This window comes from Kibdelosporangium persicum, assembly GCF_013280595.1.
GTDB classification, from domain to species: Bacteria; Actinomycetota; Actinomycetes; order Mycobacteriales; family Pseudonocardiaceae; genus Kibdelosporangium; species Kibdelosporangium persicum.
Window position 1 is genome coordinate 44723 of the sequence record NZ_JAAATY010000014.1, and the last position, 113996, is coordinate 158718.

Annotated in this window: 109 protein-coding genes, 1 tRNA gene, 1 other RNA gene and 1 pseudogene (1 of these 112 cut by a window edge); 71 read left to right on the forward strand and 41 right to left on the reverse strand. The window is 68.0% G+C overall.

The annotated features are described in order from the left end of the window. The first annotated feature begins 282 nt into the window (after positions 1-282). The 7 genes from GC106_RS24180 (at position 283) to GC106_RS24210 (ending at position 6262) form a co-directional block, all read left to right on the forward strand. Complete coding sequence (locus tag GC106_RS24180) at positions 283-1380, forward strand: hypothetical protein (RefSeq protein ID WP_173134980.1); 1098 nt, start codon at positions 283-285, stop codon at positions 1378-1380. Between the two features lie 103 nt (positions 1381-1483). Beyond that, positions 1484-1984 (forward strand): PadR family transcriptional regulator, encoded by a 501-nt coding sequence (locus tag GC106_RS24185; RefSeq protein ID WP_042194088.1) that lies wholly within the window; start codon positions 1484-1486, stop codon positions 1982-1984. Between the two features lie 75 nt (positions 1985-2059). Then, positions 2060-3157: a peptide chain release factor 2 gene (prfB, locus tag GC106_RS24190; RefSeq protein WP_173134987.1), complete on the forward strand. Its 1098-nt coding sequence runs from the start codon at positions 2060-2062 to the stop codon at positions 3155-3157. Between the two features lie 59 nt (positions 3158-3216). After that, the gene (gene ftsE / locus GC106_RS24195; protein ID WP_173134990.1) at positions 3217-3906 is read left to right on the forward strand and encodes a cell division ATP-binding protein FtsE; all 690 of its coding nucleotides are present in this window, start codon (positions 3217-3219) and stop codon (positions 3904-3906) included. Between the two features lie 39 nt (positions 3907-3945). Continuing rightward, positions 3946-4851, forward strand: a complete 906-nt coding sequence (gene ftsX, locus GC106_RS24200; protein WP_173134993.1) for a permease-like cell division protein FtsX — start codon at positions 3946-3948, stop codon at positions 4849-4851. 32 nt (positions 4852-4883) lie between these two features. Beyond that, positions 4884-5366, forward strand: coding sequence for an SsrA-binding protein SmpB (gene smpB / locus GC106_RS24205; RefSeq protein ID WP_173134996.1), 483 nt, complete (start codon positions 4884-4886; stop codon positions 5364-5366). Further along, a complete protein-coding gene (locus tag GC106_RS24210) occupies positions 5363-6262 on the forward strand; it encodes an amidohydrolase family protein (protein WP_312872812.1) in 900 nt (299 codons plus the stop codon). The genes smpB and GC106_RS24210 overlap by 4 nt, the downstream gene beginning before the upstream one ends. Here the strand turns inward: GC106_RS24210 and GC106_RS24215 are convergent. The 3 genes from GC106_RS24215 to GC106_RS24225 all read right to left on the reverse strand — a co-directional run bounded on the left by GC106_RS24215 (position 6230) and on the right by GC106_RS24225 (position 9519). Then, positions 6230-7501 (reverse strand): acyltransferase family protein, encoded by a 1272-nt coding sequence (locus tag GC106_RS24215; protein WP_173134999.1) that lies wholly within the window; start codon positions 7499-7501, stop codon positions 6230-6232. The genes GC106_RS24210 and GC106_RS24215 overlap by 33 nt on opposite strands. A 111-nt stretch (positions 7502-7612) precedes the next feature. Beyond that, on the reverse strand, positions 7613-8257 hold the full coding sequence (locus tag GC106_RS24220) for a response regulator transcription factor (RefSeq protein ID WP_173135002.1): 645 nt from the start codon (positions 8255-8257) through the stop codon (positions 7613-7615). Beyond that, complete coding sequence (locus tag GC106_RS24225; protein ID WP_312872813.1) at positions 8245-9519, reverse strand: sensor histidine kinase; 1275 nt, start codon at positions 9517-9519, stop codon at positions 8245-8247. The genes GC106_RS24220 and GC106_RS24225 overlap by 13 nt, the downstream gene beginning before the upstream one ends. 159 nt (positions 9520-9678) lie before the next feature. Here GC106_RS24225 and ssrA point away from each other — a divergent pair. Then, positions 9679-10057, forward strand: a transfer-messenger RNA (tmRNA) gene (gene ssrA, locus GC106_RS24230). A gap of 557 nt (positions 10058-10614) precedes the next feature. Here ssrA and GC106_RS24235 read toward each other — a convergent pair. Next, positions 10615-11538: a MerR family transcriptional regulator gene (locus tag GC106_RS24235; protein WP_173135005.1), complete on the reverse strand. Its 924-nt coding sequence runs from the start codon at positions 11536-11538 to the stop codon at positions 10615-10617. Positions 11539-11577: 39 nt separating this feature from the next. On the opposite strand from GC106_RS24235, the gene GC106_RS24240 reads away from it, so the two are divergent. The 8 genes from GC106_RS24240 to GC106_RS24275 all read left to right on the forward strand — a co-directional run bounded on the left by GC106_RS24240 (position 11578) and on the right by GC106_RS24275 (position 17742). Further along, complete coding sequence (locus GC106_RS24240) at positions 11578-12303, forward strand: maleylpyruvate isomerase family mycothiol-dependent enzyme (protein WP_173135008.1); 726 nt, start codon at positions 11578-11580, stop codon at positions 12301-12303. Between the two features lie 9 nt (positions 12304-12312). Continuing rightward, positions 12313-13014: a maleylpyruvate isomerase family mycothiol-dependent enzyme gene (locus GC106_RS24245; protein WP_173135011.1), complete on the forward strand. Its 702-nt coding sequence runs from the start codon at positions 12313-12315 to the stop codon at positions 13012-13014. A gap of 82 nt (positions 13015-13096) precedes the next feature. Next, complete coding sequence (locus tag GC106_RS24250) at positions 13097-13960, forward strand: hypothetical protein (protein WP_173135014.1); 864 nt, start codon at positions 13097-13099, stop codon at positions 13958-13960. 15 nt (positions 13961-13975) lie between these two features. Beyond that, a complete protein-coding gene (locus GC106_RS24255; protein WP_173135017.1) occupies positions 13976-15760 on the forward strand; it encodes a carboxyl transferase domain-containing protein in 1785 nt (594 codons plus the stop codon). Between the two features lie 36 nt (positions 15761-15796). Then, complete coding sequence (locus tag GC106_RS24260; RefSeq protein WP_173135020.1) at positions 15797-16729, forward strand: SPFH domain-containing protein; 933 nt, start codon at positions 15797-15799, stop codon at positions 16727-16729. 7 nt (positions 16730-16736) lie between these two features. After that, complete coding sequence (locus GC106_RS24265; RefSeq protein ID WP_173135022.1) at positions 16737-16937, forward strand: type II toxin-antitoxin system antitoxin; 201 nt, start codon at positions 16737-16739, stop codon at positions 16935-16937. 230 nt (positions 16938-17167) lie between these two features. Next, positions 17168-17506 carry a hypothetical protein gene (locus tag GC106_RS24270; protein WP_312872814.1) on the forward strand — a complete coding sequence of 113 codons (339 nt, stop codon included), beginning with the start codon at positions 17168-17170 and terminating at the stop codon, positions 17504-17506. 14 nt (positions 17507-17520) lie between these two features. Further along, positions 17521-17742, forward strand: coding sequence for a hypothetical protein (locus GC106_RS24275; RefSeq protein WP_173135028.1), 222 nt, complete (start codon positions 17521-17523; stop codon positions 17740-17742). Here the strand turns inward: GC106_RS24275 and hrpB are convergent. Next, positions 17708-20032 (reverse strand): ATP-dependent helicase HrpB, encoded by a 2325-nt coding sequence (gene hrpB, locus GC106_RS24280; protein WP_173135031.1) that lies wholly within the window; start codon positions 20030-20032, stop codon positions 17708-17710. The two genes, GC106_RS24275 and hrpB, sit on opposite strands and share 35 nt — an antisense overlap. Before the next feature lie 95 nt (positions 20033-20127). Here hrpB and GC106_RS24285 point away from each other — a divergent pair, with 95 nt between their 5' ends. Together GC106_RS24285 and GC106_RS24290 are read left to right on the forward strand one after the other, a co-directional pair. Beyond that, positions 20128-20622 (forward strand): MauE/DoxX family redox-associated membrane protein, encoded by a 495-nt coding sequence (locus tag GC106_RS24285; RefSeq protein ID WP_173135034.1) that lies wholly within the window; start codon positions 20128-20130, stop codon positions 20620-20622. A gap of 5 nt (positions 20623-20627) precedes the next feature. Continuing rightward, positions 20628-21428 (forward strand): DsbA family protein, encoded by an 801-nt coding sequence (locus GC106_RS24290; RefSeq protein WP_173135037.1) that lies wholly within the window; start codon positions 20628-20630, stop codon positions 21426-21428. Here GC106_RS24290 and GC106_RS24295 read toward each other — a convergent pair. Then, entirely contained in the window at positions 21414-22718 is a 1305-nt protein-coding gene (locus GC106_RS24295; RefSeq protein WP_173135040.1) for a phenylacetate--CoA ligase family protein, read from the reverse strand. The two genes, GC106_RS24290 and GC106_RS24295, sit on opposite strands and share 15 nt — an antisense overlap. A gap of 116 nt (positions 22719-22834) precedes the next feature. On the opposite strand from GC106_RS24295, the gene GC106_RS24300 reads away from it, so the two are divergent. Next, positions 22835-22907, forward strand: a tRNA-Ala gene (locus GC106_RS24300). Between the two features lie 167 nt (positions 22908-23074). Here GC106_RS24300 and GC106_RS24305 read toward each other — a convergent pair. Together GC106_RS24305 and GC106_RS24310 are read right to left on the reverse strand one after the other, a co-directional pair. Then, positions 23075-23656 carry a hypothetical protein gene (locus GC106_RS24305; RefSeq protein ID WP_173135043.1) on the reverse strand — a complete coding sequence of 194 codons (582 nt, stop codon included), beginning with the start codon at positions 23654-23656 and terminating at the stop codon, positions 23075-23077. 758 nt (positions 23657-24414) lie between these two features. After that, the gene (locus GC106_RS24310; RefSeq protein ID WP_173135045.1) at positions 24415-24894 is read right to left on the reverse strand and encodes a transposase; all 480 of its coding nucleotides are present in this window, start codon (positions 24892-24894) and stop codon (positions 24415-24417) included. Here GC106_RS24310 and GC106_RS24315 point away from each other — a divergent pair. Further along, positions 24884-25567, forward strand: a complete 684-nt coding sequence (locus GC106_RS24315) for a response regulator transcription factor (protein WP_312872815.1) — start codon at positions 24884-24886, stop codon at positions 25565-25567. The two genes, GC106_RS24310 and GC106_RS24315, sit on opposite strands and share 11 nt — an antisense overlap. Continuing rightward, positions 25564-27000, forward strand: coding sequence for a HAMP domain-containing sensor histidine kinase (locus GC106_RS24320; RefSeq protein ID WP_312872816.1), 1437 nt, complete (start codon positions 25564-25566; stop codon positions 26998-27000). Before GC106_RS24315 ends, GC106_RS24320 begins: the two co-directional genes overlap by 4 nt. 109 nt (positions 27001-27109) lie before the next feature. On the opposite strand, the gene GC106_RS24325 is transcribed toward GC106_RS24320, so the two are convergent. After that, entirely contained in the window at positions 27110-29266 is a 2157-nt protein-coding gene (locus tag GC106_RS24325; protein ID WP_173135047.1) for an MMPL family transporter, read from the reverse strand. 317 nt (positions 29267-29583) lie between these two features. On the opposite strand from GC106_RS24325, the gene GC106_RS24330 reads away from it, so the two are divergent. Together GC106_RS24330 and GC106_RS24335 are read left to right on the forward strand one after the other, a co-directional pair. Further along, on the forward strand, positions 29584-30795 hold the full coding sequence (locus GC106_RS24330; protein ID WP_173135049.1) for a monooxygenase: 1212 nt from the start codon (positions 29584-29586) through the stop codon (positions 30793-30795). Between the two features lie 78 nt (positions 30796-30873). Continuing rightward, positions 30874-31284 (forward strand): Rieske (2Fe-2S) protein, encoded by a 411-nt coding sequence (locus GC106_RS24335; protein ID WP_246366658.1) that lies wholly within the window; start codon positions 30874-30876, stop codon positions 31282-31284. A gap of 102 nt (positions 31285-31386) precedes the next feature. Here GC106_RS24335 and GC106_RS24340 read toward each other — a convergent pair whose 3' ends face one another. Together GC106_RS24340 and GC106_RS24345 are read right to left on the reverse strand one after the other, a co-directional pair. Beyond that, a complete protein-coding gene (locus tag GC106_RS24340; protein WP_173135051.1) occupies positions 31387-32052 on the reverse strand; it encodes a response regulator in 666 nt (221 codons plus the stop codon). A gap of 471 nt (positions 32053-32523) precedes the next feature. Next, a complete protein-coding gene (locus GC106_RS24345; protein ID WP_173135053.1) occupies positions 32524-33045 on the reverse strand; it encodes a MarR family winged helix-turn-helix transcriptional regulator in 522 nt (173 codons plus the stop codon). 379 nt (positions 33046-33424) lie between these two features. Here GC106_RS24345 and GC106_RS49420 point away from each other — a divergent pair, with 379 nt between their 5' ends. The 5 genes from GC106_RS49420 to GC106_RS24370 are packed head-to-tail and all read left to right on the forward strand — an operon-like array spanning position 33425 to position 38293. After that, a complete protein-coding gene (locus GC106_RS49420; RefSeq protein WP_173135055.1) occupies positions 33425-34627 on the forward strand; it encodes a cytochrome P450 in 1203 nt (400 codons plus the stop codon). Further along, positions 34624-34815 (forward strand): ferredoxin, encoded by a 192-nt coding sequence (locus GC106_RS24355; RefSeq protein ID WP_173135058.1) that lies wholly within the window; start codon positions 34624-34626, stop codon positions 34813-34815. The genes GC106_RS49420 and GC106_RS24355 overlap by 4 nt, the downstream gene beginning before the upstream one ends. Further along, entirely contained in the window at positions 34812-36053 is a 1242-nt protein-coding gene (locus tag GC106_RS24360; protein ID WP_173135062.1) for an NAD(P)/FAD-dependent oxidoreductase, read from the forward strand. The genes GC106_RS24355 and GC106_RS24360 overlap by 4 nt, the downstream gene beginning before the upstream one ends. A 49-nt stretch (positions 36054-36102) precedes the next feature. Beyond that, positions 36103-36816: a DUF3159 domain-containing protein gene (locus GC106_RS24365; protein ID WP_312872817.1), complete on the forward strand. Its 714-nt coding sequence runs from the start codon at positions 36103-36105 to the stop codon at positions 36814-36816. Positions 36817-36820: 4 nt separating this feature from the next. Continuing rightward, positions 36821-38293 (forward strand): MFS transporter, encoded by a 1473-nt coding sequence (locus tag GC106_RS24370; protein WP_173135065.1) that lies wholly within the window; start codon positions 36821-36823, stop codon positions 38291-38293. A gap of 338 nt (positions 38294-38631) precedes the next feature. Here the strand turns inward: GC106_RS24370 and GC106_RS24375 are convergent, their stop codons facing one another. Next, positions 38632-39291: a DUF899 domain-containing protein gene (locus GC106_RS24375; protein WP_173135068.1), complete on the reverse strand. Its 660-nt coding sequence runs from the start codon at positions 39289-39291 to the stop codon at positions 38632-38634. Between the two features lie 107 nt (positions 39292-39398). On the opposite strand from GC106_RS24375, the gene GC106_RS24380 reads away from it, so the two are divergent. From GC106_RS24380 to GC106_RS24395, 4 genes are all read left to right on the forward strand, one after another. Then, on the forward strand, positions 39399-40076 hold the full coding sequence (locus tag GC106_RS24380) for a winged helix-turn-helix transcriptional regulator (protein ID WP_173135071.1): 678 nt from the start codon (positions 39399-39401) through the stop codon (positions 40074-40076). A gap of 95 nt (positions 40077-40171) precedes the next feature. Further along, positions 40172-40774 (forward strand): TIGR03086 family metal-binding protein, encoded by a 603-nt coding sequence (locus tag GC106_RS24385; protein ID WP_173135074.1) that lies wholly within the window; start codon positions 40172-40174, stop codon positions 40772-40774. After that, a complete protein-coding gene (locus tag GC106_RS24390; RefSeq protein ID WP_173135077.1) occupies positions 40771-40908 on the forward strand; it encodes a hypothetical protein in 138 nt (45 codons plus the stop codon). Before GC106_RS24385 ends, GC106_RS24390 begins: the two co-directional genes overlap by 4 nt. Before the next feature lie 2 nt (positions 40909-40910). Then, a complete protein-coding gene (locus GC106_RS24395; RefSeq protein ID WP_173135080.1) occupies positions 40911-41795 on the forward strand; it encodes an alpha/beta hydrolase in 885 nt (294 codons plus the stop codon). Positions 41796-41891: 96 nt separating this feature from the next. On the opposite strand, the gene GC106_RS24400 is transcribed toward GC106_RS24395, so the two are convergent. Further along, entirely contained in the window at positions 41892-42590 is a 699-nt protein-coding gene (locus GC106_RS24400) for a response regulator transcription factor (protein ID WP_173135083.1), read from the reverse strand. Continuing rightward, the gene (locus GC106_RS24405; RefSeq protein ID WP_217280899.1) at positions 42587-43825 is read right to left on the reverse strand and encodes a sensor histidine kinase; all 1239 of its coding nucleotides are present in this window, start codon (positions 43823-43825) and stop codon (positions 42587-42589) included. Before GC106_RS24405 ends, GC106_RS24400 begins: the two co-directional genes overlap by 4 nt. Positions 43826-43965: 140 nt before the next feature. Between GC106_RS24405 and GC106_RS24410 the strand changes: the two genes are divergently transcribed. Further along, positions 43966-45264 (forward strand): S1 family peptidase, encoded by a 1299-nt coding sequence (locus GC106_RS24410; protein WP_173135086.1) that lies wholly within the window; start codon positions 43966-43968, stop codon positions 45262-45264. Between the two features lie 395 nt (positions 45265-45659). Here GC106_RS24410 and GC106_RS24415 read toward each other — a convergent pair whose 3' ends face one another. Both GC106_RS24415 and GC106_RS24420 read right to left on the reverse strand, forming a co-directional pair. Next, the gene (locus tag GC106_RS24415) at positions 45660-47912 is read right to left on the reverse strand and encodes an ABC transporter permease (protein WP_173135089.1); all 2253 of its coding nucleotides are present in this window, start codon (positions 47910-47912) and stop codon (positions 45660-45662) included. Further along, on the reverse strand, positions 47912-48709 hold the full coding sequence (locus tag GC106_RS24420) for an ABC transporter ATP-binding protein (protein ID WP_173135092.1): 798 nt from the start codon (positions 48707-48709) through the stop codon (positions 47912-47914). The genes GC106_RS24415 and GC106_RS24420 overlap by 1 nt, the downstream gene beginning before the upstream one ends. A gap of 202 nt (positions 48710-48911) precedes the next feature. Here GC106_RS24420 and GC106_RS24425 point away from each other — a divergent pair, with 202 nt between their 5' ends. Both GC106_RS24425 and GC106_RS24430 read left to right on the forward strand, forming a co-directional pair. Next, positions 48912-50111 (forward strand): sensor histidine kinase, encoded by a 1200-nt coding sequence (locus GC106_RS24425; protein ID WP_217280900.1) that lies wholly within the window; start codon positions 48912-48914, stop codon positions 50109-50111. Further along, complete coding sequence (locus GC106_RS24430) at positions 50108-50848, forward strand: response regulator transcription factor (RefSeq protein WP_173135098.1); 741 nt, start codon at positions 50108-50110, stop codon at positions 50846-50848. The genes GC106_RS24425 and GC106_RS24430 overlap by 4 nt, the downstream gene beginning before the upstream one ends. 110 nt (positions 50849-50958) lie before the next feature. Here GC106_RS24430 and GC106_RS24435 read toward each other — a convergent pair whose 3' ends face one another. Further along, positions 50959-52113: an acyl-CoA dehydrogenase family protein gene (locus tag GC106_RS24435; protein ID WP_173135101.1), complete on the reverse strand. Its 1155-nt coding sequence runs from the start codon at positions 52111-52113 to the stop codon at positions 50959-50961. A gap of 531 nt (positions 52114-52644) precedes the next feature. Between GC106_RS24435 and GC106_RS24440 the strand changes: the two genes are divergently transcribed. Both GC106_RS24440 and GC106_RS24445 read left to right on the forward strand, forming a co-directional pair. Further along, positions 52645-53253 (forward strand): tetratricopeptide repeat protein, encoded by a 609-nt coding sequence (locus GC106_RS24440; RefSeq protein WP_173135104.1) that lies wholly within the window; start codon positions 52645-52647, stop codon positions 53251-53253. A gap of 9 nt (positions 53254-53262) precedes the next feature. After that, a complete protein-coding gene (locus GC106_RS24445) occupies positions 53263-54288 on the forward strand; it encodes a hypothetical protein (RefSeq protein ID WP_173135107.1) in 1026 nt (341 codons plus the stop codon). 174 nt (positions 54289-54462) lie between these two features. Here the strand turns inward: GC106_RS24445 and GC106_RS24450 are convergent, their stop codons facing one another. Continuing rightward, complete coding sequence (locus tag GC106_RS24450) at positions 54463-55302, reverse strand: SDR family oxidoreductase (RefSeq protein WP_173135110.1); 840 nt, start codon at positions 55300-55302, stop codon at positions 54463-54465. A 91-nt stretch (positions 55303-55393) separates the two neighbouring features. Between GC106_RS24450 and GC106_RS24455 the strand changes: the two genes are divergently transcribed. Continuing rightward, positions 55394-55765: a winged helix-turn-helix transcriptional regulator gene (locus tag GC106_RS24455; RefSeq protein WP_173135113.1), complete on the forward strand. Its 372-nt coding sequence runs from the start codon at positions 55394-55396 to the stop codon at positions 55763-55765. Positions 55766-55813: 48 nt separating this feature from the next. Here the strand turns inward: GC106_RS24455 and GC106_RS24460 are convergent, their stop codons facing one another. After that, a complete protein-coding gene (locus GC106_RS24460; RefSeq protein ID WP_173135116.1) occupies positions 55814-56743 on the reverse strand; it encodes an NADP-dependent oxidoreductase in 930 nt (309 codons plus the stop codon). Between GC106_RS24460 and GC106_RS24465 the strand changes: the two genes are divergently transcribed. The 4 genes from GC106_RS24465 (at position 56742) to GC106_RS24480 (ending at position 59533) form a co-directional block, all read left to right on the forward strand. Next, positions 56742-57236 carry a helix-turn-helix domain-containing protein gene (locus tag GC106_RS24465; protein ID WP_173135118.1) on the forward strand — a complete coding sequence of 165 codons (495 nt, stop codon included), beginning with the start codon at positions 56742-56744 and terminating at the stop codon, positions 57234-57236. The genes GC106_RS24460 and GC106_RS24465 overlap by 2 nt on opposite strands. 27 nt (positions 57237-57263) lie before the next feature. Then, complete coding sequence (locus GC106_RS24470) at positions 57264-57869, forward strand: TetR/AcrR family transcriptional regulator (RefSeq protein ID WP_173135121.1); 606 nt, start codon at positions 57264-57266, stop codon at positions 57867-57869. Between the two features lie 92 nt (positions 57870-57961). Next, on the forward strand, positions 57962-58510 hold the full coding sequence (locus tag GC106_RS24475; protein WP_173135124.1) for a phosphatase PAP2 family protein: 549 nt from the start codon (positions 57962-57964) through the stop codon (positions 58508-58510). A 3-nt stretch (positions 58511-58513) separates the two neighbouring features. Then, a complete protein-coding gene (locus GC106_RS24480) occupies positions 58514-59533 on the forward strand; it encodes a hypothetical protein (RefSeq protein WP_173135127.1) in 1020 nt (339 codons plus the stop codon). 62 nt (positions 59534-59595) lie between these two features. Here GC106_RS24480 and GC106_RS24485 read toward each other — a convergent pair whose 3' ends face one another. From GC106_RS24485 to GC106_RS24500, 4 genes are all read right to left on the reverse strand, one after another. Continuing rightward, positions 59596-60318 carry a molybdopterin-dependent oxidoreductase gene (locus GC106_RS24485; protein WP_173135129.1) on the reverse strand — a complete coding sequence of 241 codons (723 nt, stop codon included), beginning with the start codon at positions 60316-60318 and terminating at the stop codon, positions 59596-59598. A 198-nt stretch (positions 60319-60516) separates the two neighbouring features. Beyond that, positions 60517-62892: a glycosyltransferase family 2 protein gene (locus GC106_RS24490; protein WP_173135132.1), complete on the reverse strand. Its 2376-nt coding sequence runs from the start codon at positions 62890-62892 to the stop codon at positions 60517-60519. Positions 62893-63203: 311 nt separating this feature from the next. After that, on the reverse strand, positions 63204-63437 hold the full coding sequence (locus GC106_RS24495; protein ID WP_173135135.1) for a hypothetical protein: 234 nt from the start codon (positions 63435-63437) through the stop codon (positions 63204-63206). Between the two features lie 187 nt (positions 63438-63624). Continuing rightward, entirely contained in the window at positions 63625-64110 is a 486-nt protein-coding gene (locus tag GC106_RS24500) for a carboxymuconolactone decarboxylase family protein (protein ID WP_173135137.1), read from the reverse strand. Positions 64111-64275: 165 nt separating this feature from the next. Here GC106_RS24500 and GC106_RS24505 point away from each other — a divergent pair, with 165 nt between their 5' ends. Beyond that, positions 64276-65178, forward strand: coding sequence for an RNA polymerase sigma-70 factor (locus tag GC106_RS24505; RefSeq protein WP_173135140.1), 903 nt, complete (start codon positions 64276-64278; stop codon positions 65176-65178). 21 nt (positions 65179-65199) lie between these two features. Here GC106_RS24505 and GC106_RS24510 read toward each other — a convergent pair whose 3' ends face one another. Continuing rightward, a complete protein-coding gene (locus GC106_RS24510) occupies positions 65200-65466 on the reverse strand; it encodes an Rv3202a family protein (RefSeq protein WP_173135143.1) in 267 nt (88 codons plus the stop codon). A 280-nt stretch (positions 65467-65746) separates the two neighbouring features. Here GC106_RS24510 and GC106_RS24515 point away from each other — a divergent pair, with 280 nt between their 5' ends. Continuing rightward, positions 65747-66418 (forward strand): SDR family oxidoreductase, encoded by a 672-nt coding sequence (locus tag GC106_RS24515; protein WP_173135146.1) that lies wholly within the window; start codon positions 65747-65749, stop codon positions 66416-66418. Between the two features lie 26 nt (positions 66419-66444). Then, the gene (locus GC106_RS24520; protein ID WP_173135149.1) at positions 66445-67014 is read left to right on the forward strand and encodes a TetR/AcrR family transcriptional regulator; all 570 of its coding nucleotides are present in this window, start codon (positions 66445-66447) and stop codon (positions 67012-67014) included. 28 nt (positions 67015-67042) lie between these two features. Here GC106_RS24520 and GC106_RS24525 read toward each other — a convergent pair whose 3' ends face one another. From GC106_RS24525 to GC106_RS24535, 3 genes are all read right to left on the reverse strand, one after another. Then, positions 67043-68914: a pectate lyase-like domain-containing protein gene (locus tag GC106_RS24525; protein WP_173135152.1), complete on the reverse strand. Its 1872-nt coding sequence runs from the start codon at positions 68912-68914 to the stop codon at positions 67043-67045. A 246-nt stretch (positions 68915-69160) separates the two neighbouring features. Then, positions 69161-70081, reverse strand: coding sequence for a glycoside hydrolase family 16 protein (locus tag GC106_RS24530; RefSeq protein ID WP_246366659.1), 921 nt, complete (start codon positions 70079-70081; stop codon positions 69161-69163). A 118-nt stretch (positions 70082-70199) separates the two neighbouring features. Next, positions 70200-70799, reverse strand: coding sequence for a hypothetical protein (locus GC106_RS24535; RefSeq protein WP_217280902.1), 600 nt, complete (start codon positions 70797-70799; stop codon positions 70200-70202). A gap of 93 nt (positions 70800-70892) precedes the next feature. Between GC106_RS24535 and GC106_RS24540 the strand changes: the two genes are divergently transcribed. Next, positions 70893-72128: a helix-turn-helix domain-containing protein gene (locus GC106_RS24540; protein ID WP_173135158.1), complete on the forward strand. Its 1236-nt coding sequence runs from the start codon at positions 70893-70895 to the stop codon at positions 72126-72128. Positions 72129-72133: 5 nt separating this feature from the next. Here the strand turns inward: GC106_RS24540 and GC106_RS24545 are convergent, their stop codons facing one another. Next, a complete protein-coding gene (locus GC106_RS24545; protein ID WP_173135161.1) occupies positions 72134-72601 on the reverse strand; it encodes a MarR family winged helix-turn-helix transcriptional regulator in 468 nt (155 codons plus the stop codon). 81 nt (positions 72602-72682) lie between these two features. Here GC106_RS24545 and GC106_RS24550 point away from each other — a divergent pair, with 81 nt between their 5' ends. Beyond that, positions 72683-73264 carry an NADPH-dependent FMN reductase gene (locus GC106_RS24550; protein ID WP_173135164.1) on the forward strand — a complete coding sequence of 194 codons (582 nt, stop codon included), beginning with the start codon at positions 72683-72685 and terminating at the stop codon, positions 73262-73264. A gap of 160 nt (positions 73265-73424) precedes the next feature. Here GC106_RS24550 and GC106_RS24555 read toward each other — a convergent pair whose 3' ends face one another. Beyond that, complete coding sequence (locus GC106_RS24555; RefSeq protein ID WP_173135168.1) at positions 73425-75029, reverse strand: ABC-F family ATP-binding cassette domain-containing protein; 1605 nt, start codon at positions 75027-75029, stop codon at positions 73425-73427. 435 nt (positions 75030-75464) lie between these two features. On the opposite strand from GC106_RS24555, the gene GC106_RS24560 reads away from it, so the two are divergent. From GC106_RS24560 to GC106_RS48045, 10 genes are all read left to right on the forward strand, one after another. Continuing rightward, positions 75465-76184, forward strand: coding sequence for an alpha/beta fold hydrolase (locus GC106_RS24560; protein WP_217280923.1), 720 nt, complete (start codon positions 75465-75467; stop codon positions 76182-76184). Between the two features lie 189 nt (positions 76185-76373). Next, positions 76374-78005: a serine/threonine-protein kinase gene (locus GC106_RS24565; RefSeq protein WP_173135174.1), complete on the forward strand. Its 1632-nt coding sequence runs from the start codon at positions 76374-76376 to the stop codon at positions 78003-78005. A gap of 57 nt (positions 78006-78062) precedes the next feature. After that, positions 78063-79901 carry a fibronectin type III domain-containing protein gene (locus GC106_RS24570; RefSeq protein ID WP_173135176.1) on the forward strand — a complete coding sequence of 613 codons (1839 nt, stop codon included), beginning with the start codon at positions 78063-78065 and terminating at the stop codon, positions 79899-79901. A 43-nt stretch (positions 79902-79944) separates the two neighbouring features. Then, positions 79945-80895, forward strand: coding sequence for an AAA family ATPase (locus GC106_RS24575; protein ID WP_173135178.1), 951 nt, complete (start codon positions 79945-79947; stop codon positions 80893-80895). Between the two features lie 2 nt (positions 80896-80897). Next, on the forward strand, positions 80898-82034 hold the full coding sequence (locus tag GC106_RS24580; RefSeq protein WP_173135180.1) for a DUF58 domain-containing protein: 1137 nt from the start codon (positions 80898-80900) through the stop codon (positions 82032-82034). Then, complete coding sequence (locus GC106_RS24585; protein WP_173135182.1) at positions 82031-84025, forward strand: transglutaminase TgpA family protein; 1995 nt, start codon at positions 82031-82033, stop codon at positions 84023-84025. Before GC106_RS24580 ends, GC106_RS24585 begins: the two co-directional genes overlap by 4 nt. After that, positions 84022-85200, forward strand: coding sequence for a serine/threonine protein kinase (locus GC106_RS24590; protein WP_173135183.1), 1179 nt, complete (start codon positions 84022-84024; stop codon positions 85198-85200). Before GC106_RS24585 ends, GC106_RS24590 begins: the two co-directional genes overlap by 4 nt. A 17-nt stretch (positions 85201-85217) precedes the next feature. Beyond that, positions 85218-86015 (forward strand): FHA domain-containing protein, encoded by a 798-nt coding sequence (locus tag GC106_RS24595; protein WP_312872818.1) that lies wholly within the window; start codon positions 85218-85220, stop codon positions 86013-86015. Positions 86016-86109: 94 nt separating this feature from the next. Beyond that, the gene (locus GC106_RS24600) at positions 86110-86418 is read left to right on the forward strand and encodes a DUF6355 family natural product biosynthesis protein (RefSeq protein ID WP_173135185.1); all 309 of its coding nucleotides are present in this window, start codon (positions 86110-86112) and stop codon (positions 86416-86418) included. Between the two features lie 371 nt (positions 86419-86789). After that, entirely contained in the window at positions 86790-87596 is an 807-nt protein-coding gene (locus GC106_RS48045) for a hypothetical protein (RefSeq protein ID WP_173135188.1), read from the forward strand. On the opposite strand, the gene GC106_RS24610 is transcribed toward GC106_RS48045, so the two are convergent. Continuing rightward, positions 87580-88497 (reverse strand): SDR family NAD(P)-dependent oxidoreductase, encoded by a 918-nt coding sequence (locus tag GC106_RS24610; protein WP_173135190.1) that lies wholly within the window; start codon positions 88495-88497, stop codon positions 87580-87582. The genes GC106_RS48045 and GC106_RS24610 overlap by 17 nt on opposite strands. Positions 88498-88625: 128 nt before the next feature. On the opposite strand from GC106_RS24610, the gene GC106_RS49425 reads away from it, so the two are divergent. Together GC106_RS49425 and GC106_RS24620 are read left to right on the forward strand one after the other, a co-directional pair. Further along, positions 88626-89687, forward strand: coding sequence for a sensor histidine kinase (locus GC106_RS49425; protein WP_173135193.1), 1062 nt, complete (start codon positions 88626-88628; stop codon positions 89685-89687). Beyond that, positions 89684-90322, forward strand: a complete 639-nt coding sequence (locus GC106_RS24620) for a response regulator (RefSeq protein WP_173135196.1) — start codon at positions 89684-89686, stop codon at positions 90320-90322. The genes GC106_RS49425 and GC106_RS24620 overlap by 4 nt, the downstream gene beginning before the upstream one ends. A gap of 57 nt (positions 90323-90379) precedes the next feature. Here the strand turns inward: GC106_RS24620 and GC106_RS24625 are convergent, their stop codons facing one another. From GC106_RS24625 to GC106_RS24635, 3 genes are read right to left on the reverse strand one after another with little or no spacing between them, the layout of a single operon-like run. Further along, positions 90380-91234 carry an SRPBCC family protein gene (locus GC106_RS24625; protein WP_173135199.1) on the reverse strand — a complete coding sequence of 285 codons (855 nt, stop codon included), beginning with the start codon at positions 91232-91234 and terminating at the stop codon, positions 90380-90382. Beyond that, positions 91227-91772, reverse strand: a complete 546-nt coding sequence (locus GC106_RS24630; RefSeq protein WP_173135202.1) for an ArsR/SmtB family transcription factor — start codon at positions 91770-91772, stop codon at positions 91227-91229. The genes GC106_RS24625 and GC106_RS24630 overlap by 8 nt, the downstream gene beginning before the upstream one ends. Positions 91773-91806: 34 nt before the next feature. Continuing rightward, positions 91807-93273, reverse strand: a complete 1467-nt coding sequence (locus GC106_RS24635; RefSeq protein WP_173135205.1) for a hypothetical protein — start codon at positions 93271-93273, stop codon at positions 91807-91809. Positions 93274-93292: 19 nt separating this feature from the next. On the opposite strand from GC106_RS24635, the gene GC106_RS49430 reads away from it, so the two are divergent. Next, complete coding sequence (locus GC106_RS49430) at positions 93293-95215, forward strand: GH36-type glycosyl hydrolase domain-containing protein (protein ID WP_173135208.1); 1923 nt, start codon at positions 93293-93295, stop codon at positions 95213-95215. On the opposite strand, the gene GC106_RS24645 is transcribed toward GC106_RS49430, so the two are convergent. Beyond that, positions 95197-95787 (reverse strand): DJ-1/PfpI family protein, encoded by a 591-nt coding sequence (locus tag GC106_RS24645; protein WP_246366661.1) that lies wholly within the window; start codon positions 95785-95787, stop codon positions 95197-95199. The genes GC106_RS49430 and GC106_RS24645 overlap by 19 nt on opposite strands. Before the next feature lie 72 nt (positions 95788-95859). Between GC106_RS24645 and GC106_RS24650 the strand changes: the two genes are divergently transcribed. Next, complete coding sequence (locus GC106_RS24650; RefSeq protein WP_173135214.1) at positions 95860-96801, forward strand: GlxA family transcriptional regulator; 942 nt, start codon at positions 95860-95862, stop codon at positions 96799-96801. Here the strand turns inward: GC106_RS24650 and GC106_RS24655 are convergent. Both GC106_RS24655 and rho read right to left on the reverse strand, forming a co-directional pair. Next, a complete protein-coding gene (locus GC106_RS24655) occupies positions 96787-97356 on the reverse strand; it encodes a hypothetical protein (protein ID WP_173135217.1) in 570 nt (189 codons plus the stop codon). The two genes, GC106_RS24650 and GC106_RS24655, sit on opposite strands and share 15 nt — an antisense overlap. 9 nt (positions 97357-97365) lie before the next feature. Further along, positions 97366-98421: a transcription termination factor Rho gene (gene rho, locus GC106_RS24660; protein WP_173135220.1), complete on the reverse strand. Its 1056-nt coding sequence runs from the start codon at positions 98419-98421 to the stop codon at positions 97366-97368. 168 nt (positions 98422-98589) lie between these two features. Between rho and GC106_RS24665 the strand changes: the two genes are divergently transcribed. Then, positions 98590-99150, forward strand: a complete 561-nt coding sequence (locus GC106_RS24665) for a TetR/AcrR family transcriptional regulator (RefSeq protein WP_246366662.1) — start codon at positions 98590-98592, stop codon at positions 99148-99150. A 19-nt stretch (positions 99151-99169) separates the two neighbouring features. Beyond that, entirely contained in the window at positions 99170-99937 is a 768-nt protein-coding gene (locus tag GC106_RS24670; protein WP_173135223.1) for an imine reductase family protein, read from the forward strand. A gap of 5 nt (positions 99938-99942) precedes the next feature. Here GC106_RS24670 and GC106_RS24675 read toward each other — a convergent pair. Beyond that, positions 99943-100348, reverse strand: a pseudogene (locus tag GC106_RS24675) (M4 family metallopeptidase); the annotation flags it as partial. Next, positions 100349-101545, reverse strand: a complete 1197-nt coding sequence (locus tag GC106_RS24680; RefSeq protein ID WP_173135225.1) for a threonine synthase — start codon at positions 101543-101545, stop codon at positions 100349-100351. 398 nt (positions 101546-101943) lie between these two features. On the opposite strand from GC106_RS24680, the gene GC106_RS24685 reads away from it, so the two are divergent. From GC106_RS24685 to htpG, 3 genes are all read left to right on the forward strand, one after another. Continuing rightward, a complete protein-coding gene (locus tag GC106_RS24685; RefSeq protein WP_173135227.1) occupies positions 101944-102456 on the forward strand; it encodes a lytic polysaccharide monooxygenase auxiliary activity family 9 protein in 513 nt (170 codons plus the stop codon). A gap of 163 nt (positions 102457-102619) precedes the next feature. Then, the gene (locus GC106_RS24690; protein ID WP_173135230.1) at positions 102620-104143 is read left to right on the forward strand and encodes a tannase/feruloyl esterase family alpha/beta hydrolase; all 1524 of its coding nucleotides are present in this window, start codon (positions 102620-102622) and stop codon (positions 104141-104143) included. Positions 104144-104270: 127 nt separating this feature from the next. Next, positions 104271-106127 (forward strand): molecular chaperone HtpG, encoded by a 1857-nt coding sequence (htpG, locus tag GC106_RS24695; RefSeq protein WP_217280904.1) that lies wholly within the window; start codon positions 104271-104273, stop codon positions 106125-106127. Between the two features lie 53 nt (positions 106128-106180). Here the strand turns inward: htpG and GC106_RS24700 are convergent, their stop codons facing one another. After that, positions 106181-107161: an aldo/keto reductase gene (locus GC106_RS24700; protein WP_312872819.1), complete on the reverse strand. Its 981-nt coding sequence runs from the start codon at positions 107159-107161 to the stop codon at positions 106181-106183. 121 nt (positions 107162-107282) lie between these two features. Between GC106_RS24700 and GC106_RS24705 the strand changes: the two genes are divergently transcribed. Then, entirely contained in the window at positions 107283-109046 is a 1764-nt protein-coding gene (locus GC106_RS24705; protein ID WP_217280905.1) for an alpha/beta hydrolase, read from the forward strand. A gap of 105 nt (positions 109047-109151) precedes the next feature. Here GC106_RS24705 and GC106_RS24710 read toward each other — a convergent pair whose 3' ends face one another. Next, positions 109152-109640 (reverse strand): DUF2165 domain-containing protein, encoded by a 489-nt coding sequence (locus GC106_RS24710; protein WP_173135235.1) that lies wholly within the window; start codon positions 109638-109640, stop codon positions 109152-109154. 100 nt (positions 109641-109740) lie between these two features. Between GC106_RS24710 and GC106_RS24715 the strand changes: the two genes are divergently transcribed. Then, positions 109741-110568 (forward strand): phosphatidylinositol-specific phospholipase C/glycerophosphodiester phosphodiesterase family protein, encoded by an 828-nt coding sequence (locus tag GC106_RS24715; protein WP_173135237.1) that lies wholly within the window; start codon positions 109741-109743, stop codon positions 110566-110568. A gap of 56 nt (positions 110569-110624) precedes the next feature. Here GC106_RS24715 and GC106_RS24720 read toward each other — a convergent pair whose 3' ends face one another. Then, entirely contained in the window at positions 110625-111035 is a 411-nt protein-coding gene (locus GC106_RS24720; protein WP_173135239.1) for a hypothetical protein, read from the reverse strand. Positions 111036-111255: 220 nt separating this feature from the next. Between GC106_RS24720 and GC106_RS24725 the strand changes: the two genes are divergently transcribed. The 3 genes from GC106_RS24725 to GC106_RS24735 all read left to right on the forward strand — a co-directional run. Beyond that, the gene (locus GC106_RS24725; protein ID WP_173135242.1) at positions 111256-111729 is read left to right on the forward strand and encodes a sigma factor-like helix-turn-helix DNA-binding protein; all 474 of its coding nucleotides are present in this window, start codon (positions 111256-111258) and stop codon (positions 111727-111729) included. Between the two features lie 61 nt (positions 111730-111790). Next, the gene (locus GC106_RS24730) at positions 111791-112381 is read left to right on the forward strand and encodes an OB-fold-containig protein (RefSeq protein ID WP_173135245.1); all 591 of its coding nucleotides are present in this window, start codon (positions 111791-111793) and stop codon (positions 112379-112381) included. Positions 112382-112384: 3 nt separating this feature from the next. Further along, positions 112385-113996 carry the 5' portion of a flotillin family protein gene (locus GC106_RS24735; protein ID WP_173135248.1) on the forward strand. The gene runs 458 nt beyond the window's last position, so only the first 1612 of its 2070 coding nucleotides appear in the window; its start codon is at positions 112385-112387; its stop codon lies off the right edge, out of view.

Below are 113996 nucleotides of genomic sequence, written 5' to 3' on the forward strand. Positions count from 1 at the left end.
GGGGTTTCGGTGGCGAAGTGTTGGCGGCCAAGCAACCTTGGTATACAGAACCGGGCCGGGGTGGGGCGCGATCGATGCCGGGTGTGAAAATCTTCCTGGCTGTCCACTGTGGAAATTTGGCATGACCGCTGACACGGGAAGTAATCACCCGCATGCGCTGCGCTACTCCATTTGAGGGTGTCAGGGCCGGTTGGAGCACATCAGCGACCGCTGGCCGTGGATCAACGGCCGACCGGCGCGCCACCCGTGTTCGGCGAGTGGTTGAGCTGGCACACTGGGCACATGGAGCTCGTGCCGCCCTCACCAGAGATGGAGGCCTTGTTTTCCCGGCAGGAGGCTGAGTATGAGCGCCTGGTCCGGGCAAGCTCGTTGCCGTTGCTCGGCATGGCCGAACCCGCACCACAGCCGCGTTTGCTCGGCGAGGCGGAGATCGACGGCGGGATCGTCGAAAGTGTCGGCCTGGCCTACGGCGACCTGATGCGGCCCAGCGGACCGCTCGTCCAGGTGCACACCGCACGCTGGCGCGAGTCCCGGCCGGGCCCGCCGGATCTCCGGTACTTCTTGGAGAACCTGCTGGACAGCATGGGCGACGACGGTCCGGTGGACGGTGATCCGGTCCCCGCGCACGTGGTCGTCAACGGAACGCCGCGACCGGCTTCGTTGCTGCGCACGAGACGCAAGATGTGGGCGGCCCGTTGCTGGCACCAGGATTCCGACGTGATCGTGGTGGCCAGGGAGTGGGAGCTGGCCGCGACGCACCTGGTCGCGGTGCCCAGCATCGAGTCTTTCCTTCGCGGGCGTAGGGAATACCTGCGTGATCTGCGCACCAACCCGCCGACGATGCCGATCATCGACCGGCCGTTCGACGTGGCCACAGCGCATCGGTCGCTCATCGACGCGACGCTCGCGCGCAGTCTTCAGCTGGAAGCCGCGGCGCGCCAAGGGCGCCCGCCCCGGCTGCGGGCCAACGCCCGTAAGCACGGCGAACTCTGGGAAGCGGCCGTACGGGCGCAGATGCACCTGGCCGATCAGTCCAGACAGGACGCTAACGAGGCAGTGACCATTCTGGTTAACCAGTTGGGCCGTTTGCAGGAGAAGGCGAGTTGGTTCGCCAACAAGCGACTCCGGGACGCCGCGGTGACCGAGACTCTCTTGTACTGGACCGGGATGCGGCTCGAGCTGCTCTCCCGGCCCGCGCAGGAGAGCTGGCGGACCGTCTGGGCGTCACAACGGTCCTGGGCGCCGGACCCGTTCGCCCGCCAGGAAAGAACTTCTTCACAGCATGATGATTCGTTGCGGCGCTGGCACGCGGAGCTCGTGACGGGGCAGGACGAATGGCTTCGTGCCTGGTCGGAGTGGGTGCGGCAGAAGGGGTACTGAGCCAATCGGGTGTACTTGTGGCATCCGGGTGACGGTGTAGCCACTGTGGACAGATGGCTGGGCCATTGTGGACAGCGAGCGAAATTCATGGCACGGTGGTTACGTGTCTGAATTGAACGCAACAGCCGCGGCTCTGCTCGGCTTGCTCCATGACGGCCCGAAGACGGGTGGCCAGCTGGTCGCGGTGGCCCGTGAGCGCTTTGGCGCGTTCTTCAGCGTCACGCGCAGCCAGGTATACCGCGAGCTCCCCGCGCTGGCCGACGCCGGCCTTGTCCGCCTTGGCAAGCAGGGTCCCCGCTCCAGCCAGCAGTATCTGATCACCGCCGCGGGCAAGAAGGCCTTCAAGACCTGGCTTGCCTCCGAGCCTGGTCCAGACCACCTGCGCAGCCCGCTGATCCTCCGCCTCGTGCACGCCAGCAACTTGACCGCGAAGCAGCGCACCGCGCTGGTCGACTCCGCCCGGCAGGCGTACAACGCCGAGCTGGAGGAGGCCCGCAACTCGGTCAAGAACACCGACGACACCTACGCGAAGGCGATCGGCGAGTTCGCGGTGGCCAGGGCCCGGGCGGCGCTGAAACTGCTCGACGCGGTCCCGAAAGACTGAATAAAAGGCGCCGGTCGGCGGCAAACAGCCGACCGGCAACGCACCGGCACGCGGTCTGACGTAACCTTCTTGGCCGTGAACCCGGACGTCGCAGCAGACCTGAATGATCTCTCCGCCACGTTGAAGAGCATCGAGGCGGTGACGGATCTCGATGCGCTGCGCGCTCAGGTGACCGAGCTGGAGCAGCAGGCCGCGCGCCCCGATCTCTGGGACGACCCGGAGAAGGGGCAGCAGGTGACCAGCCAGCTCTCCCACAAGCAGGGCGAGCTCCGCCGGGTGTCTGAGCTGCGTCAACGCCTCGACGACCTCCCCGTGCTCTACGAGCTGGCCGAAGACGAGGGTGACGCGGGCAGCCTCGCCGAGGCGGACGCCGAGCGTGAGAAGCTGCGCGCCGACATCTCCTCGCTGGAGGTGCGGACGCTGTTGTCCGGCGAATACGACGAGCGTGACGCTCTGGTCACGATCCGTTCCGAAGCCGGTGGCGTCGACGCGGCGGACTTCGCCGAGATGCTGCTGCGCATGTACATGCGCTGGGCGGAGCGGCACGGCTACCAGACCGAGGTGTACGACACCTCCTACGCCGAGGAAGCCGGCATTAAGTCCGCGACCTTCAAGGTCTCGGCGCCCTTCGCCTACGGCACCCTGTCCGTCGAGCAGGGCACCCACAGGCTGGTGCGGATCTCACCGTTCGACAACCAGGGCCGCAGGCAGACGTCCTTCGCCGGCGTCGAGGTCGTCCCGGTGGTCGAGCAGTCCGACCACGTCGACATCGACGAGAAGGAGCTGCGTGTCGACGTGTACCGCTCGTCCGGACCGGGTGGTCAGGGCGTGAACACGACGGACTCCGCGGTACGCATCACACACATACCGACCGGAATCGTCGTCTCGTGCCAGAACGAACGTTCACAGTTGCAGAACAAAGCGTCCGCGATGGCCGTTCTGCAGGCCAAGCTGCTGGAGCGCCAGCGCCAGGAAGAGCAGGCCAGGATGGACGAGCTCAAGGGCGACGGCGGCTCTAGCTGGGGAAACCAGATGCGCTCGTACGTTCTGCACCCGTACCAGATGGTCAAGGATCTTCGTACCGAGTACGAAGTGGGGAATCCCTCCGCTGTTCTGGACGGCGATATCGACGGATTCCTGGAGGCCGGAATTCGGTGGCGGCGCACTAACTGAGCGTGTTAAACCATCCCAATGCAACGGGCCGATAACGGTCGTGGGTAGACTCCGCGACCGTGATCCGGCTTGAACATGTTTCCAAGACCTACAAGACGTCGACGCGTCCCGCGTTGGACGACGTCTCGGTGGACATGGACAAGGGGGAGTTCGTCTTCCTGATCGGCCCGTCCGGTTCGGGAAAGTCCACCTTCCTGCGCCTGCTGCTGCGCGAGGAAGTGCCCACCAAGGGCAAGCTCTACGTCAACAACTTCGACATCACCCGGATGTCCCGCCGCCGGATACCCCGGCTGCGGCAGTCCATCGGGTGCGTGTTCCAGGACTTCCGGCTGCTGGTCAACAAGACCGTCGCGGAGAACGTGGCGTTCGCGCTGGAAGTGATCGGCAAGCCCGCGCACACCATCCGCAAGGTGGTGCCCGAGGTGCTGGAGCTGGTCGGTCTGGACGGCAAGGCCAACCGCATGCCCAACGAGCTGTCCGGTGGTGAGCAGCAGCGTGTGGCGATCGCGCGTGCGTTCGTCAACCGGCCGTTGATGCTGCTGGCCGACGAGCCGACCGGAAACCTGGACCCCGACACCAGCCAGGACATCATGCTGTTGCTCGAGCGGATCAACCGCACCGGCACCACCGTGCTGATGGCCACCCATGACCATTCCATCGTGGACTCGATGCGCCGCAGAGTCGTCGAGCTCTCGTTCGGCAGGGTCATCAGGGACGACGCCCGCGGCGTCTACGGCGTGGGCCGCTAAGCCGAAGTATTCCCCCGACCTGCGAGGAAACCCGCACCGATGCGTTTCAGTTTCGTGTTGTCCGAGGTCCTGACCGGACTCCGGCGCAACGTCACGATGACCGTCGCGATGATCCTGACCACCGCGATCTCGTTGGGGCTGCTGGGGGGCGGCCTGTTGGTGGTCCGGATGATCGACCACATGCGCGACAACTTCGGCGACGAGGTCGAAGTGAACGTGTACCTCAGCAAGGACGTCAGCGGCACGGACAAGGACTGCCAGCAGCAGCCCTGTGCGGGCATCAAGGCCAACCTGGAGCAGGACGCGAACGTCGAGGACGTCCGGTGGGAGAACCAGGACCAGGCGTTCGACCGGTTCCAGCGGGTCTTCGCGGGTCAGCCCGAGCTGCTCCAGCTGACCAGGAAGGACTCGCTGCCCGCGACGTTCCACCTGAAGCTGAAGAACCCCGACCGCGCCGACGTGATCGTGCAGACGTACAGCAACAAGCCGGGAGTCGACCGGGTGGAGGACCAGGGTGTCTTCCTGGAACGGTTCTTCGGCGTGCTCAACGGCGTGCGGAACGGAACGTGGGTGGTCGCCGCCATCCAGGCGATCGCGGCGCTGCTGCTGATCTCCAACACCATCCAGGTGTCGGCGTTCACCCGGCGGACGGAAGTCGGCATCATGCGCCTGGTCGGCGCCACGCGCTGGTACACGCAGTTGCCGTTCCTCCTGGAGGCGGTGGTCGCCGGCCTTGTCGGTGCGGTCATGGCGATCGGCGGCCTGATCGGCATCAAAGCGGTGTTCATCGACAACGTGCTGGCCGAACCGATAGCCGCGAACATCATTCCGCGAATACCGCTGCTGGACATCTTCTGGCCGGTCGCACCGATCCTCATCGGCGTCGCGATCTTGATCTCGGCGATCACCGGGTACGTCACGCTGCGGCTCTACGTGCGGACTTAACCGGTGGCGGTGTGACGGTAGAGTTCACTGTCATGGCGAAAGAACGTGGTCAGAAGGTGATCGCGTCGAACCGGAAGGCGCGGCACGACTACGAGATCCTGGACACCTACGAGTGCGGGATCGTGTTGGTCGGGACCGAGGTCAAGAGCCTGCGGATCGGCCGTGCGTCCCTGGTCGACGCGTTCGCCACGGTGGACGACGGCGAGGTGTGGCTGCGTGGGCTGCACATCGCCGAGTACGAGATGGGCACGTGGACCAACCACGAGCCACGGCGGCGGCGCAAGCTGCTGCTGCACAAGGGCGAGATCCTCAAGCTGATCGGCAAGACCAAGGAGAGCGGCCTGAGCCTGGTGCCGTTGTCGATGTACTTCAAGGACGGCAAGGTCAAGGTCGAGCTGGCGCTGGCCAGGGGCAAGAGGTCGTACGACAAGCGGCAGGCGCTGGCCAAGCGGACCGCCGAACGCGAGATGGTCAAGGCCGTCGGCCGGGCACGCAAGCGGGGCGGCGGCTGGTGAGGGACTCCGAGGTCCGGTCCTGGGTGACCGGCCTCGGCCTGCCCGGCCTGGTGGACGTCCACGTCCACTTCATGCCGGACTCCGTGTTGCGGAAGGTGTGGGCGTACTTCGACAACGCCCGCGCCAACTACGGCGTCGACTGGCCGATCCACTATCGCCACGACGAACAGGAACGGCTGCGGCTGCTGCGTTCGTTCGGCGTCATCCGGTTCGCGCCATTGGCCTACCCGCACAAACCCGGAATGGCCGAATGGCTGAACGAGTGGATGCGTGACTTCGTCGCCCGCACCACGGACGCCGTCATGACCGCGACACTGTTTCCGGAACCAGAGGTCGAGTCGTACCTGGCCAAGGCGCTGGACGCGGGCGCCAGGTGCGTGAAGGCACACGTCCAGATCGGTGGCTACGACCCTCGGGCGTCCGAACTGGACGGTGCGTGGGGCCTGCTCGCCGAAGCGGGTGTGCCCGCTGTTGTGCACTGTGGACACGGCCCGCTCCGCGGGGCGTTCACCGGCCTGGACGTCTTCGAACAGGTGTTACGCCGTCATCCGGCGCTGACCGTGGTGCTGGCGCACGCCGGGATGCCGGAGTTCCGTGCGGCGTTCGACCTGGTCAGCCGGTATCCGAACGTCTACGTGGACACCACGATGGTCGGCGTGCGGTTCGGCGCGGCCCAGCTGGCTGACGACTTCGTGGCGAGGCTGGCGGACTTCCCCGACCGGGTGGTGCTCGGCACCGACTTCCCGAACATCCCGTACGCGTACGCCCACCAGCTGGAGGTCATAGCCGGCTGGGCCGAGGCGGACGAGCGGCTCGGCCCCGAGTTCCTCAGGGCCGTGCTGCACGACACCCCAGCCCGGCTGTTAGGCGCTGCGGACCAGACTGACCGACGGTAGCCGGTAGCGAACCGCCAGAAGTCCACTCAGGACGATCCCGGCCCAGATCGCCGCGCCGGTGGAGACCAGGCCGCCGCCGGGTGCGAACCCGGTCGCCGCGATCCCCAACGTGCCGATCGCGATCACGGCCGTCCCGATCATGACCTGCGTCGCGGGCGGCTGCACCACGAGCGGGCCCGGTGCGTGTGCCTCGAACCGGCCGAACGCCTTCAGCAGCCCGTACAACACCGCGGCGGCCGAGCCGATCCACAGGGGCAGGACCAGGAACCACAGGAAGCTGCCAGGCTCGGGCGTGCTGTAGCCCAGCCCGACGGTCCAGACACCGGCGACGGCGACCATCGCGGACATGTGCCACAGGTACAGGCTCATCGACCGCGCGCCGACCCACGTCAGCACCCGGGCTGCCGCCGGACGGGCCACCAGCGAGCGGATCAGCGGCCGGGCGAGCAGCACGAGTCCGATCTGGCCGATGCCCAGCGTGATCAGGCACGCGGTCGGCGGGCCCGCGTTCGACACCGGCGCACCCGGCATACCGACCATGCTCAGCGGATACGGTCCGAACGAGACCATCAGCGCGGTCAGGCCGAAGCCGACGCCGGCCATCGCCGCGGCAGCACGCATCGACGGCGGGTTCTTGGCGTAGTGGAAGCCGAGCTGGTGCACCGCGAGCCACACGAAACCCGCGTTGAGGAACCCGGCCATCGGCAGGCCACCGAACCGCAGGACGTCGACGAGCAGCGCGGCTCCGGCCAGGACGGCGAACACGCGGAAGCCGTACCGCTCCTGGGCCTTGATCATCCACGGCGTCACGAGGATCGCGGCGAGATACACGGCCATGAACCACAACAGCTGACCGACCACCGCGCTGCCGACGTCCAACGGCTGCCGCGGCACTCCGAGCGTGATGAGCAGCTGCGGAAGCACCAGCCACACCGCCATCAACGGCAGCATCGGGATCGCCAGCCGGTGCACCCGGCCGGACACCCAGTCCCGGACCGAGCCGCCCCGGCCGCGATGTGCCCGCAGGGACAACATGTTCGCCGCACCCCCGGCGAAGAACACCAGCGGCATCACCTGGCCGACCCAGGTCAGGACCCACCAACCCGGTGTGGCGTAGGCGTTCCCGGTGGTCAGCTCGCTGCCGTTCCAGTCCAGCACCGGCACCAGCCAGTGCTGGAAGACCACCAGGATGATGGCCAGCACCCTGACCACGTCGAGAAATGGATCCCGTTTCGACACCGCTGTGCCCCCGTTCGCTTGGCTGTCAAGAGCTTCGCGAATCAGCCGGGCAAGATCACTGGTGTCTGCTCCCAAACCGCAGTGGGGGTTTTCCCTACCCTGACAGGGGAGCTACCTACGCTCCAGATACGCCAGGACAGCGCGCACCCTGCGGTGCTCCTCCTGGCTGGGCTCGAGACCGAGCTTGGCGAAGATGTTGCCGACGTGCTTCTCCACCGCGCCGTCCGAGACGGTCAGCGACTTCGCGATCGCGGCGTTCGACATGCCCTGCGCCATCAGGCCGAGCACCTCGCGCTCGCGAGGCGTCAACGAGTCGATCGGATTGCGTCTGCCACGTGCCATGAGCTGCGAGATCACCTCCTGGTCGATGCACGTCCCGCCGCGCGCGACGCGGTGGACCGCGTCGACGAACTCGGCGACGTCGGCCACCCGCTCCTTGAGCAGGTATCCGACGCCGCCCGCACCGGCCGAGATCAGTTCGACCGCGTAGCGCTCCTCGACGTACTGCGAGAGCACCAGCACCGGCAAGTCAGGCGTGCGTTCCCGGGCCCGCAACGCGGCCCGCAGTCCCTCGTCGGTGAACGTCGGCGGCATCCGCACGTCCACAATGGCCAGATCAGGCCGGTGTTCGTCGAGGACCTCGAGCAGTCGCTGGCCGTCCTCGACGGCGGCGACGGTCTCGATGCCCTCGTCGGACAACAGCCGTTCGATCCCGGCACGAAGCAGAACGGAGTCCTCCGCGATCACCACTCGCACGGCAGGTCCGCCCGGATCACTGTCGGCCCGCCGATGGGGCTCACCACGGTCAGCACGCCGTCAATGGTGGCAGCCCGGTCGGCGAGACCGGCCAGCCCACCCCCACGCCGTGTCTCCGCGCCACCCACACCGTTGTCCGTGATCTCGACGACGACCTTGCTGTGCTCCCGGAACACCCGGACTGAAGCCTGCGACGCGTCGGCGTACTTCGCGATGTTCGTCAACGCCTCGGCGACAGTGAAATAGGCGGTGGTCTCCACGGCCGCGGGCGGCCGCCGGTCCGTGGACAGACCGTCCTCGACCTGCACGTCCACCGGCACAGGCGACTTCGCGGCGAGCGACGACAACGCCGCGTCCAGCCCACGGTCACCCAGAACGGCCGGGTAGATGCCGCGCGCGAGGTCCCGCAGCTCCGCGACCGCCTGCTTGGCGTCCGCGTGCGCCTCCTCGATCAGCACCTTCGCGCCCTCCGGGTCCCGCTCCATCTTGCTCTTGGCCCGGCCCAGCCCCATCGCCACAGCGACAAGCCGCTGCTGCGCCCCGTCGTGCAGATCACGCTCGATCCGGCGCCGCTCGGCCTCCGCGGCATCCACCCCACGCGCGCGGCTGGCCTGCAGATGCGCGGCCTCCGCCTCCAGCAGCGTCGCCTTGCTCGGCCCGAGCAGAGCCCGCGCCAGCTTGCCGTGCACCACGCCCAGCCACCGCGTCGTCACCAGCGCGAGAGCCAGGAGCAGCACACCGACCAGCGCCGGGATTAACGTGTCGTCGAACGAGTTGACGACGTACGCCGCCCCGCGCACCGAACCGAAGACCATGTACCCGCCGTCGACCCACCGGTACCACAGCGGCAAGGACGCCAGGCCGATCCCAGCGGACCAGAACGCCACCATCCACGCGAACGAGACCACGGACATCGGCAGCAGGACGAAGAGGTAGAGCAGGTCACGCCACGTGGCCGGATCGCGGAAACGGCCCTTGAACCACCCGAACATCCCCGGCGGGATCGGCCGGTACGGATCCGGGACGTAGTAGCCGAGCGTGGCGTACACCAGCCGGCGCTCCATCCGCGCGAACCCGCGGATCAGCATCATCGTGGCCGTGAGCAGCGGAAACCCCACCCAGACGACCAACGTGCCGAACGACGACGCCAGCAGCGCCGCCACCACCGGGAGCCACGTCACAGCCATGATGAAGCTGGTGAACAGATAGACGTTCGCCCCGACGGCCCCCGGCTGATGCTGACGTCCATCAACCTGCTCCACCTGAGTCATCATGACGACAAGCATCCCAAGTCCACGTCGGCACGGCGATGGAGTAAGCCAGTATCCCCGAGGTAGGGCCAGCCCCACCCAGGAGCCGTAACCGGAATGAACCACCCGCCCCGGCGCGTTATGCTTACCGTAAGACCAACCCAACACCACGGGGGTGAACGGTTTCGACTCTGGACGTTGAGTCAAGGGAAGCGTGCAGGTGCAGGCGAGAGACCACCTTGAGCGTCGCCGCAAAAAAATAAGCGCCAAGACTGAAACCAGTCAGGCCAACTACGCTCTCGCTGCCTAAGCGGTAGCGTAGTTACCTTGTCGGTCCGGGAGTGCCTTCGGCCCGGTTGCCGGCATCATCCAGAAGGCTCACCGCCGTACTCGGTCGCGGAGTGCGGTTGGGAAGCAAACAGCGACTGGGCCCGTCACATCGGCTAGTTCACGAGACCGATGGGGTCAAGCAGAGGCACAGTGAACTGCGCACGGAGAAGCCTTGGTGAGGCGGCAGAGGACCCGGGTTCGATTCCCGGCACCTCCACTCGGGGCGAGCCTGCTCGGTTGCTTTGCAACCTCGCCGGCTCGCTTCGGATTATTTTGGGGGGCCGAGCCCCCCAAGCCCCCCACGGTGCGTGCTCCTTACCTTCCAGCGCTGGGCGCGTTTCGCTTGGACCGGCTACGCGGACCGGCCCCGGGCGGTAGTCATACGGATCGCCGCCGTGAGGTGCGCGGTAGCGCGTGGGTGGTCTTCGTGCTCCCTTCCTCCCGTTTGGCCTGGACGTAGTCCAACCATGGGTGTCAAGGGGTGCGCCACCACAAGCCAGCCCGGCTGGAAGCCATACGCGCCCCTTGACGGCCATGGTTGCCTTTGGCAGGCCAGGCGGGAGGAAGGGAGTGCGGCCCCCTCTCCTCTTGGTGGCCTGCCCGTCCGGCGAGGACATCCTCATGAGAACCCAACCCCAACGCAAGCCGAAGAGACCCAGCCCGGCAGCAACGAAGGACGAAGACAACTCCAACATCCCAACCACAATATGGATAGCCGAACTAGCCACTATCGAAACAGACAGCCCAGACCCCAGGGGTGTTCAACCCACTTGAAATTCAGGCGTGAGTGGGCAGCGACTTGACCGAAGAGCCGAGTGCGTCGACCAGCCATGTGTGGCTCTCGCCGACGGTCACCGGCTCGCCGGTCAACGTCCCTACGAGCTGCCAGTACCTCCGCAACGGAGCCGAAGCGTCAATCGCCGATGCCTGGAAGAGCGCACGCCGGAAAGAAGCCGTGTCACGTTCCCGCCGAACCCGTGCGTGTGCGCCGACGAAATGGTCGAGCGCGTGGCCGGGTTCAGGCGCCACTCCGGAGAGCACGAGCGGCCGAGCCAGGGAACAGGCCTCGTTCACCCCCTCATGCAGTTCGCCCTCGTCCGAGATCTGCTCCAGGTTGTGCAACGTCCGCCGCAGCATGCGGGCACGCAGCGATGGATCGCTCAGCAGCACGACCATCTCCGCGTACGCCACGACCTGCGCGGGGCTTGGCGTGTCGGGTAACGAAGGCACGCTGACGGACAGGAACATCTCCAGGAACTCGTCCGGCATCGGACCCAGGAAAAGCCGCTGCCAGAACTCGACGAGCGAATCCCGGGCCGCCGCACGGTCCTGCACCGCGGCCAACAGGTCCAGCCGGGCCGCGCGCTCCGAAGGCGACGCCTGCTCGACTGCGCGCAACGAAGCCCGGCGCCAAGCCAGCGCCGCCAACTCCACATCAAGCGCCTGGCGCTCCGCGGTGACGACATCGGACATCGATTCGCTGCCCGAAAGGACCGACCGGATCGACCCCAGTCCCAGGCCGAGGCCACGCAGTCGGCGGATCAGCCGGAGCCGGTCCACCGCGGACCGGTCGAAGCGGCGATGTCCGCCCGCGCTGCGGACGGCCTCCAGGACGCCTTCGTCGCAGTAGAACCTGATGGTCCGGACGGGCACGCCCGTCGCCTGCGCGAGATCGCCGATGCCGAGTGTGGCTTTTGTCACGTTGAACCTCCACCCCAGTGCGCTTTCTACGGTACGGCCATGCACATCGACTGGCTACGCGCCCAGACCGCGGCCTTCGCCGAAGCCGCGACCCGAGTCGACCTGGACAAGCAGGTCGTGACATGTCCTGAATGGTCAGTGCGGATGCTCGTCGCGCACATCGGCCACTCCCACCGGCAGGCCGCGAACATCGTCCGGACCGGCGAGCCCGAACAGTTCCGTGACCCGCGAACCGCCGAAGTGCCGCCGGACTGGGAACCGTGGGTACGGGACGGCGCCGAGGAACTCGCCGACGCGGTGACCGAAGCCGGTACGAAGCAGGTGTGGGCGTACGTCGGCCAACGGCCCGCGTCCTTCTGGCTGCGCCGGATGCTGCACGACACCACGGTTCACGCGGTCGACGCCGCCAGAACGGCAGGCGTCGGCTACCGAATCCCCGCCGACGTCGCCGTCGACGGGATCGAGGAGGCCCTTGACGTGATCTCGGCACCTGGAGTCGAGGCGCTCAAGCCCGACTTCGTCCACCTGCGCGGCACCGGGCAGACCTTGCAGTTGCGTGCCTCCGAAGGGGAGGCGTGGCTGATCACCCGCACACCGGCCGGGCCGTCGTGGAAACGGGGCGAGACCGGGAGTCCGGACGTGACCCTGCTTGCGGGTGCTCAGGATTTGTTGCTGCTGTGTTACGGCCGTCTCGGGCTCGACGACGTCACGGTCACGGGCGACCGGGAGTTGATCACTCACTGGCTCGCGCACACGGCGCTCTAACGTGGCGTCATGCACATCGACTGGCTGCGTGACCAGACCGGCGCTGTCGCGGACGCTGTTACGGGTCTCGACCCGGACAGGCGCGTGCCGACTTGTCCGGAGTGGTCGGTGCGGGAACTGGTCGCGCACGTCGGCCTGATCCAGCGCCGAGCCGCAAAGATCGTCCGGACCGGTGAAGCCGTGCCGTTTCCGCGGTACGCCGAACCACCGGCGGACTGGGCGGGGTGGTTGCGTGAAGGGGCGGCCGAACTGGCGGACGCGGCGATCGAGGCCGGGGCCAAGGAGGTCTGGACGTTCTTCGGTGACCGGCGGCCCACCGCCTTCTGGGTGCGCCGGATGCTGCACGACACCACGATCCATGCCGTGGACGCCGCGCTGACCGCGGCGAAGCCTTACCGGATCCCCGCGGCCCTTGCCAAGGACGGCATCGACGAAGGTCTCGACCTGGTCGGGCGGATGCGAGGTGCGGAGCTGCGGGGCGACGGTGAGACGCTGCGGATGGTGTCCCCGGAGGGCGACGGGTGGCTGATCACCCGGGAACCGGACGGCCCACTGTGGAAACGCACAGTGACCGAAAGCGCGGACGTGACCGTGACCGGCACCGTCCAGGATCTGTTGCTGCTTCTCTACCGCAGGATCGGCCTTGACGGTGTCACGGTTACCGGCGACCGGGACCTCATCACCCATTGGCTGGCGCACAGCGCACTCTGACAGAGCAATCCTGTGCAGCCGTAAGGGTTTCACTCACTGGTCGACATTGACAGTGAATTTCGCCGCGGCTTACGTTCGAGGTGTGGTGACACCGGAACTGCTGGCAGCGGGGCCTTTTCACGAGGCGCTGCGGGCGGCGATCAGCGCGAGCGGGCTCGCGCTCGACCGGATCCGCTACCGGCTGCGGCTACGTGATGTGTCGATCAGCGTTCCCACCCTGAGCAACTGGCAGTCCGGCAGGCGCAGGCCGGAACGCGCGGAGTCGTTGCGCGCACTGGCCGAACTGGAGGCCGTGCTCGACCTGCCGCCGGAGGCGTTGCGGTCCCTGCTCGGCCCGCCACGGCCACGCGGCCGGGCCGCGCATCCCAAGGGCCCGGAGGCGATGCTCAAGGCGTGGGGCAAACCGATCGAGCACCTGCTCACCGGCATCGACACGTCCTCGGACGGCCGGCTGACCCGGCTGAGCCAGCACGACCGGATCGAAGTGGACGCCGGCGGGTGCCTGGCCGAGGTGGCCAACCGGCAGGTGCTGCGGGCCAGCCACGACGGCGCCGATCGGTGGATAGTGGTGTGGGACGCGGAAGGCGCGGCCAAGCCGCCGGAGATCATCGCGGGGCAGCACTGCCGGCTGCGCACGCTCAACACGGACGTGGACACCGGGATGATGGTGGCCGAGCTGGTGTTCGACGCCCCGCTCGCGCGCGGCGAGACGATCATCATGGAGTACCGGATCGCCGGCCTGGCCCAGCCGGACCAGTTCGTCCGCAGGCTGCACCGCACCACCCGGGACTACGTGCTGGAGGCCCGGTTCGACCGGGCCGCGATCCCCGCCCGCTGCGCCAGGATCTCCTCGCCGTCATGGGACCTGGCCGCCAGCCCGACGGGGTCGGTGCACCTGGTCGAGTTCAACGCGAGCGGCACGATTGGGATTCGCTGGCAGCGGTGATGTTGGATCGGCGGCATGGAACGTGTCGTCGCGCCCATGCAGGGCACTGTCGTGCTGATTTCGGTCAAGCCGGGCGACCGGGTCGCCGCCGGGCAGCAGTTGGTCGTGCTCGAGTCGATGAAGATGGAACACGTCGTCGCGGCGACGACCGACGGCCAGGTCGGGCAGATCTCCGTCACCGCGGGCGAAACCGTGAAACGCGACCAGGTTCTGGTCACCATCCAGCCAGGTGCTCCGGCGGCGGCACCGCAAGCCGTCGAGGAGACGGCCGAAGACGGCATCCGGGCGGATCTGGCCGAGGTCCTGGCAAGGAAAGCGGCGGGGCAGGACGCCAACCGGCCGGAGGCGGTCGAGCGCAGGCACCGCGAAGGCAGGCGGACCGCGCGGGAGAACGTCGAAGACCTCTGCGATCCGGGCACTTTTGTCGAGTACGGCGCTCTGGTCGTTGCGGCGCAACGGCAACGGCGGTCGATGGCGGAACTCGTCGCCAAGACCCCGGCGGACGGCATGGTCGCGGGCATCGCCGAAATCGGCGGCAGGGAAAGCGTCGTCGTGGCCTACGACGCCACGGTTCTCGCGGGCACGCAAGGCTTCTACAACCACGCCAAGAAGGACCGGATGTTCGAGCTCGCGGCGCGCCGTGAGCTTCCGGTGGTGCTGTTCGCCGAAGGCGGAGGCGGCCGTCCGGGCGACACCGACGTGCCGTTGGTCGCGATGCTGGAAGCTCCGGCTTTCTCCTTGTTCGCCAGGCTTTCCGGGCTCGTGCCGCTCGTCGGAGTGGTCGCCGGACGGTGTTTCGCGGGCAACGCGGCCTTGTTGGGCTGCTGCGACGTGATCATCGGGACGGCAGGTGCGACGATCGGCATGGGCGGCCCGGCGATGATCGAGGGCGGCGGTCTCGGTGTGGTCGCGCCGGAGGACGTCGGGCCGATGTCGGTCCAGGTGCCCAACGGTGTCGTCGACATCGCGGTCGCCGACGAGGCGGAAGCCGTCCAGGTCGCCAAGAAGTACCTGTCGTACTTCAGCGGCCCGGCCGGCGACTGGTCCACTATGGATCAGGAAAGGCTGCGTAACGCCGTTCCGGAGAACCGCGTCCGTGCGTACGACGTCCGCGCGGTGATCGAGCTCGTCGCCGACACGGACTCGGTGCTGGAACTGCGCCCGCGGTTCGGCGAGGGCATCGTGACGGCCCTGGTTCGCGTCGAAGGCAGGCCGATGGGCCTGATCGCCAACAATCCCGGGCACCTCGGCGGCGCGATCGACCGGGACGCGGCCGACAAGGCGGCCAGGTTCATGCAGCTGTGCGACAGTCACGGCCTGCCGATCGTCTCGCTGTGCGACACCCCTGGGTTCATGGTCGGGCCGGAGTCGGAGAAGACCGCGACAGTCCGGCACTTCAGCCGGCTGTTCGTCACGGGCGCGAACCTCACTGTGCCGCTGTGCTCGATCGTGCTGCGCAAGGCGTACGGCTTGGGTGCCATGGCGATGTTCGGTGGTGGCTCGAAGATCCCGTACGCCACGGTGGCGTGGCCGACCGCCGAGTTCGGCCCGATGGGCCTGGAGGGTGCGATCAGGCTCGGCTTCCGGCGTGAGCTGGACGCCATCACCGATCCGGTGCGCCGCAAGGAGACCCTCGAGAACATGATCGCGATGGCCTACGAGCGCGGCAAAGCGCTCAACGCGGCGTCGATGTTCGAGGTCGACGACGTGATCGACCCGTCCGGCACCCGCCGGTGGATCACGGCGGTCCTGCCGAAGGAGGTGGCCAGGGCCAACCGGCCGCACGTGGACACCTGGTGAGTAGAAAAAGTGATATCAGTTTGCTAGGTTGACGATATGACTACCGCAACCGAGCTCAACCTCGACATGCCCGAACCGCGGGTTCGGGAACGCAATGCCATGGAACGCCCGGGTCTGCCGATCGGGGGCGGTGCGTTCGTGGGGATACTGGCCGGACTGGGCCTGCTGACCTGGGGCGTCATGCAGACCGTCGAAGGCGGCAGGTCCGCGGGGATCACATTGATCATCGTGTCGTCCTTGCTGATCCTGGGCGTGACCGTGGTCGCGACCGGGCTCACCGTTGTGGCGCCGGGCGAGGCGCGTGTGCTGCAGTTCCTCGGCCGGTACGTGGGAACCGTGCGCACTTCCGGGCTGCGCTGGGTGAATCCGTTCACCACACGGGCCAAGGTGTCCACCAGGATCCGCAACCACGAGACCGCGGTGATGAAGGTCAACGAGCTGGACGGCAACCCGATCGAGATCGCCGCCGTGGTCGTCTGGCAGGTCCAGGACACCGCGCGGGCGATGTTCGAGGTCGACGACTTCGTCCAGTTCGTCAGCATCCAGACCGAGACCGCGATCCGGCACATCGCCAACAGCTACCCGTACGACTCGCACGGCACGGACGCGCTTTCTTTGCGCGACAACGCCGACGAGATCACCGAGAAGCTGTCGGCGGAGATCAGCGCACGGGTCGAACCGGCCGGTGTGCGAGTGATCGAATCCCGGCTGACGCACCTGGCGTACGCTCCGGAGATCGCCCAGGCCATGCTTCGCCGTCAGCAGGCAGGTGCCGTCGTCGCGGCCCGTCAGCTGGTCGTGGAAGGCGCGGTCGGGATGGTGGAGCTGGCGCTGGACCGGCTGGCGCAGAACGATGTCGTCGAGCTCGACGAGGAACGGAAGGCCGCCATGGTCAGCAACCTGCTGGTGGTCCTATGCGGTGATCGAGACGCCCAACCCGTGGTGAACGCCGGCTCGCTCTACCAATGAGGTTGTTGTGACGGAACGCAAAAGCGTCCTGTTGCGACTCGATCCCGCGGTGCACGACGCATTGGCCCGGTGGGCGAGCGACGAACTGCGCAGTACCAACGCACAGATCGAGTTCCTGCTTCGCCGGGCTCTGTCGGACGCGGGCCGGATGCCCGGCGAGGCGGGCAGGCAACGCCGTCAGGGCAGGCCGCGTAAGGACGAAAAGTGAGTTTTGCTACTTTGCGCAACACGGCCGCGGCCGTGCTTGGGCCGACCGGGCGGGGATCTGACTTTCCGTAACCTGCTCGTAATTGGTATACCAGCTTGCCGATACCTCTCAATACCGTACGTGACCAGCGACTTTCCTCCTTTTGCGAAGTGAATCCGGGCACCGGTTCTGCCAAAGTTGGTAGTGGGAGGTGGTGCGCTGTGTCACCGTCATCGAGTGATCGTGCGCACGTGCGCGCACTGTTGCAACCAGGCGAAGAGATCAGCTACTTGTTCCCGGCCTCGATGGTCGGCGGCCCGTACAGCTCGTCGCACTTCCTTGTCGCCGTCACGGACTCGTCGATCACCGTGCTGGACACCGGGCTGGGTGGCCGCACGAGGCCGAACGCGGTCTGGCGCCGGTATCCCAGGCACACCAAGCTAGGACCGGTCGACCTGCGTGTGATCCCGGAGTTCCAGCTCGGCGGCCGGGTCTACGAGGTCGACGAGGAGTACGTCGCGGAGATCAACGCGGCGGACGCCGAATGGTCGGCCGACGCCATGCCCCCTGATCCGCTGCCGCACCTGTAGGTACATTTGTGCCCGTGGAAGAAGAGTCATCACGGCTCGACGACTTGATGGGTGTCGAGGACAGGGCCGCCGGAGCGCGAAAGGCGCAGCTGCCGAAGCTGCGCGCGTTCTGGCACGCGGCGACGCGTGGCCGTTACTGGCCGGTGACGGTCATCGTGACGCTGGCGGTCGTCGGTGTGCTGATCTATTTCGCGGTCGGCCTCATCGCGGGCTTCTTCGCCGGGATCGTGGAATAGCGGTCAGCGGATCGGACGGCCAGTCGTGTTTGGGGTACCGGCCGCGTAGTTCGGCACGGACCCGCGGATATCCGTTCGCCCAGAACGACTCCAGGTCGTCGGTGACCGCGGCCGGGCGGCCGGCGGGGGAGAGCACGTGCAGCAGCAGCGTGACCTTCCCGTCGGCGATGGCTGGTGCCTGCCGCCAGCCGAAGATTTCCTGCAGCCGTACGGCCAGGACGGGCCGTTCGCCCGCGTAGTCGACGGCGATCCGTGATCCGGAAGGCACTTCGACGCGTTCCGGCGCGAGCTCGTCCAGCCGCGCGGCGGCAGGCCACGGCAACATCGCCCGCAGCGGATTGATCCTGGCCAGGTCCTTGCGGTTCCGCGCGCCCGAGACGTCTACAGAGGACAAAATGGCGTCCTGGCCGACGGCGGGCCACGGGTCGCCGAGCGTCCGGTGCAGCAGCGCCATCCTGGCGTGCAGCTTCGCATCCCAGTCCAAGATCGACACGCCTTCGGCGCGGATGCCCGCACGCAACGCGGCTTCGACGACCGCGGGGTCGGGGTCGCTGATCGGCTTCCCGGACAGCACGATGGCGCCGAGCCGCTGGACACGACGCGCCACCACGTCGCCGTCCCAGGTCACCATGTCCTCTTCGGACACGCCGATGATGCCGGTCGCCAGGTCCAGGTCGGCGGCCGCGGCGAGCCGGACGCGGCCGTGCTTCTCACCGGGCCTGCGGTCCGCGACGGCGATCGCGAGCCAGTCCCGGTGATCCAGGCCGGTCCCCGGCGGCAGTTCCACCGCTGTCCCATTGGCCATCAGGTACACGCGGGAGTCGGCTGACCTCTTTCTGGCCAGTCGCTCCGGATACGCGAGGGCGATGACTTCCGCGGCGTCGGTCGGTTTGTCGGAACGGGGCGCCAGCGCGGCGAGGCGTTGGGACTCGCGGCGCCATCGCTGCGAGCTCTTCACCTTGCGCAGTGCGGTTTCCAGATCCACGTCGTCGGCGAGCGAGTCGTCGTCCAGCAGTGCGACCACGTCCGCCGCCTGCTTGCCGCCGTCCAGCAAGGCCCTGGCAAGCCGGGGATGCAGGCCCACATCGGCCATCCTGCGGCCACGGTCCGTCGGCGTGCCGTCCTCGTTCACCGCGTGCAGATCACGCAGCACCGCCTGACCGGCTTTCAACGCACCTTCCGGCGGCGCGTCCCACCACCGCAACGCGGACCCGTCCGGCGTGCCCCAGCAGGCCAGTTCCAGTGCCAGCCTGGTCAGGTCGGCGACCCGGATCTCCGGCTCGGGATACCGCGGCAGAGTCGACTGCTCGTGCTCCGGCCAGCATCGGTACACGCGGCCAGGGCCTTCACGACCAGCGCGTCCGGCCCGTTGGTCGGCCACCGCCGCCGAGGTCCGCACGGTGGCCAGACCCGGCAGGCCACGGCGGTGATCCACTCTGGGCACACGTGACAGCCCGGAATCGACCACGGCCCGTACTCCGGGAACCGTCAGGCTCGACTCCGCGACGGCCGTGGCCAGGACGACCCGCTGCCCGTTCGTGGGTTTCAAGGCGGCGTCCTGGTCCTTGGCGGCCAGACGGCCGTGCAGGGTGACCACGTTCACGCCGTCCAGCATCTGCCGCACGCGGTTGATCTCCGCCGCGCCAGGCAGGAAGACCAGGACGTCACCGTCCGTTTCGGACAGCGCGAGGCGTGTGGCCCGTGCCACGGTGGCTTCGACGCGTTCGCCTCTGGCCGGCGGGAGATACGTCGTTTCGGTCGGGAACGTCCTGGCGTCGGCCTTCAGCACAGGCGCGTCGCCGAGCAGTTCGGCCAGCCGCTCCGCCGCCACGGTCGCGCTCGTGGCCAGCAGCTTCAGGTCCGGGCGCAGCGCTATGGCGTCAGTCAGCAGTGCCAGCAGCAGGTCGGCGTCCAGGTGCCGTTCGTGGCACTCGTCGAGCAGCACGGTGTCCACACCGGACAGCTCCGGGTCGTGCTGGATCCGCCGGACCAGCAGGCCGGACGTGACGACCTCGATCCTGGTGTCCTTGGACGTCCTGCGGTCACCGCGGACCGCGTAGCCGACCGTGCGGCCAACTGGCTCGCCCAGCGACGCCGCCATTCGGGCGGCGGCGGCACGGGCGGCCAGTCTGCGCGGCTCGGCCACCACGATGCGGCCGGGCAGGGCCAAGGGGACCACTGTGGTCTTGCCCGTGCCGGGCGGGGCCACCAGAATCATGCTGCCGCGAGCGGCCAGCGTGCTGGTCAGTTCCGGGAGGACTGCCCGGATCGGCAGGTCGGGGAGGTTCATCCGGTCGGGTCACGTCGATTCGGTCACGGCGGGAACTGGTACGCCTGGACTTGTTGCTCAGGTTTCACTCAGTTTGCCCGGGTATCGTCCGTCAGGTGGTTCGACCGTCACCTCGCGTGCTCGACGGGATCGGCACAGTGGCGCGGCTTGGCCTGGCCGCTGTCTGGATCGTCTCGGGGGCGATCAAGGCAGCAGACCTGAACCAGGCCTACATCGCGGTCCAGGCGTACGACCTGCTGCCCAAGGGCTCGGTCAGCCTGGTCGCCGCCGCGGTGCCGTTCCTGGAGCTCGCGCTGGGCGTGCTGCTGGTGGTGGGCCTCGGTACGCGGCTGGTCGCGGTGTTGTCCGTGGTCGTGCTGATCGGGTTCATCATCGCGATCTCGCAGGCGTGGGCCCGTGGACTGACCATCGACTGCGGCTGCTTCGGCGGCGGCGGGCAGGTGGCCGCGGGCCAGACGGCGTACCCCGAGGAGATCGCACGGGACATCGGGTTCCTGGTACTGGCGGGCTGGCTCATCGTCCGGCCGCGCAGCCTGCTGTCGATGGACAGCTGGCTGACCAGACGCCCGGCCGTAGTGGGAGAGGACTGAAGGACGTGGGTGGAGCCGAGCGCAACGCGAAGAAGCGGCGGCAGGAGCTCGCCGCACAGCGGGCGGTGGCTGCGGCACGCAAGAAGAAGAGCGACCGCAACAAGATCATCATCACGGCCGCGGTGGTCGTGGTGATCGCCGCCGCCGTCGTGGCGGGTGTGCTGATCACCAACAGCCAGAAGAACGAGGCCGCCGGCGTGCAGATCCCGGTCAAGACCGTCTCGGCGAACCTGGAGACCAAACGCGACGGTGCGACCGTGCTGGTCGGCAAGGACACCGCGAAGGTGACGCTGGACGTGTACGAGGACTTCCTCTGCCCGGCGTGCCGCCAGTTCGAGGACGCCTACGCCGGGCAGATCGAGAAGAAGATCGAGGACGGCACCGTCCGCGTCCGTTATCACATGCTCACGCTGCTCAACGACCGTTCCGACCCGCCCGGCTACTCGCTGGACTCGGCGAACGCCGCGCTGCTCGCCGCCGACGCGGGCAAGTTCGCGGCGTTCCACGCGAGCCTGTTCGCCGCCCAGCCCGAGGAGGGCGCCCGCGGGTACGACAAGAACCAGCTGATCAAGCTGGGGCAGGACGTGGGCATCACGTCGCCGGACTTCGCCAACGGTGTGACGAACGGCACGTACAACCAGATCATCGAAGAGGCCTACCAGAAAGTCTCGACTGATCCCGCCCTGCAACAGGACTTCGGCAACGGCCAACGCGGCTTCGGCACGCCGACGCTCGCCGTGAACGGCAAGATCGTCGACACCCAGGACCCGAAGTGGCTGGACACCCTGGTGTCACAGGCCGGCTAGCGGCGGATCGCCCTGGTTCCACCGGGCCAGGCGGCGTGCCTTCCCGACTTCGGTCCGGGGCACGCTGCCTGGCTCGAGCACTGTCACCACACAGGTGATGCCCAGCCGTTCCCGCAGGGCGTTCGTCAGGTCCGCGCCGAGGGCCGGTTTGTCCACGCTGTCGGTGAACGGCTCGACCGCGACCCGCAGCTCGCTTCTGCTGGGATCACGCCGGTCCTCGACGACCAGGTAGTGCGGGCTGACCCGCTCGTCCCGCAGCAGAACGGCTTCCACCTCGGTCGGGAACACGTTCACGCCCCGGATGACCAGCATGTCGTCCGTGCGGCCCTTGAGCTTGCTCATCCGCCTGAGCGTCCGCGGCCGGTTCGGGACAGGGCCGGCGAGCGCGGCCACATCGCCTGTGCGGTAACGGATCAACGGCATCCCGGTCTTGGTGAGCGTGGTGAACACGAGCTCGCCGGGAGTGCCGTCCGGCACCGGATTGCCTTCCGGATCAACGGCTTCGACGAAAAAGTGGTCCTCCGCGACGTTCAGCATGCCGTCGGAGTCGAGCGACTCGCACGCCACACCCGGCCCGATGATCTCCGACAGGCCGTAGATGTCCAGGGCGCGGATGTTCAGCAGGCTCTCGATCTGCGCCCGCATCTCCTCGGTCCACGGCTCGGCGCCGAACACCCCGGCCTTCAGGCTCGTCGGCTCGCCCTTGAGAGCCTCGCCGAGATGGATGGCGTACGAGGGCGTGCACGTGAGGATGTCCGGCTTCAGGTCCTGGATGAGCCGGATCTGCCGCTCAGTCATGCCACCGGACACCGGGACGACGGTCGCGCCGAGACGCATGCCGCCGTGATGGACCCCAAGCCCGCCAGTGAAGAGCCCGTACCCGTATCCATTGTGGATGACGCTGCCCCTGGTCGCCCCGGCCCCGCCGAGCGCGCGGGCCATGACACTCGCCCACACCTCGATGTCGGCGGCGGTGTACGGGATGAGCGTGGGCCGCCCGCCGGTCCCGGAACTGCCGTGCACGCAGACGATGTCCTGGTCCTGGGCGACCTGCAGCCCGAACGGGTAGTTGTCCCAGATGTCGGCCTTGGTGATGGTGGGGAGGTCCTTCAGGCCGTCGAGTGTGACATCCGCCCCACTCGTCACACCGGCGGCACGCAGCCGCTCGGCCTGCGGGTTCCCGCTCGCCAGAACCCGGTCGACCACCTGCCGGAACCGCCGCTGCTGGACCTTTCCGCGCAGCTCAGGGGCGATCCCCTCGGCATCCGCGTCCACCAGGGGCACAACCACGTCATCTCCGCTGATCACAGCAACGGTCTAGCACTCCCGGCGGCCGAACGCGACCCCCGGTTTTTGAGCCGCGGAACCCGTGATGTACGGTATCCCAGCACTCGAAAGAGCGCGGCGGGGCTGTAGCGCAGTTGGTAGCGCACCACACTGGCAGTGTGGGGGTCAGGGGTTCGAATCCCCTCAGCTCCACAACCTTTCAGAGCCCATCTGTTCCAGTTGTATTGCCTGGTCGGGTGGGCTTTTTCGTGTTCTTGACTGACTGTCGCCAGTGGAGTGTTTGGTGGGTTGTGTCCACCGAACTGGAGAAAAATCTGGAGAGCGGCCGTTCGGGACGGCCATGTGTTCTGGAGTGATCGTCACGGCTGTGCCATCCGTCTGAGTGATTGTTGACAGGATCTTTTGGGCGGCCTGTGACCTGGGTCTTTGCCGCTGGTGCGGGGGTGGTCGCCGGTGGTCCGGGTTGCTGGCGTGTACGGCGATTCTGGCGGGTGGCGCGGGACCTGCGGGATCGTCGGCTCCTGGAATTCAGCGGCGGAAGCCGCGGTCCGGAGGCAGAGTTCGCAGGTCTCGAGCGGGTCGTCGGCGGTGCAAGTTGGGCAGGTATCGCAGCCGTTCGCGCAGTCGGTGCAGGCTGGGCAGCCTTCGGCTGGGCACCCGGTGGTGGGGAACAGCAGGAGTCCGTCGATGGGGTCGGTGTAGATGTGGGCTGCCATCGGGGTGCGTCCGCGTCCGGCGCGTTCGGGATCGATGGGCAGTTGTTGGATCGCGGCTCGGATGCTGTCGGGTAGTCCGTGCAGGGCACTGGTGAGGCGTTCGGTGTGGTTGCGGCGAGCGAGCAGGCGGGGGTTGAGTGCGTCGTGGACGGTCTCCACTGCGTGGAGTTCGGTCTGGCCGGCTCCGACCGTATAGGCCTCGTACGGGGCCTTGACGCCCGTCACCGCTGATAGTGCACGGCCAACACCGCACCCAACGAGATCACCGTATACACAGTCAGCGACATCGATCGACGCGTGAATTCCACCAATCGGGGACAGCTATCGTCCTGCCGGGCGCACCTTGACGAAAGTTCAACACGAAATAATCACGGGCGAAGCGGACCCGGCTGGCGTAGATTGGTGGCAGGCGCCCAGGATTTCATGGGCTATCACCACACACCCCAGAGAAGCCCGCCACGCACGTCGCGGAGGGCTTCTCTGTGTCCTTATCAGTCAACCGGCGGTCCTGGCTCTCCCCAGCTCCAGTGCTGGAGAAGTCACTGCCGCCGCATCGGGTTCGCACCTTTCCTCGAATTTGCCGGACTTCAGGGCCCTCGGTCTTCTGACTCTGTCGGCCTCCCGCCGTCCAATCGAGTAGAACCGCGATCTCTATTGATTCGCGACCATCGCCACCCTTGGCGGTCCGGTCGAACCTGGCCGCTACTTCTGGCATTGATTCATGCCGGCTGTCCGGCGGGCACCGCCTGGCAGTCCAGGTATTGCCCTTCCACTTCATGACGGCGAATTCGTAACCCAATTCGAGCCACCGCACGCGCCGCTCCTCCGGTGACATGCCCTCCAACTTCATGCCCTGTTCGGTCAGTCGGAACGTAGTGTCCTGAGTGGAGGGATGTGTCGCCGAAGACCGCGCAGGCGCTCGGACGTGAAGTGGCTGACGCCGGAGGCGTTTCGCTTGTGGCGCAACATCGGACTGCGCGGCTTCACCGGTGACGGGGTGCCTGGTGCGCGATGGCAGGGGCTGACGGAGGACCGCAACGTCGCGTTCGTCGAAGGATTGTTCGGCACAGGATTGCGGGCTGGGAGTGGGCCGTCGTGGTCGGTAGCCAGTTGCTGACGTCGATCCCCAGCATGATCCGGCCGTCGCCCCAGCGGGGAACCTGCTGGCGGGCAACAACATTGCGGAAGCGGTCGATGTCGCCCCCACCTTGATCGAAGCCGCCGGACAGGCTGTCATGGCCACGCCGATGCTCGGGCTCCAGCGATAGTTCGGCCAAGGAGGTGACCGGCCCCTCGGCAGACAACTCGAACAACGCGTCCGCCCGCGCGGTCAGACACCGATGGAACGCTTCACGGAACCCAGACAGATCCCCAGCGGCCGCTTTAATCCTGGCTTCAGGTTGATCGGGGACACTGAGCGGCAAAAGCATCGACTGGAGGGGGCGGGCCGGCGTGCGGATCATGATCGCGGACGACGAGGCGGCCATCCGTGAGTCGCTGGAGCGGGTGCTCCAGGTCGAGGGTTACGACACCAGCACTGTCGCCAACGGTCTCGCCGTGCTCGACGGGGTCGGTGGTGACGCGCCGGATCTGCTGATCCTCGACGTGATGATGCCTCGCCTCGGCGGGTTGGAGACCTGCCGGCGGTTGCGGGCGGCGGGTCAGGATCTGCCGGTGCTGATGCTGACCGCCCGGGATCAGGTCTCCGACCGGGTCGCGGGGCTGGACGCGGGCGCCGACGACTATCTGCCCAAGCCGTTCGCCACCGAGGAGTTGCTGGCCCGGGTCCGGGCCCTGCTGCGCCGCCGCACACCGGGCGACGACGACTCGCAGATCCTGACGTTCGCCGACGTCCGGGTCGATCCCGACAGGTTCGAGGCGTGGCGGGGCGGGCGGCCGCTCCGCCTGACCCGGATCGAGTTCTCCCTTCTGCAGCTCCTCGTGCGCAACGCGACCCGGGTCTTGACCCGCGAAGTGCTGTTCGAGGCGATCTGGGGCTTCGACATGAGCGTCACCGCCAACAACCTCCAGGTGCACATGAGCTACCTGCGCCGCAAGATGGAGGCCGAGGGTGAGCCGCGATTGATCTACACGCTGCGCGGCTTGGGCTACACGTTGCGGGAGAATCCTCCGTGAGGGGCTCACGCCGGCTGACCCGTTGGTGGCGCCGGCGGTCCCTGCGGACCAGGCTGACGGTGATCGCGGCGACGGCCGTCGCGGTCAGTGTGTTCGCGGCCTTCCAGGTGGCCAGCGAGCTACTGGACGGGGAGCTGCAGGACACCGCGGAGGATCAGCTACGCGCCGACTCCCGCGTCCTGGCGACGGACGCGGAGCGCGCCGGCCTGGCGCAAGTCGAGCTACCGCCGTATCCCGGATCCGGTCGGCTGGTGCGGGTAATCCTGCCCGACGGCTCGAGCCGGACACCGGTCGGCCAACCCGCGCTTCCCCCGGTCAGCGAGCACGCCGGGCGCGTGGCGCAGGGCGCGTCGGCCGACCTGATGGAGTCGGGCGACAGCGACGACGACGGCTACCGCATCTACACGCTTCGGGCGGGCGACGGCGCGGTCCAGGTGGCCGTCATCGCCGACGACAGCACGATCAACCAGTTCGGGTTGGGCATGCTGCTGATCGGGCTGTTCTGCGTGGTCGGCGGCGCCCTTGTCGGGCGGACCGTGGCGCGGACCGGGCTGGCGCCGATCGACCGGCTGACCGCCGCCGCGGTCCGTGTCGCGCACACCCGGGATCTCGACGCCGACATCCCGGATGAGGGCGGTGGGGAGATCCGGCGGCTGACCCAGTCGATCAACGACATGCTCGCCGCGCTCCGGGACTCCCGTCGGGCCCAGCGGCTGCTCGCCGAGGACGCCGACCACGAGCTCAAGACCCCGCTCACCAGCCTGCGCCTCAACGTCGAGCTGCTGATCCGGCTCGATCGGCGCGGCGCCCTGGACAGCGCACTGCCGGCGGAGAGCCGGACCCAGCTGCTCAACGATCTCGGCGCCCAGGTGGCCGAGTTGAGCACCCTTGTCGCCGAGTTGACCGACCTTGCGCGCGGTGACGTCAGCGACGAGAGCACCGAGGTGCTCGACCTCGCCGACGTGGTGGTGGCCGCCGCGACCCGGGCGCGTTCCCGCGTGCCCGACATCGAGGTCGCGCTCGACGTGACCTCCGTGTGGGTGAGCGGGCGTCCCGCCGGCCTTCAACGGGCGGTGCTCAACCTCATCGACAATGCCGGCAAGTGGTCTCCCGAGGACCAGCCGGTCCAGGTCCGGCTCCGTGCCGAGGACGCGTCGGCGGTGCTTGAGGTCGACGACGCCGGGCCGGGCATCGACGCCGTCGACGTGCCGCGGGTGTTCGACCGGTTCTACCGTGCCGACAGCGCCCGGGCGTTGCCGGGATCCGGTCTGGGGCTGTCGATCGTGCAGCGGGTCGTCGACGCCCACGGCGGCCGGGTCACCGTCGCCCGGTCCGCACGTGGTGGTGCGCTGCTTCGGGTCGACCTTCCGGCTGCGGCCCCGCCCGCCCCGATCGCGCGGCTCACCGCCGGGGGAAACACCGCGGTGCGCTGACCCCAGTCCCGGTCGCACGGCGCAGGACCAGAGGGCGGCGACCGTCGGGCCCACGAAAAGATCCGGGACGGGCCTGGGCCCGTCCCGGATCTTGTCCGTGCCGCCGCGCTCACCGTTGCAGCGCGGGCTCCTCATCGTCCACGAGCGGCCGCTGACCGTCCGGCGGCTCCGCCGGTCGGGACAGCCGGCTCGGCCACCAGATCCGCCGGCCGATCAGCAGGGTGAGGGCGGGCACCAGGACCGACCGCACCAGCAGGGCGTCGAGCAGCACGCCGAAGGCGACCAGGAACCCGACCTCGACCAGCATCACCATCGGAAGCGTGGTGAGGACCGCGAACGTGGCCGCGAGGACCAGGCCTGCCGAGGTGATGACGCCACCGGTGGCGGAGAGGGCTTTGAGCATGCCCTCTCTGGTGCCCAGACGCACGGTCTCCTCCCGTGCCCGGCTGGCCAGGAAGATGTTGTAGTCGACGCCGAGCGCCACCAGGAACAGGAATGCCAGCAGCGGCACCGAGTAGTCGACGCCCTTGAACCCGAGGATCGTGTCGAAGACGAACACGCTGCCGCCGAAGGCCGCCGCGAACGAGACGATCACGGTGGCCATCAGGATCAGCGGGGCCACGATCGCTCGGAGCAGTAGCCCGAGGACGAGCAGGACGACGATGAGCACCAGCGGGATCACCAGCTTCTCGTCGCGGCTGGTGGTCACCTCGGTGTCGAGGTTCTCCGCGCTCGGCCCGCCGACGATCGCCTCCGCCCCGCTCACCGCGTGCACGGCGGTGCGCACCCGCTTGATCGTGTCGTACTCCGCGACGGTGTCCGGCGCGTCCTTCGGGAACACGGAGATGTCGGCCCAGCCACCGCTGGTCTGACCAGGGACGGCCTCTGCCACACCGGGAGTGCCCTTGACGACGTCGAGCACCCGCTCCTGGTACGCCGGCCGCGTCAAGATCGTCATCGGCTGGCCGCCGAGCTCCGGGAAGTGCTGGCGGAGAACGGTGAAGCCGGTGACCGACTCCGGCGCGGACAGGAACTGGTCCTGCATCCGCAGGGCGCCGGTGTTGCCCGCCAGGCCGATGGTGAGAACGCCCAGGACTCCGAGCGAGCTGAGCGTCGCCACCCACCGGCGGCGGCTGATGGCGGCGCCGAGCCGTCCCCACAGCCCCGGCTTCTCCTCCACGGCCGTCACGGCCGTGCTGAACCGCGGGATGGCCGGCCAGAAGATCCGCCTGCCGAGCAACACCAGTATCGCCGGGAACAGCGTCAGCATGGCCACCAGCGCGCACAGGATGCCGGCCGCGCCGATCGGGCCCAACCCGTTGGTGCTGTTCAGGTCCGCGACGAGCAGGCAGAGCAGGCCGGCGATCACAGTGGCCGCGGACGCGACGATGGCCGGCGCCGCGCCGCGTAGCGCGCGGACCATCGCGACCCGGACGTTCTCGTGGTGGTGCAGTGCTTCCCGATATCGGGCGATGAGCAACAGCGCGTAGTCCGTGCCGACGCCGAACACCAGGATCGTCAGCAGCGCCGAGTTCTGGCTGTTGACCACGATGCCGAAGCCCTTGACGAGCAGGTAGACGGTCGCCATCGCGGTCACTGCGGCCGCGCCCACGGCCACGAGCGGGATGAGCCACAACACCGGGCTGCGGTAGGTGAAGATGAGCAGGAGCGTGACGACGAGGACGGTGGTGAGGAAGACCGCCAGGTCGATGCCGTCGTAGATGGCGTCCAAGTCGCCGTCGACCGCGGCCGGGCCGGTCACGTCGAGTTCCAGGCCGGCGGGGCGGTCCTTCGCGGCGTCACGCAACGGGCCGACGATGGTTTCTGGTGCGCCGTAGGCCGCGCTCACATCGAGGGTGAACATCATCGCCTTGCCGTCGGTCGAGAGTCTCGTCTCCGGGCCCTCGTCGTCCTCGCCGGCCGGGGTCACCACCTTCGGCGGGTACTGCTTGGCAAGGGTGTTGTAGTGGCGCTCGACCGTCGCGCGGTCTGCGTCGGTCACGCCGCCGGCGCGGTGGTACACGAAGACGAACGTGTTGTCGCCCCCGCCAGGGCGACTGTCCTCCAGCACCGCGACCTCGGTGGACTCGGCGCCGGCCGGCAGGGTGTCCGCGGCCCTGTCGGTGGTGACCGAACTCAAATTTCCGCTCAGCGGCCCCATGACCACCGCCAGCGCCACCCACAAGCCAATCACCAACCACGGCACCCACCGGCCTGCCAACCGGCCGGGTGGCGCTTCCCCGGACGGCGCTGCGTCGACTGCCATCACTGGCCTCCTACATACGGATTACATCGCTCATCTGACGCCGACTTCGTACCGAGCGAATCTGAAACGACCGTTAATACGGCGCTCAGGCCGGTTGGCCGACCTGCCGCGGCGAGCCCTCGGACTCCACTGTGGACACCCGGTTCATCCCGAGCCCGTGCACGCCGCCCACGAGGCGTCCGCCAATTGAATCCTTTTTGGACGGAACCTTCTGGAACTGGGTGCTCCGGAGAGAAGTACCGTGGTACCACCTCCCTCCCGAGAATGACGACCGCAGTACGACGAAACGGGACGGAATCGGGCCTAGCGTTCAGGCTATGACGAAACCTGGTAGTCCACAGCGGAGGTTCGGGGCGGCCACCATGGCGCTGGCGACGGCGTTCGCTGTCGTCGCCTGCGGGTCGGACGCCGGCAACAGTGCGGCGCCCGCCGCGACCGGCTCGCACAGCGCGCACGCGGGCGGGCCGTCGGCTCCACCGCAGCCGCTGCGCGCCGGCGAGCGGTTCGTCGAACTGAAGATGCCCGAGGCCTACACGCCCGCGCCGCCGGAGGGCGGCGGCACGGACGAGTACCGGTGCCAGGTGATCGATCCGGGCCTGACCAAGGCGGCGTTCCTGACCGGGACCCAGGTCATGCCGGAGAACGTCGCCATCGCGCACCACGCCATCGTGTACGCGGTGCCGCCGCGCGGCGTTGCCCTGGTGCGCGAGCACGACGCGAAGACCCCCGGCCTCGGCTGGCAGTGTTTCAGCGGGACCGACGTGAAGGGCGCCGACGTGGAGGAAGACGAACCGGGGGCGGCGTGGGTGGACACCTGGGCGCCGGGCGCAGCGGAGACGCTGTTCACCCAGGACGTCGGCCACAAGCTGGAGCCGGGCAGCCTGCTCGTCCTCCAGATGCACTACAACCTGCTCGCGACCGACGGCAAGCCGGCCGGGTCGGACCGCACGGCGGTGCGGCTGCGGCTGACGGACGGCACGCCGCAGACCCGGGAACTCGTCACGTGGCCGCTCGACGCGCCGACCGACCTGCCCTGCGCCGCCGACGAGTCGGGTCCGCTCTGTGACCGGGCGGCCTCGATCGCGGACGTGGCGAAGCGGTTCGGGCCGGAAGTCGGCGGCACCGCGGACGAGCAGTTGGAGGAGTGCGGCCAGAGCGCGCCGAAGCCCGGTGACACCCAGACCTGCGACCACCCGGTGCCGGCGCCGATGACGCTGTTCGCCGGTTTCGGCCACATGCACATGCTCGGGCGGGCCATCAAGGTCGAACTCAACCCGGGCACGCCGAAGGCCAAGGTCGTGCTGGACGTGCCGCAGTTCGACTTCGACAACCAGCGGTTGGTGAAGCTGCCGTCGCCGGTGGAGATCGGTCCGGGGGACACGCTGCGGGTGACGTGTACGCACGACGCGGGGCTGCGCAAACTGCTGCCGCAGCTGAGCAAGCTGCCGCCGCGCTACGTGGTGTGGGGCGACGGCACCAGCGACGAGATGTGCGCGGGCATCATGACGGTTTCCCACCGCAAGTCCTGACGAAGCATCGATCGTGTGTGAGCTCGCTGAGGTCAACAAGCCGAACCACACCGCTGTTCGCGCTCAGGAGGCATCGTCTTGCCAGATCCAACACGCCGCACGGTTGTCTGCGGCCTGCTGGCCGGTCTGGTCGCACCGGTTTCCCTGGCCGCCTGCTCGTCCGAGACACCCGCCGGAGGATTTTCCGGCTCCGGTGGCACGCCGTTGGCCAAGGTGGCCGACGTCCCGGTCGGCAGCGGGGCGATTGTGGACGGACCGTCAGGCAAAGTCCTGATCGTCCGGCCATCGGAGAACGAGGTCAACGGGTTCGACCCGGTCTGCCCGCACGCGGGTGTCACCGTTTCCCGACCGGCGGGCGGCACCATCACATGTCCCGGCCACGGCAGCGTCTTCGACGCCGCGACCGGCGACATGAAAAAGGGGCCGGCGACCACCGGCCTGACCCCGATCCCGGTGAAGATCAGCGGCGACTCGGTCGTGACCGCCTAGCAAGGTGTCGGCGGCCGCCGGAACTCGGCGGGCGTTCGCCCAGGGATAGTGGTGCGGCTGGGAACTGCGGTCGCGCCCCCGACGGACGCGCAAGATGAAGCGCTAAATCGGCCGGGTGAGTCTCAGGTCGTAGGCGAGGATGACGGCCTGGATCCGGTCCCGTGCGCCGATCTTGGCGAGGACCCGCCCGACGTGGGTCTTCACCGTCGACTCCGACAGCGTGAACCGTTGCGCGATCTCGCCGTTGGTGAGGCCGTGGCCGATGGCGACGAGGATCTCGCGCTCGCGGCCGGTCAGGGAGTCCAGCCGGGGATCGTCCCGCACGGGCTCGCAGAGGTCATCGCCGAGCCGGTCGGCGAACGCGTCGAGCAGCCGCCGGGTCAGCGCCGGGGCGATCACCGCGTCCCCGGCGGCGACGGCCCGGATGCCGGCGAGCAGCTCCTCCGGGCGGGTGTCCTTCAGCAGGAAACCGCTCGCCCCGGCCCGCAGCGCGGCGAGCGCGTACCGGTCCACGTCGGACGTCGTCAGCACCAGGACCCGCGAACGCCCACCGGCGGCGACGATGCGCCGGATGGCCTCGATCCCGTCGACGCCCGGCATGCGGATGTCCATCAGCACCACGTCGGGACGCAGCTCGGTGGTCCACCGAACGGCCTCGGCGCCGTTCTCGGCCTCGCCGACGATCTCGGTGTCGGGGGTGCTCTCCAGCAGCATGCGAAACCCGAAGCGCCGCAGCGGCTGGGCGTCCACCACGAGCACAGAGATCATGAATGGCCGCCTTTCAGGGTCGCGTGGACGGTCCAGCCGCCGTCCGGTGCGGGGCCGGCGCTGACCGTGTCGCCGTGGAGCGTGGCGCGTTCGGCCATGCCGGCGAGGCCGAGACCCGCGTCGCCCGGCGGTGCCTACGTCGTACCGAGCGGACCTGAGACGACTGTTAAAAACGGCGCTCAGGCGGGTTGGCCGCCGGCGCGGGTTCATCTCCGCCTCGACAGCCCGGCCTTCACCCAACCCTGGCCGCGGCTGGAGCGACGCTGCCGGTAGGCGTGTTCGGCGGGTGGCATTCCCGGCCGGTGGTTTCCGCTGGTGAGAGTCCTTTTTGGACCCGATTGGCGGTGTGCGGCCAGTGGTTCGAAGCCCCCCAGCTCCACTCGACTCAGACGGTCTGTGTTCGCGGAAAGTGCGAACCGGGTCGCCTCGAATCATTTCTGCGTCCGGGCGAATCGCCCGGACCAGCCGTCCTCACCCCTGTTCGGCCGGGCCCCGGCCAGTCCCGCGCGAACGGCCATTGCGCCCCTCGGTTCCCGACGTTGGCACGCTGCCGAACACCCGCTTGCCCTCGGTGGCGAACCGCGGCAGCAGCACACCGAACATCGCCCGCTCTTCGCGCGTCCAGTCGGCGCAGATACGCCGGATCAACGCCCGGTTGCGCACCCGCATGTCGTCGAGGAAGCCCTGGGCCGCCGGAGTCAGGCTCGCCACCATCGCGCGCCGGTCTCGCTCGTCGGGCTGCCGGGCCACCAGACCGCGGGACTCCAGGTCGTCGAGGTGACGCGTCACCGTCGTCCGGTCCAGGCCGAGCTCCTCGGCGAGCTGCGACACCCGAAGCGGCCCGGCCCGGTGCAGGACGAACAGCGGCGAGGCGGTGCCGCGGCGCAGCCCGGGCGAGATGCCGCCGGCGACCCGCTCGAAAAAGTCCTCCGTCGCCCGCGTGAGCAACGCCATCGCGTCGAAGACCCGGTTCTCGAGTGTCTGTCGCGTCATCGGCCCGCTCCGCTCTGCGTCCCGACCCGTCGAGGAAGGCAAGGCAGGGGGCGGGACGTCTGCGTCCGCGTCGCCGTGGGCCGTCGTCATCCTGGCGTCACCGCGTCCAATCGTCGAGCTGGTGGGTGAAGGTCGGGGTGGTCCACGTTGCACCGCTCGTTGCGAATTCACGTGTACACCGCTTCCTAACAATGTACGCGAGCACCTGCCCCAACACTCGGCCGACCTGTTCGGTAGCACCGGACCGCGATCGAACTACGTGTAGACGGCATCATAATTTACGTGTAGCGTGCCACATATATCGACGGCGGGCCGCGCTCCTGACGACCATGTCGGAGCGCATCGCCGCCGCCACCACCACCACGGAAGGGAACCGCGCGTGGAACCGAACTACCCGCTACACCTGCCGGACTTCTACGTCGGCGACCCCGCACCGGCCTACCGGGACTTGCGCCACAACTCCCCGGTGCACTGGACCAGCGCCAACGGCGGATTCTGGGGCATCACGCGCTACGAGGACATCAAGTTCATCGGCTCGCGGCCGCACCTGTTCTCTTCGGCGAACGGGGTGCTGATGCCCGACGGCAAGCCTCGGACGGCCGACCCGCGCCCGATGCTGATCACGACCGATCCACCGCGGCACAAGGCAATGCGCCAGCTGATCTCGAAGGGCTTCACTCCGAGGCACATCAACGCGATGGAGCCCGACATCCGCGCGATCGTGCGCGGTGTGCTGGACTCCGCCAAGGCGGACATCGAACTGGAGTACGCCGAGGGGATCGTCGCCAAGGTCCCGGTCCGCATCATCGCCGACCTGCTCGGGGCACCGGCCGAGGACTGGGAGCAGTTCCGCGCCTGGTCCGACGCCTCCGTCGGCTCGGCCGACCCCGACATCAAGATGACCTCGCAGGCGGCGTTCGGGGCCCTGACCACCTACTTCCAGCGGCTGATCGACCTGCGCAAGCAGGACCGCACCAACGACCTCATCTCGATCCTGATGGACGCCCGGGTCGACGGCGAGAGCCTGTCCGACGACGAGCTCATGTCGTTCCTGCACCTGCTGCTCGTCGCCGGCAACGAGACCACGCGCAACCTAATCGCGATGGGCACCATCGCCCTGATCAACCACCCCGAGCAGCTGCGGATGCTCGTGGACGACCCGAGCCTGATCCCTACCGCGATCGAGGAGATGCTGCGCTACGTCTCCCCGGTCACGCACATGACCCGCTGGGCCACCGAGGACGTCGAGCTGCGCGGCAAGACCATCAAGAAGGGCCAAGCGGTCGTGCTGCTCTACGGCGCCGCCAACCGTGACGAGAACGTCTTCGGCGATACCGCCGAGCAGTTCGACATCACCCGCCGGCCCAACCCGCACCTGGCCTTCGGTACCGGCGAGCACGCCTGCCTGGGCCTGTCACTGGCCCGGCTCGAGGCCCGGGTGTTCTTCGAGGAGTTTCTCGCCCGCTTCGACCGCGTCGAGCTCACCGGTGAGGTGCTGCGGATGCGCTCGACCATGGTGCCCGGCGTGCGGACCATGCACGTCCGCCTGGGTTCCGCGGACGAGAGGGCCACCGTCCGATGAGGATCGTGCTGGACCGGGCCAAGTGCACCGGTATCGGGATCTGCGAGGCCCTCGCGCCCACCGTGTTCGAAGTGGACGATCACGGTGAACTGGTGGTGCTGTCCGCCGAGGTGCCCGAAGACGCCCAGAACGAAGTGACCGAGGCCGTCGAGGGCTGCCCCACCATGGCCCTGAGGCTTCAACCGTGAGCGCTGCGACGGTCCGCTCGCTCGTTGTCGTCGGCGCCTCGCTTGCCGGCCTGCGTGCGGTCGAGGCCGCGCGCAAGGCCGGATTCGCCGGCCGTATCACCCTGATCGGCGACGAGCCACACCTGCCTTACGACCGGCCGCCGCTGTCGAAGCAGTTGCTGGCCCCCGGCGGTCCGACGGACCCGGTGACCTTCCGCAGCCGTGCCGAGCTCGTGGCCGAGCTGGGCGTGGAACTGCTGCTCGACGCCCCGGCCACCGGACTCGACCCGGACTCCCGGGTCGTGCACGCCGGCGGCGAAGATGTGGCCTACGACGCGCTGGTTGTCGCCACCGGCGCCGCGGCTCGCGGCCTACCGGGCACCGAGGGCTTGGCGGGCGTGCACGTCCTGCGCACGCTCGACGACGCGCGCGCGGTCCGCCGCGCCCTTGACGAAGGCGCTCGCACCGTCGTTGTGGGGGCCGGGTTCATCGGGTCCGAGGTCGCCTCGGCCGCGCGCGAGCGCGGCTTGCCGATCACGATCGTGGAGGCGCTGCCGTCCCCTCTCGTCCGATCGGTCGGGGCAGACCTCGGTACCGCGCTGTCGCTGCTGCACGCCCGTAACGGCACCGCGCTGCACTGCGGACAGACCGTGGCCGCGGTGGAGGGCACCGGCCGGGTCGAGGGCGTCCGTCTCGCCGACGGCACCGTGATCGACGCCGACCTGGTCGTTGTCGGGATCGGGGCGGTGCCCCGCACCGACTGGCTTGCCGGCAGCGGACTGCCCGTCGACGACGGCGTGGTCTGCGACGAGTTCCTCCGTGCCGGTGCCCCCGGCATCTACGCCGCGGGGGACGTCGCCCGCTGGCACAACGCCCTGTTCGACCGCTCGATGCGGGTGGAGCACTGGTCCGCCGCCGCCGAGCAGGGTGCGCGCGCCGCACGCAATGCGGTGTCACCGGCAGAAGTCCAGTCCTACGTGACGGTTCCGTACTTCTGGTCGGACTGGTACGGCTCCCGCATCCAGTTCGCCGGTGTCGCCACCAACGCCGGCCACGAGATCGTCTCCGGCGACCCAGCCGGTGACCACTTCGTCGCGTTGTATCGCGAGGGCGACCGGCTGACCGGGGTGCTGACCCTGAACGGTCAGCGCCACGTCATGAAGTACCGCCGGCTCATCGCCCAACGCGCCCGCTTCGACGAAGCCATCGCGTTCGCCCGGACGTCCGTGCTCAGGCGCTCCGCCACCACCACTTCCTGACCTTCTGCCCTGCCAACGCCGGCACACCGCCGGAAAGGACGTATCGACCGTGACCAAACCGCAGCAACAGGACACGACGGACGACGACCACACGACCACCCCGGGGCCCACCCGGGAGGAGGCGATGCTCGCCCGCATGGGCGGGCGACGGATGGGCTTCGTCTACACCGCTGTCCCCGTCGTCGTGTTCGTAACGGCGAACCTCCTGTTCCCGTTGGCGGTGACGATCAGCGTCGCCCTGCTGGCGGGGGTGGGGTTGATGGTGTTCCGACTCGTGCGCGGTGAGCGCTGGACCGCGGCTGGCGGCAGCCTGATCGGCGTCGCGATCGCCGTGGGGATCGTGGCTCTGACCGGGTCGGCGAAGAACTACTTCGCGGTGGGGATCTGGGCCTACTTCGCGGGCTTCGTGATCGCCCTCGGCTCGGTGCTGGCCCGCCGGCCGATCACCGGGGTCATCTGGAACTTCGTGCACGGCGGCAAATACCGGTGGCGGACCGATCGGAGGGTGCTGCGTGCCCACACCGTCGCCACCCTTGCCGCCGCCGGCGTGCTGGGCGCCCGGTTCACCCTCCAGCAGTGGCTGTACATCGCCGACAACACCAGCGCGCTCGGTGTCGCCCGTATCGCGATGGGCACGCCGCTGTCGGCACTCGTCGCGCTCGTCATCGTGTGGGCCTTCCGCCAGAGCAGCAAGCAGCTCATCCCGAAGAAGGCGGACACCGGCGAAGGCATCGGGGACACCGGGCACAAGCCGGCGGAGTAAACCCGTGAACCAGCCGGAACCCGTGACATCGCCACCGAAGGCGCTCATCGCCGTGCTCGCTCTCGCAGGGATCACGGTGTCGTTGCAACAGACCTTCGTCATCCCCTTGCTGCCCCATCTGCCCGCGCTGCTGCACACGACCCGTGGCAACGCATCGTGGGCCGTGACGGCCACGCTGATCGCGGGGGCGGTGTCGATCCCGATCGTCGGCCGGCTCGCTGACATGTGGGGCAAGCGGCGCATTCTGCTGTCCTGTCTCGCGTTTCTGGTCACGGGTTCCGCGGTGACGGCGTTCAGCACCTCGCTGGGCTGGTTCGTCGCCGGTCGCGCCTTGCAGGGCACCGCCGCGGGCGTGGTGTCGCTGGGCATCAGCCTGCTCCGCGACCACCTACCCCCGCACCGGCTGGCCTCCGCGACATCGGTGATGAGCACGTCGCTCGGCGTCGGGGCCTCGCTGGGAATCCCACTGTCGGCGTTGCTCGCGCAGTACGCCGACTGGCGGGTCCTGTTCTGGACCGCGGGCGGGCTGGCCACCGTGGCAGGTGTTCTCGTCCTGCTCGTCGTGCCCCGTACGTCGCGGCCGCCGGGCGGGCGGTTCGACCCGCTGGGGGCGCTGCTGCTCTCCAGCGCGCTGGTCTGCCTGTTCCTCGCCGTCTCCCAGGGCGGAACCCGGGGGTGGACCGGCGGCCTCACCCTGGGATCGTTCGCGGCCGCGGCCACACTGCTGGTGCTGTTCGGCGCGTGGGAACTGCGCACCGCGCAGCCGCTGATCGACCTGCGGGTGAGCCGTCGGCCGCAGGTACTGCTCACCAACACCGCCTCGCTGGTCTTCGGCTTCTCCATGCTGACCAGCTCGCTGGTGTTCACCCAGCTCCTGCAGATGCCCACGACGACGGGGTACGGGTTCGGCGAGTCGATGCTCGTCGCCGGGCTCCTGCAGGCCCCGGGCGGAGTGTGCATGATCGCCATGTCGCCGGTGTCGGCCAAGATCACCGTCCGCTCCGGACCGCGGACGACGCTCATGGCCGGTGCCTCGGTCGTCCTGTGCGGTTACGGCTTCGCGACGCTGTCGCACACCCAGTTGTGGCAGTTGCTCGTCTGCTCCGCCCTCGTCGGTTCCGGCATCGGGCTCGCCTACGGGGCAATGCCCTCGCTCATCATGAGCGCAGTCCCTGTCAGCCAGACCGCGGCGGCCAACAGCCTGAACAACCTCTGCCGGTCGTTGGGCACAACCACCGCCAGCGCGGTGGCCGGGCTGCTCCTGGCCACCATGACCACGACGGTGAGCGGGCATGTCGTCCCGGACCGGACCGCGTTCACCACCATCCTGCTGACCGGCGCGGCGGCGGCGCTGCTCGCCTTGGTCATCGCCGCTGTCATCCCCAGCCGTCGCCCGGCCACCACCGCCGACCTTCCGCTCGCCGCGGCCACTGCCGTGGTGCGGCACGAGCCGAGCACAGCACACTGCCCACCTTGAGCAGCGGGGTGCGGAAATTGACAAGCCGCAGTTCCGGGAAGTGTGGTTGATGTTTCTTCGGGAACGTTGGTCATGCTCTGGTTCGTCCGGTGTGGAGCGTGATGACGTTTGTCGGCGTGTGGTTCGTGGGTGAGCTCCGTGATGACGGCGCAGAAAGTCTGGTTCTGTGCACGGAGCTGTGCTTGCCGTGCTTCGAGTTCCTCGATGCGTGTGCGGGCCTTAGCCAGTGTTGCCGCAGTGCTGTGACGTCGGGTGGGGTTGGGCCGCCGCTGGCCTTGGTTCGGAATGCCGTGATCAGGTCGGCGTGATGTTCGTAGAGGCGTTCTCGGTGAAGTCCGTCAGTGGTCGTACTGGTCGTGCAGGCGCCACCACTGGTAGGGCGGGGTCTGGGGCCAGCCTTCGGGTGAGTCCTCCCATGTCTCCTGTCGGCCGTAGGGCGTCAGGTCCAGCAGGGCGAGGTCGTTGCGGAGGTGGTCGATCCCCCGTGCGGCGGTGGAGTAGCTGCGGAACACGCGGTTGTCGTCGGAGCGCACGAACACGCTGATTCCGGCACCGTCGTGGATGCCGCAGTCGGTGTTGAAGTCGCTGCCCGCCGTGGAGTACCAGGGGATGTCCCAGCCCATGCGGATGCGGTAGGGCTCGAACTGGGAGACCGGCGCCGGCGAGGTCATCACGTATGTGGTGTCGCGGGCGTGCAGGTGCGCCAGGTGGGGCGTGCTGTCGGCGACGGCCGAGCAGCCGGGGCAGCGGTGATCCGAACCCGGCTCCATCATGAAGTGATAGACGATGAGCTGACGGCGCCCGTCGAACAGCCCGGCAAGGCTCCTGGTGCCGTCAATGCCCTCGAACACGTACTGCTTGTCGAACTCGACCACGGGCAGCCGGCGCCGGCGCGCGGCGAGGGCATCGAGGGCGCGGGTCATCTTCTTCTCCTCGGCCAGCAGCTCCTCCCGAGCGCTGGCCCACTCCTGGGCGGAGACGATCGGTGGCAGCTTCATGAGCGCTCCTTGCTTCCGGTTCGCACGTTACCTTTCGCAACCGTAGCAGTTACTTCGTAAAATGAAGTAGATACTTCGGAACAGAGAGTGCGAGCTACACTGGCCGTGTGCCCACGAAACGCAGCTACGGCGACCCGTGCGGCGTAGCCCGTGCGTTGGATCTGGTGGGCGAGCGCTGGGCGTTGCTGATCGTCCGAGACCTGTTGCTGGGCCCGAAACGGTTCACCGACCTCCAGGTGGGTCTCACCGGAGTGCCGCCGAACGTGCTCACGACACGCCTCAACGACCTGCGGGAGGCCGGCGTGGTGCGCAAGCGGACGCTGCCGCCACCTGCGGCGTCCCAGGTCTACGAGCTGACCGAGTGGGGCGCTGGGCTGAAGCCGATCGTCCTGGCGCTCGGCCTGTGGGGCGCACAGTCCCCGGTATCGCGTCCCGAGGGTGAGATGGGCACGGACTCGCTGATGCTGTCGATGCTCGGCGCGCTGGAGCCCGCCGCGTTCGCCCCGGGCGGCGGCGTCTTCGATGTCCGGCTGGGCCGGGAAAGTTTCACCGTCTCGATCGGCGAGGACGTCCAGATCACGCGTGGCAACGCTCCCGTCCCCACCGGCACGGTCATCAACACCGACGCCGCCACCCTGGCGGCGCTGATGGCGGGAGAAGTCGGGGTGGACGCTGCCGTCGCGGCCGGGCGCGTGCGGCTGGAGGGTGACACGAACGCCTGCCGAGCCCTGCTCGCGGCCGTGTGGCGCAGTGACGACTCCGCGCGAGCGCATCCAGGCGTGTAGCCGCGGGAAACCGTAGGTCAACGACCACGGATTCGCTCCCTTTCGGCGGCCGGTCAGGTCTGCACTGCGGATTGACGCGGCCGAAAGGACGATTCATGGACGCAGTGCAAGCGTTACACCGGGCACAGGACAGCTTCGACGCGGTGCTGGCCGCAGTCGGGCCGGATCAGTGGGACGCCCCTTCCTGTTGTCCGGGCTGGACCATCCGCGACGTGGCCGGGCACGTGATCTGGTTTCAGGAGCAACTCCGCTGCTGGGCGACCGGCATGCCATATGACAACAGGACAGGCGCGCCTGGCGCGGATCATCCCGGGGAGATGGCCGGGCCTGACCCGATGCCGACCTGGCGGTCAGCCCGGGACAGGGCCAGGAAGGCGCTCAAGGCCCACTCTCTTGACCGCCCTGTTCGACTGGGTGACGATCTGGTGCCCCTGTCGGCGGTTGTCCAGCGTCTGGCCATTGATCACACGGCCCACAGCTGGGACATCGGGTATCCGATCGGGCTTGCTGTCCGGTTGGACCCCGAGCTGCTGACGGCTTCGTTTCCGTGGGCGCGCCAGTTCGTCGTCCGTCGGCAGAGTGGGTTCGGCGCCGAGATCGCCGTGCCGCCGGACGCCGACGAACAGACCCGGTGGCTGGCATTCCTGGGCCGCGGGGCCGATTCCTTCCGGACCGGCGCCGGGTCTGTACAGACATGACCACTACAACCGAGTTCGCCGGTCAGGCCGAACCCGCGCCCGAGACCAGGTCTCCCGAAACACGGGTGCTGGCCCGGACGGGCGGCGCCTGGCGTGTCGAGGCTTTCCACAACCGCCCCGGATCAGGAGAATGACGATGGCAAGCAAGGAATCACTCGCTGTCCGTGAGATGTACGCGGCCTGGACGGAGGCGGCGAAGCGGGGCGAGCAGCTCGATCCGGATGACTGGGGCAATCTGACCGCTGAGCCGGGAGGCGTCGACTACATCGAGGCCGACGCGGGCGGCGTGCCCGCGATGTGGCTCGTTCCCAAGCAGAGCAAGCAGGACCGGGTGATCTTCGCCATCCACGGCGGCGGGTACATCGGTGGATCGCTTTACTCGCACCGGAAAGTGTATGCGCATCTGGCCAAAAAGGTCGGTGCCCGTGCGCTGCTCGTGACCTACAGGCACACACCGGCGCACAGCCACCCGGCCCAGGTCGACGACACCACGAACGCCTACCAGTGGTTGCGGAACCAAGGCATCGACCCGTCACGGATCGCCTTTGTCGGTGACTCAGCGGGTGGCGCGCTCGTGCTGACGACGCAGTTGCGCGCCCGTGAGCTCGGGGTGCCGTTGCCCGCGGCGTCGATGTTCATCTCGCCGTGGGTCGACCTGGAACTGACCGGCGAGTCCTTCCAGACCAACCGTGACAAGGACCCGTTCTTCTACAAGGAGATGTGCGCCCAGTTGGTCGAGATGTTCCTCAACGGCAAGGACAAGCGTGACCCGCTGGCCAACCCGCTGTACGGCGACCTCACCGGGTTCGGGCCGATGTACATCCACGTCGGTGACGACGAGCAGCCGAGGGACGACAGCTTCATGCTGGAGCAGCACGCCCGTAAGGCCGGTGTGGACATCCAGTTGGACGTGTTCCCGGAGATGCAGCACACGTTCCACATGGCCGCCGGGCACGCGCCCGAGGCCGACGAGGCGATCGACCGGTTCGCCGCCTGGCTGAAGCCCAAGCTCGGCCTCTAGCCTCACGCCCGGATCGTCGCACCCGGCGATCCGGGCTGTCCCAGTGGGGCAGGCCGGTGTCGACCGAGCATGTCGTGTCACGCAGTCCGGGCGGACTCATCTGCCCGTGTCGACGCGCCACCAGTCCTTCACGTCAGTCGCGTCCCCTGACCAGAATTCCAGGAGGTCTCCCGGTGCGAGTCCGAGGGCGCGTTCGATTTCGCCGGGAGTGAGGCTGCGCAGGGAGTCGGACAGCGACCGGGTGAGGTCGAGCCAGTAGCCACGCAGCGTGGATTCGCTCACGAACAACTGCTTGGCGATCTGAGCGTAGGTCAGTCCGCGGGCACGGCCGTGGAGGAGTTGACGCTGGCGCTCGCTGAGCAGGGTGATGCAGTCGCGCCGGACGAGAACCTCAAGTATGCCGACGACCGACTGTGGCACGACGGTGCCACCGGAGGCGACGTCGAGGACGAGTTGCTCGGCCCGGGCGGTCGGCAGCGCCTTGGAGACGACCCCGCTCGCACCCGCCGCGATGCACGCCGCCAGGACGAAGCGGCGTTCCTCCTGGCTGTAGACGCAGACACGGTAGCCCTGTCCCCTCAGCGCGCGGATCGCGGCGATGCCCTGCCGGACGTCGGGCTGCTGTTCGAGGTTCGCCAAGTGCAGGTCGAGCAGGACCACATCGACCACGGGGCGACGGCGCGCCAACTCCTCCACGGTCGCGACCGCGGCGACGACGTCGAGACGGGACATGAGCAGGCCGAACGACTCACGGATCAGCGACGCGTCATCGACGACCGCGACCCGGGGCCTCATGCTGCGCCCGTGGAAGTGTCCCGGTCCGCATGAACGGCTGACTGCGCAGGGCCGGACGAGATCGTCACTGTTGTCCCCTCACCTACCGCGGACTCGATCTCGACGTCGAGCCCTCGCAGCCGCAGTTCGCCCACGACGACCTCGCGCAGGCCGACCCCGGTGGTCACCGACGCCGGGTCGAACCCGACGCCGTCGTCGCGCACGGTCAGCGTCCAACTCCCGGCCGCTCCTTGGTCGAGGTGGACGACGACGGCATCTGCCCGGGCGTGCATGCGTACGTTGAGCAGCAGGCTTTCGAGTGCGCGCTCGAGAGCTTCGGCCTGCGCGGCGGGAAGTTTCAGGTCGGCGCCGAGGTCGAGTAAGGCATCGACGTTCAAGTCGGCGAACCGGTCGCACACCCGCTTGATCATCGCTGCGAGCACTACGGAACGGGCTGATGCGTGGGCGGCGGCCCGATCCTCGTCCGGCGCTCGGCCACGCAAGTAGGAGCGCATACGCCGCAGTTCCACCTCCGCCTGGTCGATGAGCTGGGAGCGTGCGGCATCGGTCCCCGGCTCGGTGAGCAGGCGCATGATGGCGACGCCGTTGTGCATCATCACCTGGGCCCGTCGTTCCTCCTCACGTCGTGCCAACTCCGCGGCGTGGGCACGCGAGGCGTCAGCGTCGTGCGCGATGCGGCGCGTGTATCCGAAGAACATGCGCGCGACCAGCGCGTACACCACGAAGGTGAGTACGTTGCCGATGGCGGTCGAAGTCATGTCTCCGTCGACCTCGCCGCTGAGATACACCAGGTAGCAGACGACAATGCCGAGGAGGCCGCCCGCCCAGAGAATGCGGCTGCGGACACCGCTGGCCGTGAGGATGACCGACAGCACGTAGGCCGGCTGGAAGGCGACCCAGGTGCCGAGGCGTTCCCCCGGCGCCAGCACCTGAGGCCCCAGGACGAGCAACACGCAGGCCAGCGCGAAGTCCGCCGCGGAACTCGCCGCGCCAAGCGGGCGGCGGCGCGCGAGTGTCACCGCGCTGACCGTGACGGCCGCGAACGCCGCGGCAGCCCAGCACGCGAGGTAGACGGCTTCGTCCGGTGACGTCGCTATGCCGATGTGAACAGCCGGGATCATCTGCGCGATCGTGCCCAGACGGACGCCCGCGATGAAGTACGAGAACGCCCGCTCGACGCCCGCCTCGGTCGTCGGTAAGTCGGCGACCCGCCACCGCCCGTTCCGACCGCGCATAGTTCTCCTCGGTGGCCGACCGCCCATGCCGGCGAAAGTTCGCGGATTCGTTGGGTCACAACGAACCGGCGAAACGCAACGATCAGGGTACTTCAGCGGACGGAGCTGGATGTCACCAGGTTTCCGAGAGGACACAACAGATGCGACGATTACTGACCCTGCTCGCCTCGCTGGCGGTCACCGTCGGCCCGACGGTGGTCGTGGCCGCTCCCGTCCAGGCAGCTCCCGCCCCTGGCAACATCAAGAACAACGCGGCGAGTTTCGGCGTGTCAGTGCGGCCCGCACCGTCGGCGGGCACGGTCCGGGTGACTGGGAAGGGCCTGTCCGCACTGGCTCTGGATGACGCGACGATGCGTGATCTGTCCACGTACGCCAAAGCGAGCGGACAGGACCTGTCCGCCCTCGTCGCGGCGCACCAGGGCATCCACGAGTTCAGTGCGTACACCACCAAACTGGAGGAGACCAGGCCGGACATGTTCGTGCGGGCCGGCGTTCCCGTCGCCGGTGGGGCGACCGCCCATTGGATCCAGACCACCTCCAAGCCGAGCGCCGATGTCGTTGCGGAGCTGGAGCTTCTGCCGGTGAACACCGAAGTGCGCTACGGTGCGCCGGCCAGCTCGAAGGAGCTGGCCGATTTGGCCTACGCGCTCACCACCTCCTTGGCGGCGCGCTCCGACGTCATCCGGTCGGCGGGGGCCGGCTACGACCACGAGCGACGCGTGATGCGCCTTCAGTACGCGTCTGTCGGGACGGCGCGGCTGAGCGCACTCGACCCGGTCATCCACGGGGCGCTGACGGCGGGCACCGTCGGGGGCCAGCTTCCCGTCGACGTTGTGATCGAGCGCGATGATGCCGACGTCGTGGTCACCGAAGCAGTGGTCAAAGGCGGGAGGAGCCTCACCGCTAACGGCGAGCACCGCTGCACCAGCGGATTCACCGCACGCCGCGCCGGAAACACGGGTGTGCTGACCGCGGAGCACTGCACCAACGCGCTTCGGTACCTCAACACCTCGGGCGTCATCAGCACCAACCCGCGCCGGCCCGCGAACGACGCGATCGATTTCCAGTTCCACCGGACCCTGACCGGGAACGGTCACTCGACCAGCAAGCAGTTCCGGGCGGGAAGCGAGGACCGGACGGTGACCGGCGTCGCCAACGCACCGCTCGACTCGACCGTGTGCCATTGGGGCCAGAGCACCGGGTACAGCTGCTCCCGCGTCTCCATGATCGACAACTGTCACATGGTGAGCGGCCATCGCTACTGCGGTCTGGACTTCACCTATGACGACATCTCGGCAGGCGGTGACAGCGGCGGCCCGTGGTTCCTCGGGAACACTGCCCGGGGCGGCCACACCGGCGCCAGGGATGGCCAGTTCAGCGTCTTCACCCGGATCGGCCGGGTGAATCGCCACCTCGACGCCAGGGTGTTGCAGAACTAGGCCGTGTTTCAAATGCCCGATCGCGATAGCCGGGCCGGATGCGGCCCCTGACGCCACCGCGGGACCGCCCAAAGACAACCAGTATTCGCGGCGATCCCGCGGCGACGCCAGGAACCGCCCCACCGAGCCGATTCCGGCCTCCGGCCGGGGCAGACTCTCATCGACCGGGACATTCGAAACACGACCTAGCCGCAAGGCGGTGTAGCCAAGGTGCGCCAAGCCTGGGGCGTCGCGGTTCCCGCCGCCGAAAGTCCTTTATGGACAGTCAGCGGTTGTGGGGCTTGGGTTCGAATCTGGCCGGCTCCACGTCGCGCGAAGTCCGCTGACAGGCGATCACTCGCAAGTCAGCGGACTTTTCTTGCGAAAACCACCGCTACGGACTGTCGGCGCCGCGGCTATTCGATGGCGAGCGCCGCCTCGGCCGGCCTGCGACGCGTCGCGCGCCATGCGGGCAGGAGCGTGGCTCCGAACGTCAGCAGAACCGTCAGCGCGGCCGTCGACACGTAGATCCACGGGGACCCGGCGGGCAGTACCGAGTCGAGGCGCTTGACGCTGACCGGCACCAGGATTCCGATCGCGGCAACGGTGCCCAGCGCGATGCCGCTGACGGCCAGGATCGCACCCTCCAAGCCGACCATCCGCATCACCTGACCACGAGTCGAGCCCGCGAGCCGTTGCAGGCCGAACTCCCGCCGCCTCGCCGTCGTGCTCGACGCCAGCGTGTTGATCACCGTGATCGCCGCGTATCCCGCGATCATGAGCACCATGATGTAGATCGCGAAGTTGGCGGTCGTCTTCTGGGCGTCATATTCGCCGAACAGGACGTCGCGGCCCGCCACCGTCAGACCATCCGCGGCGGACGTTACCTCGGTCAGGTCAGCCATCAACCGCTCGGGGTCGGTGTTCTCGCCGAATTTGACGAGGATGCGCTTCGCGTATCCCTCGGTGGTGTGGGCGGCCAGGGTGTCGGCCGGGAGCAACAGGGTGTCGTAGTCGTCCGGAGCGGAGAACAGTGCGGCCACCCGCACGTCGAGCGGGGTGTTGTCACCCATGCGCAGTGTGATCGTGTCGCCGATGTCGACGCCCAGCTTGTCGGCGTGCTGGTTCCCGATCGCGATCGTGTCGTCGTGCAGGTCGGCGATGGTGCCCGCGGTGACCTCGACTGGTGTGGTGGCGGTGGCGCCCTCGGCGGTGACGCCCTGGAGGGTCCAGCCCTCGTTCGCGGGCGAGCTGTCATCCGGATTCTCGATGAAGCCGACACTGGTGACGTACGCCGAGGCGCCTGCGACGCCCGGCAGGTCGTTGATCTGTGCCACCAGGTCCGCGTCGACGCGGTCCTGAGCGGTGACCACGGCGTCCGCGACCAGGTTGTCGGCGAAGCTCCGTCGATCGGCCTCGTCATTCGTCGTCTGGAGGTAAAGCATGCCGGTCGACACCGCGGTCAGCAGGATGACCGGCCCCATCACAGCCGCCATCCGGCCACTGCGGCCACGTGCGTTGAGCACGGCGAGCTGGCCGGTCACACCACCCAATGCGCGCACGGGCCACTGCACGGCAAAGGTCGTGAGCTTGGTCAGCACGGGTGCCAGCAAGGCGAACCCGATGGCGAGGAGAATCACGGCAGGTGCCGCGGTGGCCGGCGTGAGTGGTCCGCTGATCACGGCGATGGTCACAATGGTCAGGGCGACCCCACCGGCGAGGAAGATCACCGCCAGGAGCATGCGTCCGGCGCCGATCGGCCTGCCTTCGACGGAGACCTCCGTGAGCGCCTGGGTCGGCTTGACCCGCGACGCCCTCCTGCCGGCGCCCAGGGCACCGGCCACGGCCGCGACGATCGCCACCACCATGGCGGCCACGGTCGGGAGCCAGCCCTGATGGAAGACCACGCCGTCCGCGGCGATCCCGCGCTCGGCCAGCCGGTCGAACACGAACTCGCCCAAGAACTGGCCCGGGAAGTAGGCGAGTGCGGTGGCGAGCAGGGACAGCAGCAGCGTCTCGCGAAGGATCAGCCGGCGCAGTTGACGAGGTGTCGCTCCCACCGCTCGCAGCAACGCCAGGTCCTGCTGGCGCTGGGCGATCGACAGGGCGAGCATGGCAGCCACCCCGAAGATCGACACCAGGATCGCGAAGGCGGTGAAGACTCCGGCCAGGGCCATCACCGTGACGCCGCTCGCCTTGGCCTCGCGCAGTTCGGCCTGTCCCCGTTCGTCACCGACCAGGGTGATGGTTCCGCGGTCCAGCTTGGCGTCGATTCGCTCCTGAAGCTCGCGAATGTCCACTCCCGGTTCGGCCACCACGCCGATCGCGTCGACCGTGCCCGTCGGCGCGACACCCTCGAAGACGAAGCTCTCGGCCTTCCGCACACCAGGCAGTGCCGCGATCGTGCCTGCCAGCCCTGCGTCGATACGGACCCGCTCGGGCAGGATCGGAGGTTCGTCGAGGTCGCCGCCGGAGTCGTGGTACTCCTGGTCGCCGGTCACGACGACGTCGGCCGAGTCCAGCTGCCGCGGCGGAACAGCCGTGCGGATGCCGGTCTCGATGAGGCCGCCACAGGCCATCATGATGGCCGCCGCGAAGAACATGGCGAGAAAGGCCGCCACGAACATGCCCGCGCGGAACCGCAGGGTACGGAGTGCGAACTGCAACATCAGCGCTGCCCTCCGCGGTTCGCCGCCAACCGCGGGAGGGGGCCTTCGTCGGCGAAAGCACCCAGGTGGGTCATTCGGTCGGCCACGGATTGAGGGGTCGGCGAGCGCAGCTCACCGGCCAGACGCCCGTCGGCGAGGAACAGGACGCGGTCCGCGTACGACGCCGCGACCGGATCGTGGGTCACCATGACGATCGTCTGACCGGCTGCCTGCGACGAGTGCCGAAGCAGCGTGAGAATGTCCCGCGCAGTCCTCGTGTCCAGCGCGCCAGTCGGCTCGTCGGCGAAGATGACGGCGGGGTCGCTGATCAACGCGCGGGCGATGGCAACCCGCTGCTGCTGCCCGCCGGACAGCTCGGCCGGCCGGTGGTTGCCCCGCTGGGCCAGGCCGACCTGGTCGAGCACGTGCGAAACCTGGCCCCGGGCCGGTTCGCGGCCGGCGAGCCGCAGCGGCAACGTCACGTTCTGCCGCACGGTCAGGACCGGCAGCAGGTTGAACGCCTGGAAGACGAAGCCGATCCGGTCTCGCCGCAGCTTCGTCAACTCGGTCTCGTTCATCTCGCTGAGCTCGTGGTCCTCGAGCAGAACCGAACCCGACGTCGGCTGGTCGAGCCCGGCCGCGCACTGCAGCAGGGTGCTCTTGCCGGAGCCCGATGGCCCCATGATCGCCGTGAACGTTCCCCGGCCGAACCGAGTCGTCACGTCATCGAGCGCCACCACCTGGTTGTCGCGCCTTCCGTAGAGCTTGCGGACGGCCGTCAGCCGAACCGCGTCGGTGATGTCTCCGGTGTTCTTCAACGTTTTTCCTGCCGCTTTGCCGTCCCGGCCCACCGCCGGACGATTCCTCACCAACCCTGTCGTCCACGGCGGCGCCGCACATCGTTTGCCGAGACCGTCTTCGCCTGGTGCACGTGAACCAACCCGGCCTGCTTCTAGTGCGGACGCACTACATGCGCGTGCGTGGTCTGCCTGCGGGGTGGCCGTCCCGTACGCTGACCGTGTGTTGCCTCCGGGGAAGTGGTGGCGGGAGGGAACGGTCGTCGCGGCGGCGTTCGTGGTCTGCCTGCTCGGAGGTTTGCTGCACGTCGACGACACGGTGGCACCGCCACTGACGCCGACCTACCTCATCGCCGCGGTGTCGTCGGCGATGCTCCTGGCGCGGCACCGCGCGCCCGTGGCCACCACGATGGCCACGACCGCGTGCGGCATGCTTGTCGCGCCAATGGGCCTGCTGCTGACCCCGCTCATCGTGGCCCCCGTCGTCATCAGCGCCTACTCGCTCGCCGTACGCGGCGAACGGCGGGTGACGGTCGCAGTCCTGCTCCCATCGGCTGTGCTGCTGGTCGCGTCCACTGCCTTCTTCGAGGCCGATTTTTCGTGGGCGGACACAAGCAGACTGGTGACCGTGGCCGCATCGTTGCTCGTGGCCGCTGTGTTCGGCCGCTCGGCGTGGCACCGGCGGGCCTACCTGGCGGTCGTGGAGGAGCGGGCACGCCGGGCCGAGGAAAGCCGGGACAGCGAGGCGCGCCGGAAGGTGGCCGAGGAACGGGTCCGCATCGCCCGCGAGCTGCACGACCTGGTAGCCCACCAGATCACCCTGGCCAACGCGCAGGCCGCCGTCGCCGCCCACTTCTTCGACACCCGCCCCGAGCAGACCCGCACGAGCCTGGCGGAACTGGTCAAGACCACCCGCCATGCCCTCGACGAGCTGCGGGCCACGGTCGGTCTGCTGCGCCAGCCCGACGACACGTCCGAACCCACCGATCCGGCGCCTGGGCTGTCGCAGGTCCCCACGCTGCTGAATGCCTTCCGGCGCGCGGGCCTGGAGGTGTCGATGCACGAGGACGGCACAGCCAGGCCGCTGCCGCCGGCAGTGGACCTCACCGCCTACCGCATCATCCAAGAGGCCCTGACCAACGTGACCAAGCACGCTGCCACCGGTAGCGCCCAGGTGCACCTCGCCTGGAACCGCGACCACGTGACCGTCACCGTCACCGACGACGGCGGCCGTACGCCGCAGGATCGCCCACCCGGCTACGGTCTGATCGGAATGCGGGAACGGGCTACCGCGGTCGGCGGAACCCTCACCGCGGGCGCGCGGGCCGAGGGAGGCTTCCTCGTCTCCGCCCACCTGCCCCTGCCAGCCGCCGAGAACGCGGCACGGCGAACTGACGGAGCAACCAACAGCGAGGGCCGATGACCCACGACGCACCAGGCGCCGGACAGAACACCAGCGCAGAGGCCAGTGACACGCTCCGAGTTCTCCTCGCCGACGATCAGGCGCTGCTACGTGGTGCCTTCCGCACTCTCCTCGACAGCGCAGGCGATATCACCGTGGTCGGCGAGGCAGGCGACGGCAGGGAGGCGGTGGCGCTGACCCGCGAGTTGCGCCCGGACGTGGTGATCATGGACATCCGGATGCCCGACATGGACGGTCTCACCGCCACCCTGAAGATCTGCGCCGATCCGGATCTGCGTGCCACCCGCGTCCTGATCCTCACCACGTACGAGACCGACGAGTACATCGCCCAGGCCCTGCGCGCGGGGGCCAGCGGCTTCATCGGCAAGGGGATCGAGGCCCAGGGCCTGCTGGACGCCGTGCGCACGATCGCCGCAGGCGACACCCTCCTGTCCCCGGCCGCGACCCGCTCCCTGGTGGCCCGTTTCCTCGCCACGCCGGTCGACACCCCACCGCGCCATCCCGGACAACTCGCCGCACTCACCCCGCGCGAACGCGAGATGGTCGCTCTGGTCGCGACCGGTCTGTCCAATGTGGAGATCGCCGATCGGATGTACCTCAGCCCCTTCACCGTCCGCGCCCATGTGCAGCGCGCCATGACCAAGCTGGAGGCACGCGACCGCGCGCAACTCGTTGTCATCGCCTACCAGACCGGCCTGGCCGGCGCCGCCCCCAACGGCGGCGCCGGCCAGGTGTGACGGCCCGTGTGTCCGATGAGCGGTTCAGCCTCGCTACCGACCTTGGCTTCTTTTGATGGCCAGTGGGGGTTGTGCAGCAGTTCGCCATGTGACCGCATCGATACCGGCCATCACCGCAGCGGGTTGCGCTTGATGAGCTGACGCGCGATGACGTTCTTCTGGATCTCGTTCGTGCCTTCGCCGACGATCATCAGTGGCGCGTCGCGGAAATACCGCTCCACGTCGAACTCGGTCGAGTAACCGTATCCACCGTGGACACGCACCGCGTCGAGTGCGATCTTCATGGCCGTCTCCGACGCGAACAGCTTCGCCATACCCGCTTCCATGTCGGCCCGCTCACCCGAGTCGTAGCGGCGAGCGGCGTACTGCACCAGCTGCCGCGCGGCCGTCAGCTGGGTCACCATGTCGGCGAGGTGGTTGCCGATCGACTGGTGCTTCCAGATCGGCTGACCGAAGCTCTCGCGCTCCTGGCTGTAGCGCACCGCGTCCGCCAGCGCGGCCGCACCGACGCCCAGTGCTCGCGCCGCCACCTGGATGCGACCGATCTCCAGCCCGCGCATCATCTGCGCGAAGCCGCGACCCTCCACGGTGCCCAGCAGCGCACTCCGCGGCACGCGGAAGTCGCTGAAGGACAGTTCGCAGCTCTCGACGCCCTTGTAACCGAGTTTGGGCAGATCACGGGACACCTCGAAGCCCGGTCCCTTACCGGCCAGCAGGATGCTCATGCCCCGGTGCCTAGGCTCGGCCGTGGGATCGGTGAGGCACAGCAGCGCCACGAGGCCGGAGCGCCGGGCGTTCGTGATCCACGTCTTGGCGCCGTTGACCACGTAGTCGCCGTTCTCCTTGCGTGCCACGGTTCGCATCGCTTGGAGATCGGACCCGCCGCCGGGTTCGGTGAGCGCCATCGTCGCCCGGATCTCGCCGGTGGCCATCTTCGGCAGGTAGTGGTCCTTCTGCTCCTGGGTTCCGTGGTCGAGCAGGAGTTTCGCGACAACGCTGTGCCCGCCCACGGCACCAGCGAGGCTCATCCACCCGCGAGCGAGTTCCTCGGTCACCGCGGCGTAGCAAGGAGTGGAGACACCGGCGTCGTTCCACGGCTCGGGGATGGCGAGGCCGAACATGCCCAGTCGCTTCATCTGCCCGATGAGCGCCTCCGGATAGGTACCGGCGTGTTCGAGTTCTCGCACCACGGGCTTGACCTCGTGGTCAACCCAGTCAGCGACAACCTCGACGATCGCTGTCTCGTCCGCACTGAGCTCGTACATGGCCAGCCTCTCGAAGCGAAGAACGGTTCACTCCATCCTGCTGCTGTGGCCGCCGTCAGGTGGCCGGCATGCTCCACTCCTGGTTCGGGCCCGCGATGCAGTCCCATACCTGCAACCGTCCGGGGAAATGCTGTAACCGCTGGTCACCCCTCGTGAGTGGTTATCCGTGTTAGAACACGGATAACCACTCACGAGGCAGGAAGCCCACCACCTGACCACGATGATTCCTGACCGCGCGCTCTCGCGCACCGGCCGCAACGACACCGGAGCGATGAGCATCGCCAATTGTGTCACTCCGGTGGACAAGCAGAGCAGGACAAGGTGCGGAAATTGCTACGGCAACGTCTTGACCTGACATTCCGGCCAGACCAGCCTTGATCATTTTCAGGCGCCGGACACGACCGACAGAGGGGCGGTGAGGCGTAGATCACATCGGTTCGGTAAGGTGCGCCAATGGACTACGCGATGCGACGTATCCAAGGCGGCCGGTAGATGGTCAAGATAGGTATGCCTCTGGGGCTCAGTGAGGTCATGGGCGGCATCATCGGTCGCCAGCTTGGCGCGGAAGCACTCCAGGACGGTGACTTCCGAGGCGCTGTCGTACACTTTTCCAATGCCATTCTGGTGGTCAAGGACGTCCGCGAGAAAGCTCAGCTGCAGACGCTCCTTGGCTATTGCCAGTTGAAGGTGAAAAAGTACGACGAGGCCCAGCAGCTCTTGGTGGAAGCTGCTCGGGTGCTGCCGGACGAAAACGCGAAGTTTGATTCGAGAATGCCATCGCTGATGGCGCTGAAACACAGTTCCGAGCTCCCTGGGAACGCGCACGACGAGCTCGAACGAACTTATCGGGTGGTCCTTGCTCTCGGTCACCCGGAGTACGTGCCACGAGCCCAACTGAACCTTGGCGCGATCGAGTACAACGTCAAGGGCAGGGGAAAGGTTGCGCGAGAACTCTGGGAGCAGGCGTATCAGGCCTCGGCGCCTGATGCCACCAAGGCGCGCGTGACGTACAACCTTGGCTGGTACTGGGAACACGAAGGAGACCGGAAGCGTGCCCGGCAGTACTATCACGAGGCCAGGCGGATATGGCCGGAAGGCGAAGAGATGCCAGATCGGTTGGCGGCCGAACGTGACGCGTAGGGTTGATCAATGAACGTGGTTGTCCTGGCTGCCATTATCACCGGTAGCTGCGCGATCGTCGCGGGGATCATCGCCGGACTGATGAACCTTCGCTCGAGGCACAAGCCGCGTCAGCGGGTGAAAATGGAGGATCATTATCCGACCGTCGCGGTGACCGGCGAATCGGGATCTGATTCGGCGTCGTCCTCGAACAGTCAGATACTGGGAGTGCAGCTCCACGATATCGACGTGCCCGACCTGTCGTACGCCCTCGATCATCCGGTCGTCGACGTCAAGTTTGTCAACACCGGTGGGCAGCCTGCTTATCTGACCCGGCTGACGGTGGAGATCAAATGGGCGAGAAGCTTCCGTGTCCTGGAGGATCTGCTTCCCTATGTGGACACTTCCGGCCCGCTGATGATGCCGCCGTCGGCGACATACGACGTCACTCTTCCGGATCCCGCACGTGCGCAGGGTGAACGGGTCACCGTCGGTATCTCGCAGGCAATCGCCGGTGGCGAGACCGACCGGATTCACGTGCGTCTGTGTACCAAGTTCGAACACAGTTCGACGTCGGTGTACTCGCAACCCGCTGCGACCGCGGTCTACATCCTGACTCTCGAATTCGTGCACGAGAACGGGAAGCGTAAGTTGACGTCCCGGCCCGTGGCGGCTGCCTGTCCTGGAAATATTCTGTATATTCCGACAATCGACGGGCTCGAGCGCAACATAAAGCGGTTCATGGTCGAGGTCGAGTCATTGCGTGCCCGGGTGGACGAGGAGATGGAGCGGCGTAACCTGCCGAGTGTCGATTGGCGTTCGGCTGACGACGCGCGAGCCTCGGTGCCCGGCGATATGGATATGTTGGGACGGGTCAACGACAATTTCTGGAATCCCGAGAAGGGGATCGACGACTACCTGACACGCGCCTCGGTGATCTGCGAGGAGTTGGTGGAGGCGCTGGACCCGGGTATGCCGGACGGACTCGGCGATGCCGTCACGCTCGCCCGCGAAACCGCGCTGCGCATACCGGAACTGAGGCGAAGCCGCGTCTGAGACTCGCTTCTGAGTTCGTGCTGGATGCCGGTGAGCAAGACGAGACAGTAGGCCAAACGTTGACCACCCGACATCCCGTGCGGTCTCGCCGACCGCGACGTATGGCGTGAGCCTCCGCCGCGGCGTCGAGCATCAACACCAGTCCACATAGGACAAGATTGACCCGGCCTGGTCTCAGCGGAACGCGGCGATATTACGGGCGGCCCAGTCGGCGAAGGGGCGTGGAGCACGGCCGAGGACGTGTTCGACGTCTGGGCTGACGCGCAGTTCGGCCGGGGTCGGCGAGCCGAGGATGTCCAGGGTGTCGTCGGCGAGTTCCGCCGGCATGCTCTGCGTCATGGCGGCCTTGGCCTCGTCGCGGGTGAGTTCGTGGAACCGCACGGGCGAGCCGAGTGCGTCGGCGATGGCGTCTGTCTGTTGGCGCGGCGTGATCACCTCCGGGCCGGTCAGCTCGTACACGCCGCCGGTGTGCCGGTCGTCCAGCAGGCAAGCCGCCGCGACCTCGGCGATGTCCACCGGGTCGATGATCGGCACCCCGATGTCGCCGAAGGGGGCGGCGACAACCTGGTGTGCGCGAACGGATTCGGCCCACCACAGGGCGTTGGAGGCGAAGCCGCCCGGCCGCAGGATGGCCCAGTCCACTCCGGACTCCCGCAGCGCGTCCTCCAGCGCGCGCATCGCGATCCGCGTCGTGCCGAAGGGCCTGGTCACCACGCCCAATGTGGAGAGCAGTACGACCCGGCGGACGCCGCTGGCCGCGGCTTGGCCGATGACGTCGGCTGGGCTTGCTCCGACGGCGTGCAAATCGCCCGACAACAGCAGGAACAGCGCCTTCGCCCCGGCCAGCGCGGGTTCCAGGCTGGCCGGCTCGGCCAGATCGGCCTGCACATGGCGGACGCCGTCCGGCACCGTCGCGGCGTGCCGCGACACAGCCGTCACCTGCTGGCCCGTCTCAGCCAGCGCCCGCGTCAACGGCCTGCCCACATTCCCGGTAGCCCCAGTCACCACGATCATGATCGACTCCTTGTCCGGTTTCGCTGTGGTCGTGACCGTAGGAGTCCGGGCTAACTCTTGGTAAGGACATACCTTTGGGTAAGCTCATGACATGGGGTTAGGTGCGCCGTTCATCCGGGCCGAGACCGAGAAGCGGTATGACGAGCTTCACACCGACTGCCCCGCCCGCGATGTGGTCAACCACGTGACCAGCAGGTGGGGCGTCTGGGTGCTGATCTGCTTGCGAAGCAACGCCCTCCGGTTCTACGAACTGCGCGAGAGCATCCAGGGCATCAGCGAGAAGATGCTCGCCCAGACCCTGCGTGTGCTGGTCCAGGACGGCCTGGTCTGGCGGAAGGTCGAGCCGACGACGCCACCGCAGGTCACCTACGGGCTGACCGAGTTCGGTCTGGACGTCAGCGAGCCGCTGACGGAGCTGTTCGACCGGGTCACCCAGCGGCTGGCGCCGCACGGCGAGAAATAGCGACACCTCGGCAGGGCAGGCTTCCGGTTCGCCGGAGTCCGGGCATGATCAGAGCGTCAGTACGATTTTTCCGTGGGCGTGGCCGGTTTCGCTCAGCTCGTGGGCGGCGGCCGCGTTGTCCAGGGAGAACACGCCCGCCACTGGGACGGTGAAGCGGCCCTGGTCGGCGAGGCTCGCGGCCTCCGCCAGACCGTGCAGCGCCTGCGGGTCCGCGCCTGGTCCGCCGGTACGCGACAGGTGAACGCCATGCTGACTGGCTTTGAGATCGGCGACGGTCACGACCCGCTCGGCGCTTCCCACGATGTCCACGAGGTCCGGTAGCGATCCGGACCCGGCACAGTCGAGGACCGCGTCCACCCCGTCCGGGGCCAGGGCCGTGACCCGCTCGTGCAGTCCGGGACCGTAGCGGGTCGGCACCGCTCCCAGCCCGGCGAGGAATTCGTGCGTGCCCACGCTGGCCGTCCCGATGATCGTCGCGCCACGGGCTTTCGCGAGCTGGACGGCGACCGTGCCGACGCCACCGGCCGCACCCTCGATCAGCAGGGTGGTGCCCGGAGCGACCTTCAGCCGGTCGAGGACACGCGTGGCGGTCTCCACGTTCGCGGCAGCGCCTCCTGCCTGTTCCCAGCTCAGCGAATCCGGCTTCGTCGTCCAGGCGGCCAGGACGGCGTACTCGGCGTTCGCGCCGCCGTACCGGGCGAGGTCGACGACGCCGAACACGGCGTCGCCTGGCTGGACTCCGGTGACGCCCGCACCGACCTCGTCCACCACGCCGGCGGCGTCGACGCCGAGCACGTGGGGCAGGGACAGGGGAATCCGGTCCCGGAACTGGCCTGAGCGCAAGTAGGTGTCGGCGGGGGTGACACCGGAGGCTCGAACGGCCACCCGGATCTGCCCTGGCCCGGCGTGCGGCTCGGACACGTCGGCGACATGCAGCACGCTGGTGGGGCCGTACTCGGAGAATCGCAATGCTCGCATGATCCGGACGGTAGTGGAACAGGCCGTCCACTTAGTTGAAGTGAGAGCGGTGACCGACCGTTTGCCTCACACGCTGCGTTCCGACGCCCGAGACAACCGGGACCGCATTCTCGTGGCGGCGCGTACAGCGTTCGCCGCCGACGGCATTGACGTGCCGATGCGCGAGATCGCCCGGCGTGCGGGAGTCGGTCCGGCCACCCTTTACCGTCGTTTCCCGACGAAGGAGGCACTGGTCACCGCGGCATTCGTCTCCGCTTTCGCCCACACGATGGATTTCGCCGCCGCCCGGGAGCGGGCGCTGCGTTCGCTCGCCGAACTGACCCGGGTTTCCTCGCCGGCCGCCACCGCAGCCGCCAGCTGTCCGGCTACCGCGGACGACCGTGCGCGAGATCGGCGATTCGACCGGTTGACGGCGGGTGTCAGCGCAGCCGCCCGGGACTTTTTTCTACCATTGGTAGACAGGTCGCCCGGTGCCGGTTCATGCTGCTGCTGAGGGATGCAGGGTGGACCGGGAGGTGTTGTGGCGACCCGAGGCCGGCACGGGGAACGGCGTGAGCAGCTGGTGACTGCCGCAATGGCCGTCATCGCCCAGCGTGGCGTCGGTGCGTTGCGGACGCGGGAGGTCGCGGCGGCCGTGGGCATCACCCACGCCAGCCTGCATTACCACTTCCCGAACAAGATCGACCTTATTCGGGCGGTGCTCGAGCGTGCTCTGCACAAGCAGATCGTGCTTCCGATGGTGCACGTCGACGAGAAGTTGTCCGCGGCGGAGCGATTGCGTGTGTTGCTGGTGGGGCTGGCTCGCCAAATGCGCCGAGAACCCGGCAACGTCGCTGTGCTGAAGGAACTGCATCAGTTCGCCGACCGGGACGATGCCGTCCGGGCGTTGCTGGAGCCGGGAATCCGCCGGTGGCGGGAATTCCTCGTCACGTTGATCAAGCAGGGGCAGGCGGAAGGTGATTTCCGCCCGGATCTGGATCCGTCGGCGACCGCGTCTCTGTTGATCCTGGTCACGCTCGGCACGCGTCTTGGCGGGTCGCTGGCGCCCGATCTGGATTCCGCGGTCCTTGGCCAGATCGCGCGGTTGCTCGGTGCCGATACCGCGTGGAATCGGGGGGAAACATGAGCAGTCTGTCGTCCACGGGGTCACACCGCACGTCGAGCGGCCGGCCGTGGCGAGCCCGCCGCTGGACGGGGATGGCCGGTGTCGTCTGCGCGGTGACTGTTGTTGTTCTCGGCCTGGTCGTCCAAGACTCGGTGCCGGTCATCGACCGCTGGGTCACCGACAGCGTCGTCGTGCCGGACAGGGCCGTGCACCGGTTGCTCCTTGCCCTGAGCACGGTCACGGTGCTCGGCAGTCTGGTCATCCTCGCGGCGGTGGCGGTGCACGCGTGGCGGCGGCGAACATTGGGGCTCAGGGACGCGCTGCTGTGCACCGGACTGCTGGTGGCATGCGGTCTCCTGGTTGCGTCCCAGTACGTCTTCCGCCGGCCGGGACCGGCCGGACAGCCGGACGCCTTCAGCTACCCGAGTGGTCACGCTTCCGTCGCGGGCGCGTTCGCGGTGACGGCGGTGGTCATCGCGGCGGTGTTCGCGCGGCGGTGGTTGCGAGCCGTCCTGGTGGTGCAGGGCACCGCGGTTTTGCTCACCATGGCCGCGCGGGTGTTGCTCGCCGAGCACTACGTCACCGACGTGATCGGCGCCGTGCTGGGAGTCTGTGCGATCGGTTTGCTCTGGCTGACCGCCGTTCGCCGGTGGTGGGTGTGAGTCATGGGACAGCAGACGGCAGAGCGCACTGATCGACCACATTGGACGGTGCGGATCGCGGCCGGCTTGACCGGGGCGGCAGCCGGACTACTCCTGCTCGGGATGGTTGTTGAACTGGCCGCGGGGGGAAGCGCGACGACCGTCGGCTGGCCCGTGGTCTGGTCATCGGCGATGATCTTCTTCGCCGCCATGACCCTGCACGGCAGGCAGTGGGGGCGCGTGATGCTGGCGACGCAGGCGGGCCTGACCTGGCTGCTGTTCGGCCAGTTGGTCGTCACCGAGCCGAGCCTGCTCGACTCTGTCGGCCGACCGGATCTCGTGGTCGGCCTGACGCTGGCGAGCGCGATCGTGCAGACGGTGGCCGCGGCGATACCGTTCACGCCCCCGTCGAACGCCTACTTCGGACGGACACGCGAGGCCGCGCGGGTCATGTCTCCCCGGCTGCGCAAGGCAATCCTGACCGTGCACGTGATCGGCTCGGTTGCCTGGATGGCCATCATCTCGGTGCAGTCGGCGCTGGCGGCGGTCGCCCGCACGGTCGGCGACGACCGGGCGCTGTTGCGTTCCCTGTACGAAGCGCAGTACGTCGTCGAGAACCTGTTCCTGGGAAAGGCATCCTTCGTGGCGCTGTTCAGCGGCCTGGCGCTGGCTCTCGGCACAGCGTGGCGGCTTGTGCACCACAGGTGGGTGGTCGCCAAATTCGCGCTCACCGTGACGGTGATGATCCTCCCGATCGTCGTCTACCAACCGGTCCTGGACCGTGGCTACGCGCTCGTCCTCGACGGTTACCCGGCCGACGAAGTCAATTCGGAGCTTGGGTTCCCCGGCATCCTCCCCGCTACCGGACTGTCGCCGCTGATGCTGCTCACGGCCGCCGTGTTGTCCACGTACAAGCCCGGAAAGCGGACGCTGTACGGCCGCCGTCTGCCGCTGCGGACCGGCGGAACTCGTCGAGGCACTGATGCCGCGAAAACGCGCCGGCCACCGGCTGCACGTGGAGCATTTCGTCGCCACACCGCGTGATCACAACCCGGACCGGCCCTTTCCGCCTGAACGCCGACGAGCGAACCCGCACGGAAGGTCATCTACCCGTGTGTCTCCCGATCCCGCACCCCGCGCCTGACCGTCGATTTGTCATTCTCGCGAGCGCCGAGGGAGCTGAGGAACCGGATGGGGCGAATCAGAGCCCGGTAGAAGGGGCGTACCACCCGTCCGGGGAGGAGACCGTGTCGCTCCTCTTCCCAGACCCTGCCCCTCGGATGACTCCTGATCAGGGGGCCTTCGGCGATGACGGGGGCGGTGGTCAGCAACTCGATACGGGAGAGGTGTTTGACGTTGATGTAACCGTACTGACTGGGGCTGACCAGGCGGGCCGGTGCTCCGTGGTCACTGTCGAGTGGGTGGCCGTCGAGATGCTCAGCGATGAGTACGTCGTCGGCCAGGATGTCCTCGATCGTCACCGCGGCTTCCCACCCGTCGAGTCCGCGGCATTTGATGTGGGTGATCGATGTTCCGGGCGGAAGCGCCGGTTCGACCAGGGCGCGGTAGAACGTCGCGAACGAGACGCCTTCCCAGCGCAGGCCGGTCGCCGTCCAGCCGGCCACACAGTGGAAGTCGGCGGTGATCTCCTTGCGCGGCAGGGACGAGAGTGACGTGAGCGGAAGGTCGAATTCCCCGGTCACCGCCCCGCGTACCTCGATCACCGGGTCGGCCGGGACGGCCGGGGCAGGCCGGTGGAGGTGCGTGCCGAACCGGGGGAATCCCTTGACCCGGCGTTGTCCTGGAGGAAGGGTGTTGCCGTGCGGCATTGATCCAGCCTTTCGCCCGTGATGTGATCACAGCGAGACCATCGTTTCCCCAGCCGCCCGGCACGAGATCACCCACAGGAGCGAGTCCGCTCCCTCGCAGGAGTGGCGTTGGCGGACTTCCACCGTCCATGGTTCTGTGCCGGGTGACCGGGCCCGCAGGCCGGCGCCGGGCCGAAACGACCGTCGACCGGCGCGCGATCACTGGAGGGGCGGACAATCGCCAAGGCACGATCTGGCCTCGACATAGTCCACTTTCATCGTGGCCGGATAGTCGGACGCGTGCGGCGGCCCAGGCCAGTCCCCGCCCACCGCGAGGTTGAGCAACAAGAACACCGGCTGATCGAAAGCCCAGTTCTGCTCAGTGATCATCGCCCGGCTGATCGACTGGTACAGCTGTCCGTCCACATACCAGTCGATCCGGTCCGGTTGCGTTCGCCAGTCCACTGTGTACGTGTGGAAGTCGTCGGCCAGGCCCGCGTGATCCGCATAGCGGGACCTTTTCCCGACCGGTTCACCACACTGCGGACAGTGCAGTACCCCGTACACCTCATCAGGCCGTGATCCCCGGTACTCGATCGCGTCGATCTCGCCGGACTCGGGCCACCTCAGATCAGTCCGGAAAGAACGTCCCAAGGCCCAGAAGGTCGCCCACGAGCCGCGCGCCGCGGGGAGCTTCACTCTCGCCTGAATGCGGAGCGTGCCGCCGGCCGGTGGCCTGAAGTCGCTGCGTCGCGTCTCTATCCTCGCGGACCGGTAGTCCTCGTCGCGGTCGACGGTGGCGACGATTTCCAGGTTTCCCGCCCCGTCCATGCGGAGGTTGTCCTGGGATCGGGTGTACTCCTGGATCTCTCCGGTTCCCCAGTTCGGCGGACCACCCGGGTAGTGGTGTCCCGTGCTGAAAAACCAGTCCCGCTCCGAAGGCTGCGCACCGGCAGGACCCGAGAAGTCCTCCCGCCACACCGCTGGTCCAGCCGGACTGGATGGTCGTGCGTACGGTGTCGACGAGAACTGCTCGGCGACCGTCGCCGCCAGCGCGAGCACAGCGCAGCATGTCGCCAGGGCCCACCAGCGCACCCGCCGGGACATCTGCGCGATGCGGTATCGGCGGATCGACGGCAGCAGGAACATCACTGCCATGGCCGAACACCAGGCCATTGTCGCGAATACCCATGCGTCATCCGCGGCCGCCAGCCCGAGGAACGCGGCAGGACGGGCATGGCCAAGACGAGCCAGACCGATAACTGCGCCCACGATTATCGCCGCGAGATTGACAACCACTATCGCACCACGAAATACGGTGTACGAGAGGGCCGGGCGGCGAGAGGCCACTGATCCGTGCGTGGGTTCCCAGTCGACGTTTCGGCGGGTCAACGCGTCCAACAGGCCCAGGACGTGGGCAGGACTGGCCACCGCATGAGCAATGGCCCCTGCGACGCCGTAGCTTCCGTCCTGTATCCGATTCGCAAGCGTGACCGTCACCATCGCGGAAAGCATGAGCCCGAGCGGAACCACAGGATCAACGGACAGCGGCGAGACGCGCCCGAGCAGATAGATGCCGGGAAGGATCGACATCGGCAGAAATATGATCGAAGACAGATAATGTGTCCCCAACATGCTGTACTGCAACCGCTGCCTGCTGGTCAGCTTGCTCCGCTTCCACAGCTGGGCGCTCAGTAGTACTTCGAACGCCCCACGGGCCCACCTTCGCTGCTGCCTGAGATACGCGCGCCAATCGTCGGGAGGTAACCCGCGTGCCAGGTGCTCCGAAACGAAGGCCGACCGCCAGCCCAGGCTGTGGAGCCGGAGCGACGTATGGACGTCCTCGGTCTGGCTTCCGCTGTACACTCCGCCGATTTGTTCCAGAGCTGCCCGCCTGAAGACGACGTTGGTGCCAACGCAGATCGCCGCGCCCCGTCTCGCCTTCCCAGGCATGACGTGCTTGTAGAAGGGATACTGCGCCTCCTTGGCGCCGCGGGCAACCAATGTCCTGCGTGCGGCGTAGCTTTGCGGCGTCTGCACGAACGCCAGTTTTTCATCGGCGAAACGGCCGACGGTCTTCCTGAGAAAACTGCGGTCGGGCCGGTGGTCCGCATCGAAGACCGCCACGAGCTCACCCTGCGTGCGGGCGAGCGCGTAGTTCACATTCCCGGCCTTTCCGTGGCTCCTGCTGGGGCGCGAGAAATAGCCCACGCCTTCTGCCTGGCACCAGTCGCGCAACTCCTGGCTCGGACCGTCGTCGAGCACCCACGTTTCATGGGCGAGGTCCATGTCCCGAGCGGCCCGAATCACGGGAATCAGAACGTCGATCGGCTCGCCACACACGGTTATGAAGACGTCGATACCACCGCTCCACCGCTCGGAGCCCGGCGGTGACACCGGATCGGGTCCGCGGGTGGTCAACCACGCGACGCTCGTGTGCCAGATGACAACGAGTTGCAGAGCGACCATTCCGAGCCAGAGAAGGAACTCCGCCGTCGAAGCCGTCCTGCCGAAGAACAGCAGAACGGCTTCGAAAGCCAATGCGTGCTGTAGTGCCAGTAACAAAGCGACGCTGCCGAAGCGGTGCTTTTTCATGTGACGACCCTTGGCATGCCCTCGGGTGGAGGGTGACGGGCCGACCTGGCGCTGGGGAGTGATCGCCTGCATATGATGGACGTGGCGGGTCAGACGAAGTGACCTGCCGCGGCAACATGTCGCGACGGGTGTGCGGATGACGCACTTCTGAAGCCGTTGTCCTTACCAGAAATAATCATGAAAAACATCCCCCCGGATCTGCACTGCCCGTGTGGCCACAACCTTCGCGGCAGGCGGCCACACATTATTCTCTGCTGGAGAAACGGAAGGAGTCCCCGTCGGATCGGGCCGACGGGGATCTCCTCACCAGCTCAGGCGTAGAGGTCCCACGGCCACCAGGCGTGGCCCGAGTGGCTGCAGCTGTACGAGCGCCACTTGCCGGCCAGCACGCCGCTCTCACCGGCGTCGATGCAGCCGAACTGGGTCGTGTAGGAGCCCCTCTTCGTCGGGAAGGCCACACCGGCCGAAGCCGGCTGGGCCAGCGTGAGCGTGGCCGCCACGGCGACCCCGGCCGCGACCAGCCCGGTGCGAATCCTCTTTCCCATGAGCATCCCCCTGTTCCACGCGACCGACCGTCGATCGCGACCGCAACGTACATCAGGTCGCGATCTGCGTGGGGCGGATTCAGCGGAGACGAAAACGTGCTCCGCCCCGGCGAAACCCGCGCCCACAGCCGATCCGCGGACGGCCCCCGGCCCGGGACCGTCTGTTGTGGACGTATCCGGCCCGGATTCAGTCCTTCATGGCGGCGAGCATGCCGGGCTCGTAGGAGCCTGCCGGGTTGCGCACGATCACGTTCATCCGGTTCGCCGCGTTGATCAGGCCCACCAGGAAGACCAGTGCGGCGATCTGGTCGTCGTCGTAGTGCTTGCGGACCTGGGCCCAGGTCTCGTCGGACACGCCCTCGTGGGCGTCGGCGAGCCGGGTGCCTTCTTCGGCCAGTGCCAGCGCGGCCCGCTCGGCCTCCGTGAACACGGTCGCTTCGCGCCAGGCGGCGACCAGGTTGAGCCGGACCGACGTCTCCCCGGCCGCCGCGGCTTCCTTGGTGTGCATGTCGATGCAGAACGCGCAGCCGTTGATCTGGCTGGCGCGCAACGACACCAGCTCCTGAGTGGACTGCGGCAGCGACGACTGGTGGAGCACCGTGCTGAGACCGGCGAACCGCTTGCTGACCTTCATGGCGAACTCGTTGCCGAACATGTTGAAGCGGGGTTCCATGACTTCGTCCTCACCTGTGGTGTTGCATGACGACCACGAGATGCCGGTGGCGCCGTCCTTGTGACAGCACGGCGACCGTGACGAGCGCCACAACGGTTGGACGTCACAGCGCGGCGGCGGCCGGCGTCTGGTGGGAAACACACCGCGAGCCAAGGGGAGCGAACCATGTCCGGCACCGAAGACCGCCCGGATGCCGCCACCGAGGCGTTCCTCACGCACCGCAGCCTGCTGTTCACGGTCGCCTACGAGATGCTCGGCTCGGCTGCCGACGCGGAGGACGTGCTGCAGGAGACGTGGCTGCGGTGGGTCGGTGTCGACCTCGACACCATCGAGAACCAGCGGGCGTACCTGGTCCGGATCACCACACGGCAGGCGCTCACGCGGCTGCGCACGCTCAGCCGCCGCAAGGAGTCCTACGTCGGCCCTTGGCTGCCTGAGCCGCTGCTCACGGCGCCCGACGTGGCCGAGGACGTCGAACTGGCCGACAGCGTTTCGATGGCGATGATGCTGGTGCTGGAGACGCTCACGCCGACCGAGCGGGCGGTGTTCGTGCTGCGTGAGGTGTTCGACATGGCTTACGAGGAGATCGCCGAGGCCGTCGGCAAGAACCCGGCCGCGGTCCGTCAGATCGCGCACCGGGCACGGGCGCACGTCACGGCACGCCGCCCGCGCGGGGTCGTGTCCGCGGCGGAGACCCGAGACGCGCTCGACGCGTTCCAACGGGCGACCACGACAGGCGATCTTCAGGGCCTGCTCGACATCCTCGCGCCGGACGTCGTCTTCCTGGGCGACGGCGGCGGAGTCAAGCAGGCCGTCCCACGGCCGGTCGTGGGTGCCGAAAAGGTGGCTCGCCTGCTGGCCGGCGGGCTCAGCAAGGTCGGCGACGACGCCTGGTCGCTGCGACCGGCGCAGGTCAACGGTTACCCGGCGTTGATCTTCCAGCTGCACGGCGAGCTCGACACCGTTCTGGCCGTGCGCATCGACGACGGGCTCATCACCGGGCTTTACGCCGTACGCAATCCGGAGAAGCTGTCACACATGGACCAGGAAACCGCCCTGCGTCGCTGAATCGCCAGGACCGCCGGGCTCTTACCGGTCGAAGTCCTCGTCGGGGACCTCGATCTGCTGGTCGACGACGTCCGCTTCGGAGGCCTCCCAGCCGGCGTCGCTCATCCCGAGCGGGCCGTGGCCGGGCCGGTCGCCCGCGTCCATCGCCTGCTCGGCGACGTCGGCCTCCGAGGCCTCGGCCGGGACCGGGGAATCCGGGCCGCCGGACACGTCGGGGCGGTCGTCGCCGACCGGAATCCGCTGCTCGACGACGTCCTCGATGGGGGCTTCGGCTCCGAATTCGGGCATGCTTCCTCCGCGACGCTGGTGATCTCCTCCGCCCAGGGTTCCCCGCCGCGGCCCGTTCCAGTCATCCGCGCTGATTCTTTCCGCTCGGCACTGTCGACCCGTGGGGACACCACTTCGGCATGACCGGTGCGCTCCGGAGCCAACACGCGTGAAGCGCATCGATCGTTCTCGATAGATCAGCCAACTTGAGCTGATGTGCTCGACATCTCTGCGCACATATCGCACTGTTCGTTCTCAATAGAGCTATCCTGGCCGCAGGAGAGAGACAGGAAGGACGATCATGGACTTCGAGAGGACCGTCGCGGTGGTCACCGGAGCGAACCGCGGCCTGGGCCGTCAGTTCGCGCAGCAGCTGGTCGAGCGCGGTGCCAAGGTGTACGCGGCCGTACGCCGGCCGGAAAGCGCCGACATCCCCGGCGTCACGCCGATCAGGTTCGACCTCACGGACCCGGCCTCGATCGAGGAAGTGGCCAAGGTCGCGAGCGACGCCACACTGTTGGTCAACAACGCGGGGATCTCGACGCACACGTCGCTGCTGACGGGCGACTTCGACAACGTCCGGCTGGAGATGGAGACGCACTACTTCGGCACGCTCGCCACGACGCGGGCGTTCGTGCCGGTGATCGAACGCAACGGCGGCGGTGCGGTGCTGAACGTGCATTCCATCCTGAGCTGGGTGCACATCGGAGGTGCCTACAGCGCGGCCAAGGCAGCCGGATGGGCGATGAGCAACGCGCTGCGCCAGGAACTCGCGCCCAAGGGCATCGGGCTCACGGCGCTGTACGTGGCCTACATGGACACTGACATGGCGTCCTTTGTGGCCCCTGAGGAAAAGGTCGACCCGGCCGCCGTCGCCAAAGCGGCCCTCGATGGTGTCGCGGCGGGCACGGCCGAGGTGCTCGGCGACGACAGGACGAGGTCGGCCAAGCAGAACCTGAGCGCCGCGCTCTAGGCTCTTCTCGGGGAAAGGAGCGATTCGTGGCGCGGCACAAGGAGTTCGATCCGGATGTCGCCCTTGACCGGGCGATGGAGATGTTCTGGGAGCGCGGCTACGAAGCCACCTCGGTGCAGGACCTGGTCGAGGGGATGGGCGTCGGGCGGCGCAGCCTGTACGACACGTTCGGCGACAAGCACGCGCTGTTCATGCGGGCGGTCAACCGGTACATCGAACTCCAGGAGGAGAGGGCGGCGACGGTGGCGAAGGCCCGCACCGCCCGTGACGCCATTCGCGAGCTGATCTCCGCCGTGCTGGTGCCCAACGCCCACCTCAAGGGCTGCATGCTGGTCAACGTCGCGACGGAGGTCGCCCCGCGCGACAGCCAGGCCGCACACCAGGTGGACCGGCACATGGTCAAGACCCGCGATTTTCTGCTCGACCTCGTCCGGCGTGGCCAGCAGGACGGCAGCGTCGGCAGCACCGCCAAGCCGGAGGCGTTGACCACCATGCTGGTCAACGCCTGGCTCGGGCTGCGGGTCGCCGTACGGTCCGGAGTGGACCGCAAACGCCTGCGCAAGGACATCGACGAGATCATCAGCCTGCTTGACTAGGCGCCCTGTAAGGCGCCTAGTCTTCGTGCTACGGGTACTGCTTGATGTAGACCGGCTGGCCGACCTTGGTCATGTCCGCCGCGTCCCCGACGCCGTTGACCACGTGGTCGATGATCCCGGCGCTGAGGTTGACGGTCATGATGTGGTGCAGCTTCACACCAGGCGTGTTCGGCACCTCGAACCCGTTCTCCGTGTGGATCTGCGGGTTGTTCTGGTTGAACACGTAGACGCCACCGCCGTGCAGTGTGTGGGTGCGGACCTTGTCGCCGACCTTGTACCCGGCGTAGCCCTCGACGCTGCCGTTCATCCAGTCGGCCTGCGTCGGCGGGTCGTACGGCAGTTCGTTCTGGTACAGGATCGTGGTGCCGTTCTCGCCGTTCCACGTGGTGTTGTGCTGCTGGAAGTGCTCGACGAACAGGCCGGTGGCGGTCACGTTGTCGCCGTTGACGACCGCGCCCTTGCGACCGGTGTTGGTGTTCCACCGCTGGGTGTCGGTGAAGCCCTCGACGCCGTGGTCAGCACGCCACACCCACGTGTGGTCGATCAACACGTTGTCACTGTTGATCTCCAGGGCGGTGTCGGTCTTGCCGACGTGCGGCCCGCCGACCCGGAAGTACACATCGGACAGCGTGGTCGGGTTCGACGGCGAGCTCCAGCCCCAGCCGTGCCGCTTGCCCACGCGCAGCAAGGCGGGCGATTCCCGCAGGCCCGCGTCGATCGTGACACCCGCGATCACGACACCGGGGACGTCACCGACCTCGAGCGGGACCGCGCCGCGCACAGCGGTGAGAGTGGCGTGACCGAGGCCGAGCACGACCGTGTTGGGCCACCTGACCTCGATGCTCCGGGCGATGTCGTACAGACCCGGCGTGAGCAGCAAGTTCTTGCCCAGCGCCAGATGCGCGTTGATCGTGTGCACGGAGTCGCCCGGCTTGGCGACGTAGAAGTCGCTGAGCGGGATCGTACGGCCGGGCGTCATGCCGTTGGCCCAGGAGACGCCACTGGTGTTCTTCTGGGCGTAGGGCACGCGCACGTTGTACTTGCCCTTGGCGTCGACGAACAGGTACGGCTTCTCACGGCTGACCGGTGTCTTCTCGATCGTCGTGTACGGCGGCGCCGGGAAGGCCGAGTCGTCCGGGGCGCCGACCACGCCGGAGAACACCTGGTTCCACACGCCGTTCGACCAGCTGGCGACCTCGCTGTTACGGGTCAGCCACTGCTGCTGCGAGCCGTTCGTCGTGGCGGGCAGCCTGGAGTCGGCGATGAACCCGCCGCTGGCGTACTGCGGGCCGTCGGTGCAGTAGTCCATCAGCGACAGACCGCCGCCCGCGATGTTCACCCGCCGCACGGACACGGCCTGGGAGACCGCCCAGAAGTTCGCCGACGAGCGGCAGCCGTCCTGGCCCTTGGCGTTGATGTTGAGCGACAGGTTGGACAGCGTGCGCCAGAAGTTGACCAGCGCGAGGCAGTTCGGGCCGGCGTTGTTCAGGCAGCGGTTGTAGACCTCGATCTTGCCGTTGATCACGACATCGGTCGGGGACGCGCCGAGACCGGAGACCTCGGTGTAGTAGCCGACCTTGATCTGCAACGGCTTGTCCGCGGTGCCGTACGTGCCGGGCCTGAAGAGGTAGGCGTACCGCGTGGTGCCCATCTCGTTGTCGACCTGCTTGGCATGCGTGGCGTCCAGAGTCGCCTGGATCTGCTCGACCGGCATGCTCGGGTCGAAAATGGTGACGTTGGGACCGAAGTCCACCGCGCCGCCGCGCCGTTCGGTCCGCGGGTCCGCTCCGGCGGCGGTGCCCGCGGCGGTGACGAGGGCGAGGCCGAGCACCAGCGCCCGGCCCAGTCTGGATAAGTGCGTGTGAGCGCTCCCACGCGCCCGGTGGTGCACGACCGTCATCGACCTGCCTGTTCTCCAGGCCCGCTCGGCGGCTGACGAGAGAGCGCTCTCTCACGCTGGCCGTCGTGCCGGGCGACGGATGGAGGGAATGGATATTTCTACCCCGTGGATCGGTTCGGCGCCATGCCCCGATGGGCCGTTTGTGGTCGACGAGATCGGTCGCGCGTCCGGTGGAAACCGGCAACCGCACTGTCCACTGTGTCCGCCGGTGGCCCGGTCCCCGGACGGGGGCCGGGCCCGCGGATGTCAGGGTCGTGTCCACACCGCGACGTAGTCGACCACCATCGGCCGTCCCGGCGTGGTCTCCGGCACCGGAGTCCCCCGTCCCGCGACACCGTTGGGGAACGCGCCGCCCATCGCGACGTTCAGCAGGATGAAGTAGCCCTGATGGGACGTCATGTTGTTCCAGGACGTGGCATCCATCTGGTCCTGCCGCACAGTGTGGTACTGCTGGCCGTCGACGTACCACCGCAGCTGGTTCGGGCTGACCGACCGGTCCCACTCGAACCGGTACGTGTGGAAGGTGCTCTGGCACGTGCTGCCAGGGCACGCACGGGAGGCGCCGAGGCCGTTGGTCTCGTTGCACGGACCGCCCGGGTTCACGCCGCAATGCAGCACGCCCCAGACACTGTTGATGCCGTTGACGTTCTCCATGACGTCGAACTCGCCGATCGACGGCCAGTTCCAGTAGTTGCCGCGGTACGGGGCGCCAAGGGCCCAGAACGCGGGCCAGTAACCGAGCGCGGCCGTGCCCGTGATGTCGGGCATCTGGATACGGCCCTCCATGCGCAGGATTCCGCCCGCGGGCGCCTTGAAGTTCGACCGCCGGGTCTCGATGCGCGCGGACGTCCACTCGCCGCTGCCCGACCGCTGCGGGGTGATCCGCAGGTTGCCGGTGCCGTCAAGGCGGAGATTGGCGATGTCGGCGGTGTAGCGCTGGATCTCGCCGGTGCCCCAGTTGCCCGGGCCGCCCGGGTAGCCGTGACCCAGGTCGATGATCCACTCGTTCTGGTTGGGCAACGTGTTGTTCGGGCCGGTGAAGTCGTCGCCCCACGCCAGCGTCCAGCCGGGCGGGGTCGGCGGGATCGCCGCCTGCGCCGGGCCCGCCAGCGGGACGACCAGCAGGATCGCGGCGCTCAGCAAGGCCAGCCGTGATTTTCGAGCCATGATTGACCTCTCTGTCATTCGTGGCTTGCAGGGTCCGTCCATGGAAGCGCTCTCACCGCCGGATGTCAACGTGACGGCGGAACCGACGGCTGGAACTCGTCGGATTCCTGCTGTTCGGTCAGACGATGGAACACCCGCGCAACTCCCGCAGCAGGCTGGCAGCCACAACCCATTGGATCGCCGGATCATCGAAGCCGACGGTCCGCTTCCCCGTGGGGATGGGGGACGGGTGGCCGCTCCTGTACACCATGCCGTAGACGCCGACCACCGGTGATTCCTTGGCGAGAACCACGACGGAGCTTTTTCGCAATGCCGGGCAGAGGCGGTTCGATGTCGCAACGCACGGCAGACAGACAGGTGGTTCGGTCACGGCCATCCGCTCGGGCCAGTCTGTCCAGTCTTCACGGTGGTCCTGGAGCAGCCAGAGCGCGCCATCTCTGGAGCATGTCGATGGGCCACCGCATACCTGGCAGAGCATCCGGCGCATCGCTCGGCGTTGCCGGTATGGATGAACTCTGCCGAACAATGGCCGTCCTTCTCGAGGACGTGACTTCGTGCGAAGCCAGAGAACGTGGTCGTCATCCCGGTCGACGACTGATTCATCCGCGTAGGCGATGCCGAAACCCCGCCGCTCGACCAGGTCATGGTCCAGGCAAGACTCTTCACTCCATTCGGTGATGTATGGCGCGACGATGCCCGGTTGGGCGACAGACGTCATTCTTCCCCTCCTTGACCTGTGGCTGGTCCGAGGACGATAAGGAACGAAATTCGGTGTCACCCCAACAAATTGTTGGGTCGCTACGCTGGATGTATGCGGCTTGATGACGACACCACTGTCGGCGAGCGGATCGCCTACTACCGCAAGCGGCGAGGCATGACGCAACAGGTGCTGTGTGGTCTCGTCGGTGGGCGGTCGACCGAATGGTTGCGGCAGATCGAGAACGGTCAACGGCAGGTTGACAAACTGTCGACGATCGTCGCGGTCGCGGCGGCGCTCAAGATCAGCCCTTCCGCGCTGTTGCCGGGCCCGTTCCGGTCTCGGCCCACTGGTGGCGGATCTGTCGGAACGGCTCCGGACTACGTTCCGGAAATTGAAGCCGCGATGTTGCGCTACGACGGTATCGCTACTTTGATCGGTGTGTCGGACCATCAGGTCTCGTCCGCGGAGCACCTTCGAATGCGCGTCGAGCGGGCATTCGTCTGTTCGCAGACCGAGCAGTGGTCGGATATGGCCCCGATGATTCCGGACATGATCGCCGACGCCTGGCACCTGGTGCACGCCGCCCGAACCGAAGAGGACCGAGTGCGGGCCTACGAGTTGCAAGCCCTGGTGTACCGGGTGACGTCGGGGATGCTGGATCGCCTTGGTGAGACGCATCTGCCGTGGGTGGCCGCGGAGCGGTCCATGTACGCCGCGGAGCAGACTGGGGACCCGTTGCTGATCGCTGGCGGCGCTTGGCGGCTCGCGGTCGTGTTGCGACATGCGGGCCGGTTGATGGAATCGACCGATGCTCCCCTTGCTGCCGCCGATGCGTTGCGGTCCACACTCGACACACCGCAGGCGTACAGCGTCTACGGTGCCTTGATGCTCAAAGGCGCGGTCGGTGCGGCCACCTTGGGTGATCACCGGGGAGCCAACGACTACCTGGCGGAAGCCTCGAAGGCGGCGGACGTCATCGGCGACCGCAACGACCACTGGTTCGCCTTCGGCCCGACGAACATCGCGATTCATCGGGTGTGGTTGTCTCTGGAGCTCGGTGATCCGCGGCGTGCGATCGAGCAGGCCGCCGTCGTGCCGCACGAACGGCTTCCCCGCGAGCTGGCCGAGCGGCGGACCTCGCACCTGATCACCGTGGCGTGGGCGCACTACCTGCGTAAGCACGACCGGGAGGCGCTGAGCGCGTTGCAGGCGGCACGGTCGGCGGCGCCCGAGCAACTGCTGTTCACCCGGCGAGTTCATTCCATGGTGCGGGACATGCTCCGCCGTGAACGGCGATCGGTGCGGGTTGATCTGCGGGAACTTGCCGGGTTCGTCGGAGTGGCGTGAGCCGCTCAGTGGTCTTCGGTGCGGGCGATGATCTTGTCGGAGGCTGCCTTGATGGCGTCGAGGGCCGATTTGTCGAGGGCGTCGATGACGAGGGTGCGGACGGCCGTCACGTGGCCGGGGGCCGCGCGGACGAGGTGTTCCCAGCCGGCGTCGGTCAGGATCGCGTTGGTGTACCTGCCGTCGGTGGGGTCGGGCTCGCGGCGGACCAGGCCGCGCTTCTCCAGGCGCTTGATCAGGTGTGACATCCGGGACAGCTCCGCGTTGACGAACACCGCCAGCTCGCTCATCCGCATCGTGCGGTTCGGCGACTCGGACAGGCCGGCCAGTGCGTAGTACTCGACGAAGCTGAGCTGGGAGTCGCGTTGTAACTGGCTGTCCAGTGCCGTCGTCAGCCTGGACATCATCAGCGAGAACGACCGCCAGGCCTGTAGCTCGTCCGGGTTCAGCCAGCGCGGCTCGGGTGTGGCGGGCATGACACCAGTGTACGGTTCGCTTGAACTTTCAAGTCATGCTACGTTTTGGGTGAGAGTTCAACTATCGATGGGGATTTTCCGATGAGTGATCTCAAGATCGCGGTCATCCTGGGCAGCACCCGCCCCGGCCGCAACGGCAAAGCTGTCGCCGACTGGGTCATCGAGCAGGCCGGGACCCGGGCCGACGCCGACTACGAGCTGATCGATCTGCTCGACTACCCGTTGCCGCACATGGACGAGGCCATTCCGCCGTCCATGGGGCAGTACACCAACGAGCACACCAAGGCGTGGGCCGCGAAGATCGACTCGTACGACGGCTTCGTCTTCGTCACGCCCGAGTACAACCACTCCACATCCGGTGTGCTGAAGAACGCCCTGGACTACCTCTACGCCGAGTGGAACAACAAGGCGGCCGCGTTCGTGAGCTACGGCTCGCTGGGCGGCGCGCGGGCGATCGAGCACCTGCGGGCTGTATCCAGCGAGCTGCAGCTGGCGCACGTCCGTCAGCAGCTCAGCTTCTCGCTGTTCACCGACTTCGAGAACTTCTCCGTCTTCCGCCCGGCCCCGCTGCACAACAACAGCGTTCAGGTCATGTTCGACCAGCTGGAGTCATGGACGCGGGCGATGAAGAGCGTGCGCCAGTCCGCTGCCGCTGTGGCCTAGGCCGTGTTTCAAATGCCCGATCGCGATAGCCGGGCCGGATGCGGCCCCTGACGCCACCGCGGGACCGCCCAAAGACAACCAGTATTCGCGGCGATCCCGCGGCGACGCCAGGAACCGCCCCGATCCCGACTCTCATCGACCGGGACATTCGAAACACGACCTAGACCGGACCGGTTTCGGTGAGCCTGCCGTCGGCCATCCGCAGCCAACGGTTCACGCCCACGTCGGCGAGGAACCGGTCGTCGTGGCTGACCACGATGAAGGCGCCCTGGTAGGCGTTGAGCGCACTGGTCAGTTGCTCGACGCTGACCAGGTCGAGGTTGTTGGTCGGCTCGTCGAGCAACAGCAGTTGCGGTGCGGGTTCGGCGCGCAGCACGCACAACAGCGTCGCCCGCAGGCGTTCACCACCGGACAGCGCCCTGACCGGGAGGTTGGCACGCTCGCCGCGGAACAGGAAGCGGGCCAACAGGTTCATCATGTCCGAGCGTGGCAGTTGTGGCGCGAAGGACTGCAGGTTGTCCATGGTGGACCTGTCGAGGTCGAGCAGGTCCAGCTTCTGCGACAGGTACGCCACCCGGCCTTCGGCGCGGGTCATCAGTCCGCCGTCCGGCGTGAGCAGCCCGGCGATCAGGCGCAGTAATGTCGATTTGCCGACGCCGTTGGCGCCGGTCAGCGCGATGCGTTCCGGGCCGCGGATCGACAGATCCACGCCGTCGTCGCCGAACAGTGAACGGACCTGCATGCGCTGGCCGTGGAACACGGTCCTGCCCGCGGGAACCGTCGTGTCGGGCAACGACAGGGCGATGGTCTGGTCCTCCCGCAACGCCCGGTCCGCCTCGTCCACTTTGGCTTTGGCGGCGTCGAGCCGTTGTGAGTGCATGATGTCCGCTCGGCCCGCGGACTCCTGCGCCCGTCGTTGCAGGCCGCCCTTGATGATTCGCGGGATGTCCTGATTGGTCCGTGCGCCGGTCGCGGCCCGGCGCGCGGCACGTTCCCGGGCCTGCTGCAACTCCCGCTTCTCCCGCTTGAGCTCCTGCTCGGCGTTGCGCAGGTTCTTCTCCGCGATTTCCCGCGCCGCTTGCCTGGCGGCCTCGTAGTCACTGAAGTTGCCGCCGTGGAAGCGCAGCTCGCCGTGGTGCAGTTCGGCGATCCGCTCCATCCGGTCGAGCAGTGTCCGGTCGTGGCTGACCAGCAGCAGGCAGCCCTTCCAGTCGCCGAGCACGTCGGTCAACCGGCGCCGGGCGTCCCGGTCGAGGTTGTTCGTCGGCTCGTCCAGCAGCAGCACGTCTGGTTGTTTCAGCAGTTGCGCGGCCAGGCCGAGGGAGACGATCTGGCCGCCGGACAACGTGCCGATCCGCCGGTCGAGCGACACGTCACCCAGGCCGAGCCGGTCGAGTTCGGCGCGGGCCCGTTCCTCGATGTCCCAGTCGTTGCCGATGACGGTGAAGTGCGCCTCGCTGGGGTCACCCGATTCGATGGCCCTCAGGGCGTGCACGACCGGCGCGATCTCGAGCACCTCCGCCACAGTCGGCTCGCCGGTCAGCGGCAGCGTCTGCGGCAGGTACCCGAGCACGCCGTCGACCGCGACCGATCCGCTGAGCGGCTCGTACTCGCCGGCGATCAGTTTGAGCAGGGTGCTCTTGCCCGCGCCGTTCGGCGCGACCAGGCCGGTGCGGCCGGATCCGACGGTGAAACCCAGGTCCTGGAACACCGGGGTGCCGTCGAACCAGGAAAAGGACAGGGCAGAGCAAACGATCTTGGACATGGTGCGGCTCTCGTCTACGAGTGTGAAGAGGACATGGCTGAGCACCGCGGTGTGCCCCACCGCGGATCAGGCTCCGCTCACCCTGAGATGTCGTCCTCGACCACGAGCACGCCCGTGACTCCTCACATCGTCCGACTGATCATCGAATGTAGCAGCCACGAGGCCACCACCTCGTGAGTGTTTATCCGGGTTAGAACACCGACAAACGCTCACGAGGGAACCTGCGCAGGTCGGTGGGGCTATGACCTGAATTACATCGTGCACGACCTTTCCTGCGGCGACCCTGGGTGCTAACTTCAGTCGTGTACAACTTAGTTGGGCACAAACTAATTGGAGGGCATTGAGATGGGCAAGATCAAGAGGTTCGTGGCGATGGGTGCGGCCGCTGTCTTCGCCACGGCGGTCCTGCTGCCGCTGGCCGCTTCGGCCGCGCCGATGGAGAACAAGGCGCCGAAGCCGACGGTGGTCCTGGTGCACGGTGCCTTCGCCGAGTCGTCGAGCTGGAACGGGGTCATCGCTCGGTTGCAGCGGCGCGGTTACCAGGTCGTCGCGGTGGCGAACCCGTTACGCAGCCTGCACGGCGACGCGGACTACCTGCGGAACGTGCTGGCGGGCATCGAAGGCCCGGTCGTCCTGGCTGGACACTCGTACGGCGGACAGGTCGCCACTGAGGCTGCGGCAGGCAACGCGCAGGTCAAGGCGCTGGTGTACGTGGCGTCCTTCGCGCCGGAGATCGGTGAGTCCGCGCTGGAGCTGTCCAACAAGTTCCCGGGCAGCACGCTCGGCCCGACCCTGAACTCGATCCCGCTGGGTGACGGCAGCAACGACCTGTCGATCAAGCCGGACAAGTTCCGCGCCCAGTTCGCCGCGGACGTCGACAAGGACGAGGCCGCCCTGATGGCCGCGACCCAGCGGCCGATCCGGGACGTGGCCCTGTCGGAGGGCGCGCACAAGGCCGCCTGGAAACAGATCCCGTCGTGGTTCCTGATCCCGGCCGCCGACAAGAACATCCCGGCCGCGGCGCAGCACTTCATGGCCGACCGGGCCGAGGCGCGTGACGTCGTCGAGGTGCGGGGCGGCTCGCACGCCATCGCCGTGTCCGAGCCTGGGGTGGTGGCGGACGTGATCCTCGACGCCGCCAAGTCTGTCCGATAAGGACACTTGGCAGGGGTCCGTGCGCAGGCACGGGCCCCTTTTTCACGCCGGGCCCGGCCGTACGGCGCCGAGGAATCGCCGGCCGGACCGTCGACCACGAGGTCAGCGGCGTGGGGCACGCGGCCGCATCCGGAGGTCACGTCCCCCTTTCACACATCAGTCGTAAGAGGTGGTAGGTACATTGCTTTTGTGACTGAGGGCGAGGGGAAGCTCGTCGGCGGGCGTTATCGCTTGGCGAAGGAGCCGATCGGCCATGGCGGTATGGGTGCCGTGTGGCGTGCGCACGACGAGTACCTGCACCGTGACGTGGCGATCAAGGAACTCACGCTGCGCGAGTCGTACGGACCCGGCGAGTCCGAGTCGGCCGTGCGGCGGATGCTCCGTGAGGCGAGAGCCGCGGCGAAACTCAGGCACCCGGGCATCGTCACCGTGCACGACGTGGTGACCGAGGACGGCCTGCCGTGGATCGTGATGGAACTGATCGAGGGCCGGTCCCTCGCCGACATCCTCAACACCGACGGGCCGCTGCCGATCGAGCAGGCCGCGCAGGTGGGGCTGCAGGTGCTGCGGGCGCTGGACGCCGCGCACCAGCGGGGCGTGCTGCACCGGGACGTCAAACCCGGCAACATCATGATCGACGGCGAACGGGTCGTGCTGACCGACTTCGGGATCGCGGTGATGGACGGCGCGTCCGCGCTGACCGGCACCGGGCAGATGCCCGGTTCGCCGGAGTTCATCGCGCCGGAACGAATCGACGGGCGCGAAGCCACGCGAGCGGCGGACATCTGGTCCGTGGGCGTCACGTTGTACAGCGCGGTGGTCGGCCGGTCCCCGTTCAAGCGCAACGACATCCAGAGCACCCTGGCCGCGGCGGCGTCGCGTGAGCCGGACCCGGACCCGCGGATCGGCCGGTTGTGGCCGGTCATCCAGGGCCTGCTGCGCAAGCAACCGGCCGAGCGGATGGCGGCGACCGACGCGATCGACCGGCTGGTCAAGATCGCCGGCCCGATGACCGTGCGCACCGACCAGCCGAAGGCCCCTGCCGGACCCGAGACCTGGATCGACGTCCCGTCCGACCAGATCACGATCGTGGACGAGACCACGCCGAACACCCGGACCGCGCCGCCGCTGCTGCCCGTCTACCAGGCACCGGCCGTGCACGGGGACATCACGCTCGATCCCATTCCGCTGAAGCCGCCCAGGAAGCACCGCGGGCTCGTGATCAGCCTCGGTGCGTTGCTCGTGGTGGCGATCGCGGTCGTCGTGGTCGCGTTGACCGGCAAGCCGCCGCCCGTGGCGCAGGAGAAGCCGCAACAGCCGACCTCGACCACGCCACCACGGCCGAAAGTGCCCCTTGTCGAGCAGCGGGAGGTGCTGGGCTTCACGATCGGCGTGCCGGCGGACTGGACCCGCAGCGACTCGACGCAGGACACGCTGAGCGACGTGCTGTACGTCGGGAAGACGTCCGACCCGAAGGTCGGCGCGCCGGAGATCCAGATCCGGCGGGACAACGCCGGCGGTACGGCGACGCCCAAGGCGTACATCGAGGCGCTGGAGAAGAACGTCGCCACGGCCCGGGAGAACCTCGACTTCCAGCCCCACTTCAAGAACGACAACCAGTTGGAGTACGAGTACCGGACCGCGTCGGGTGACGTCTGGTTCCACGTCATGATCCGGGTCGCGGGTCAGAAGGACGGTGCGCTGTACATACTGCGGTTCACCCAGCACGCCGCCGACCGCAACACGTTGCGGGCCGCGTGGGACTCGGTTCGGCCGGTCGCCGTCGAGATGTTCGACAGCTTCCGCCTCAACACGACCTGACGTGCGAAGACGACGGTTCGGGAGCCCTCCCGAACCCCGGGAGGTAGCTTGCGAACCGTGCTGAAGCGGAGCCGGTCATACGCGCTTGTCGCCGCGCTGGTCGCGGGCGCGCTCGTCGCCGCCCTGACCGGGGCGGCCACGCCGTTGCCCGGCGGCCAGTTTTCCCTGAGCGGTCACTGGGTGTTCAACTCGCTGTTGCAGGTGGCGTTCCACATCGACGGCGCGACCACGAACATCGACGCCCACGCCGAGGTGCAGGGCGAGCCGGGCAGCCAGGTCGTGCAGGGCGACACCCACGGGTACGTCGTGGGGCCCGCCACGATCACCCAGTTCGACAAGGCGACTCTGGCGTCACAGCAGAGCATCAGCCCGCCCGCCAACGAACAGCCGGTCGGCATCGAGGTCGTCGGCGGACCGTACCTGGTCTACCGCAACGCCGGGAAAATCGTGCGGCTCGGTGACCCGCCGACGATCATCACGGTCGGTGGCGCGGTCAGCACGCCCGTCGTCACCTCCGACGGCACGATGTGGCTGCACCGCCAGGATGTCGGCCAAATCTGCACGCTCGCCAAGGACGCGGGCCAGATCGCCGGCTGCCCGATCGGTGTCCCGGCCGGACACCCCGGCGCGCTGACCATCGTGGACGAAAAGCCCGTGTTCGTGGACACGTTCGGCGGGACACTGCACGTCATCGACGGTGGCAAGCTCGGCGCGGGCGTGCCGGTCGGAGCGCCGCTGTCGCCCAACGCGCGGGCGGCCACGCACGATCTCGGCGGGCGTGCGGCCATTCTGGACCCACAGCGGCAGACCCTGCTGCTCGCGGACACACGGAACCCGCCAGGCAAGCCGGTCACGGTCGCGTTGCCCACCGGCGACTACGACGGCCCGGTGTCGACAGGTGACGTGGTCGTCCTGGTGGACAGGCAAAGCGGCAACGTGTTGACGTACACGCCCGAAGGCGTCCGCAAGGACACCAAGCCCGTCACGCGCAAGAGTGGACAGCCGCGGCTGAGCCGTGGTGAGGACAACCGGGTGTACGTCGAGGACAGTGACGGCACTCAGGTTCTGGTGGTGGCCAAGGACGGCGACGTCCGGGACGTGTCCACGGCACAACGACAGGAACCGACGGGACCACCCGCGCCTCCGCCGCCGACCCCCGGTACGTCGACGGAAGCTCCTGTCGCGGCACCGCCACCCGCGCCGCCCACGCAACAGCAACCACCGAGGCAGCAGCAGCCCCCGAGGCAACAACAACCGCCCAGGCAGCAGACGGAAAGGCCACGCCAACCGGCGCCGCCTCCGCCGATCCCGGCGGGTCGCCCTGGTGCCCCGGCTTCGGTGTCGGCCGCGGCAGGCAACGGTTCCGCGACGGTGAACTGGGGCGCCGCACCGGACAACCGGGCGAACATCACGGCATACCAGGTGACTTGGCGCGGCAGCACAGGTCAGACTGGGTCCATGACCGTGGGTGGGGGAGCGCGCCGGACCACCGTGAACGGCCTGAGCAACGGCGTGAGCTACGTGTTCACCGTCGCCGCGACCAACAGGGTGGGCACCGGTCCGGGTGCGTCGGCTGCCGCCGTGACACCGACCGCGCCTGTCTCCGTTGCCGAGGCACCTGGCAACTTGAAGGCGACCTACGACGTGGACGACCGGCCGACCCGGGACGTGACGCTCACCTGGCGGCGGCCGGCCCTCAACGGCGGCACTCTGCTGTACTACCAGGTCACCGCGACCGGGTACGCCACCCAGCAGGTGCAGGGGACCTCGGTGACGTTCGATCAGGTCGAGGCGAGCAAGGTTGTTACCTTCACGGTCCGGGCGATCACCAGGGCCCCGGACGGCCGGACGCTGACCGGCCGGGCCGCGACCGCGGTCCACCGGGACTCGCAGTGACCGCGGGCGGCGGCAAGACGAGAGCATGTGTCTGGAGGAGTGGATGAGCGTGTCGGCGGGCGAGGTCTACGAGCGGGTCGCGGCCAACGTGCAGCGCGTCCTACGGGGCAAGCCGCAGGTCGTCCGGCTGGCGGTGGCCGCGCTGCTCGGTGAGGGACACCTGCTCATCGAGGACGTCCCCGGTCTGGGCAAGACCACCCTGGCCCGGTGCCTGGCGCGCAGCGTCGGCGGCAGCTGGAACAGGATCCAGTTCACGCCCGACCTGCTGCCCGGCGACATCACGGGCGTGCAGGTGTACCACCAGAACGACGAGAAGTTCGCGTTCCACCCCGGTGGCGTGTTCGCCAACATCGTGCTGGCCGACGAGATCAACCGCGGGACGCCGAAGACCCAGTCGGCGTTGCTGGAGGTGATGGCCGAGCGGCGGGTCACCGTCGACTCGGTGCGGCACGAGGTGCCGCGGCCGTTCCTGGTGATCGCGACGCAGAACCCGATCGAGATGGCCGGGACGTACCGGCTGCCGGAGGCGCAGCTGGACCGGTTCCTGATGCGGCTGCAGATCGGCTACCCGGACCTCGCGTCCGAGGTGATGGTGATCCTGAGCGACTGCGCCGGGGTCGATCCGGACGAACTGCCCGCGGTGGTGGACATCCCGACGTTGCAGGCGGCCGTCGCCGAGGTGCGGGCGGCACGTGTGCACACCGCTGTCGTCGAGTACGCGGCGACGATCGCGGCCGCGACCCGTCAGCACGGGGATCTGCGTTACGGCGCAAGCCCTCGCGGCAGCATCGCGTTGGTGCGTGCGGCGCAGGCTCTCGCGGCGACGTACGGGCGCGGCTACGTGACTGTCGACGACATCAAGGAAGTCGCGCATCCCGTGCTCGAACACCGGCTCATCCTGACTCCGGACGCCGAGCTGCGGCAGCGCCGGGCCGAGGACATCGTGCGGGAGTTGCTGAACGAGATCCCCGTGCCGGTCAACACAGGGGCCTGACGATGCGCTTGACCCGGCGTGGAATCGCCACCCTCGCCGCCGCGGCCGTTCTGATCGGGGCGGGCGCGGTGCTGGGTTACGCGGTGCTGCTCGCACTCGGGGCGATCGGGGTCGGCGCCGTTCTGGCGGCTCTCGCCGTCGCGGGCCGCAAACCGCGGGTGGACGTGGCCAGGGACGTGTACCCCGACCGGGTCGAACGCGGGAAGCGGGCCGGTATCACCCTGCGCGTGCACAACCCGGGCACCCGGCGGCAGCCCGGCTTCACGGCGGTGGATCGCTTGGGCGCCAGCACATTGCGGATCGCGGTGCGGTCGCTGGCCCCGGGTGCCGAACAGTCCTACCTGAACGAACTGCCGACCTGGCAGCGCGGCAGGCACGAGGTCGGGCCGTTGACCCTGCGCCGCAGTGACGCGCTCGGCCTGGGGCACAACGAGGTTTTCATCGGGACGACCGCGACCTTGTGGGTCTACCCGAGAACACACCCGGTGCGCTCGGTCGCCGGCGGTCTTCCGTTGCACCACCACGAAGGCGCGGCGAACGAGACGTCACCGCGCGGTTCGTTGGACATCCGTGAGGTCCGCGAGTACGTGCCCGGCGACGAAGTGCGTCACCTGCACTGGAAAGCGACCGCGCGGACCGGGCAGCTGATGATCCGCGACTACGCCGACCCGCAGCAGCCGCAGTTCACGGTCCTGCTGGACAACCGCCCGGTCATCCCGGCCGAGCCGGAGTTCGAGGAGGCCGTCGAAGTCGCGGCGTCACTGGTGGTGGCCGCGGCCAAGGCGGACAACCGTTGCCAGCTGGTCACTCCGGGTGGTCTGGACGTCACCACGACACCCGGGGCGGCCGCCGTCCGGCGACTGCTGGACGAATTGTGTGTGCTGGAGCGCGCTTCGACCACCCATCTCCCGCTTGTGCCGACCGCGTTGGCGCAGTCGTGGGGCGGGCAGTTCGTCGTGATCTCGTCCGCGGTGTCGGCCGCCGACCAGGCCGCGTTGGCCAGGCTGCGCGGGCGTTACGCGGATCTCGTGGTGATCACGTTGGGTCACAGTGCTGTCGCGGTGCCCGGCGGCAAGATTCTGAAAGCGACGGACGCTGTGGACGCGACCCGGCAATGGCAGACGGTGATCGCCAGATGAGAATCCGTGCACTGTGGGTGTTGCTCGCCTCGGCGATCCCCGGTCTGCTGTTCGCGCCGGTCTTCGGCCTGCGGCCCTTGCTGCTGCCGATCGCTGTCGTCCTCGTGGCCTGCTACGCCGCGGTCGAACTGTGCATCCGGGTCAAGGTTCTGCAGGCATGGCGGCCGTTGATCACGGCGGTCCTGGGCCTGGTGGCGTTGACCTTCGTGCTGTTCGGTGCGCCGAGCGTGAGCGGTGTGGTCGCAGGCTTGACGGAGTCGTGGCAGCTCACCCTGCAGTCGACGTGGCCCGTGCGGCCGGACGCCGAACTGATGGTGTTCGTGCCGATCCTCGTGTTGCTGGCCGCCGTGCTCGGCCTCGAACTGCTGCGCTGGCCCGCTCTCGCGCTGCTGCCCAGCATCGCGGTGCTCGTCCTGAGCCAGACGTTCGTCGCCCTGTCCGGAACGACCGCCGTCCTGGCGGCTCTGGGATTCGCCGTGGTGGCCGCGGGCTTGTACATGCCGGTGCGGCCGGGCCTGATCCTCGTGCCGACGGTCGTCCTCGGTCTGGTCGGCGCGGCCGTGGCCGCGTTGATCGACACGGGTGAGCCGTACTCGTTGCGGCAGAGTGATTCCGCGCTGGTTCCGTTGCCGCGGACGATCAGCCCGCTGAGTGAGGTGGGGGCCAGGCTGGCGAAACCGGAGACGCCGGTCTTCAGCTACACCAGCAGCGGACCGGTCGACCGCTGGCGGCTGGTCGTGCTGACCGAGTTCAACGGCGTCACCTGGGAGCCCGCCAACGAGTACCGCAGGTTCGGGTCGCAGCTCGATTCGCCGGTCAGCGCCCCGGCGACACGCTACTCGGCGAAGATCCAGGCACCGGACGGGCAGTGGCTGCCCAGCCAGGCGATGCCGGCGTCGGTCACCGGCACCGCGCCGCTCGTCGACCCGTCAACGGGCGCGCTGCTGCTGCCCGAACGCCGGGGCGCGGTGTCGTACGAGCTGAACTGGTGGGAACCGCAGGCCGGCGACAATCTCCAGGACGCCGCCCTGACGTCGACCGGCCAGCCCGGCGGTCTCGGCGTGATCCCACCGGGCATCGCCGAACTGGCCACCAGGGCCACCGCGGGGATGCGGCCGTCGTTCCGGACCGCGCTGGTGCTGGAGCAGTACCTCCGCCAGAACTACAACACCGCGACCGGCGGGGACCTGCCGACCGGTAGCGGCTGGCCGCAGTTGCGCAGGTTCCTGCTGGAGACCAAGCGGGGCACGAGCGAGCAGTTCGCCGCGTCCTATGTGGCCCTGGCCAGGATCGTGGGCATCCCGGCGCGGCTCGCGGTGGGATACCGCGCGCCGCGGACGCCGGTCGGCGCGGACACCGTCGTGCACAACCGCGATGTCTATGTCTGGCCCGAAGTCTCGGTCGCCGGAGTCGGGTGGGTGCCGCTTGATCCGATGGGCGGGGCGAGTGGTGCCGGACCGGCGCCGTCCCGGCTGGCGCAGGTGACCGCGAAGGCCCGGGCCGAGTTGCCGCCGACGAACCAGTTGCCCGATCCGCCGCTGCCCGCCTCGGAGACCGACGACGACAACGGCGGCGGACCGGCCGTCTGGCAGGTGGCGCTGCTGGTCGTGCTCGGTCTCGTGGCGTTGCTTGTCCTTGCTGTGCTCGCTGTTCCGCTGGTCAAGGTGTTCCGGACGCTGCGGCGCAAACGGCAGACCGGGACGCAGGGAGTCGTGGCCGCGTGGCTGGAGGCCAAAGACCTCATGCGGGCGTACGGAACCCGTGTCACACCGGGGATGACCGCCCGTGACCTGGCCAGAGCGACCTCCGATCGTTCTATTGTGGACAGCCTGACCGGACTGGCCGGACAGCTCGATGTGGCCCTGTGGTCCGGTGCGGGGGCGACCGACGGTGCGGTCGCCGAGGCGTGGACCTCCGTCCGGCGGATCCGCAGAACGTTGGCCGGTCGCTCGTGGGGTGCGAGACTCCGGGCGGTGTTCGTGATCCGATGACGCCGACCTTGCTCGGCCGCGGCCCGGTCGCCGTGGTCTACGCCAGCACCGCCGCGGGACGGCCCGTGGCGGTGAAGGTGTTTCCCGGCAAGTTCGACCGCAAGACCCTGGCCGTGATCGAACGGGAACGCCAGAAGCTGGTCGAACTCGCGGCGTCGGTGCCGGTCCTGCCGATCGACGCCCTCGGCCAGTGGGAGGACAAGCACGCGCTGCGGATGGAGTTGTGCCCCGAGTCGCTGACCACCCGGGTGAAGCGCAGCGGTGCGCTGGACGTCGAGGACGTCGTCGAACTGGGATACGGCCTGGCGTCCGCGCTGGCCGCGGCGCATGCGGCCGGCGTGCTGCACGGTGGTGTCAGCCCGGACAACGTGCTGTTCCGTTCCTCCGGGCAACCGGTGCTGTCGGACTTCGGAGTCGCGACCCGGCAGGCATTTCGCCGGAACCCGTTGCACGCTGTGGAGTTCGTGCCGCCGGAGACGCTGCGGACCGGCGCCGCGGACGAACGTACCGACGTCTACGGCCTGGGCGCCGTGCTGCACTTCGCGCTGACCGGCGAGTCGCCGCACCCGAGCCGGATCGGGGAGCAGCCGGGCGAGCGTGTGCTGCGGGTGCTCGGCGACCCGGTCCCGGCCATCAGCAGGCCGGACGTCCCGATCGAACTGTCCACGATGGTCGCGCGGATGCTCACGCCCGAAGCGGCACGCCGGCCGGACAAGGCGACGTGGGCGTTGGAACGCCTGGGCGCCATGCTGCCTCGGCCCGTCATGAACATCACCGTCCCGGCGCCCAGACGGAAGTCGCGGATCGGCTACTTCGTGGCGGGCGGCGTTCTCGCTGCCGGGCTCGCGGCCGTGCCGTTCCTGTGGCCCGAGTCGGACGCGGCCGCACCGCAACCGTTGCCGCCCCAGCCGATCACTGTGGAGCTGGCTGAGCCGGTCGACCAGACCGACCATGTGGTGCTGACGTGGACGACTTCCCAGACGCTGGACGGCGTCGTGGTCGTGACGCCGGACGGACAGCCCGCCCGGCACGTGTTCTTCGAACGCGGCCAGACCACGATGCGGGTTCCCGTCGAGCCGAAGCGCGGGTACTGCTTCCAGATTCGGGGAACCAACAGCGAGCGGGTCTTCGAGAGCAGGCCGAAGCCGGTTCGAGGGGCGGTGTGCCAGAGGTGACGCCAGGAGGTCGGAACGTGAACCCTGAGTTGAGATACGCGGGCGGACTGCTGTTGCCGCAGGGACATGACAGCCTGGTCCACGGGGTCGGCCGCGCGGTGTCCGGATCGGTGCACGCGCTGGCGCTCGGCGGCGGCTACTCGGTCGGCCCGAGCGAGGGCCGGATAGTCTACTTCGGACGCAACCGGCCCGAGGTGCACGTCTGCATCGGCGAGGACGACCGCCAGGTCAGCCGCAGGCACGGCGAACTGCGGCACTGGCAGGGCCGCTGGTGGCTGCGCAACACCGGCCGCCGCCCGATCCGGCTGCCGCGATCCCAGTGGCTGTTCGCCGACGAGGACGCGATTCCCCTGGCGGAGGGCTACACACCGCTGCACGTCCCGGGTTCCCGCGAGCGCGAGCACCTGCTCGAAGTGTTCGTGACGGGTTCGGACGGCAGCAAACCGGCGTCGCGGCACACCGAGCGGACCGACATGCCCCGGCGGTACGAGCTGAGCGACGAGGAGCAGATCGTCCTTGTCGTGCTGGGACAACGGTATCTGCTGCACGACCCGACGGCGCGACCGCTCACGTGGCACCAGGCGGCCGAACAGTTGGCCGAACTGCGCCCGGAGATCGCGTGGACGGCCAAGAAGGTCGAACACCGGGTGAAGGTCGTGCGGGAACGGCTGTCGCGCGACGGCGTGCCCGGCCTGACCCGGGAGGAGGTCGGCGAGCCGGTCGGCAACGCCCTGAACGACAACCTGATCAGGGAACTGCTGCGCTCGACGACCCTGGTGCCCCGGGACCTCGCCATGCTCGAAAACCCCTCGTGAGTGTTTATCAGGGTTAGAACCCGGATAAACACTCACGAGGGAATTGGGGAATACCCGCTCAGCGGGCGGCGTGTTTGGTGTAGCGTTCCGGCCCGTGAAGAAGCTTGCTATCGCATTCGCCGGGGCCGTACTCGGTTGTCTGGCCATCGCTCCGAGCGCGGGAGCCGTCGAAAACTCGTCGGCCGGTGTTCAGACGTTCTACGACTGCGGATTCGTGCCCGCGTACAAGACGCCCAACAATCGTGCGCTGTACAACCACTGTGGCAGCGGCCCTGTCAAGATCATCGTCGAGAACATCTGGTTCGTGGACAGGGAAAGGTGTGTCTCGGTGGGTCTGACCGACATCGAGTACTACAGCGGCGGCTACACGACGCGTGACGCCTGGCACGTCGGCAACTGCTGAAACCTGTATCCACCATAAATGAACCCGGCGGCCCACTCGGGCCGCCGGTTTCGGCATTTTCTCGGCTGATTCAACCCATTTCAGCGGTGCCTTAAACCCCCTGCTGAGGGATTGTTTCAGGGCTCTGTGAAGGCCCTTTTACGGCGGTTTTGACGGAGCGGTGGGCCGGAATTGAGATGGTGGTCGAACGGCCTTCGTCCACCCAGCCGCCGCGTTCGTCCGGCACGTTGCCGAGGTGGCCGTCCTGCCGACCGTGGTACCAGATCTCCGCGATCCTCGGCGCGTCCCATGGCCGCGGTATGCACTTCGCATGGTGGAAAGATGACATCTCGCGGGTACGGGTTGTGCGGCCCGGACCGCACGCTCAGTACATGACTCAAGCACTGAACCTCAACGGGCGGTTCGCCCGGCATTACGTCGAGATGGTCGTCGCGATGGTCGCGGGGATGCTGCTGTTCGCTCCGGTGTGGACGATCGCGCTGAGCTGGTGGTCGCCGCTGACCCGGCCGGACGTCGAAGCGCTGGTGATGGCCACGAACATGACGGCCGGCATGTCGATCTGGATGCGGGTCCGTGGCCACGGCTGGCCGGCCGTCGCGGAGATGGGCGCGGCGATGTACGTGCCGTTCCTGCTGTTGCTCGGTCCCTACTGGTTCGGCCTGGTCTCCGCCGACGTGGTGATGATCGGCGGGCACGTGCTGATGTTGCCGGCGATGCTCGTCGCGATGTTGCTTCGTCGCACCGAGTACACCGTCCACCACCACCGTGAGGCAGCACCGTCGGGCAAGTTCGTCATGGCGTTGAAGCACCGGTGGCCGACGTGGCTGGCGTTGCTCGTGACGATCGAGACCTGGATCGATCCGCTGTACCCGCCGGCCGTCGTGATGATGATCCTGCCCACCGCGTACCTGGCGATCGGCGCGTTCCGCAAGCGTTTGCGGGAACCCGGCGTGCTGCCCCTCCAGCTCGCCGGATTCGCCGCCTACCTGGTGCTCGTCGGCGTGGCCCTCTCGGTTCCGGACGAGGTGGCCAAGTACCTGATCGGCGTGGGCTGGCTGGCCCACGGGATCTGGGACTACTTCCACCACCGCTTCGACAAGGTCGTGCCGCGGGCGTTCGCCGAATGGTGCGGCGTGGTCGATGTCGTCATCGGCGTCACGGTCATCCTGATGGTGTGACCGCGGCCGGGATCGGCGGCATGACCATCTTGCGGCCCGCCGAATCGCCGCCGTCCACGTGCACGCAGGCGCCGGTCATGAAGGGGAAGTCCCCCGACGCCAGCCCGAGCACGGCGGCGGCGATCTCGTCGGCGGTGGCCATCCGCTCCATCCCGCCCACGTTCAACGGGCCCCACAGGGCCTTGAACCGCTCCCAGTCCGGGTCGGGAATGCCGGGCGGACGGCTGAACGGCGTGTCCGTCGTGCCCGGCATGATCGCGTTGATCCGGATCCCCTGCGTGGCATACGCCAGCGCGACCGCCTTCACCAGCCCGTTGATCCCCGCCTTGCTCGCCGAGTAGGCCGCGCCGTCGGGCCGTGCCCGCTCGGCGGACAAGGACGAGGTGCACACGATCACGCCGCCCTTGTTCCTGAGCATGTGCGGCACCTCGTGCTTGATCGCCAGGAAGGTGCCGCGCGTGTTGGTGTTCAGGACGTCGTCCCACTCCGCCAGCTTGACCTCGTGCGGCAGTCCAGGGCCACGGATGCCCGCGTTGTTGACGGCGATGTCCAACCGGCCGTACCGCGCCACGATCTGGTCGACGAACGACTTCACCTGGTCCTCGTGCCGGACGTCCGCCTGGACGTAGTGCGCCTCGCCGCCCGCCCGCCGGATCTGCGCCACGACCTCGTGACCCAGCTGTGTTCGCCGGCCGCAGAACCCCACTTTGGCGCCCTGGGCCGCGAAAGCCAGGGCCGTCGCCCTGCCGATGCCGGACGTCGCCCCGGTGATCACGACGACCTTGCCGTGGAAACGGCGTTTCGACTCCCTGGCCCCGTGCTCGGCGGCGGCCGGCGTCCCGGCGAGCATCGCGGCGGTCGTCCCGCCTGCCGCGGCCGTGAGCAGAGTGCGCCTGTTCATCCTCGATCCCTCCCGATGTGGTCTCGCGGATCACTCTGGCCCGGCGGGACACCGCCGCGGATCCGCCCAGTGGCCGGGATTCCGGCCAGTCGGGGGAGTTCTCAGCTTCGCCCGGCTACCGTGCTCGCGTGGTGCCCGCATGGCTTGACCAGTTCTTCGACCGACGTGCCATCCCGCTGCGGCTGCTCGTCCTTGTGGCCGTCGCCACGAGCTACTTCCTGTTCATGAGCACGCCCAACGGGCTTGACCTGGTGCTCGTTTCGTTGGCGGTCACGGCCATGGCGGCCGGCCCACGGTGGCCGTTGGCTGTTGTGCTGACACAGGCAGGTTTGCTCGCGTTGGCGACCTCGGCGGACGCCAGTCACCTAACCTTGAAGGTCCTGGCCGGTGTCGCGCTCTTCGAGCTGGCGATGCGCCGGTCCGGCTGGCCGCTGCTCGTGGCGGCCGTGGCCGTGACCGCGGTGTACGGGCTGTACCGTCCCGATGACGTGCCAGGGCTGGTGTTCCGTGCGGTGATGGTCATCGGCGGCCCGATTCTGCTTGGCACGTATGTGCGTTCCGTGCGGCAGTTGGCTCAGGCCGAGGTCCGCACGTCCGTCGCCCGCGAGTTGCACGACCTTGTCGCGCATCACGTGTCGTCCATCGTCCTGCGCGTGAAGGTGGCCCGGCAGGTCCTGGCGCCTTCGGACGAGCGGCTCCGCCAGGTTCTGGACGACGTGCACGAGACGGGCGTGGCCGCGTTGGCTGATCTTCGGCAGTTGGTGACGGTGTTGCGTGACCCGGATCAGACCTTCGTCGACCCGGAGTCGTTGCCTTCGGCTGTCGAGGCCGCGGTCGCCCGTGCCCGGAAGGCCGGGCTGCGCGTCGACGCGTCGGTTGACCCAGCGCTTGCTCAACTCGACCCGACTCGTGGCCTCACGGTGTTGCGGTTCGCCCAGGAAGGTCTGGCCAATGTGGCCAAACATGCCGGAACCGCGGCCAGGACCCGGTTGGCGACGTCGGTCAGCGGCGAGGTGGTGCGGCTGGAGATCCGGGATGACGGCGGTGACTTCTCTGTGGCTGGGCGCGACGAGCCGGGGCACGGGTTGACGGGTCTGCGAGAGCGGGTGGAGATGCTGGGAGGAACGTTGGAGGCAGGCGCGCACGGGCACGGATGGCGTCTGCTGGCAGTCATGCCGGTGCACTCGTGATCCGGATACTGCTGGTGGACGACCAGAAGCTGGTGCGTGCCGGTCTGCGAATGCTGTGCGGCGCGGCTGACGACCTGTCCGTGGTGGGGGAGGCCGCCAACGGGCAGGAAGCGGTGCGGCTGGTCGAACGTGTCCATCCCGACGTCGTCCTGATGGACCTACGGATGCCCGGCATGGACGGGATCGTTGCGACCAAACGCGTTCTCGGCGCGCGTCCGGCCGTCCGAGTGCTTGCGTTGACGACTTTCGACGATGACAACCACCTGTATCCGGCTCTTGCCGCGGGTGCTTGTGGCTTCCTGGTCAAGGATTCCGAGCCGGACGAGTTGCTGGCCGGAATCCGCCGCGCCTTCGCCGGGGACAGCCCGTTCAGTCCTCCGGTGCTGCGCCGGCTTGTCTCGCGGGCGTTGCGGGCCGAAGGTGGTGGGCCCGCGCTCCCGGAGATGACTGCCCGGGAACGGGAAGTGCTGGCGTTGGTGGGGGCGGGCTTGTCCAACGGCGAGATCGCGAGGCAGTTGCACGTCGGGGTGACCACGGTGAAGACGCACGTCGCCAGCCTGCTGGCCAAGACGGGATGTCCTAACCGGATTCGGCTGGCGGTGCTGGCCGCCCAGGCCGGCCTGGCCCCCTCGTGAGTGTTTGTCCGTGTTCTAACCCTGATAACCACTCACGAGGGTTTACCAGGGGGTTTGTCAGGGCTCGGGGAGGTCTGTGGTGAGGGGGTTCCAGTTCGGGCCGAGTTCGTGCATGCGCTTCAGTTCCGCCAGGCCGCTGAACCAACCCGCCTCGTGCTGGGCCGCGCTGTCGAGCTCGTCTTCGCCGTATCCACTTTGGACGAACGTCAGGTAGGTCTTTCCTTCCGTTCCTTCCAGTTCCCAGTGGACCACAGCGCCTTCCTCGTCGCCGTAGACCAGTTTCCGGTTCGGTTCGAACTCGAAGATCCTGCCGTCGACGCCCATGGTCATCCTGCCGCCGACCCGGGGTTCGACTTCGGCTTCCCAGCCGAACCAGCGCTGGATCGCCGCGGGATCGGTCAGGCTGGCGAACACTTCCGGCGGCGGTGCCGCGATGGTCACCGTGGCCCTGATCTCCGAAGACCTCGCCGGGCCGAAGTCCGCCTTGACCGGCTGGGGCCTGCCGTCCAGGTATTCCGCCAGGTTGGCCAGGGCCAGGCCCCAGAAGGTGTGCATCGAGTGCCTGCCGTCCCGGCGGCCGGGCGGGTTCATCAGTTCTTCGAGCGTGGGCAGGTTGGTCTGCTGCAGGCGCAGAGTCGTTCCCGTGTCCGTTGCGGTCAGGTCGATCGAGACCGTCGTCTCCTCGGAGTCGAGGATCCACGTGAAGGTCAGCGGGGACGCGGACACGAGCTTCTGCGCCGGTTGGGCACCCTGGGGTGTGTACTTGCCCCAGAACGTGAACTGGTTGTCCGGCAACGACACTTCGGCGTGTTCGGCGAACCAGACGCGCATCGCCGCCGGGTCTGTCAGCGCCGTGTGGACCTTGGCGGGTGGATGGGACAGGTGGGCTTCCAGCCTCAGGACGTCACTCATCGGCTGCCTCCTTGGGATAGCAGGCCACGGCCAGCCGGTAGGCGTCCCCCTCGGCCCCGCCGTGGCGGGCGAACAGCTCCTGCAAGGTGGTGCGTAGGTCGTCCAGGAACGCCTTACGGTTGCCCGCCGGCAGGCGAATCTCGCCGGACACGCCCAGCGTCGGCCCGTGCTCGATCTTCGCGAGGTCGTCGTGGACTTCCTCGACGAGAGTGAGCAGGTAACCGAGGCTGAGCTCGTCCTGCACCTTCCGTGCCCCGACCGTGCCGACCAGATGGGGCGAGAGCCAGTACGACTGTGCGCTGGCCTGGTACACGCCTTCCTGGATGCCTCGCACGCGGCGTTCACTGACCTGCGTCACCAGACCGGCGTCCACCAGCTTCTTCACGTGGTAGTAGACCCGCTGCGGTGACTGCCCCAGCACGCTTCCGACTTCCGTGCACGACTTCGGTGCGGCCAGTTGCCGGAGCACTTCGACGCGCTGGGGCTTGAGCAGGGCTTCCGCCTGCTCGAAGCGGTCAATGTAAAACACCTCTTTCATGATAAGACGAGCTTGAACGTAAAAAGGTTCTTTGTCAATGCTCCGGTGGCAGCTCGTGTGAACACGTCGGAGCGCCTGCGGCTCGGGCTTGGCGGTAGCCGGGGTACGGTCCCGCGATCTCGGAGCGGGGCACGTCGGCCAACGCCAACACGGTGTCGCCCGCGGCGAGAACCTGGGCGCGCATCCGGGCGAAATCGATCGCGGCCTCGCCGAACGACGGCGCCCACAACGACCATGGGCCGGAGATCACCGCCATGGTCGGGACCAGGTGGCTGTGGAAGTGCGTGCCCAGGCCACCGAAGGAGCACTGCGGTGGTACGCGTCCGGGCACCGGCAAGTCGATGCCCGGCAGCACGAACACGCGGTCGAGGCCGTGCCGGGCGATCGCGTTCTCGGCCGCGGCGGCGAGGACCGGGCTTCCGGCGAACCAGCCGAAGGTCTCGCTCAAGCCGGTCGGCCGCAGGGTCTGGCCAACGCGCACGTACTCACGGGTACCTAGGTGTTCCAAGGCGAACGCGAACGCCACGGTTCCGTTGTCGTACTCGGCATCGAGCTTGCGCGCGTACAACTCCGTGCCCTCGGCGGGCCGATGCAGGTGACCGGTGGCGAACACGAACTCGATCGTGCGCGGACGGCACCGCGAAGGCTGGTGCGAGAAGTACTTCGCCAGGGCGAGCAGGCCGGCGTTGGCGTTCTCCTGCACCCAGGTGTTGCCGTCGGTGTTGGCGTCGAAGACGATCTTCTCCTTGCTCCGCCCCGGAAGAGTCGCGATCACCGACCGGGTCGTGGCCTGGCCGGTGACCGCCAGGACCGCGAGGTTCGCCCGGCGGCCGGCCATGTTCTTGAGGGCTTGGGCTTCGGCGCCGCCGACGAACACGCCGGGGACGCCGTAGTGCGTGCCGGTGTGCGGGTCGTAGTACCCCTTCACCTGCGATCGGGGGAAGTCGAACGCGACGATCAAGCCTGCGGCGCCTGCCTGTGCAGCCGCGACGAGGTCCCGGTCGAGGGCGGCTTCGGCGAGATAACCCCGGTCCACGGCCGGGAAGTCGCGGATGACGACCTTGCCGCGTGCGTTCGCCGCGGTGATCGGGTCACGCAGGTGGACCAGTTCCCCCGAGCTGTACAACGTCGGCTTGCTGTACGGGATCGCGCCCGCGATGGGAACAGGGTGGCCGTCGGCGAAAAGCAGGCCCGTCGACGCGAGGTCACCGGTGATCGGCAGCCAGCGGGTGATCCGGGACGTCTCCGATCGAGTGGTGATCCCGGGATTGCGCCGGACCTGGCCTTCCAGCCAGTCGACCAGCCGCCGGTGGGCCGGGCTCGCGGTGGTCCGCAGGCCGAAACCCGCGATGGTCGCGTTCAGGTGCCGCAACTCGGCTTCACTGGTGAACGCGGTCGAATCGATCACGCCGGCGCAGCCAGGTTCTCCAGTGGCTGGTGCGGCGGCAGTGACGGTGTGCGTGAGCAGAACGGCCACGAGGGCGCAGACAGATGCTCGCATGAACTGCAATGCTGGCAGTGTGAGCGCGTTCGGGGAATGGACTCGTGCGGAGGATCTGCCCGCGTTCGCGTACACGGCCGGCCCGCGACCCTGGGATCCCCTGCTCGACCCGCCGTCGACGACCCATCGCGTGCACGTGGGCAACCGCCGGATCACCCTGGTGGCCGACACCGATGGGCTTTGTGGCATCTGGGACGAACACGCCGACTGCCGCTGGATCGCCGAGCACACCGGGATGAGCGCGCTCACCGGCCTGGCCGCCCAGCCGAAGATCCTTTTTGGTCCGACGTTCGTCCGGCACACCACGGCCGACGACGACGTGGAGCTGGTCCGCACGGTGCTGTGCCCGGAAGGCGAGTCGCCGTGGGTGCTGATCCGGGTGGACATCACCGGCAGGACCGCACTGCGGCGCACTCTGACCGAGCACTGGGAGGTCCGGCCGCGCCTGGTCGATCTGGAGTTCGGGCCGCCACGCGACGAACGGCCGCCGGACATGCCCGCGATCGTGCTGGAGGAGATCGGCGGCCCGCGCGTCGCGACCGGCAACGGCCCGCTCACACTGGACAAGCACGTGGAAGCCGCGCCCGGGGAAACCACCACCGTGTGGTTCCGGTTCGGGATCGACGACGGGCCGGTGGATACCGCCGTCTACGCGAACAGTCTGCGAAAACTGCGTGAACGTCTGCCTCGCGCCCGGTCGGACCTCGCGCCGGAAGCCGAAATCGAGATCCCCTGGCACGCGGCGATGGTGACCGGAGCCGCGTGTGTCGACGGAGTGCTCGGCGGCCACACCCTGGACCAGGGTTCGGCCTATTCGTTCCGGCACGGCTTCAACGGTGCGGCCAGAGATCCCCTCCAGCATGCGCTTCCGTTGGTCTACTGTGAACCGGACCTCGCGTTGTCGGTGCTGCGCAACACGTGTGCGTGGGGCAGCCCGGACGGCGACCTCCCGTACGCTCTCGATGGCCGCAAACAGCCGTGGACCAGGCTTTTCCGGCCGTCCGACCAGAACCTCTGGGCGCTCTGGCTGGCCGCCGAGTACGCGTCGGCGACCGGTGATCTCGACGCGTTCGACCAAGTGGTGCCGTACCACCCGGTCCACGGCGCGGATCCGGTGCCGTTACGGGAGAACCTGCGCAGGCAGTTCCGGTTCTTCGTCGACCACATCGGGCTGGGCGAGCACGGGCACGTCCGCATCCTCAACGCGGACTGGAACGACCTGGCGATCGTCGAGTCCGGTGTGGACCGTGAGTGGATGGTCGAGCACGGCGAATCGGTGCTCAACTCCGCGATGGCCGCGTGGGTCCTGCCGGTGTACGCCGGACTCGCCGACCCGGACACGGCCGCCGAGGCCCGGCGGCTCGCGGCGGACCTGCGGGCCCGGGTGGCGGACGAGTGGAACGGCCGCTGGTTCCGTCGTGCTTACGGCACCGGGCCGATCGGTGACGACGACCTGTGGCTGGAGGTCCAGCCGTGGGCGATCCTGTGCGGTGCATGCGAGCCGGAACAGGCCAGGGACCTGCTGCGGACGATCGACGAGACCTGTCGGGCCGGATCGCCGCTCGGCGCCAGGGTTCGCTGGCCGGCTCCGGGTCCGGTGTGGTTCTCGGTCAACATGACGCTCATCTGGGCCGCTGCCCGGCACGATCCCGGGCTGGCCTGGGACGAGTGGCGACGGATGAGCCTGCACGCGCACGCGGCCGCGTATCCGGACATCTGGTCGGGCACGGTGTCAGGACCGGACGCGTATCTGCCGCCCGAGAGCGACCGTCCCGGTGAGACATGGGCGATGCCGGACATGGGCGTGGCGATGCAGGCCTATCCCGTGGCCAATCTGCACAGTCACGCTCAGCCGTTGCTGGCCTATCTGCGGTTGCTGGGCGTGGAACCCGGCACGAAAGGTCCCCTGCCCGGCGGCACCTTTCACTCGATGGTGCGCTGACGCTCACGCCAGACCGGACCGCGGCGCTCGAACTCGATCACCTGCTGGGCCATCAGGGCGGTGTCGATCCCGAAGAACCGCTCGACAAGCCAGAGACCGAGGTCGAGCCCGGACGTCACGCCACCGGCCGTGACCAGGTCACCGTCATCGACGACCCGGCTGCTGACGACCGTCGCGCCCATGGCCCTGAGATCCTCCAGAGCCGCGTGATGAGTCGTACACGGGCGCCCGGAGACGATCTCACCCAGCAGCAATGTGCCCGTGCACACCGATCCCACAACCATGCCGGGGCGTTGTGCGGCTTGGACAGCTTTCGCGATGGCGCCTCGGCGGACCTCCCTGTCCACTGGGGAGCCTTCGCCGTAACCGCCTCCGGGAACCAGGATCACGTCGGCCTCCGACCACAGGTCGCGGACCGCGATGTCGAAACCCGCCGAAGTGGTCACCGTGCCGGGGCCGTCGACGCCGACGTACCGGCATTCGACGCCGTCGGCGACCTCCAAGGCCGTGATCGGCCCGATGAAGTCCTGCGGTTCGACGCCTTCGTAGAGAACTGTCCGTACACGGAGCATGGCTTGATTCTTCGGCCGCCCGACGCCCGCAACCAGTGGCACGAAGGCCCATGATGCGTAATATCGAGCCATATGCACGTGGTTGCGGTTCTCGCGCTGGACGGCGTGGTGGGGTTCGATCTGACGATTCCGTGTCAGGTGTTCTCGTCGGCACCTGGCTACGAGGTGCGGGTGTGCGCGGAACGCTCGGTCACGGCGACCGCGCACGGCGAGGAGTCGTTCCGGATCTCCTCGCGCTACGGCCTTTCCGACGCGCGAGACGCGGACACGATCATCGTGCCGGGCATCTCACCCGACCAGCAGCCTGCCGAGCGGGCGTTGGACCTGTTGCGCGAGAGGGCTTCGAGCGGAGCCCGGATCGCGTCCATCTGCACGGGCGCGTTCGTGTTGGGGCGGGCGGGTTTGCTCAGTGGCCGTCGTGTGACGACCCATTGGGTTGTCGCCGGCCAGTTGGCCGCGATGTTTCCCGATGCGACCGTGGATCCGTCGGTGTTGTTCGTCGACGAAGGACAGATCCTGACTTCGGCGGGCATCGCGGCCGGGCTGGACCTCTGCCTGCACATGGTCCGGCTGGACCACGGTGCCGCGGTGGCGGCCGACACCGCGCGGGTGATCGTCATGCCTCCGCAACGGTCCGGCGGCCAGGCGCAGTTCATCGATCACCCTGAGCCGGACGTGGACACGTACGACCTTGGGCCCGTTCTGCACTGGATGCAGGACAACCTGCATGCTCCGTTGACGATCGCCGACATCGCCGCGAAGGCGACCATGAGCACTCGGAACCTGTCCCGGCGGTTCCGTGCCCAGACCGGCACCACTCCGCTGCGGTGGCTGCTTGACCGTCGTGTACAGCGGGCAAGGGAACTGCTGGAGACGACCGGGCTGCCGGTCGACCGGATCGCGCAGACGTGTGGGTTCGGCTCGCCCGAGACGCTGCGGCACCACTTCGCGAAGCACGTCGGCACCACGCCCCGGGCTTACCGGGCGACGTTCCAGCAGTCAGGCGAGCGGTAGCAGAACCTCCCGGAGCGCGGCCGTCGTGCCGGTGAACCGATGGGACGCCAGCACGTGTGTCTCGGTGAGTGGTTCCCACAGTGGTTCGCTCACCCGGATCTGGGTGATCACCAGGTGGAACGGCTTCACCGGGCGGCCGAGTTCCGCTTCCAGAGCGCGGACGACCTCGTCGACCGGAATGGCGGGCGCGTGGCTCAACGTCGCGTGATACCGGGCCGCGGGGACGGTCAGCGCGGCGAGCGCGGCACGCATGGCGGGCCGATTGGCCAAAGCGGGTGACGTCTCCACCATCGGCGCGTGGGACAGCGCCTGCGGGCCCGGGACTTCGGTACGGGACCACGCCAGCACGTCGGCCCACCAGTCCGGCCATTCCAGGGCCACTGCCGTGCGGTCGACGTTCTCGGGGACGAAGACGGGCACGGAGGGATCGAGGCTCGCGATATGCGGCCGAGTGTCCACGGACAGAGCCAACGTGTCCCGGATGTACAGCGCGACATCCACGGCGAGCGAGCCGCCGTAGCTCACGCGCCACGACTGCGTGCCACCCGGGTGCATACCGCCAGTCTACGGCCGCAATTGGCTGAGGAACTCCGCGTTGGTCTGCGTCCGGCGCAGAGTGTCCAGCAGAGCCGTGATGTCCCGGCCGTGCAGTGCGCGGCGCAGCAGCCGGGTCGCCGCGTTCTCGGCCGGAGTGAGCAGGAGATCCTCCCTGCGTGTGCCGGTCCGGGTGTGGTCGATCGCCGGGAAGATCCGCCTGCCGGCGATCTTGCGATCCAGCCGGACCTCGGCGTTGCCGGTGGACTTGTACTCCTCGAACATCAGGCTGTCGCCGACCGAACCGGTCTCCACCAGGGCGGTGGCGATGATCGTGACCGAGCCCGCGTTCTCCAGGTTGCGGGCCGCGCCGAGCAGGCGTTTGGGATGGACGAGGGCGCCGGAGTCCACACCACCGGTCAGGATCCGGCCGGAGTTCGGCGCGGCCAGGTTGTACGCGCGGCCGAGCCGGGTCAGCGAGTCCAGGATGACCACGACGTCCTTGCCGGTCTCAGCCAGGCGTTTGGCCCGTTCGACGGCCAGTTCGGCGATCGCCACGTGCTCGCCGGGCGGCTGGTCGAAGGTGGCGGCGATCACCTCGCCGGGCACCGCCCTGGCGAAGTCCGTGACCTCCTCGGGACGTTCGCCGACCAGCAGCAGCATCTGGTGGCATTCCGGGTGGTTCTTCGCGACGCCGTGCGCGATCGCCTGCAGCGCGGTGGTCTTGCCGGCCTTGGGCGGGGCCACGACCAACGCCCGCTGGCCCTTGCCGACCGGCATCAACAGGTCGATCGCGCGGGTGGTCAGCTCGTGCTGCTCGGTCTCCAGCCGCAGCCTTTCGTGGGGGTAGAGCGAGACCAGATCGGTGAACACGGGCCTTGGCCTGGGTGGCAGGCCGTTGACCAGCATGACTTCGGTCAGTCTGGAGCCGTCGGCGACACCCGAGACGGTGTCGCCGCGACGCAGTCCGTGCTTGCGGACGAGTCCCGATGGGACTGGGACGTCGCCCGGGCCGGGCAGGTAGCCCTCCGCCCGGACGTGTGCCCGTCCGTCCACAATGTCCAGTATTCCGGTTGTTTCGTGCATGATGGGTCCTCAGAGGTGGGTATGCCGGAAGAACGTCCGGCGAAGGTGGTGAAGAAACTCCGTGGGAGGCGTTCCGCCCGCATCCACAGGAGGGAGATGCCCCCGAGGCTACCCACCCGCCGTCCGGGCCGCAACAGCGTTCGGTCGCGCCTGTGGCTAAATGGATGTATGGGCAGGTTGAGTCGGACGGACCGACGTCGGCAGTTGCTGGATTCGGCGATGGAGATCATCCGGGCCGACGGCACCAACGCGTTGACGTTGGTCACGCTCGCCGAACGGGCAGGGGTGTCCCGGCCGGTCGTGTACGACCACTTCGCGACCCGGGAGGTGCTGCTGGTCGAGCTGTACCGGGACTACGACCAGCGGGTGCTGGCGACCATGCGTGACGCGTTGCAGCAGCGGGCGCGGTCGCTGGGAGCCGTCGCCTCGGTGCTGAGCACGGCGTACATCGACGGCGTCGTGGACGCGGGGGAGGAGTGCGAAGAGGTCTTCGCGGCGCTCGCGGGCAGTCCGTCGACCCGGCAGGTGTTGCGGGATTCGCGGGACTTCTACATCGCCGAGTTCCGGCGGGCGCTCGAACCGTTCGCGCGGCTGGGCCTGCCCGCGCTGACCGGGATCTTCAGCGCCGTCGAGGGCTTGGCGCGGGCCGCCGCGGAGAAGCGGATCGCACGCCAGGACGCGATCGCCACCGCCAGTCTGATCGTGAAGCGGGTTGCGGCGGCGGGCTAACCTACATAATGTAGGTTCCATGCGAACGGTGATGGTGGGGGCGAATCCCCGGGGCAAGGCGATCGCGGCTGTGCTGGGCGCGTCGGAATCCGGACTCCAGCAAGCGGACCTGGTGGTCCTCTGCGTCGAGGACTACGCACAAATCCCGGAGCTGCCGCCGGGGCCGGACGTCGTGAACCTCACGTCCGGTACGAGCGAGCAGGCCGTCGAGGCCGGGATCCGGTTCGGGGCAAGGTATCTGGACGGCGCGCTGATGGCGCATCCGGAACATGTCGGCCGCCCCGAGACCGTGCTTGTCTACAGTGGATCGCGGGAGGTCTTCGACCGGCACTCGGAACTGCTCGCCCGCCTGGGCAGGACAACGTATCTGGGCCCGGACCCGGGGACTGCGTCGCTGTACGACGCGGCGATGCTGAACTTCGCGTGGGCCACACTGATCGGCTACCTGCAGACGGCGACCCTGCTGGGGACCGCCTCGGTCAGGGCCGAGACGTTCACGCCCTTGCTGACGGACTGGCTGAAGTCGACCGTGGTGGACGTCATCTCGGACTACGCCGGTCAGATCGACGCTGGGCGCTATCCGGGCGACGAGGAATGGCTCGAACTCGACGCGCCGCTGATGCGGCACCTGATCACCGCGACCGAGCAGCGCGGACTGGACTCCGCGCTGCCCCGGCTGATCGAATCGTTGACCGCACGGGGAATCGCGGCCGGTCGTGGTGCGGAGAGCTTCGCCAGTCTCGTGGAGGTGATCCGTGGTGGCGGACCTCGGCCCGCCACCACGTGATCAGGTCACGGGCAAGTGGGTTCGCCTGACTGCGCGGGGACGCTCACCGCGTTCCACGCCGCCTTGGTGGCGTCGAACTCGGTGCAGCCAGTGGGGAACAGGGGGTCTTGGCCGCCTGCAACGTCGCGACCCGCGCACGGGCGTGGGTCCACGTCGTGGTCTTGCGCAACAGGCCGTTGTAGAAAATCTGGCCCGCCTTCTGGATCCCGATGCCTGCGATCGTCGAGTTGTCGCACGTCGGGCTGACCGGCTGCCGCCGCCCGGGTTCGTGCCCTCAGCCAGCAGGTAGAACCAGTGGTTCTGCGGGCCCGCCGCGGCGTGCACCTCGGTGTTCGGGATGGACGAGCTGTAGCAGTCCGGGTGGTTGCGCAACGAAGGCTGGTGCATGTAACGGATCGGGCCGTTGCCGACTCAGCCGAGCCGGTCACCTGGGTCGAGCGTCGGGACATCGACCTCGGCCGGGTACTTCAGGCCCGAGCCGGTGTTGAGCACGACGACCTCCTCGGTTTCCTTGATCCAGCCGGAATCGCGGAGCCGCCGGACGGCGGCGAGCGTGGCGGCGCCCTCGGGGCAGATGAACGTGCCTTCGAGGCGGGCGCACAACGCCTGGGTGGCAAGGGTGTCGGTGTCGTCCACGGCGATGGCCGTGCCGTTGGTGGCGTATAACGCTTCCAGGATCAGGAAATCGCCGAGCGGTTTGGGCACGGTGATGCCAAACGCGACAGTCTTCGGGTTCGGCCACGCCGTGCTCTCGGTCGCGCCCGCCTCGAAAGCCGCCACGATCGGGGCGCATCCGCCGGCCTGCACGGCCACCAGGCGCGGCAGCGGCCCGGTCAGCCAGCCGAGTTCCCGCATCTCCCGCAGTGCCTTGTAGATCCCGATCAGGCCGACACCGCCGCCGGTCGGGTAGACGATCACGTCCGGGCTGCGCCAGCCGAGCTGTTCGACGATCTCGTAGCCCATCGTCTTCTTGCCTTCGATGCGGTACGGCTCCTTCAACGTCGACGCGTCGAACAGTTCGCCGTTCGAGCGCGCGATCAAGGCGCCGATCATCTGGCCGCAGTCGCCGATGTGCCCGCGGACCAGATACAGCTGGGAACCGGTGATTGCCGATTCCGTCCGGTTGATCAGCGGGGCCGATTCGGGCATCGCGACGACGCTGCGCATGCCCGCCCGCGCGCCGTAAGCGGTCCAGGCCGCGCTGGCGTTTCCGTTGCTGGGCATGGCGAACGCCCGCACCCCGAGCTCGGCCGCGCGGGACACGCCGACGGCCGCACCGCGTGCCTTGAACGATCCGGTGGGGAACAGGCCGTCGTCCTTCATCAGCAGACCCGGGACGCCGAACTCCCGGCCCAACGCCGGCAGTGGCAGCAGTGGGGTCATGCCTTCGCCCATGCTGATCACGCGTTCGCGTACCGGCAGCACCTCGTGGTAGCGCCACAAGGTCGGCGGGCGCCCCGAAATGTCCGCGGGGCCGACGGTGACCGAACCGAGGTCGTATCGGGCGAGCAGGGGCGAGCCGCATACGCACAGGTTGTGGATCTCGTCGGCGTCGTACCGCTCGGCGCAGCGCGAACAGTCCAAATGAGACAGATGGCTGAAGCTCATGATCCTCATCATCGGTGTTCGCGGCCGGGAAGACGAGACAAGTGGGACCACTGTCCGCAAATTCACAGAACCCCGGGAGTGGCTTTGTCAAGCTGAGCCGTTCAATGTTCCGCGATGCAGCGCATGCCCTCTTTCAAGGAAGGTTCGTCCCGCGCGCCGAGGGCGGTGTTGCCGTGAATTTCACGACGCGGAATGACGGCGGAATGTGTGCCCGTACCCGTCCGGTAACGAGCCCCCAGGAGCAGCGGGAATTCGCCATCTCTTGACCGATACGTCGGACGTTAGTATGGTCTAGACCACAAACCCCTGCAGGTCTTGTGTTTGGTATCGGTACCCGGCGGAGGGACCGGTCGGCGCGCGACACCGGACCGCAGCTCGTCGTGACGAGGAGCTGAAAAATGAAGCGCAAGTTCATCGCAGCCGTGGTCGGTGCGCTGGTCGCCCCGCTGCTCACGGTGGTCCTGCCGGCCGGAACGGCCAGTGCGCACGGCTGGATCGTCAGCCCGTCCAGCCGTCAGGACCAGTGCAAGCGTGGTGTCGTCGCGTGCGGCGACATCAAGTACGAGCCGCAGAGCGTGGAGGGCCCGAAGGGGCTGCGCAACTGCCACGGCAACGTGGGCAGGTTCGCCGAGCTGAGCAACGACGGCAAGGCCTGGCAGGTCCAGAACGTCAGCCCGGTCCAGACGTTCACCTGGAACCTGACCGTTCGCCACCGCACCAGCACGTGGGAGTACTTCATCGGCGGCACCCGCGTGTGGTCGCAGAACGACAACGGTGCCCAGCCGGCTGCCACCGTCACGCACAACGTGAACCTCGGAAGCTTCCGTGGTCGCCAGAAGCTGCTCGCCATCTGGAACATCTCGGACACGGCGAACGCCTTCTACGCGTGCGTCGACGTCAACATCCGCTGACGTCGGGCAGGACCGGTCCCGGGCCGGTGGCGAGTCCACGCCACCGGCCCGGGATCTTTCACATCGGGTGTTCCGGCCGCCGCTCGACCGTCCACTGTGTCCTTTGGCCGGCCACCGGGCCGCGCGAGTATGGTGCTTGAAGTCACACGAACTGGGGAGCACCATGAAAAGACTCTTCGGCGCCATGGTGGCGCTCGTTTCGGCGACAGCGTTGGTGACCACGCCTGCTGTCGCGTACGCCGCGCAGGGATGTGCCGCGGTGAACAGACCGACGGTGCCCGGCGCCGACGTCGTGTCGGTGACCGCTGTCGAAAAGCCCGGCGGGTCCGTCGAATATCCGCCTGAGTTCCAGCTTCCGCCGGTTACGAACGTCCCGCCGTACTGCGACGTGACGGTCGTCCTGACGCACCCGGGCGTGGGCGACAAGGTCGCCGTGAAGGTGTGGTTGCCGATCTCCGGGTGGAACGGCCGGTTCCAGGGCGTCGGTGGCGGCGGCTACTCCATGGCGGTCTGGGACGCCGGTCTGGCTGAGCAGATCAAGCTCGGTTACGCGGCCGCGACCACCGACGGCGGCGTGGACACCAACACCGGCAGCCCGGCCAAGTGGGCGCTGGACGCCGACGGCGACGTCAACACCGAACTGCTGAAGAACTTCGCGTCCCGGTCGTTGCACGACATGGCCGTCGCGGGCAAGGCCGTGACCACGCAGCACTACGGGCGCGCGGCGAACTACTCGTACTGGAACGGCTGCTCGACAGGCGGACGCCAGGGGCTGATGAACGCGCAGCGCTACCCGGACGACTACGACGGCATCAACGCGGCGGCGCCCGCGATCAACTGGGACCGGTTCCTGGTCGCGGACCTGTGGCCGCAGGTCGTCCAGACCTCCGAGCGCAACCGGATGTCGCTGTGCGAGCAGGACGCGTTCGAGAAGGCCGCGCTCGACGCGTGCGACACGATCGACGGCGTGGCCGACCGGGTGGTCAACGACCCGCGCAAGTGCCACTACAACCCGTACGACCTGGTCGGCACCAAGATCGTCTGTGCCGGCCAGGAAGTGGTCATCTCCCGGGCCGACGCCGAGGTGATCCGCGAGATCTGGGACGGCCCGCACGGCTGGTACGGCTTCAACCGCGGCATGGACATCGGCTGGCTCGCCGGGGATCCGCCGTTCGAGATCAGCGCGACCTGGGTGCAGTACTTCATCAAGCAGAACCCGGCCTACGACATCGCGAAGATGACGTACGCCGACTACTACCGCGTCTTCGCCGAGTCGCGGGCCCGCTACAACAGCGTCATCGGCACCGACGACCCGGACCTGACGGCGTTCCGGAGGTCCGGCGGCAAGATGATCACCTGGCACGGCACGGACGACGTGTTGATCCAGTACCAGGGCACCGTCGACTACCGCGAGCGCGTCGGCCGCAGGATGGGCGACGTGAACGACTTCTACCGCGTGTTCCTGGCCCCCGGTGCGGACCACTGCGGCGGCGGCCTGGGCGCGTCCCCGGTGGACCCGATGGCGGCGCTGGTCGACTGGGTCGAGAAGGGCAAGGCCCCGGAAACCCTGCCCGCCCGGACCGCCGACGGCACAGCGACCCGCGACCTGTGCCTCTATCCGTTGGTGCCCAAGTACAAGGGCGGTGACCCCAACTCGGCGGCCAGCTTCACCTGCCGCCGGGCCTGACCTGCCCCCGGCTGGGTCCGGTGGTGCTCGTGCCACCGGGCCCGGTCGTACCATCGACGGCGTCTGGACGTCCGGCCCGGGGGACGGGCCGGGAAGCCCTTGAGATAATCGCGGAGTGGACACCCAGATGGAAACGCTCGAGTTTCAGGCCGAGGCACGCCAGCTCCTGCAGTTGATGGTCCATTCGATCTACTCGAACAAGGACATCTTCCTGCGTGAGCTGATCTCCAATGCCTCCGACGCGCTCGACAAGGTGCGGCTCGCCGCGTTCCAGGACAAGGACCTGAACGCGGAGACCAGTGACCTGCACATCGAGCTCGAAGCGGACAAGCAACAGCGCACTCTCACCGTTCGTGACAACGGTATCGGGATGTCCCGTGACGAGGTCGTCGACCTGATCGGCACCATCGCCAAGTCCGGTACCGCCGAACTGCTGCGCAAGCTCAAGGAGAGCAAGGACAGTTCCGCCGATCTGATCGGCCAGTTCGGTGTCGGTTTCTACTCCAGTTTCATGGTGGCCGACAAGGTCACGCTGGTGACCAGGAAAGCGGGCCAGAGCCAGGGCACCCGGTGGGAGTCCGAGGGCGAGGGCACGTACACCATCGATTCGGTCGACGACGCCCCGCAGGGCACTTCCGTCACGCTGCACCTCAAGCCCGAGGACGCCGAGGACCACCTTTTCGACTACACCGCCGAGTACAAGATCCGCGAGATCGTCCGGCGGTATTCCGACTTCATCACCTGGCCGGTCCGGCTCAAGGTCGAGAAGACCGAGAACGACGAGACGAAGACCGAGTTCGAGACCATCAACTCGATGAAGGCGCTCTGGGCCCGGTCGAAGGACGAGGTCGCCGAGGACGAGTACAAGGAGTTCTACCGGCACATCAGCCACGACTGGACCGATCCGCTCGAGATCATCCAGATGCAGGCCGAGGGCACGTTCGAATACCAGGCGCTGCTGTTCATCCCGTCACGCGCGCCGCTCGACCTGTTCATGCGGGAAAGCAAGCGCGGGCCTCAGCTCTACGTCAAGCGCGTGTTCATCATGGACGAGTGCGAGGCCCTGATGCCGGAATACCTCCGGTTCGTCAAGGGCGTCGTCGACGCGCAGGACCTTTCGCTGAACGTCTCCCGGGAAATCCTGCAGCAGGACCGTCAGATCCAGCTGATGCGCCGCCGCCTGGTCAAGAAGATCCTCTCCACCATCAAGTCGATGGACGCGGAAAAGTACCAGACGTTCTGGAAGGAATTCGGCGCGGCGGTCAAGGAAGGCCTCGTCAACGATTTCGACAACCGCGAGAGCATTCTGGAGATCGCGTCGTTCGCCTCGACGCACGACCCGGAGAAGCCGACGACGCTCAAGGGATACGTCGAGCGGATGAAGGACGGCCAGGAGCACATCTACTACCTGACCGGCGCGTCCCGTTCCATCATCGAGAACTCGCCGCACATGGAGGCCTTCAAGGCCAAGGGCTACGAGGTGCTGATCCTCACCGACGCGATCGACGAGATGTGGGTCGGCTCGGTGCCCGAGTTCGACGGCAGGCAGTTCCAGTCCGTCGCCAAGGGCCAGGTCGACCTGGACACCGGCAGCGACACCGAGGAGAAGTCGAAGGACTTCGCCGGCCTGCTGTCGTGGATGACCGAGACGCTGAAGGACAACATCAAAGAGGTCCGGCTGTCCTCCCGGCTGACCACGTCGCCCGCCTGCATCGTGGGTGACTCGAACGACGTCACCCCGACGCTGGAGAAGATGTACCGCGCGATGGGCCAGGAACTGCCGCCGATCAAGCGGATCCTGGAGCTCAACCCGGACCACGCGCTGGTCACCAGCCTGCGCAAGGCCCACGAGGAGAACAAGGAAGGCGCGGCCGAGACCGCGGAACTGCTCTACGGCATCGCCCTGCTGGCCGAAGGCGGCGAACTGGCCGACGCTCCGCGCTTCACCCGCCTGCTCGCCGACCGCCTCGCCCAAGCCCTCTGACCCCCTCGTGAGTGGTTATCGGGGTTAGAACCCTGATAACCACTCACGAGTGTCTACCAGCGGTGATGGACCTGGGCGCGGATGCGGTTGTCGTAGAGGTCCTCGATCGCCGCGAGCGTCTCCGCTGACAGGGGCGCGACACCGGCCGCGGCCGAGTTGGCCTGGGCCTGCGAGACGTTCCGTGCGCCGGGGATCACTGTGCTGACACCGGGCTGCTGCACGACCCAGCGCAGCGCCAGCTGGGCCGGGGTCACTCCGGACGGCGCGAGAGCCGCGAACTCCTGGGCGGCCTGGACACCGGTCTCGTAGTCGACGCCGGAGAACGTCTCGCCGACGTCGAACGCCTCGCCGTGCCGGTTGTAGTTGCGGTGGTCGTTCTCGGGGAACGTCGTGTCGGCCCGGTAGCGGCCGGACAGCAGGCCGGACGCCAACGGCACCCGCGCGATGATCCCGACCCCGGCCGCCGCGGCGGCGGGCAGGACTTCCTCCAAAGGCTTGCGGCGGAAAGCGTTCAGGATGATCTGGATGGTCGCCACGCCGGGCCTGGCGATCGCGGCCAGAGCTTCGGCACAGGTCTCGACGCTCACGCCGTACGCGGCGATCCGCTGTTCGGCGACCAACGTGTCGAGGCCGTCGAAGACCTCGTCCGAGTCGATCACCGACCGCGGTGGGCAGTGCAGCTGGACCAGGTCCAGCACGTCCATGCCGAGGTTCTTGCGTGACCGGTCGGTCCACGCCCGGAAGTTGTCGAGGGTGTAGTTGCCGGGCTCCTGGGCCATCCGGCGGCCCATCTTGGTCGCCACGAACGGGCGGTCCGAGCGGCCGGCGACGTACTTGGCGATCAGCTGCTCGCTGCGCCCGTCGCCGTAGACGTCCGCGGTGTCCAGGAAGGTCACTCCGGACGAGACGGCCGCGTCGAGCACGGCCAGCGCGTCCTTCTCGTTGACCTCGCCCCAGTCCGCGCCCAGTTGCCATGTGCCGAGGCCGATCACCGAGACGTCGCGGCCGAGCCTTCCCATGCTGCGTTGTTCCACGCCCCGATCCTCGCACTGAACACCCGCGGCCGCGAAATCAAGACGATTTGCCCCTCCCGCCGCCACTTTTCGTCGGGTAGTTATGTACCGCATGGCCCCCTTACGTGTCTTAGTCTCAGCCGTGGCGTGCTCCGCCATGGCGCTCGCGGTGCTCGCCGTGCCGAGCGCCGCCCTGCCGGACCGCAAGCCCGCGGAGCCGCCCGCCCCGGCCATTCCGCAGCGTTACCTGGACCAGCCGATCCAGTGGGCACCGTGCTCCTTCGACGCGAGCATCAAGCAGCAGTACCCGCAGGCCCCGACCACCAACTGCGCCACGGTCAAGGTGCCGATGGACTGGCACAACCCGGACGCGCACCCGGACATCAAGGTGGCGATCTCGCACAGCAAGGCCACCGGCCCGGTCCGCGGCCTGCTGACCAGCAACCCGGGCGGCCCTGGGGGCGCCGGGCTGAACCTGACGGCCACGCTCGCGGTGTCCCGGCCGCAGATGTTCCGGGACTTCGACCTGCTGGGCTTCGACCCCCGCGGCTTCGGCCAGAGTGAGGCACTGCGCTGCCTGACCACGACCGAGGAGCTGGCGGCGCTGCCGACCACGCCGGACTACCGCGTGCGTGACGAGCAGACCCACCGCACCGAGATCGCGGAAGCAAGGCTGCAGGCCAAGGCGTGTGCCGCGACCGAGTTCGGCCGGTTCGTCAGCAGCCAGCAGACCGTGTACGACATGGACTTCCTGCGGGCGCTGCTCGGCCACCGGCTGCTGAACTTCGTCGGATACAGCTACGGCACGTGGCTCGGCGGCTGGTACGCCGACACGTACCCGCAGCGTGTCGGCCGGTTCGTCCTGGACTCCAACATGGACTGGACGCACTCGCAGTGGGACAACGTCAACTTCGACCCGTGGTCGTACCAGCGCCGGTTCGACACGCAGTTCAAGCCGTGGGTCGCCAGGCACGCCGACCAGATCACCGGTCCCCTGGGCACCACGGCCGACGAGGTCCAGCGGACCTACGACAGCATCCGGGGCAAGCTGTCCGAGCTGCACCGGGCGGGCACGACCGACGTCCGTGCGGACGACCTCGACTTCAGGGTGCTCGGGGTGATCGGCAACAACCGCCGGTTCATCCGCGCGACCATCGACATCCTGGTGCACGACGAGCTGGTGAAGGCCCCGGCCGCGCGGATCCAGGCCGGTCACGTCGAGGGCGCCTGGGGCAGGCTCGCGCCCGCTCTGCAGGCGTTCGACTCGTTGGCGGCGATCAAGTCCCGGTACGGCGTCCCGGCCGTCGCCACGGCTGCCGCGGAGGTCAACCTCGGTGCGATCTCCACGACCGTGCGCTGCAACGACACCGCGTGGAACAAGGACCCGCGGTTCTACACGCGTGAAGCCGACCGGATGGCCAAGCGCTACCCGTGGGCCGGTTACCTCAACGGCGTGCCGATGTGCGCGTTCTGGCCGTACCCGCCGCAGGACCGCAACCTGGACCTGAAGGGCGCGCCGCGGATGCTGTTGGTGCACAGCGAGCTTGACCCGCAGACCGCGTACGAGGGTGCTTTGCGGACGTACAAGGACATCACGCATGCCGCGCGGCTCGTGTCCATCGACGACGAAGGCCAGCACGGCCAGTACATCCTTGGCCCGTCGGCGTGCGTGCAGCAGTTCGGTGACCGGTTCCTGTTCAACGGGGAACTGCCCGGCCGCAACGAGATCTGCGGTACCTCACCGCTTCCCGAGGACGGTTCGGTCTACGAGGTCAGGGGCCCGCTCGACGGCAAGGCGGTTCCGTTGCCGCGCAGCCTGTTGAGCTCCGCCGCTGACGCGAACCCGTTGCTGCAGGAGATCTTCGACCAGGCGGCCGAGCAGCCGTTGAAGGCGCTCAACCGGTAGTCCCCGACGTCCGGGGCCTCCTGAGCGGGGCCCCGGACCCGGCCCGGTCCGTCGATCCCGGGCGGCCGGGCGCTTCTGTTGTTGGGCACCAAGCGAAATGTGCGGTCAGGCGTCCGGGCGTTCGCGTAACCGGGTGAGGATCAGCCCGGCCAAGGCGATCAGGAAATTCGACGTCGCGGGCTGCAGACCGTTCCACTGCTGCGACTGCCACATGGCGAACCACTCGCCGCCGATCGCGATGAAACCCGCGCCGAACAACAACATCATCATCAGGAACCCGACCGTCCCGAAGGGACGCGCCCGGGGGTTGTCACGGACGCCCATGACGAACCCGATGCCGAGGACGATCGCGGTGAGCGCCTCCCAGACGATGATCGCGATGTAGACGATCAGCGCGACCGCGGGGCTGGTGATCGCCCGCCACATGGTGTTCGGCGACTTGAACGTGGTGTCCATCGCGAGCACGTGCTCGACAAACGCCCGGTTGGTGGGGAAGTCGGTGATGTTGTTGACCGTGACGAGCGCCATGTAGAGGGCGGCGATGCCGGTGGCCACCGCGATGGCCGTACGCAGGCTGCCGAGCCGGGTGATCATGGGCGGGACTGTAACAGACCGGCTACACTGCGAAGTGGTTGTTTTCCTCTTCGCCAGTTATTCATGTCCGCTCAGGTCAACCCGGCTTAGGGTGATCCACATGCGGGTATTGACGGTTGTTCTGAGCGTTTTCGCGCTCGTCTTCGGTGCGTCCACAGTCGCCTCGGCCACCCAGGTGCGGCCCTTGCCGCAAGCGCACGCGCACAACGACTACGAGCATGCGCGTCCCTTGTTCGACGCGCTCGACCACGGCTTCACGAGCGTGGAGGCCGACATCTACCTGGTGGACGGTCAGCTGCTCGTCGGCCATGATCCGGAGGACCTGACGCCGGACCGGACGTTGCAGTCGCTGTACCTCGATCCGTTGGCCCGCCGGGTGAAGGTCAACCATGGCAAGGTCTACCGCGGCAAGCCGGCCGCGTTCCAGTTGCTGATCGACATCAAGACCAACGGCGTGGCCGCGTACACCGCGCTGGACAAGGTGCTCCGGCAGTATCCGTCGCTGTTCACCCAGTACGTCAACGGTTTTGTGCTCCGCGGCCCGGTGACCGCGGTGATCTCCGGCGACCGCCCGCGTGACCTGATGGCGTCGCAGCGGCACCGGTTGGCGTTCTACGACGGCCGCATCGCCGACCCGGCCGACCTCGGCCCGGGCTCCGACGCCCGGCTCACCCCGCTGGTGTCCGACAACTGGACCAAGCTGTTCACGTGGACAGGCGCCGGTGAATTCCCCGCCGCGGAACGGGAACGACTCACCCGGATCGTCTCGGCGGCGCACCAGGCCGGTCAGCGGGTCCGGTTCTGGGCGACGCCGGACGCCCCGGGTGCCGCCCGGGACGCGATCTGGACCGAGCTGCGCAAGGCGGGCGTGGACCACATCAACACCGACGACCTCGCCGGCCTGCAGTCCTTCCTCACCCGCCGCTGATCAAACCTCGTGAGTGTTTATCAGGGTTCTAACCCTGATAAACACTCACGAGGGGGTCAGGGTTCGTTGGGCTTGTAGCAGCTGGTGAAGCCGTCGGGTTTGCGGCTGGCGTCGGCGAACATGCTCTCCACCTGAGCTCGCCGGAGGTTCTCGGGAAAACCGGGCCAGTCCGGTTCCTGGCCGTTGACGTGCAGCTCGTCCAGCCAGTAGCCGGACTGGCCGGAGACCTTCTCGAACTCCAGCTCGCAGCCCTTCACCCGGACGACCGCCTCGAGCACCTTCGTGCTCGACTTCACCGTCCTGCCACCGACCTTCTTGGTCTTCTTCTCCGTCTCCGAGGTCGGCTGCACCGTGCCGAACCCGGCGGCCTTGAGTTCCTCGGCGAACTTCGACTCGCTGCTCGAGCACGCCGACAGCGTGCCCGCGGTGCCCGCGACGGCCAGGACGAGTGCGATCTTGTTCCTCACCCGCGCAGCAAAGCCGAAAGATCAACGGCGTAACGCCGATTCGACGGAATAGTTATCCGGCCGTTAGCGAACTCGTTGCGCCGAGTGGAGTATTACCGGCGCGTCCCGGAATCGGTTCGCCACCCACGGTATTTCTTCGAAAAAACCCGGAAAGTCGCGTAAGTGGGAACGTTTCCGTCAGTCACACCCCTGACTGGTCGCGCGATCCCGGGGAGACGTCATGAGTCTCGGAGCCATCGTTCTCGGAACGATCAAGCCTGTCGTGGTGCGGTACTGCCGTGCCCGGATCGGACGGCGGGACGGATCGTTCGCCGTCGCCGATCTCGTTGCGACGGAGGCGTTGCACGCGGTGCTCCGGGCGCTGCCGGCCGAGCGGGAACCGTTGTTGGCCGTCACTTACCGAATAGCTTCGGAAAAAGTGAACGAGGAACTGAACGGCGAGCCGGGCTGTGCCGACACCGACCTCGACGTGGCCATACTGCCAGGTCACGAGCGGGAGATCATCATCCTGCGCGCGCTGTGCGGGCTGACCGCCGAACAGACCGCCGAGGCGATCGGCAGTACTCCGCCGGTCGTCCGGCTCGCCCAGCACCGGGCGCTGGAAAAACTTCGGAAAAGGCCCCAAGTGGACAGCCAAGTGACACGATTCGATCACGTCCCGGGAGCGAAAACGCTCAGTGAGCGCTGCCGCTGAGTTATAGTCGCCCGGCCGGGCCGATGGGGAGGCAGGCGATTTCGGCGTCTTGGGGGGCGGGTTGGCCGAGTTCTTGCAGGCAACGCTGGCTTTCCCGGCCGTGCTGTGCACGTTTCTGCTCGTCGTGTGCGTCGGTTACTGGTTGCTGACCTTGTTCGGCGCCGTCGACGTGGACGAGGACGCGGGCGATCTGCTCGGCGCGCTCGGATTCGGTGGCGTGCCACTGACCATCGCGCTCACGCTGACGATCGTCGTCTCCTGGTTTCTCAGCCTGGTCGGCACGGTCCTGTTGGCCGGCACCGGAACCGTCACCAGGATCGTCCTCGGCACGGTGGTCCTGCTGGTCGCCGTCGTCCTGGCGCTGCTGGTGACCAGGCTGCTCGTGACACCGCTGCGCAAGGTGTTCCACACCGGACCGGGTGCGTCACGCGCCGATTTCGTCGGCCGCACGTGCGTGATCAGGACCGGCACCGTGACAGGCGACTTCGGCCAGGCCGAAGTGCACGCCGAGGACGGGTCCTCGGCCATCGTCCAGGTCCGGCAGGCCGGCGAGGACGACCTGCGCGCCGGCCGGACGGCGCTCATCTACGACTACGACACCGATGGCGAGTTCTTTTGGGTCGCCCCGGTCGAGACTCACCTGAAGGACTGAGACATGGACGTTGTCGGAATCGGGGCGGGCGTGCTGATCGGCGTCGTGCTGCTGGTCATCCTGGTCATCCTCTTCGTGGTCAGCAGGCTGTTCCGCAAGATCGAGCAGGGCAAGGCACTGATCATCTCCAAGGTGCGCAAGGTGGACGTCACCTTCACCGGCGCGGTCGTGCTGCCGGTGCTGCACCGCGCGGAGGTCATGGACATCTCGGTGAAGACCATCGAGATCAACCGGGCCGGTCAGGAAGGCCTGATCTGCAAGGACAACATCCGCGCCGACATCAGGATCACGTTCTTCGTGCGGGTCAACAAGACCGCGGAGGACGTCATCAAGGTGGCACAGGCCATCGGCACCGCGCGGGCCAGCGACGAGGCCACGCTGCAGGCGCTGTTCAACGCCAAGTTCTCCGAGGCGCTCAAGACCGTCGGCAAGCAGCTGGACTTCGTCGACCTGTACACCAAGCGCGACGAGTTCCGGGACCAGATCATCCGGGTGATCGGCACCGACCTGAACGGCTACAGCCTTGAGGACGCCGCGATCGACTACCTCGAGCAGACCCCGATGAGCCACCTCGACCCGGCCAACATCCTTGACGCGCAAGGCATCCGCAAGATCACCGAGCTGACCGCGATCGAGCACGTGCGGACCAACGAGTACCAGCGCAACGAGGAGAAGGAGATCACGCGGCAGAACGTCGACGCCCGTGAGCAGATCCTCGAACTGGAGCGGCGCAAGGCCGACGCGGAGGTCAAGCAGCGCCGCGAGGTCGAGACGATGAAGGCCCGCGAGGAGGCCGAGATCGCCAAGGTGCAGGCCGAGGAGCGGCTCAAGGCGCACACCGCGCACCTGCGCACCGAGGAGCAGCTGGGCATCCAGGACCAGAACCGGGCCCGCGAGGTCGCCGTGGCGGAGAAGAACCGGGAACGGGTCATCGCGATCGAGACCGAGCGGATCGAGAAGGACCGCCAGCTCGAGGTGATCGCCCGCGAGCGGGAGACCGAGCTGTCCAAGATCAGCAAGGACAAGGAGATCGAGGGCGAGAAGCGCGCGATCGCCGAGGTGGTCCGGGAGCGGATCGCGGTGGACAAGACCGTCGCCGAACAGGAGGAGACGATCAAGCGGCTGCGCGCGGTCGAGGAGGCCGAGCGGATGCGCCAGGCGCTGGTCATCCAGGCCGAGGCCGAGGCCCAGGAGAAGCTGGTCAAGGACATCAAGGCGGCCGAGGCCGCCGAGCAGGCCGCGAAGCACGACGCACGCCGCGAGCTCGCGCTGGCCGAGGCCCGTCAGCAGGCGGCCGAACTGGAGGCCCGCGCCAAGATCCGGCTCGCCGAGGGCACCCAGGCCCAGGCTGCGGCGGAAGGCCTGGCCGGCGTGCAGGTCCGGGAACGCGACGCGGACGCCATCGAGAAGGTGGGCCGCGCGGAGGCCGCGGTCGAGCGGGAGAAGGCGTTGGCCAAGGCCGAGGCCACCGAGAAGATCGGCCTCGCCCAGGCCGGGGTGGACCGCGAGAAGGCCGTCGCGGTCGCGGACGCGTTGCGGGAGAAGCTGAAGGGCGAGGCGGAGGGTCTCACCGAGAAGGCCGCCGCGCTGGCCGCGATGAGCGACGCGACCCGCG

Bases quoted from the DNA above. Each gene is read 5' to 3' on its own strand.
- GC106_RS24345 (WP_173135053.1), bottom strand. From the start codon at position 33,045: ATGACGCGACAGACACTCGAGAACCGGGTCTTCGACGCGATGGCGTTG.
- GC106_RS24310 (WP_173135045.1), bottom strand. From the start codon at position 24,894: ATGATCCGCACGCCGGCCCGCCCCCTCCAGTCGATGCTTTTGCCGCTC.
- GC106_RS24355 (WP_173135058.1), top strand. From the start codon at position 34,624: ATGAGGATCGTGCTGGACCGGGCCAAGTGCACCGGTATCGGGATCTGC.
- GC106_RS24490 (WP_173135132.1), bottom strand. From the start codon at position 62,892: ATGAAAAAGCACCGCTTCGGCAGCGTCGCTTTGTTACTGGCACTACAG.
- GC106_RS24575 (WP_173135178.1), top strand. From the start codon at position 79,945: ATGAGCGTGTCGGCGGGCGAGGTCTACGAGCGGGTCGCGGCCAACGTG.
- GC106_RS24445 (WP_173135107.1), top strand. From the start codon at position 53,263: ATGAACGTGGTTGTCCTGGCTGCCATTATCACCGGTAGCTGCGCGATC.
- GC106_RS24585 (WP_173135182.1), top strand. From the start codon at position 82,031: ATGAGAATCCGTGCACTGTGGGTGTTGCTCGCCTCGGCGATCCCCGGT.
- GC106_RS24590 (WP_173135183.1), top strand. From the start codon at position 84,022: ATGACGCCGACCTTGCTCGGCCGCGGCCCGGTCGCCGTGGTCTACGCC.
- GC106_RS24325 (WP_173135047.1), bottom strand. From the start codon at position 29,266: ATGGCAGTCGACGCAGCGCCGTCCGGGGAAGCGCCACCCGGCCGGTTG.
- GC106_RS24395 (WP_173135080.1), top strand. From the start codon at position 40,911: ATGGCAAGCAAGGAATCACTCGCTGTCCGTGAGATGTACGCGGCCTGG.
- GC106_RS24670 (WP_173135223.1), top strand. From the start codon at position 99,170: ATGCGAACGGTGATGGTGGGGGCGAATCCCCGGGGCAAGGCGATCGCG.
- GC106_RS24540 (WP_173135158.1), top strand. From the start codon at position 70,893: ATGCGGCTTGATGACGACACCACTGTCGGCGAGCGGATCGCCTACTAC.
- GC106_RS24245 (WP_173135011.1), top strand. From the start codon at position 12,313: ATGCACATCGACTGGCTGCGTGACCAGACCGGCGCTGTCGCGGACGCT.
- htpG (WP_217280904.1), top strand. From the start codon at position 104,271: ATGGAAACGCTCGAGTTTCAGGCCGAGGCACGCCAGCTCCTGCAGTTG.
- GC106_RS24650 (WP_173135214.1), top strand. From the start codon at position 95,860: ATGCACGTGGTTGCGGTTCTCGCGCTGGACGGCGTGGTGGGGTTCGAT.
- GC106_RS24690 (WP_173135230.1), top strand. From the start codon at position 102,620: ATGAAAAGACTCTTCGGCGCCATGGTGGCGCTCGTTTCGGCGACAGCG.
- GC106_RS24510 (WP_173135143.1), bottom strand. From the start codon at position 65,466: ATGCCCGAATTCGGAGCCGAAGCCCCCATCGAGGACGTCGTCGAGCAG.
- GC106_RS24550 (WP_173135164.1), top strand. From the start codon at position 72,683: ATGAGTGATCTCAAGATCGCGGTCATCCTGGGCAGCACCCGCCCCGGC.
- GC106_RS24450 (WP_173135110.1), bottom strand. From the start codon at position 55,302: ATGATCGTGGTGACTGGGGCTACCGGGAATGTGGGCAGGCCGTTGACG.
- GC106_RS24330 (WP_173135049.1), top strand. From the start codon at position 29,584: ATGACGAAACCTGGTAGTCCACAGCGGAGGTTCGGGGCGGCCACCATG.
- GC106_RS24525 (WP_173135152.1), bottom strand. From the start codon at position 68,914: ATGACGGTCGTGCACCACCGGGCGCGTGGGAGCGCTCACACGCACTTA.
- GC106_RS24435 (WP_173135101.1), bottom strand. From the start codon at position 52,113: ATGTACGAGCTCAGTGCGGACGAGACAGCGATCGTCGAGGTTGTCGCT.
- GC106_RS24625 (WP_173135199.1), bottom strand. From the start codon at position 91,234: ATGAGTGACGTCCTGAGGCTGGAAGCCCACCTGTCCCATCCACCCGCC.
- GC106_RS24480 (WP_173135127.1), top strand. From the start codon at position 58,514: ATGGGACAGCAGACGGCAGAGCGCACTGATCGACCACATTGGACGGTG.
- GC106_RS24430 (WP_173135098.1), top strand. From the start codon at position 50,108: ATGACCCACGACGCACCAGGCGCCGGACAGAACACCAGCGCAGAGGCC.
- GC106_RS24630 (WP_173135202.1), bottom strand. From the start codon at position 91,772: ATGAAAGAGGTGTTTTACATTGACCGCTTCGAGCAGGCGGAAGCCCTG.
- GC106_RS24580 (WP_173135180.1), top strand. From the start codon at position 80,898: ATGCGCTTGACCCGGCGTGGAATCGCCACCCTCGCCGCCGCGGCCGTT.
- GC106_RS24465 (WP_173135118.1), top strand. From the start codon at position 56,742: ATGATCCGGACGGTAGTGGAACAGGCCGTCCACTTAGTTGAAGTGAGA.
- GC106_RS24645 (WP_246366661.1), bottom strand. From the start codon at position 95,787: ATGCTCCGTGTACGGACAGTTCTCTACGAAGGCGTCGAACCGCAGGAC.
- GC106_RS24655 (WP_173135217.1), bottom strand. From the start codon at position 97,356: ATGCACCCGGGTGGCACGCAGTCGTGGCGCGTGAGCTACGGCGGCTCG.
- GC106_RS24495 (WP_173135135.1), bottom strand. From the start codon at position 63,437: ATGGGAAAGAGGATTCGCACCGGGCTGGTCGCGGCCGGGGTCGCCGTG.
- GC106_RS24260 (WP_173135020.1), top strand. From the start codon at position 15,797: ATGACTACCGCAACCGAGCTCAACCTCGACATGCCCGAACCGCGGGTT.
- GC106_RS24180 (WP_173134980.1), top strand. From the start codon at position 283: ATGGAGCTCGTGCCGCCCTCACCAGAGATGGAGGCCTTGTTTTCCCGG.
- GC106_RS24535 (WP_217280902.1), bottom strand. From the start codon at position 70,799: ATGACGTCTGTCGCCCAACCGGGCATCGTCGCGCCATACATCACCGAA.
- GC106_RS24725 (WP_173135242.1), top strand. From the start codon at position 111,256: ATGAGTCTCGGAGCCATCGTTCTCGGAACGATCAAGCCTGTCGTGGTG.
- GC106_RS24530 (WP_246366659.1), bottom strand. From the start codon at position 70,081: ATGGCTCGAAAATCACGGCTGGCCTTGCTGAGCGCCGCGATCCTGCTG.
- GC106_RS24255 (WP_173135017.1), top strand. From the start codon at position 13,976: ATGGAACGTGTCGTCGCGCCCATGCAGGGCACTGTCGTGCTGATTTCG.
- hrpB (WP_173135031.1), bottom strand. From the start codon at position 20,032: ATGAACCTCCCCGACCTGCCGATCCGGGCAGTCCTCCCGGAACTGACC.
- GC106_RS24385 (WP_173135074.1), top strand. From the start codon at position 40,172: ATGGACGCAGTGCAAGCGTTACACCGGGCACAGGACAGCTTCGACGCG.
- smpB (WP_173134996.1), top strand. From the start codon at position 4,884: ATGGCGAAAGAACGTGGTCAGAAGGTGATCGCGTCGAACCGGAAGGCG.
- GC106_RS24635 (WP_173135205.1), bottom strand. From the start codon at position 93,273: ATGCGAGCATCTGTCTGCGCCCTCGTGGCCGTTCTGCTCACGCACACC.
- GC106_RS24455 (WP_173135113.1), top strand. From the start codon at position 55,394: ATGGGGTTAGGTGCGCCGTTCATCCGGGCCGAGACCGAGAAGCGGTAT.
- GC106_RS24415 (WP_173135089.1), bottom strand. From the start codon at position 47,912: ATGTTGCAGTTCGCACTCCGTACCCTGCGGTTCCGCGCGGGCATGTTC.
- GC106_RS24500 (WP_173135137.1), bottom strand. From the start codon at position 64,110: ATGGAACCCCGCTTCAACATGTTCGGCAACGAGTTCGCCATGAAGGTC.
- GC106_RS24390 (WP_173135077.1), top strand. From the start codon at position 40,771: ATGACCACTACAACCGAGTTCGCCGGTCAGGCCGAACCCGCGCCCGAG.
- ftsX (WP_173134993.1), top strand. From the start codon at position 3,946: ATGCGTTTCAGTTTCGTGTTGTCCGAGGTCCTGACCGGACTCCGGCGC.
- GC106_RS24405 (WP_217280899.1), bottom strand. From the start codon at position 43,825: ATGCGCGGTCGGAACGGGCGGTGGCGGGTCGCCGACTTACCGACGACC.
- GC106_RS24410 (WP_173135086.1), top strand. From the start codon at position 43,966: ATGCGACGATTACTGACCCTGCTCGCCTCGCTGGCGGTCACCGTCGGC.
- GC106_RS24680 (WP_173135225.1), bottom strand. From the start codon at position 101,545: ATGAGCTTCAGCCATCTGTCTCATTTGGACTGTTCGCGCTGCGCCGAG.
- GC106_RS24610 (WP_173135190.1), bottom strand. From the start codon at position 88,497: ATGAACAGGCGCACTCTGCTCACGGCCGCGGCAGGCGGGACGACCGCC.
- GC106_RS24440 (WP_173135104.1), top strand. From the start codon at position 52,645: ATGGGCGGCATCATCGGTCGCCAGCTTGGCGCGGAAGCACTCCAGGAC.
- GC106_RS24710 (WP_173135235.1), bottom strand. From the start codon at position 109,640: ATGATCACCCGGCTCGGCAGCCTGCGTACGGCCATCGCGGTGGCCACC.
- GC106_RS24560 (WP_217280923.1), top strand. From the start codon at position 75,465: ATGGAGAACAAGGCGCCGAAGCCGACGGTGGTCCTGGTGCACGGTGCC.
- GC106_RS24545 (WP_173135161.1), bottom strand. From the start codon at position 72,601: ATGCCCGCCACACCCGAGCCGCGCTGGCTGAACCCGGACGAGCTACAG.
- GC106_RS24375 (WP_173135068.1), bottom strand. From the start codon at position 39,291: ATGAAGCTGCCACCGATCGTCTCCGCCCAGGAGTGGGCCAGCGCTCGG.
- GC106_RS48045 (WP_173135188.1), top strand. From the start codon at position 86,790: ATGACTCAAGCACTGAACCTCAACGGGCGGTTCGCCCGGCATTACGTC.
- GC106_RS24485 (WP_173135129.1), bottom strand. From the start codon at position 60,318: ATGCCGCACGGCAACACCCTTCCTCCAGGACAACGCCGGGTCAAGGGA.
- GC106_RS24665 (WP_246366662.1), top strand. From the start codon at position 98,590: ATGGGCAGGTTGAGTCGGACGGACCGACGTCGGCAGTTGCTGGATTCG.
- GC106_RS24515 (WP_173135146.1), top strand. From the start codon at position 65,747: ATGGACTTCGAGAGGACCGTCGCGGTGGTCACCGGAGCGAACCGCGGC.
- GC106_RS24460 (WP_173135116.1), bottom strand. From the start codon at position 56,743: ATGCGAGCATTGCGATTCTCCGAGTACGGCCCCACCAGCGTGCTGCAT.
- GC106_RS24715 (WP_173135237.1), top strand. From the start codon at position 109,741: ATGCGGGTATTGACGGTTGTTCTGAGCGTTTTCGCGCTCGTCTTCGGT.
- GC106_RS24505 (WP_173135140.1), top strand. From the start codon at position 64,276: ATGTCCGGCACCGAAGACCGCCCGGATGCCGCCACCGAGGCGTTCCTC.
- GC106_RS24240 (WP_173135008.1), top strand. From the start codon at position 11,578: ATGCACATCGACTGGCTACGCGCCCAGACCGCGGCCTTCGCCGAAGCC.
- GC106_RS24685 (WP_173135227.1), top strand. From the start codon at position 101,944: ATGAAGCGCAAGTTCATCGCAGCCGTGGTCGGTGCGCTGGTCGCCCCG.
- GC106_RS24400 (WP_173135083.1), bottom strand. From the start codon at position 42,590: ATGAGGCCCCGGGTCGCGGTCGTCGATGACGCGTCGCTGATCCGTGAG.
- GC106_RS24340 (WP_173135051.1), bottom strand. From the start codon at position 32,052: ATGATCTCTGTGCTCGTGGTGGACGCCCAGCCGCTGCGGCGCTTCGGG.
- GC106_RS24555 (WP_173135168.1), bottom strand. From the start codon at position 75,029: ATGTCCAAGATCGTTTGCTCTGCCCTGTCCTTTTCCTGGTTCGACGGC.
- rho (WP_173135220.1), bottom strand. From the start codon at position 98,421: ATGCACGAAACAACCGGAATACTGGACATTGTGGACGGACGGGCACAC.